The organism is Candidatus Chloroploca asiatica, assembly GCF_002532075.1.
GTDB lineage: Bacteria > Chloroflexota > Chloroflexia > Chloroflexales > Chloroflexaceae > Chloroploca > Chloroploca asiatica.
This window is the reverse complement of record NZ_LYXE01000075.1, coordinates 1-81,527: the sequence shown is the minus strand read 5'-3', so window position 1 is coordinate 81,527 and position 81,527 is coordinate 1. Positions and strand designations below refer to the sequence as shown.

General features: G+C 58.4%; 50 protein-coding genes. 28 read left to right on the top strand and 22 right to left on the bottom strand.

The genetic code is table 11. The features are described from left to right. Positions 1-310: 310 nt before the first annotated feature. Complete coding sequence (locus A9Q02_RS08815; protein ID WP_097652013.1) at positions 311-3,958, bottom strand: sensor histidine kinase; 3,648 nt, start codon at positions 3,956-3,958, stop codon at positions 311-313. A gap of 205 nt (positions 3,959-4,163) precedes the next feature. Here A9Q02_RS08815 and A9Q02_RS08810 point away from each other — a divergent pair, with 205 nt between their 5' ends. From A9Q02_RS08810 to A9Q02_RS08800, 3 genes are all read left to right on the top strand, one after another. Continuing rightward, on the top strand, positions 4,164-4,646 hold the full coding sequence (locus A9Q02_RS08810; protein WP_097652011.1) for a hypothetical protein: 483 nt from the start codon (positions 4,164-4,166) through the stop codon (positions 4,644-4,646). An 85-nt stretch (positions 4,647-4,731) separates the two neighbouring features. Next, a complete protein-coding gene (sfsA, locus tag A9Q02_RS08805; protein ID WP_097652009.1) occupies positions 4,732-5,475 on the top strand; it encodes a DNA/RNA nuclease SfsA in 744 nt (247 codons plus the stop codon). Positions 5,476-5,539: 64 nt separating this feature from the next. Next, positions 5,540-6,241 carry an expansin EXLX1 family cellulose-binding protein gene (locus tag A9Q02_RS08800; protein ID WP_097652029.1) on the top strand — a complete coding sequence of 234 codons (702 nt, stop codon included), beginning with the start codon at positions 5,540-5,542 and terminating at the stop codon, positions 6,239-6,241. A gap of 186 nt (positions 6,242-6,427) precedes the next feature. On the opposite strand, the gene A9Q02_RS08795 is transcribed toward A9Q02_RS08800, so the two are convergent. Further along, positions 6,428-9,193, bottom strand: a complete 2,766-nt coding sequence (locus tag A9Q02_RS08795; protein ID WP_097652007.1) for a S8 family serine peptidase — start codon at positions 9,191-9,193, stop codon at positions 6,428-6,430. A gap of 629 nt (positions 9,194-9,822) precedes the next feature. On the opposite strand from A9Q02_RS08795, the gene mfd reads away from it, so the two are divergent. Then, positions 9,823-13,458: a transcription-repair coupling factor gene (gene mfd, locus A9Q02_RS08790; protein ID WP_097652005.1), complete on the top strand. Its 3,636-nt coding sequence runs from the start codon at positions 9,823-9,825 to the stop codon at positions 13,456-13,458. Between the two features lie 230 nt (positions 13,459-13,688). On the opposite strand, the gene A9Q02_RS08785 is transcribed toward mfd, so the two are convergent. The 4 genes from A9Q02_RS08785 to deoC all read right to left on the bottom strand — a co-directional run bounded on the left by A9Q02_RS08785 (position 13,689) and on the right by deoC (position 18,043). After that, positions 13,689-14,405, bottom strand: a complete 717-nt coding sequence (locus tag A9Q02_RS08785; protein ID WP_097652003.1) for a Crp/Fnr family transcriptional regulator — start codon at positions 14,403-14,405, stop codon at positions 13,689-13,691. 219 nt (positions 14,406-14,624) lie between these two features. Further along, positions 14,625-16,259 carry a GAF domain-containing sensor histidine kinase gene (locus A9Q02_RS08780; RefSeq protein ID WP_097652001.1) on the bottom strand — a complete coding sequence of 545 codons (1,635 nt, stop codon included), beginning with the start codon at positions 16,257-16,259 and terminating at the stop codon, positions 14,625-14,627. Between the two features lie 73 nt (positions 16,260-16,332). After that, positions 16,333-17,223: a succinate--CoA ligase subunit alpha gene (gene sucD / locus A9Q02_RS08775; RefSeq protein WP_097652027.1), complete on the bottom strand. Its 891-nt coding sequence runs from the start codon at positions 17,221-17,223 to the stop codon at positions 16,333-16,335. Positions 17,224-17,293: 70 nt separating this feature from the next. Beyond that, on the bottom strand, positions 17,294-18,043 hold the full coding sequence (deoC, locus tag A9Q02_RS08770; protein ID WP_097651999.1) for a deoxyribose-phosphate aldolase: 750 nt from the start codon (positions 18,041-18,043) through the stop codon (positions 17,294-17,296). A 296-nt stretch (positions 18,044-18,339) separates the two neighbouring features. Here deoC and A9Q02_RS08765 point away from each other — a divergent pair, with 296 nt between their 5' ends. From A9Q02_RS08765 to hypE, 15 genes are all read left to right on the top strand, one after another. Beyond that, entirely contained in the window at positions 18,340-19,443 is a 1,104-nt protein-coding gene (locus A9Q02_RS08765; protein WP_097651997.1) for an ABC transporter ATP-binding protein, read from the top strand. A 60-nt stretch (positions 19,444-19,503) separates the two neighbouring features. Next, entirely contained in the window at positions 19,504-20,379 is an 876-nt protein-coding gene (locus A9Q02_RS08760; RefSeq protein ID WP_097651995.1) for an ABC transporter permease, read from the top strand. Beyond that, positions 20,376-21,251, top strand: a complete 876-nt coding sequence (locus tag A9Q02_RS08755) for an ABC transporter permease (RefSeq protein ID WP_097651993.1) — start codon at positions 20,376-20,378, stop codon at positions 21,249-21,251. The genes A9Q02_RS08760 and A9Q02_RS08755 overlap by 4 nt, the downstream gene beginning before the upstream one ends. A gap of 138 nt (positions 21,252-21,389) precedes the next feature. Continuing rightward, on the top strand, positions 21,390-22,541 hold the full coding sequence (locus A9Q02_RS08750) for an ABC transporter substrate-binding protein (protein WP_097651991.1): 1,152 nt from the start codon (positions 21,390-21,392) through the stop codon (positions 22,539-22,541). A 109-nt stretch (positions 22,542-22,650) separates the two neighbouring features. Continuing rightward, the gene (locus tag A9Q02_RS08745) at positions 22,651-23,856 is read left to right on the top strand and encodes a PAS domain S-box protein (protein WP_097651989.1); all 1,206 of its coding nucleotides are present in this window, start codon (positions 22,651-22,653) and stop codon (positions 23,854-23,856) included. Between the two features lie 86 nt (positions 23,857-23,942). Then, positions 23,943-24,203 (top strand): circadian clock KaiB family protein, encoded by a 261-nt coding sequence (locus A9Q02_RS08740; protein WP_483862429.1) that lies wholly within the window; start codon positions 23,943-23,945, stop codon positions 24,201-24,203. A gap of 39 nt (positions 24,204-24,242) precedes the next feature. Further along, positions 24,243-25,778: a circadian clock protein KaiC gene (gene kaiC / locus A9Q02_RS08735; RefSeq protein ID WP_172450804.1), complete on the top strand. Its 1,536-nt coding sequence runs from the start codon at positions 24,243-24,245 to the stop codon at positions 25,776-25,778. A 62-nt stretch (positions 25,779-25,840) separates the two neighbouring features. Then, complete coding sequence (locus A9Q02_RS08730; RefSeq protein WP_097651985.1) at positions 25,841-28,426, top strand: sensor domain-containing protein; 2,586 nt, start codon at positions 25,841-25,843, stop codon at positions 28,424-28,426. A 255-nt stretch (positions 28,427-28,681) separates the two neighbouring features. After that, complete coding sequence (locus tag A9Q02_RS08725; protein WP_097651983.1) at positions 28,682-29,167, top strand: HyaD/HybD family hydrogenase maturation endopeptidase; 486 nt, start codon at positions 28,682-28,684, stop codon at positions 29,165-29,167. Continuing rightward, a complete protein-coding gene (locus A9Q02_RS08720) occupies positions 29,160-29,501 on the top strand; it encodes a hydrogenase maturation nickel metallochaperone HypA/HybF (protein WP_097651981.1) in 342 nt (113 codons plus the stop codon). Before A9Q02_RS08725 ends, A9Q02_RS08720 begins: the two co-directional genes overlap by 8 nt. Positions 29,502-29,574: 73 nt before the next feature. Then, the gene (gene hypB / locus A9Q02_RS08715) at positions 29,575-30,216 is read left to right on the top strand and encodes a hydrogenase nickel incorporation protein HypB (RefSeq protein ID WP_097651979.1); all 642 of its coding nucleotides are present in this window, start codon (positions 29,575-29,577) and stop codon (positions 30,214-30,216) included. 19 nt (positions 30,217-30,235) lie between these two features. Then, positions 30,236-32,647, top strand: coding sequence for a carbamoyltransferase HypF (gene hypF / locus A9Q02_RS08710; protein WP_245860466.1), 2,412 nt, complete (start codon positions 30,236-30,238; stop codon positions 32,645-32,647). Between the two features lie 4 nt (positions 32,648-32,651). Then, on the top strand, positions 32,652-32,909 hold the full coding sequence (locus A9Q02_RS08705) for a HypC/HybG/HupF family hydrogenase formation chaperone (RefSeq protein WP_097651975.1): 258 nt from the start codon (positions 32,652-32,654) through the stop codon (positions 32,907-32,909). 3 nt (positions 32,910-32,912) lie between these two features. Beyond that, on the top strand, positions 32,913-34,001 hold the full coding sequence (hypD, locus tag A9Q02_RS08700; protein ID WP_097651973.1) for a hydrogenase formation protein HypD: 1,089 nt from the start codon (positions 32,913-32,915) through the stop codon (positions 33,999-34,001). Between the two features lie 5 nt (positions 34,002-34,006). Then, on the top strand, positions 34,007-35,053 hold the full coding sequence (gene hypE, locus A9Q02_RS08695) for a hydrogenase expression/formation protein HypE (protein WP_281256881.1): 1,047 nt from the start codon (positions 34,007-34,009) through the stop codon (positions 35,051-35,053). A gap of 105 nt (positions 35,054-35,158) precedes the next feature. On the opposite strand, the gene A9Q02_RS08690 is transcribed toward hypE, so the two are convergent. From A9Q02_RS08690 to A9Q02_RS08645, 10 genes are all read right to left on the bottom strand, one after another. Then, positions 35,159-35,644 carry a DUF4332 domain-containing protein gene (locus A9Q02_RS08690; protein ID WP_172450802.1) on the bottom strand — a complete coding sequence of 162 codons (486 nt, stop codon included), beginning with the start codon at positions 35,642-35,644 and terminating at the stop codon, positions 35,159-35,161. Between the two features lie 148 nt (positions 35,645-35,792). Beyond that, positions 35,793-36,773: a hypothetical protein gene (locus tag A9Q02_RS08685; protein WP_097651964.1), complete on the bottom strand. Its 981-nt coding sequence runs from the start codon at positions 36,771-36,773 to the stop codon at positions 35,793-35,795. Beyond that, positions 36,773-37,933 carry a glycosyltransferase family 4 protein gene (locus A9Q02_RS08680; protein ID WP_245860465.1) on the bottom strand — a complete coding sequence of 387 codons (1,161 nt, stop codon included), beginning with the start codon at positions 37,931-37,933 and terminating at the stop codon, positions 36,773-36,775. The genes A9Q02_RS08685 and A9Q02_RS08680 overlap by 1 nt, the downstream gene beginning before the upstream one ends. 66 nt (positions 37,934-37,999) lie before the next feature. Then, the gene (locus A9Q02_RS08675) at positions 38,000-39,394 is read right to left on the bottom strand and encodes an FAD-dependent oxidoreductase (RefSeq protein ID WP_097651962.1); all 1,395 of its coding nucleotides are present in this window, start codon (positions 39,392-39,394) and stop codon (positions 38,000-38,002) included. 194 nt (positions 39,395-39,588) lie between these two features. After that, positions 39,589-41,004 (bottom strand): CdaR family protein, encoded by a 1,416-nt coding sequence (locus A9Q02_RS08670; protein ID WP_097651961.1) that lies wholly within the window; start codon positions 41,002-41,004, stop codon positions 39,589-39,591. Between the two features lie 28 nt (positions 41,005-41,032). Next, positions 41,033-41,851, bottom strand: coding sequence for a diadenylate cyclase CdaA (gene cdaA, locus A9Q02_RS08665; protein WP_097651960.1), 819 nt, complete (start codon positions 41,849-41,851; stop codon positions 41,033-41,035). Positions 41,852-41,986: 135 nt separating this feature from the next. After that, a complete protein-coding gene (locus A9Q02_RS08660) occupies positions 41,987-45,280 on the bottom strand; it encodes a tetratricopeptide repeat protein (RefSeq protein ID WP_097651959.1) in 3,294 nt (1,097 codons plus the stop codon). A gap of 52 nt (positions 45,281-45,332) precedes the next feature. Continuing rightward, positions 45,333-46,271, bottom strand: coding sequence for an ornithine carbamoyltransferase (gene argF, locus A9Q02_RS08655; RefSeq protein ID WP_097651958.1), 939 nt, complete (start codon positions 46,269-46,271; stop codon positions 45,333-45,335). A gap of 67 nt (positions 46,272-46,338) precedes the next feature. Beyond that, a complete protein-coding gene (locus tag A9Q02_RS08650; RefSeq protein ID WP_245860464.1) occupies positions 46,339-47,160 on the bottom strand; it encodes an ATP-binding protein in 822 nt (273 codons plus the stop codon). Further along, the gene (locus tag A9Q02_RS08645) at positions 47,120-47,830 is read right to left on the bottom strand and encodes a DnaD domain-containing protein (RefSeq protein ID WP_097651957.1); all 711 of its coding nucleotides are present in this window, start codon (positions 47,828-47,830) and stop codon (positions 47,120-47,122) included. Before A9Q02_RS08645 ends, A9Q02_RS08650 begins: the two co-directional genes overlap by 41 nt. A 167-nt stretch (positions 47,831-47,997) precedes the next feature. On the opposite strand from A9Q02_RS08645, the gene A9Q02_RS08640 reads away from it, so the two are divergent. Continuing rightward, positions 47,998-48,813: a hypothetical protein gene (locus tag A9Q02_RS08640; protein WP_097651956.1), complete on the top strand. Its 816-nt coding sequence runs from the start codon at positions 47,998-48,000 to the stop codon at positions 48,811-48,813. Between the two features lie 72 nt (positions 48,814-48,885). Next, entirely contained in the window at positions 48,886-49,791 is a 906-nt protein-coding gene (locus A9Q02_RS08635) for a hypothetical protein (protein ID WP_097651955.1), read from the top strand. Here A9Q02_RS08635 and A9Q02_RS08630 read toward each other — a convergent pair. From A9Q02_RS08630 to A9Q02_RS08620, 3 genes are read right to left on the bottom strand one after another with little or no spacing between them, the layout of a single operon-like run. After that, a complete protein-coding gene (locus A9Q02_RS08630) occupies positions 49,788-50,891 on the bottom strand; it encodes a metal ABC transporter permease (RefSeq protein ID WP_097651954.1) in 1,104 nt (367 codons plus the stop codon). The genes A9Q02_RS08635 and A9Q02_RS08630 overlap by 4 nt on opposite strands. A 19-nt stretch (positions 50,892-50,910) precedes the next feature. Further along, positions 50,911-51,780, bottom strand: a complete 870-nt coding sequence (locus tag A9Q02_RS08625) for a metal ABC transporter permease (RefSeq protein ID WP_097651953.1) — start codon at positions 51,778-51,780, stop codon at positions 50,911-50,913. Beyond that, a complete protein-coding gene (locus A9Q02_RS08620) occupies positions 51,780-52,568 on the bottom strand; it encodes a metal ABC transporter ATP-binding protein (RefSeq protein ID WP_097651952.1) in 789 nt (262 codons plus the stop codon). Before A9Q02_RS08620 ends, A9Q02_RS08625 begins: the two co-directional genes overlap by 1 nt. A 163-nt stretch (positions 52,569-52,731) precedes the next feature. Between A9Q02_RS08620 and A9Q02_RS08615 the strand changes: the two genes are divergently transcribed. The 4 genes from A9Q02_RS08615 to A9Q02_RS08600 all read left to right on the top strand — a co-directional run bounded on the left by A9Q02_RS08615 (position 52,732) and on the right by A9Q02_RS08600 (position 59,230). Beyond that, positions 52,732-54,288, top strand: a complete 1,557-nt coding sequence (locus A9Q02_RS08615) for a helix-turn-helix domain-containing protein (protein ID WP_097651951.1) — start codon at positions 52,732-52,734, stop codon at positions 54,286-54,288. A gap of 313 nt (positions 54,289-54,601) precedes the next feature. After that, positions 54,602-56,026 carry an isochorismate synthase gene (locus A9Q02_RS08610; RefSeq protein ID WP_097651950.1) on the top strand — a complete coding sequence of 475 codons (1,425 nt, stop codon included), beginning with the start codon at positions 54,602-54,604 and terminating at the stop codon, positions 56,024-56,026. Continuing rightward, a complete protein-coding gene (gene menD, locus A9Q02_RS08605; protein ID WP_097651949.1) occupies positions 56,023-57,891 on the top strand; it encodes a 2-succinyl-5-enolpyruvyl-6-hydroxy-3-cyclohexene-1-carboxylic-acid synthase in 1,869 nt (622 codons plus the stop codon). Before A9Q02_RS08610 ends, menD begins: the two co-directional genes overlap by 4 nt. A 106-nt stretch (positions 57,892-57,997) precedes the next feature. Beyond that, a complete protein-coding gene (locus A9Q02_RS08600; RefSeq protein ID WP_216361478.1) occupies positions 57,998-59,230 on the top strand; it encodes a DNA cytosine methyltransferase in 1,233 nt (410 codons plus the stop codon). On the opposite strand, the gene A9Q02_RS08595 is transcribed toward A9Q02_RS08600, so the two are convergent. After that, positions 59,227-59,946: a SinI family restriction endonuclease gene (locus A9Q02_RS08595; protein WP_097651948.1), complete on the bottom strand. Its 720-nt coding sequence runs from the start codon at positions 59,944-59,946 to the stop codon at positions 59,227-59,229. The two genes, A9Q02_RS08600 and A9Q02_RS08595, sit on opposite strands and share 4 nt — an antisense overlap. 75 nt (positions 59,947-60,021) lie before the next feature. Continuing rightward, complete coding sequence (locus A9Q02_RS08590) at positions 60,022-61,860, bottom strand: diguanylate cyclase (protein WP_216361477.1); 1,839 nt, start codon at positions 61,858-61,860, stop codon at positions 60,022-60,024. A 449-nt stretch (positions 61,861-62,309) separates the two neighbouring features. Here A9Q02_RS08590 and A9Q02_RS08585 point away from each other — a divergent pair, with 449 nt between their 5' ends. Further along, the gene (locus tag A9Q02_RS08585) at positions 62,310-63,599 is read left to right on the top strand and encodes an MFS transporter (protein ID WP_245860463.1); all 1,290 of its coding nucleotides are present in this window, start codon (positions 62,310-62,312) and stop codon (positions 63,597-63,599) included. Positions 63,600-63,790: 191 nt separating this feature from the next. Then, positions 63,791-66,919 carry an excinuclease ABC subunit UvrA gene (locus tag A9Q02_RS08580; RefSeq protein WP_097651946.1) on the top strand — a complete coding sequence of 1,043 codons (3,129 nt, stop codon included), beginning with the start codon at positions 63,791-63,793 and terminating at the stop codon, positions 66,917-66,919. A 185-nt stretch (positions 66,920-67,104) separates the two neighbouring features. Here A9Q02_RS08580 and A9Q02_RS08575 read toward each other — a convergent pair whose 3' ends face one another. Then, the gene (locus A9Q02_RS08575) at positions 67,105-69,774 is read right to left on the bottom strand and encodes a winged helix-turn-helix domain-containing protein (RefSeq protein WP_097651945.1); all 2,670 of its coding nucleotides are present in this window, start codon (positions 69,772-69,774) and stop codon (positions 67,105-67,107) included. A 225-nt stretch (positions 69,775-69,999) separates the two neighbouring features. Here A9Q02_RS08575 and A9Q02_RS08570 point away from each other — a divergent pair. Next, positions 70,000-81,527 (top strand): SdrD B-like domain-containing protein (locus tag A9Q02_RS08570; RefSeq protein WP_172450800.1); only part of this gene is annotated, 11,528 nt, incomplete at its 3' end.

Here is an 81,527-nt window from a genome sequence, read left to right as displayed (position 1 = left end):
TTTCTGTGCTGCCGACCGCGAAGGGCGGATGGTCAGCATGATCCAGTCGACCTATATGGGCTTTGGTTCGGGGGTGGGGGACGGTTGTGGCGTTGCTGTCGGTTCAGGGGTGGGGGACGGTTCAAGGGTGGGCGAGGGAGAAGGTACTGGCGTTGCTGTGTCTTCGCTTTCCGCCGGAGGCACCTCAGTCATCGGCAGGGTTGGTTGGATGGTCACCTCGGCTATGCCTGCACTGGCCGACAGCGAACCGCAGCCAGCCACCAACACAAGGGCGAACATCACAAGCAAACAACGGAACAGCATCATCGTCTTACCTGACTGCTGTGGGGAGCGTGAAAAAGAAGGTACTGCCCTGCTCTGGGCTACTCTCGACCCAAATCTGGCCCCCGTGGGCTTCGACAACGAGTTTGCAAAAGGCCAACCCGAGGCCACTTCCAGTTTTACGGCGGGTACCTGCCTGAGCAAACCGGCTAAAGATCCGCTCGTGATCGGCAAGTTTGATCCCGGGGCCTGTATCGCGGATCGCAAACTCAATCACGGCAGTCGGGTCAAGTTGCGGTGCTTGATCGTCAGGCACTACGGGCCTGGTCACCTTTGGCGGTGCGTCATTGATGCGCCGCGCCTGAAGGGTGATCTGCGCCTGCGGCGGGCTGAACTTGAGCGCATTATCAATGATATTCTGGAAGACCCGTTGGATTAACTCATCATCACCAACAAGTGTTTGGGCCTCGGGGTCGAGCTCGAGTTTGAAACTGATCTCTTTCGTTTGGGCGATCAGATGCATTTGATCGAGCACCCGCCTCACGAGATCATCAACTGCGAGGGTCACATACTCCAGTGGCATTTTACCATCTTCGAGGCGACTAATATCAAGGAGCAGTGTCACCATCGCGAGCAATTTTTGCGCACTATCATACGAGATCGAAAGTATCTCGTGCTGCATTGCTGATTTGCCACCCTGAAAGCGTCCGCGCAGCACCATATCGATCGAGGTAATAATACTCGTCAGGGGGCTACGCAGGTCGTGAACCATCATATTGGTCAACTCGCTGCGCAGTTCTTCCGCCTCTTTGGCTGCGGTAATATCGCGCATCGTTATCAGGATGGCATACGGCGACATCATCTGGCCCGGCGGGGCTTGATACCGTATGCTTTCGCTTGTAGCAACCCGCAGCACCGACCATTCGAGAAAGCGTGCCCCACGGATGCAGTTATGCAACTGACCATAGGCTGCGGGTTCATCGCCATGGGCCACGGCTGTCATGCCCTGGGCCAGGAGTTCAAATTCATCAGGCAGCGCCTCGACATTGTGTTGCCAGAGCGCAAGCAAGGCATCGAGCGGCATCCCGTCCAGGGCTTCTGGGGTTTCGATGGCTGGCGACCAGACAGCCGTACCAGCCAGGTGCAGAAACGAGGCATTGGCAACGGCGATCTGCTGTTGTTGATTGACCAGCAGCATCCCCTCACGGGTCGAGGCCATAATCGAAGCGAGTTGATCCCGACCCTGGCGGATCACGTCAAGCAAGTGGAGATGTTCAACGGCACGTGCGGCCTGGCTGGCAAAGAGGATCAGGGTCTCAATTTCGGCGGCTTCAGGCACATTTTGACTATAGCCCATACAGATAGCCCCCGCGGGTTTGAGGGTGCCAGGTAGGGGTAGGGCAAGGATGCCCTCGCGTGCTTCGGCTTCGCTATGGGCCTGCTTTTGAGGGCGCCGGGTCGCGATGGCACGCTCTGCGAGGTGCAGCACACGCGGTTGATCGACTGGTTGTGTTCCCGTGTGAAACTTTGCTTGCAGTTCGTGGTTTGTGGCGTGGAACAAAAAAACCCTGGCCCAGCGGGCTTCGCTCAACTCTTGCATGCCGTGGGTCGTAAAGGCATAGATCTGTTCTGGTGAGCGCAGGCTCGTATTGATCGCCTGACCCAGCCCATTGAGCGCAAGCATCCGATTCAAATTGACTTGTTGGGCAGCATAGAGTTCGGCGTTTTCAATCGCCGTCGCCACCTGGTTCGTAAGGATCTCAAGGATCTGCACCTGAACCGTATCTGGACGGAGCCCATCCTCGGGATCATCAAAACGCAGGGCCCCGAGCAAGGTTCCCTGATGATCAAAGAGCTTGCACCAGATATGGTCGTTGGCCTGCCAGCGCCGCAGTTGGGGCGGATGAGCTTCAGGCGCAGGGGCTGCTGGGGGTGCCGGAATAGATGGGTCTTCAAGTAGATAGGTGATGCGTCCACGTGCAGCCACCGGGCACAGCATCGTCTCGAAGGCTTCCAGGGCCATTGGTTCGGGCACAACCGTCTGAGCGCCCCCTGACCGGGCCACCTGAATGAGATAACTCTGGCCGGCATCATTGCGCCGCGTCAGAAAGATGGTTGTACTTGCAAAGCCCGAGCTTTTGCTCAAGAGGGTGGCGAGTTCTGGCAAGAGCAACTCGAGTTGACGGGCCGAGCGGAGCACATTCGAGGCGCGCAGGATCGTATAGAGGCGCGCATTGGAACGGTCGAGCTCGTGCAAGCGCTCGGTCAAGGCCTGATCGACCGAGGCAAACCGGCGGGCGTTTTCAAGGGCGATCACCGCCTGATCGGCCAGTGCTTCGAGCAGGCCGCGATCATAGTCGGTAAACGGGGCATTGTCCCGACGGTTCAGCACCTCAATGACCCCTTTGATACCATCAACGCCACGCAAAGGAACAGCGAGAATTGATCGAGTAATAAATCCATTTTCGCTGTCAAATTCGCGATAAAAACGACCGTCTGATCGGGTGTCATTAATGATCGTCGCCTGGCCGGTAGATGCCACATGGCCGGCGATCCCCTGCCCTGGTGGAATACGCTGGCCGACCAATTGATGCCCCGAAGGATTGGCGACGCACCGAAAGACGAGCTCACCGGTCTGCTTATCGAGCAACAAGAGCGAACTCTCTTCGGCGTGCAGCAGGATCGGGGCGCGTTCGACAATAAGGCGGAGCACGGCATCCGGATCGAGGCTCGAATTGATGGCGCGTGCGATGCGATTCAGCGCGTCGCGTTGACGCGCCTCTTCGGCCGCGCGTTCGTAGCGCTGGGCACTGCGGATCGGGCCTGCCATCTCGGCAACCACCCACGCAAACAGCGCCTGATCGTCGGCACTCAGGCGTACATCGGGCACGTCACTATAGGTAATCATCGCCCCGAATAACTCTTTGTTCGAGTAGAGCGGAGCGCCCATCCAGGCAAAGATCGGCGTCGGGCTGTTGGCTGTCAGCGGTGCGATCCCCCGACGTTGACACTCGGTGACATAATCCTCAGCATAGAGACTCTGCTTGCTCGTGATGACCGCACTGATCAGCCCGGCATCAAGGCGCCAGTAGAGGCGTGGCACCTCGGCCACATCACCACTATTGATATAACTCATCTCGAGCCAGACACTATTGCGGTAGCGCAGCAGACATGCGACGACCCGGAAGGGCAAGACCGAGCGCAGCAGGGCGCACAGATCGTGCAGCAATGGCTCCATCGTTACGGCATCACGCAGCCGTTCGAGTGCGGGGCGCAACCGGGCTTTGCGTTGCTCGAGGGCGCTCGGCACCGGATGGGTCAACGTATAGCGGGTCAGGGCTATCACCGACGTTACCAGCTTGATCCCGGCGACCTGCGCGGGGGTAAGGTTCCCCGGTGTGACGGTGACAGAGCCGAGGAGATGGCCCGTGGCACGCAACGCAAACACCACCCGATTATCCTCAGGTTCAGTGACAACATGGTGTTGGCTCAAGCTGCTAGTCGCGTGTGTCAGTGGGGGGGGCGCTTGGTGCTCATCATCCCACACCACAGTAGATCGGTGTTCAGAGAGCAGAGCCTGAAAGAGGTCAGCGCTATATTGGTCAAGCTCGGCCAGATCGGCAGCTTGAACTAATCGCTCCAGATAGCCCTGGCAACGTTCGATAAACGTCAACTCATCAGGCGAAAACAAGGTCATGGTATCCCTTGCTGCTGCAAACCAGGATTTTGCAGAGTGTTGGCGTAGATGCTAGATTCATTTTAACCATCTTTTGCCTTTCTGTCTATCTTTGATGAGAGCGGAGCCAGGGCGATGGCATCTTACAGCATCACATTGACGCGACTAGGCGTCACTGCTATAATCGCTCAGTCCCTTTTCTGAGGGTTGTTTGCGTGGAGGCATTATGGGGTTTATCAACTATTTTACAACGGCAGCTCCTGAGTTTGGTACGCTTGGCTGGCTCTTTTTTCTCGGACAATTGCTAGGCGTGGGGGCCGGTGCCTATTTGCGCTTCATGTATATTGAACGGCATCCCATTCGTCAGACGTTTCTGCACCAGTTGGGCCTCGGGTTGATGGTCCTGGGTGGGCTTGGGACACTCCTGGCCGTGCTGCGACTCCTGAATGTTCCGACGATGAATCTGCGGATCTGGTCATGGCTGCTCTTTGTGATCCAGCTTGGTGCTGCAGGCTATGTCTTTTATTATGTGCGTAATGTGTTGCCCAACCTGATCCGTGAAGCTCGGCTTGCCGGGGTCAAGCCTGGGAAAACGGGTGCGCCCCGTGCGCTCTCTGGTGGGGCAGGGGCCGTTCCTGCTGAACCGCGCCCGGTTGCGACGACTAGTCGCCGTGATGCACGTCGTGAGCGCAAGCGCAAAACACGGTAGCCGTCAGTTGATTGTGTTATAATCCACACGGAATTGGCGTGCCGCTGTCTGGGTTGCGGCCCGTCCCCTTTTACCTGGGGTTGCTATGCCTGTCCGTGTTCCACTGACTACGACCGGGCCGATCACTGAGGCGACGTTTGTAAGTCGGCCAAATCAGTTCATCGTTGAGGTGCGTCTCAATGGACGTACGATCCGTGCCCATATGGCTGATCGTGGACGGCTGATCGATCTGCTCAACCCGGGGGTACGCTTGCTGCTGGCACCGCGCGATGAAGTTGGCCGCAAGACGTCTTTTCAGGTAGTCGGTGTCTACCACGGCGATGAGCTGGTGTCACTCGATATCCATTTGCCCCATCGCCTGGTAGTTGCCGGGCTCACTGCCGGGGCTTTCCCTCAGTTTGTGCGCTATCTGCGGATGCAACGCGATGTGACCATTGGGGCGCATAGTTTTGATTTTCGCCTCGGTGAGGGTCTCCACACCTGTTTGCTCGAGGTGAAGTCGGTGACCAGGGTGAGCAGTGGGCTCGCTCGGTTTCCTGATGTGCCCACCGAACGCGGGCGCGTGCAGTTCGAAGCGCTTGCGCAGATTGCGCGGAGTGGTCAGCGCTGCGCTGCGATCTTTATTATTCAGCGTCACGCTGCTGAAGCACTGGTTCCCGATGAAGAGGTCGATCCAGCCTTTGCCCGTGCCTTGCGTACGGCTATAACGTCAGGCGTTGAGATCTATGCCTACCTCGCTCCCCTTACCCAAGAAGGTCTGACCCTCGGTGCGCCGGTGCCGGTTTTTACCTCCCCCCAGGCCATTCCTCAGGCGACCTGGCAGGCTTGAGATGCGCAGGCGTTGCGGGCTCGTTGGGCTGTGCGTGTTGTTTGGGTTGTGCGTGCTGCTCGTGATGCGTACGCCCCTGCTGGCGCAGCCGCCCTTTCGGGCTTACCTGCCGTTCGTCATCCAACCGGCCAGTCGCCCTGCTGACCTGCGTACCGGGCGCGCAACCTACTACGATGCGACTGGCGATGGCAATTGCATGTTTGGGCCGTCACCCCAGGATTTGATGGTGGCCGCGATTAGTCATGAGGATTATGGCAATCCTGACCCGGTTGCTGGCCCCGCTGCGATCTACTGTGGTGCGTATGTCGAAGTGACCGGTGAATTGGGAAGCGTGATCGTGCGCATTGTTGATAAGTGCCCCGATGCCATCTGTACCAGTGGTCACCTCGATTTGAGCCGTGAAGCGTTTGCCCGCATTGCCCCACTTGAAAAAGGCCTGGTGCCGATTACCTGGCGTGTGGTGAGTCCTGAACTCGATCGCCCCATTGCCTACCATATCAAGCCGGGTAGCAATCAGTGGTGGACGGCGATCCAGGTACGCCATCATCGCAATCCAATTGTGAGTCTGGCGTATCGTGATGCGCAGGGGCAATGGCAGTCGCTGTTGCGCCAGGATTACAACTATTTTGTTGGCTTCAATATGGGGCCGGGGCCGTATATGCTGCGGGTTACCGATCGCTACGGCCATACGCTCGAAGACAGCGGCGTTCCGCTGATCGAAGATCGCGAGACAAGTGGGCGCGCCCAGTTTCCTCGGGTGCCGTGAAGGAGTGTAAGGTCAGTTCCACCTACCTGTGTTATCCCTCTACCATAATCTCTTCAAGTTATGTTACACGCTACTTATGCCCGGATGACGGCGATCGTGCGCCCCTGCGGTGAGGTGGCTGCCTCTACCGTGGTGCGCTGGGCGATGGGTGGTTGGCCGCTGCGGCGAAGGTATTGATGCTAGCCCCTACCTGATCAATGGCAAGAAGACAAAGGCCTCCTCGAGCAGCAGTGCAAGCTGTGCGCGTGTACCGGCATCTTTTTCCAGCGCCGGTTCGCCAAGTTCCAGCAGCAAGGTGCGTACCCCATAGAGGCTGAAACGGTCGAAGCTGAGCCGTAGGGTTGCCTCGGTTGCCTCGGGCGCAAACGTGACGCTTCCTCGTGCCAGTACAAGGTTGCCCTGGCCGTCAGTTCGTTCACCAGTGACCCGGTAGGTGACGCTTAACGCTGCGGTGATGGCCTCGGTGCGTTGCAATGTGGCTTCCATCGTCACCGTTGTGTCGGTGACGCTGAGCGCCGTTGTGCTGATGACCGCTGTATGTGTCGGGGTGATCAGCTCGCCACCAGTGAGATCGATCACATACGGGCCACCTGGCACGTTACTGGCGATGCTTAGCGTGCCGCTATAACTGGTTGCACTGGTCACAACGGGCGTGATCTGGAGGGTACAGTGTGCGCCTGGGGCAAGCGTGTCCGGCCAGGTTGCGGCACAACTCCCATCAAGACGGGCGAAGGTGTTGCTGATCGTCAGGCTGTTGATGACCAGCGGTGCGCGCCCAGGGTTGGTGATCGTCACCAGTTGTGGGTCCGAGGCATGCGCAAAATGCAGCCACGTTGGCGTGTAGCCAAGCGCTGGAACAGCACCGCGCCCGCTCAATGCGATTGATGTGGGTGCCTCCTTTGCGTTGCTGCTGATGGCAAGACTTCCGGCGTGAAGCCCGATCCGCGTCGGCAAGAAGACCAGGTCAACACTGCAACTCGAACCCTCAGCCAGATCGGCTGGGAAGAGCTCGGGGCAATCGCCGCCTTCCCGTTGAAACGCCCCGCTCACCTCGAGGCTCTGCAAAACGAGGGTGGCACTGCCGCTATTTTGTACCACTACGCGCCGGGGAGCGCTCGTCGTACCAACCTGTTGATCCCCAAAGGCAAGACTCGCAGGTGTCACGGTGATCGCTGGATCGAGCGGCACATCTTCAATGATTACCGTATGCTGCATCGGCACACTCGGGGTTGCCTGTGCGGTGCTTTGCAAGCCCAGGATCAGCGTCTCCGAGGGTTCCTGGAGGGTGTCAGTGCGTGCCGCGACCACAATCTGTGTTTCGGTCGCGCCCGCCGGGAAGAGTGCCTGTGGTGGGTTCAGGGTGTAATCGTCAGGCTGTGCCTCGCCTCCGATGGTCAGCGGAATGATGACCGGTTCGGCGGCAGGCAGGTTGAGCCTGAGCGTCACGGTCACGCTTGAGCCTTCACGGGTACTACTCTGTTCGGTGGTAAAACTGACCCGTCGCACCTGGCGGGCGACCGCTTCGACGGCCTGACCAGCATTGATGATGCCTGCCCCGCACTTCCCGATACATGTGCTGCCAGCGGGAAAGGGCGTCACCGTTGCATCAAGGATTGCCCGTACCTCGGCAGGGCTCAACAACGGGTTGAGTGAGAGCATCAGGCTGACAATGCCCGCGACATGCGGGGTCGCCATACTCGTGCCCTGGTAGAAACCGTACGCATCGGCTTCGGGGCCGCGCAGACCACTATTGATCGTTGAATAGATCGCACTGTCATAGCGTCGGTCGCCCCCGGGTGCGGCCAGGGTGATCAGATTGCCATAATTGCTATAACTTGCCCGGTCGCCTGACTGGGCCGTAGCGGCGACGCTGATGACCCCGCTGCAATTGGCGGGAATCGTCTCGCTGACGTTTCTATTTTGGTTGCCTGCCGCGACGACAACCACGACGCCGCGCTGCACCACCCGATTAATAATGTCCTGGATAAAGCTGTTGCACGTTCCGCCGCCACCCAGACTCATATTGGCCACCTGAACTGGGTTGGGGTTCAACGGGAGGCCGACGACGGGTTCGCCGGCGGCCCACAAGAGTCCATCAAGGACATCAGAGATATAGCCGCCGCACTTGCCGAGCGTGCGCACATGCAGCATCGGCGAGACCCAGTTGACCCCGGCGGGGCCGCGATCATTGTTGGCCTGGGCTCCGATGGTTCCCGCAACATGCGAGCCGTGCCAGCTACTATTGACCACATCACAGCCTTCGAGTGGCCCCGAGGCTGCCTCGGCTTCGGTCACATAGTCACCCGGATCACTCGGATCGGCATCACGCCCAGTGCCGTCGCCTGCGACAGCAGTATCGTCAATCACATCATAGCCAGGATTGCCTGGGATCTGGCGCCCCGCCAGATCTTCGTGGTTGAGCAGGATGCCCGTGTCAATAATGCCAATGACAATATTGGGGCTGCCGGTCGTGACCGTCCACGCGGGTGGCAGGTTGGCCCCGTAATTCTCCGGCGTCACTGGTTTGAAGGACCAACCATACCGTTGATATCCCGGATCCTGTGGCTCGATCTGCGCAAAGACCCGTGTGTCAGGGGCGACTGCTTCGACCTGTGCATCCTGGGCAAGGCGTTGGAGCAGGCGATCGAAACTGGCCTGTGTCGTGACCCCGGTCACCGCCAAGATGTGGGTGGTGGCATCGAAGGGCCGCACATAGGTCAGGCTCGCCTGCACGCGTGTGCCCAAGGCATCAGCGAAGGTCGTGGGATCGGCGGCAAGCTGGGCCTGCACCCCGGCCTCGTCGCGCACGCGCACGATGACTCGGTCGGTGAGCGGGTTTGACGTACCACTGCCCGATACGGTTGAGGCCGCTGGCACCGTGGTTGTTGAGGCAACGAGGGCGATACCCAAAACAAAGAGCACGAGGATGATCCGGTGGAGGGTGTGTTTCATAGGGGTGGATTTCTATGCTGGCGCACGTTGTTGCTTTCTCTCGCGATAGTATCGCATAGAATGGCAATAACCTCAAGCATGCTCGGTGCTCTGGTAGGGCGATTGCATTATACGAAACCGGCCCGGGAGGGGCACCCGCAAGGGGTGCCCCTCCCGGGCCGGGGCCGAAACCGGTGTAGGGGCACCCGCAAGGGGGGCCCCTCCCGGGCCGGGGCCGAAACCGGTGTACGGGCACCCGCAAGGGGGGCCCCTCCCGGGCCGGGGCCGAAACCGGTGTACGGGCACCCGCAAGGGGTGCCCCTCCCGGGCCGGGGCCGAACCCGGTGTACGGGCACCCGCAAGGGGTGCCCCTCCCGGGCCGGGGCCGAATCCGGTGTAGGGGCACCCGCAAGGGGTGCCCCTCCCGGGCCGGGGCCGAACCCGGTGTAGGGGCACCCGCAAGGGGTGCCCCTCCCGGGCCGGGGCCGAATCCGGTGTAGGGGCACCCCTTGCGGGTGCCCTTGCGGGTGCCCTGGTGGGGTACATGCACGGAAGATGCAATCGCCCTGGTGCTCTGGCTAATGGTTATTATATAGAGATCAATGTGCTATACTGACCGCATTGTTTTGAACAGGATGCGGTAAGTTTGTATGGTGAGTCTTGCTGAGCTCAGGCGCGAGTTGGTGGGTTTGCCCTCGTTTGAGGGGCTGGCTACGTGTCTGCAAGATCGTCCCGCGCAGGTTCGGGTTGCCCCGTTGCCGTCTGCTGGGCGTACGCCCGTTGTTGCGGCGCTCGCATCCGTGCAGCGCGCCCCTTTGTTTTATCTGCTGTCGAGTGCCGACCTGGCCTTGCGTGCCGCCGAAGATCTGCGTCAGTGGCTTGGCCCCGAGGCGGTGCTCCTCTATCCGGCCAGCGATGCCCTGCCCTATGAACATATGTCGCCCGGTGCCCCGGTGATTGCCGGGCGCCTGCGGGTACTCCAGCGCCTGGCGGCCTTTGATGCGACGCAGCCGACCGCGCCATTAGTGATCGTGGCCCCGGTCAAGGCGCTGCTTCAGCCAACCCTTACCCCGACTGAGTTGGCACGGGCGATGCTTGCCCTGCAGCATGGTCAACAGATCAATCAGGATGAACTGCTTCATCGCCTGATCCGTCTTGGCTATCGCCACGCGCCGACGGTCGAAGAGCCGGGCGAGGTGACGCGCCGCGGCGATCTGGTGGATGTCTGGCCGCCCGCTGATGAATATCCGTTGCGGATCGAGTTCTTTGGCGATGAAATTGATAATCTCCGTCGTTTTGACGTCGCAACTCAGCGCAGTACCGCCCGGGTTACCAGCGTGCTCCTTGGTCCTCCGCACGAGATCCCGCTCTGGCGGCGCGATGAGGCCTTGACCCGGATCCGGGCGCTGGCCCTTGATCAGTTGCGCCGTGAGTCCCGGCTGGAGTGGGAAGCCGCCCTTGAGCGGTTGGAGCATGGCGACCGTTTCGAGGGACGGGCGTTTTTTGCGCCCTTTTTTCGTCAGTTTGAGCATGAAGTGTCGGGGTCGTTGCTGGCTCATCTGCCCGTAGGCAGTGCGGTGCTCTTTTCCGAAGCACAGTTTCTCCGCCGCCACGCGCTTGATCTCCATGAACATGCCGAAAATCAGCGTGCCCGACTGCTTGAGGCCGCTGAATTGCCGAGCGCCTTTCCGCGTCCCTATCTGCTCTGGCACGAGCTCTTTCCTGCCGAACTTGCCTTGCCCGCTGAGCCAGCCGAGGCGCTGCCTGCGGCTGTGAGTGCCCCGCCGACCTGGCCCGGCCTGACGCTGGTCGATCTGAGCAATAATGACGCGGATGTGCCTGGTTCGGCGCTGCCCGGCCTCGTTCCGCCGCTCTTTCAGCCTGCTGAGCTCTTTGGGGGCCAATTCCGCCGTCTGGTTGATGATCTTGTCGCCAGGTTGCAACGCGGTGAGCGCGTGGTTGCCGTGACGGGACAGGCGGCCCGGTTGTATGAACTAGTCGAAGAACGCTTGCCATCTTCGGGGCTTCAGGTGATCCACGGCGCACTTGAGGCCGGCTGGCGGCTCAACGAGGTGAATCTGACGCTCTATACCGATGCCGAGATCTTTGGTGTACGGCAGCGACGCCCATTGAGCGAGCGGCGCAAGTCGCTGCGTAGTATCGATGAGCGGGCCGCTTTTGTGCGCGGGCTGAAGACCGGCGATTATGTGGTGCATATCGAGCACGGTATTGCCCTCTATGATGGCTTGATCAGGCGTACCGTCGGTGAGATCGAGCGTGAATATCTGGTGCTGCGCTATGCTGCGGGCGACAAGATCTATGTGCCGGCTGACCAGGTGGATCGCGTGACACGCTATGTCGGGGCCGGCGATGGCACCCCGACCCTCACCCGCCTCGGGACGCAGGATTGGGAACGGGCCAAGCGCAAGGCTCGTGCTGCTGTCCAGGATCTTGCCCAGGATCTGCTCAACCTCTATGCCAAACGCCGCCTGAGCCAGGGGCACCACTTTAGCCCCGATAACGAATGGCAACACGAGCTCGAGGCGGCGTTTCCCTTTCTTGAGACTGATGACCAGTTGCAGGCAATTAGCGATGTCAAAGCCGATATGGAGCAGTCGGTGCCGATGGATCGCTTGATCTGTGGCGATGTCGGTTTTGGCAAGACCGAGGTTGCGCTGCGTGCGGCGTTCAAGGCGATCCAGGATGGCAAGCAGGTCGCTGTGCTGGTGCCGACGACGGTGCTTGCTCAGCAACACTTCGATACGTTCACCCGTCGAATGGCGGCCTTTCCGGTGACGGTCGAGATGCTCTCGCGCTTTCGTTCGCCCAAAGCCCAGGATCAGATCGTTCAGGCCCTGGCGCGTGGTCAGGTCGATGTGGTCATTGGTACGCACCGCCTGCTCTCGAAAGATGTCCATTTCAAAGATCTCGGCTTGGTAGTGGTTGATGAAGAACAGCGCTTTGGCGTGCGGCACAAAGAGCGTCTCAAGCAGTTGCGCGCCCAGGTTGATGTGCTGACCCTCACGGCAACCCCGATTCCGCGCACACTCCATATGGCGATGGCAGGGATTCGTGATCTGAGTGTGATTGATACGCCACCCGAAGAACGTGTGCCGATCAAGACCTATGTCTTGCCATACGATGAAGCGCTGATTCGCGAGGCGATTTTACGTGAAGTAGAGCGTGAAGGACAGATCTATTTTGTGCATAATCGGGTGCATAGCATCTACCATGTGGCCAACCGGATCCGCTATCTTGTGCCCGAAGTGCGGATCGGGGTGGGGCACGGGCAACTGCAAGAGCGCGAACTCGAGCGGGTGATGCTCGATTTTTTCGAAGGCCGCCATGACGTGCTTGTCTGTACCACGATCATCGAGAGCGGGCTGGATGTGCCGAATGCCAACACGATCATTATTGATGATGCGACCAACTACGGGTTAGCCCAGCTGTACCAGTTGCGCGGGAGGGTCGGGCGCAGTGCCAATCGTGCCTATGCCTACTTGCTCTACAAACAAGACAAACCGATGACCGCCGAGGCACAGGCGCGGCTCGAAGCGATCCAGGAGGCGAACGAACTCGGGGCGGGCTTTCGGGTCGCCATGCGTGACCTCGAAATCCGGGGGGCGGGCAATCTCCTTGGCGCCGAACAGAGCGGCCACATTGCCGCCGTGGGCTTTGACCTCTATTCGCGGCTGCTCGAACAGGCGGTCAAACAGCTCAAGGCGAGCGTTGATCAGCCCCAGCCGCCGCTTGCGCCTGACCAACCCGACACACCAGCCGCCACTGCCGAACGTGACCGGGCGCGGATGGCCGATGCCGTCAGCAAACTCGTCATCAGCGAGAAGATCCTCGTTGCGCCGCTCGTCACCCTCGATTTGCCGCTGACGGCCTATCTTCCCACCGACTACATCGCCGACGACCAGGTACGCCTGGGCGTCTATCAGCGCATGGTCGCGGCGCAGACGCTGGCCGACGTCAAAGAACTGCGCACCGAATTGCAGGATCGTTTTGGTGAACCCCCGCGTGCCGCCCTGCACCTGCTCACCTGGCTTCAGATCAAAGCCCTGGCCTTGCAGGCAGGTGTCAGTTCAGTGATCACCAGTGGCGACGAATTCATTATCCGCCTACCGATCCTCGAACCAACGGCTCGCGAACGCCTCCGGCGGCGCTATGGCCGCGACCCCGGCGTCAAAATTGGCCCTCAATTTGTCCGCCTCGACCGGCGCCGCCTCAATAACGACTGGAGCGACAAGATCATGGGTGTGCTGGAGGTCATGGCCGGGTAGGGAAGAGCTAAAATGGGCAAAAGAGCACGAACCTCTGGATTGTGCCATGTAATAATGTCGAGTCTTCCAGGCAAGGGAAAATAACCCTGCCGATACCGCTCAAGCAAGCGCGCTTCGCTCAATGTTGCCTCTTCGCGTAGAATGATTGCGGCAGCCTCGCAAACCACTGGCCGTACGCGTTGTTTTATACGTTGGAGAGCAAAAGTATAGTACATTGATGAAGAGCCGCCTTATCTCAACTCAACATGCTCACTCAGTTCCCGCAGTCCAGCCTCATCAAGGAGGATGACACACCCACGTTTGAGTTCGATTAAACCCATTGAGCGGAATTCGTTCAAGATTTTGGTGGCTGTTTCGCGATACGTGCCGCTCATTTCACCGAGGGCTTCGTGGGTAAAACGTACCTCGGGTGGGCCGACGACCTGGCGAAACAAACGCGGTTTGGGGGGACGCGCGAGTTCGAGTAGCAACCCGGCCATCCGCTGGGGCAGGCTCTTGAATGCAAAATCGGAGAGGCGCTGTTCGGCGGTGATCAACCGTTGGCCCAGGATCTCGGCAATGCGGGCCGCGATGCGTGGATCACTCAGCAGCATGCTTTTGACATCTTCGCGGCTCATCAAACAGAGCAAACACGGCCCCATGGCCTCGGCATAACTCTGGTGAAGGCGCTGCCCAAGCATGGCCATTTCGCCAAAGATCGTCCCTGCGTCAAGCATGGCCGTCGTCAGGGCTTTGCCGTCAGCAGACAGGCGATAGAGGCGTACGCGGCCCTCTTTGAGGATAAAAAGCACCTCAGGGGCCTCTTCGGGCGAGAAAAAGACGGTGCCACTGGCAACCTGTTGCATCGGTGCACGTTTGCCGAGCAATTCGACCTCATCAGGCGCAAGATCGCGAAAAATATCGATATCACGAAGGTAGCTCAGTTTATCGGGCAACACCTCGTTCATCCGTGCTCCTTGCACTATGTCCACCTCGTTCGTGGCATGCGCTCGTCCACAGCTTGCCGTGTCCCCATCGGCTAGAGGCAATCCTTTTCAAAGAAGCTCACGCGAAGGGTTCGCTCACGTACGCGAAAAACGTTGCGCCTTTGCGTCAAAACAACCGCCTTCTTTGCAAGGTATTGCGGCTAGATGCGAAGGCGGAGAAAACGCACTGGCTGAAAGCCGTCACGAGAGCGGAATGCGCAACTCAACCGTTGTCCCCCTGGTCAATTCGGAACGAATGCGGAGGTCGGCCCCGATCAGGCGTGCGCGTTCTTTCATATTGAGCAGACCGAGACTCCCGCGGATATTGTAGCTGTTTTCGACGGACGCAACATTGAACCCACGCCCACGGTCACGGACACTGGCGACAAATGTGTCTTCTTCCATGTACAAATAGATCGTAATAATGTCGCTATGGGCGTGTTTGCGGGCATTGGTGGTCGCTTCTTGAATAATAATGAAGGCAGCCGCTTCACGTTCGGCAGGAAGCCGTGGCATATTGGACGGTGCTTCAAGGCGCAGGCGGGTCTCGGCACCAGAGGGATCGCGCCAGCGCTCAACATATTGTTCAAGGGTCTTGACGAGGCCTTGGGTTTCAAGGCCAAGGGGCCGCAACTCAAAGAGCAGCGTCCGAATATCGTGGGTCGTCTTATTGACCAGTTCCGCCAGCGTATCGAGTTCATCGGGGAGGCGTTCGGGCATCGCCTTGAAGAGTTTCTTGATAAACTCGATATTCATTGCAATCGCGGCAATGCTCTGCGTCGGGCCATCGTGGAGATCGCGGGCAATTGCGTGACGCACATCGGCTTCTTTGGTCAGGATGCGTTCATGCTCTTGCTTGAGACTCTGGTAGAGGCGGGCATTTTCAACAGCGATCGCCGCTTGGGCGGCCAGGGTCGTCAAGAGTTGCATATCCTGATCGGTAAAGGGGCGGCCATCAATTGTATTGAGCAGTTGCATCGCCCCGATGGTGCGGTCTTTGAGGCGCATAGGCACACAGAGGATCGAACGGGTAATGAATTCAGCTTCGCGCCCAATCGCATCATACCAACGGGTATCCTGCTCAACGTCATTCACAACCTGTCCAACCCCGTGGGTGGTCACCCAACCGACGATGCCTTTATCGGCAGGCATCCGGTACTGCTTTGCTTCGCCTGGCAGATCGAGCACCAGTTCATTGCGTTCTTCGTCGAGCATAAAGATCGAACAGCGCTCGGCCCCGACCACTTTGGGGGCGCGGAGCTTGATATCATTCAAGAGGCTATTGAGGTCGAGATTCACGGCGAGTGACTGTCCAATTTCGTAGAGCAGATTCAACTCGCGCAGGTCACGCTCGGCGCGGCGCAACATCGCAATCTTATCGGCCTCACCGCCAATGGCACGCACGAGCAGCACGAGCAGTTCTTCGTCGAGGGAAGAACCACCGGTCGCGCTATCGAGGGCCGATTGCTGATCGACCACCAGATGCAACAGGCCAACCCCTTGCCCTCCGCTGCGTAGTGGCAACTCGATCAGATCATGCCCATCATCGAGGGAATAACTGCCCACGATCGGCTCGCTTCCCTCTTCGCGGCGCCCAAAGCCGTGGCGTGCCTGATCGATCAGCGTCCGCGCCTCGTCATTTAGTGGGCCATGCTCAAGCTTGAGGAGATCGCCATACGGATTGACATACAGCAACGCGCCGGCCTGCGCCGGCCAGAAGGCGACGAGCCGTTCAAGCGACGCAGCGAGCAACTCAGAGACACCCTGATGGCCGCCAGCAATCAGCAACTGGCTCAAGGTTTCAAGGTGACGCTGGTTGAGGGCAATTGGTGACATATGCGAGCCTCCCGGCGGGGTTTTGCATCAGAGGATCATTACCCTGCCAGCAAAGCTGGCAGGGTGACGATGCTTAACTCACGGCACGTGCGTCCATTGCCTCTTTGATCAACTGAGCGATATCGGTGGGTTGGCGGGCAACACTGACGCCGACGGCTTCAAGCGCTTTGATCTTCTCCTGGGCCGTTCCCTCACCGCCGCTAATAATGGCCCCGGCGTGGCCCATACGTTTGCCTTCGGGCGCTGTCTGACCGGCGATGAAACTGACCACGGGTTTGGTCACGTGGGCTTTGATGAAATTGGCTGCCTGGATCTCGGCATCGCCCCCGATCTCACCAAGCAACACGATCGCTTCCGTTTCAGGATCTTCCTGGAACATCGTCAGCACATCAATGAAATTGGTACCGATAATCGGATCGCCACCGATCCCGATGATCGTCGTCTGGCCAATGCCAAGGCGCGTCAAGGCATCAACGGCTTCGTAGGTAAGCGTACCTGACTTGCTGACGACGCCAACCGGCCCAGGCACCGCGATATTGCCAGGAATAATGCCGACCTTGGCCTGACCGGGGCTCAGCAGGCCGGGGCAGTTGGGCCCAACGAGACGCACGCCACACTCTTCGACAAAGGCATAGGTCGCGACCATATCAAGGGCTGGCACGCCCTCGGTAATACAGACGATCAGCGGGACACCAGCCGCAGCCGACTCGCGAATCGCATCGGGGGCAAAGGCTGCCGGCACATAGATCACCGAGGTATTGGCCCCGGTCGCTTGCACCGCCTCTTTGACCGTATTAAAGACAGGAACGCGATCTTCAATGGCTGACTGCCCACCACGACCGGGCACGACCCCGGCGACCACGTTGGTGCCATAATCAAGCATCGACCGCGTATGGAAGGCCCCTTCTTTCCCGGTGATCCCCTGCACGAGTAGGCGCGTATCTTTGTTGATCAGAATGCTCAAAGTCTCCTCCATGACTCTACACTTGAACGGTACCGCTCAGAACCTTGGGTTGTCGTAGGAGAGTGCAGTCCTAGGCTTCGGCGACAATCGCCACGCCGGCACTGGTGCCAATGCGATCCGCGCCGGCCTCGATGAGGGCCTGGGCCGTGGCGAGGGTGCGAATGCCACCCGAAGCTTTTACCCCGATATGCGGCCCAACCACCTCCCGCATCAGGCGAATATCGGCGACCGTGGCCCCGCCACCGGCAAAACCGGTACTGGTTTTGACAAAATCGGCCCCGGTACGCACGGCCAGTAGACAAGCCACCACCTTTTCTGTCTCGGTCAGCAAGGCGGTTTCAATGATGACTTTGACGAGCGCCCCGGCGGCGTGGCTGGCTTCAATCACGGCGTGCAGATCGTGGGCTGTTTCACGCCATTCACCGGCTTTGAGCCGCCCGATGGCAAGCACCATATCAATCTCGCGAGCCCCGTGATCCAGTGCTTCTTGCGTCTCAAACACTTTACAGGCCGTCGTGTTGGCCCCCAAAGGAAAGCCCACCACGGTACAGATGGTAACTGGTGTGTTGGCAAGTAGTTGCGCACAGAGCGGGACAAAGATGGGGCTGACGCAGACACTGGCAAAATGATGTTCAGCCGCCTCACGACAGAGTTGCTCGATCTGAGGCGTGACCGCCTCGGGTTTGAGAATGGTATGGTCAATCAGGTGGGCAATTGGCGTTGTTGACGGGTCAAGGGTGGCGCGCACAAGTGGCGCACCTGAGGGGAGATCGGGTATGGCAGCGAGTTGCTGTGTAACCTGAGTGATCAGTGCTTCCATCGAACTTCCTCGTAGCCGGGAACAACCCCATGTCGCTGTGCCTGGTCAGGTATGGGGCCGTCCATACAGAGAGCGAGCGCCTTCTTTCGGGATGGGATGGGCGTTATGTGTAGAGAAAGAGTAGCGCCTATTGTAACACACCTTGCTCGCCTCTGGCAGTGATGAGGCTGGTTAAAATGTGGTACACTAACCCAAGACAAGCCCCTAAACCTTACCGTATGGGAAATCCAGGCAATGATGGCTGGCGTGGGTGCAAACGTACCATGCGCTCGGTTGACTCTGCGTAGGAGAAGGCATTGCACAAAGGATATGCGATCGAGCTTGCGAATGTGGTCAAGCGTTTTGGTGAGGTCGCGGCGGTCGATCATGTGACCTTGCAGATCCACGATGGTGAGTTTTTTTCGTTGCTTGGGCCAAGTGGTTGTGGCAAGACGACAACCTTGCGCATGATTGCCGGGTTCGAGTATCCGTCGGGCGGCGAGCTTATGATCCATGGTCGGCCTATGGCAACAGTGCCGCCCCATCATCGCCCGGTCAATACGGTCTTTCAGTCATATGCGCTCTTTCCACATATGACGGTGGCGCAGAATGTTGCCTTTGGCTTGAAGATGAAGCGGGTGCCCAGGGCTGAATTGGGGGCGCGGGTGCAGGCTGCACTCGACATGGTGCGTCTCGCGGGCTTCGCCGAGCGTTACCCCCGCCAGATGTCGGGTGGTCAGCAGCAGCGGGTGGCCCTGGCAAGGGCGCTCGTCAATCAGCCCGAGGTGCTCTTGCTCGACGAGCCGCTTGGTGCCCTTGACCAGAAGTTGCGCAAAGAGATGCAACTTGAACTGAAGAGTCTGCAACACCGCGTGGGCATTACGTTTATCTTTGTCACCCACGACCAGGAAGAAGCCCTGACGATGTCCGATCGCATTGCCGTCATGAACCAGGGCAAGGTCTTGCAGGTTGGCACGCCGACCGAGATCTATGAGCGCCCCACATGCAAGTTTGTGGCTGATTTCATTGGCGAGACCAACTTTATTGAGGGCACGGTCGTTGAACAGAGTGACGAGTATGCGACGATTCAGACGCCCGATGGTCTACAATTGCGTGGGTATACGCCCCGTCCGGTCAACCTTGGCGAGGCTGCGACGCTCTCGTTGCGCCCTGAAAAGGCGCGCCTCGTTTTGCCTAGCCATGCACGCCCCGAAGATGCGTTTACGATGCCCGTCCATGTCGAAATGATCACGTATATTGGCTCGGATACACGCATTACCGTGCGCCTCAACGAACGCCGCACCCTCGATGTCTGGGAACAGAATACCCTGAGTACCCTTGATCGCAATGCGTACTGGCAGCCCGGTGAGGCAGCGGTGCTTGTCTGCCCGCCGGCCAATGCGCTCGTCTTGACTGAATAGCGGGGAGCGTTTGAGCGCGACCGTGCCCTGGATGTTCCGACAGAGACTCGGAGGAAGCACATGGCATTATCGTCATTTGAACGTGAGCAGCAGCGCCGTGAGCAGCGTCGTCTGATAGCCCTGCTTGCGCCAGGGATGTTGTGGCTGCTCGTCTTTTTTCTCTTGCCCTTGTTGGTGATTCTGGTCTACAGCTTTCTCACCAATGGGCCCCGGGGTAACCTTCTCTGGCAGCCAACCCTGCAAAATTATGTTGATCTTTTTACCCAGTCAAGCTATGTGAATGCGTATGTGCGTTCACTCTGGATCAGTGGGCTGACCACGCTCTTTGCCCTCTTGCTTGGCTATCCCCTGGCCCTCTTTATCGTCAAGCAACCGCCGCGGGTACGCCTAGTGCTCTTGATCCTGGTGTTGATCCCCTTCTGGACCAATTTTCTCGTCCGGATTTATGCCTGGCAGATTATCCTGGCGAATAATGGGTTGATCAATACGACCCTGGGGGCCATGGGCCTGCCAACCCTCTTTTTGCTCAATACCGAAGGGGCGACGTTGCTTGGGTTGGTCTATGGTGAGTTGCCTTTTATGGTGCTGCCGATCTATGCGGCCCTGGATCGCTTTGATTTTACCCTGATGGAAGCCGGGGCGGATCTCGGGGCGAGCAAGTGGCACGCCTTTTGGCATATCATGCTGCCCATGACGATGCCGGGGGTGGCCGCAGGGGCTGTGCTGGTCTTTATTCCCACCATTGGTCAATTTGTGGTGAGTGAATTGCTTGGCGGGGCCAAGGTTGATTATATCGGCAATCTGATCCAACGCCTCTTCTTGCGCTCGAATCCACCCAACTGGCCGCTGGGTTCGGCGATGTCAACGGTGATGATGATCGTGTTGCTGGGCTTCATCTTGCTCTATTTTCGCTCGACAACGGAGGAAGATCGATGATCGAGGCGCAACCGCAGAACAAGCGTGCGCAGCGGGCAGCCTCCTGGTGGCCGCGTTTCAACAGCGGTGCCTTGACCTGGGGCCGCCTGACTTTGACCTTGCATGCGTTCCTGATGTATCTCTTTCTCTATGGGCCGATTTTCGTGCTCGTCGTCTTTTCGTTTACCCGTGACGAGTTTGGCGTGCGCTGGACAGGCTTTACGCTCGAGTGGTATGTGCGCATGTTCGCCAATGATCGCCTGATGGGGGCCGCAGGCAATACGCTCTATGTGGCCTTTGTCTCGACCGTTGTTTCGACGATCTTTGGCACCCTGCTCGCCCTGGCGATGGAACGCCACCGTTTTCGCGGGCGTACTGGCGTTGATGCGGTGATCTACTTGCCCGTGGTGATCCCCGAAATCGCGATGGCGGTCTCGTTGCTCGCCTTCTCGGCCCTCGTCCTCGAGTTCATTCGTGTCGTGACGGGCGAAGTGGTACGGCGGAGCCTTGTGACCGTGATCATCGGCCATATTGCGTTTAGTATCAGTTTTGTCACGATTGTGGTGCGGGCGAGTCTGAAACATTTCGATCGTCGTTTGGAGGAAGCCGCCCGCGATCTCGGGGCGAATAGCTGGCAAACCTTCTGGCGGATCACCTTCCCGATGATCCTGCCGGGCATTCTGGGTGGGGCGTTGCTGGCGTTTACCCTCTCGCTCGACAATTTCATCATCAGCCTCTTTCTCTCGGGACCTGGCACCTCCCTCTTGCCCGTTGAGGTCTATAATAAAGTTCGCCGTGCCGTTACACCCGAAATCAATGCGATTTCGACGCTGATGCTCGCCGTTTCGATTACGCTGGTTGTCTTATCACAGCTGGTGCAGCGCCGACGGTAAGGAGTCGGTGAACGAACGTTTCTGATGATTTGACGCAAAGACGCAAAGGCACAAAGGGTATTGAGACCGCATCTGGACGCCGAGCATGCGACGGATAGCTGTGCCAGAGGTAGAAGACTAGTGAGGAGATGCCCAACAATGCGACAAAGATTCTTCTGGTTGATGCTGGTGCTGGTGTTGCCCTGGTTGGTGGCGTGTGGTGCGGGCACCCCGACGGGGAGTGTACCGACGACAGATGCTTCGGGCGGCGAATCTGCTGCAACTGATGATGGCGTTGACCGGACCCGGTTGTCTCGGGAACTCTATTTCTACAACTGGAGTGACTATATCAATCCTGAGATCTTGACCCAGTTTGAAGAGGAGTATGGGGTACGGGTGATTGTTGATATCTTTGACTCAAACGAAGATCTGATTGCCAAGATCCGGGCGGGCAATTCGGGCTATGATCTGATTGCCCCGTCGGACTACGCGGTTCAGATCATCGCCCTTGATGACCTCGCCGCACCGCTTGATCAGACATTGTTGCCGAATATGCAGTATCTTGACCCGGGGTTGTTGAATAAGTATTTCGATCCTGGCAACGTCATCTCGGTGCCTTATATGTATGGCTTGACCGGGATTGCCTACAATCGTACCTTCTTCCCCGAGGGCATTACGAGCTGGTCGGTACTCTTTGATCCCGCCCAACTGCCCGCCTTCCGGGGGCGCTTTAGTATGCTTGATGACGAACGAGAAACCCCTGGGGCTGTGCTCAAATACCTGGGAGCATCGATCAATACGACTGATCCAGCCATTCTGCAGCAAGTTGAAACAATCTTGATTGACCAGAAACCTTTCCTTGCCTCGTACAATAGCTCGGATGTCAACCGTCGGCTCGCATCGGAAGAATTCATCCTGGCGCATACCTGGAGTGGCGCGGCCATGCAGGCGCGGACCGGTCTCGGGGACGAATTTTCTGGCAATGCGAACATAGCATTTGTCATTCCTGATGAGGGTGGGGCGATCTGGATGGACAACCTGGTCATCTTGCGTGAGTCGCCCAACGCTTATACGGCTCATGTCTTTATCAACTTCCTCTTGCGGCCCGACGTAGCGGCGACCAACGCCGACTATGTTGGCTACCTTACCCCGAATGAAGCGGCGATCCCCTTGCTTTCGCAGGAAGTCCGGGATCTCTACGCTGCGGGCTTTGCGCCCGATGAGGCGATGCTTGAACGGCTCGAATGGATCGAACGTGACGAAGACACCGTTGTCTTTACTGAATTGTGGACGCGGGTAAAAGGACAATAATTGTAGGCTCGGGGCTTGACAGCAAGGCTGTAACCTGTGATCATATAACATAGCGTCCGAGGTGGCACATGCGCCGCCTCGGCAAAGGATTGAGGTAAGTCGGTCTTCCATGGATGATAGTCTGCGCTATCCAACCGACGACTTTCAGCTACGTGAAATTGTTGCGGCCAATGCCGATGGGATCATTGTCGTTGACAGTGATGGGTTGGTGCGTTTTCTCAACCCGGCGGCGGCCGAAATTCTTGGACGGCGTGTCGATGATCTGATCGGGCAGATCTTTGGTTTTCCGGTTTTGCGCGGTGAACGGGCCGAAATAGACCTCTTGCATCCTGACGGGGCAAGTCAGGTTGCCGAGATGCGGGTAGTTGATACCGAGTGGGATGGCACGCCGGCACAGTTGATTTCATTGCGTGATATCACCGAACACCGGCGCGCTCAACAGGCATTACGTGATGCCGAAGCCTTTAACTGGGCGATCCTGAACTCGTTGACGGTTCACCTGGCGGTGCTTGATGCCAATGGCATGATCATCGCCGTGAACGAGTCCTGGTGTGATTTTGCCCGTGCCAACGGCGATCCCGAATTGCGGTATACTGGTGTTGGCGTCAACTATTTTACTGTCTGTCAGCACGCCATGGGGCTTGACTCAGAAGAAGGAACCATCACGCTCGATGGGATGCGGGCGGTGCTCGAAGGACGCCTCGCGTCTTTTGAGTTAGAATATCCCTGTCATGCCCCTCACGAAGAACGCTGGTTTGTCTTACGGGTTGTCCCTCTGCGTGGAACCCGCCCGGGACTCGTCGTTTCGCATACGAATGTCACTGAACATCGGCGGCTCAGTGAGGCGGCGGCTGAAGCACGGATGTTGCGCGCTCGTCTGAGTGAGTTTGAACGTGAATTGCGCGATGTTGATGTTCGGTCACGTGAACGCTCGCAGAATAAACGACCCCTGGCCGGAGGGGTTCTGCGGCAACGGTTGCCTGATGTGTTTCGGCATGCTTTGACATTTTACAAACAGTTGCTCGAAGAGTCGCTCAGACATCGCGCTCAGCCTGATTATGCGATTGAACAGGATCCCCGTGAGCTTGGTGAATATCTGGGTAACCATGATGCAACCGCGCGTGATGTCATTGAGGTGCATCTCGCTAGTGTTCGTGCCGCGAGCGCCAATGCCCCGCAAGTGAAGCAGCAGGCGTATCTGGAAGAAGGGCGTCTCCTTGTTCTTGAGTTGATGGGTCATCTGGCGTCATACTATCGGGCCCGCCTGATGACCTTGTTAAATGAGCCGGGGTCGCCCGTGTCGGAGCAACGGTAACCAATGAGCAGGCATCAGGCTTTTAGGCTGCGCTGTGAGGTGTCATGAATGGCCCTGCCCCCAGCAAAATAGTTCTTCATCTGTATGTGGCTGGACGCTCTCCGCGTGCCGAACGTGCGATTGCAACCCTACGGCGCCTCTGTGAGCGCGAACTGGCTAGATACGAGTGCGATCTGGTGATTATTGATGTGTTGGCCGATCCTCAGCAGGCTGAGGCACGGAAAATTCTTGCGACGCCAACTTTGATCAAGGAGTTTCCTGAGCCGCCGCGACGTATTATCGGCGACCTTGGCGTTCCTCCCGAAGAATTGTTAGCTGCTTTGAATTTGCCTTATGATGGTTTGTAGGGTTGCGGGCCTTGCTCACGCCCAGAGTGGAGAAGCACCTTGGCTACAGATGTGTCAGTGATTGAGCGGCTACCAACTGGTATCCCCGGCTTTGATCATATTGCAAATGGTGGGTTGCCGCGGGGACGAACCACGCTTGTGTCGGGTACGGCGGGCAGTGCCAAGACGGTCTTTGCTTCGCAGTTTCTGGCTGCTGGCGTGCAACTCGGTGAGGCCGGGGTCTTTGTGACCTTTGAGGAGTCGCCGGCGGCACTCCGTCGCAATATGCTTGGCTTTGGTTGGAATATTGCCGAGTGGGAGGAACAGGGCCGCTGGGCGTTTGTCGATGCCTCGCCGCAGGCTGATGATGAGTTGATGATTATGGGGGCCTATGACCTCAGTGCGCTGCTGGCTCGCATCGAGCACGCGGTGCGCCGCGTCGGGGCGACCCGCGTTTCGATGGATAGCCTCGGAGCTATCTTTAATCGTCTGGCTGATACCCGTGTGGTGCGTAATGAATTGTTCCGTATTGTGACGTCCCTCAAGAGTATGGGCCTCACAGCGGTCATTACGGCTGAACGTACCCACGAGTATGGTGATATCGGGCGCTATGGGGTCGAAGAGTTTGTCACTGATGATGTGGTTATCCTGCGCAATCTGTTGGAAGAAGAAAAGCGCCGCCGTACCGTCGAGATCCTCAAGTTCCGTGGGACGTCACATCAAAAAGGTGGCTTCCCCTTTACCGTGATCCCTGGGCAGGGTATCGTGGTGATCCCGCTGTCGGCGATTGAGTTGAAGCAGCGCTCGTCGAATGTGCGGATTAGCTCGGGTTCCCCTGAACTCGATCGGATGTGCGGGGGCGGTTTCTTCCGCGACTCGATTATTCTCGTCAGTGGGGCGACCGGAACCGGTAAGACGCTCATGTCAACGACTTTTATGGCCTCGGGTGCCCTGCGCGGTGAACGTTCGTTGCTCTTTGCTTTTGAAGAGAGCCGCGATCAGTTGGCGCGTAATGCGATTGGCTGGGGCGTTGATTTTGAGCAGATGGAACAGGATGGCCTCCTGCGGGTGGTTTGTAACTATCCTGAGGTGACTGGCCTTGAGGATCAGTTGATTTCGATTCAGGATGAAATTCTGCGTTTCCGCCCCCAGCGTGTGGCGATTGATAGCCTCTCGGCTCTTGAACGCGTTTCGACGATCAAGGGCTTTCGTGAGTTCGTGATTGGCCTCACCTCGTTTATTAAACATCAAGAGATGGCCGGGCTCTATACGTCGACGACCCCGACCCTGCTTGGTGGGACGTCGATTACCGAGGCGCATATTTCGACGATCACTGACTCGATTATTCTGCTGCGCTATGTCGAACTCTTTGGTGAGATGCGCCGTGGTTTGACGGTTCTGAAGATGCGTGGCTCGGCGCACGATAAAGATATTCGTGAGTTTTCGATTGATGGTACCGGGATGCATATTGGGCGACCGTTCCGGAATATCTCGGGTATTCTCTCTGGTCAGTTTACCCATGTTGCGCCAAGCGAAATCGAGCGTCTCAGTGCGCTCTTCCGTGATGAAGACAATCCGTTGCTGCCCGAAGGTTGACCTGGTGTCTGTATGACTGGCCCTGCTATGCCACTGGCACGTCAATGGTCCAGTGAGGTGGTATGACGTTCGATCCGCAACATTCCCGCACTCATTCTGATGGTACGCCTGGATCAACGCCTTTGCCTCTGGCTACGGAAGATGCGGTGCAAGCCCTGGTTGCTGAGGCCCGTGAAGCGCTCGCTGTCGTTGATGCAGAAGGTGTGATCCGTCTGGTGAATGCGGCAACGGAAGCGCTCTTTGGGCGTTCGGCGATGAATTTGCTTGGGCACGAGTTTGGCTTTCCGTTGGCGCATGCGCAGATCGGTGATCTGACGATCGTTCGCCCCGATCAGAGTGTTGCGATCATCAACCTCGAGATGACTGAGATTGCCTGGTATGGTGAAGCCGCCTATCTCGTTCGTATGAGCGATGTGACCTTCGAGCGCCGGGGCGAACAGTTGCTGGTTGAGTCGCAGCAACTGTTGCATCAGGCGCTTGATAGTATGGCCTCTGGGGTCGTGATGATCGATACGGAGGGCGTGATTATTGCGGCTAATCATGCCTGGCAAAGCTTTCTTGCTACCCAGAACTTTCCCCCAGAGTATGGCAAGATTGGATCCAGTTATCTGCGTCTGGCCAAACGTTTGATCGCAGCAAGTGAGCCGCCTTCCCCGACGATGCTCGAGGGGCTCCATGCCGTGCTGGCGGGTCAGCGATCCCACTACCAAAGTGAATATGCGCTGGTGATGGATCAGGGAACGCGCTGGTTTGCCATGAATGTGCTGGCATGTCGTGAGGGCTACAAGATCTACGCGATTGTGACCCACGAAGAGACAACTAGACAGCATCAGCGCGACGACCTCGAGATCGATAGCCGCCAGACCCTCGAGTTGATTGCGCGTCAGCGCAGCCTCGAGGCGGTCGTCGCACGTATTTTGTTGATGACCCAGAATAGGCATCCCGATAGTATCTATATTGCGTTGCTGGTGCCTGACGCCGAGGTCTTTCGCTCGCTCCCTAGTGAGATGCTCCTCCCCGATGAACTTGCCCTCCTTGATCGCTGGGCCAAGGATTATGCGCTGTCTGCCAATGATGCGGAAGGTGATACACTGGCTATTCAGGCCATCGATATGGCTGAAGCCGAGGCACTCTGGCCGGCCCTCCGCCCTTTGCTGTCGGCTCGGCATATTGTGATGGTCTGGCGTGCGCCGGTGCGGGCCGGGGCGCTCGGTGTGGTGGCTCAGTTGATCTGTTGTCGTCGTGTTTCGCTTGTGCCGAATGCCGATGATCTGGTCTTTATGGAACTCGTTGGGCAGTTGCTGGCAATTGCGATTGAGCAGCACGAGCATACCCGTCAGCTTGCGTATCAATCGTATCATGATCCACTCACCGGTCTCCCTAATCGCTTGCTCTTTGAGGATCGCTTGCATCAGGCCCTTGAAATTGCCCGCCGTTCGGGGAATTTGATGGCGGTGATGATGCTCGATCTTGATCGCTTCAAGCAGATCAATGATACGCTCGGCCATACCGTCGGCGATACCCTCTTGATCCAGTTGGCACGCCGGTTTGAGGGCTGTGTGCGGACCACCGATACGCTGGCGCGCCGTGGTGGCGATGAGTTTATGCTCGTCTTGCCCGATGTGAGCGGCGCACAGCAGGTGACCCGCGTCGCTCGCCGTCTGCACGATGCCCTGCGCACGCCGTTTGTGATTAACCAGCAGGAACTCTTTGTCAGTGCGAGCATTGGGGCTAGCCTCTATCCGCATGATGGCGAAAATGCTGATGCGCTGCAACGTAGTGCTGAAGCAGCGATGTATCGCGCCAAAAGCACGCTCCGCAATAGTTTTCAGTTTTTTGATGCGACGGTCAACACCGCTGCACTTGCCCGCCTGCAGCTTGAAACGCATTTGCGTCGCGCTATCGAACGGGGTGAGTTGAGCTTGCATTATCAGGCCAAGGTGGATCGCGAACGCCATGTGATTGGCGCTGAGTCGTTGTTGCGCTGGCAGCATCCTGATTTGGGCCAGATTCCTCCCGCACGGTTTATTCCCCTTGCTGAAGAGCTTGGCTTGATTGTGCCAATTGGTGAGTGGTGCCTCCGCGAGCTTTGCCGCCAGATCGGGGTGTGGGATGCAGCGGGCCTGCCTGCCGTCCGCATTGCGGTCAATGTATCCGCGTTACAGTTCTCGCAACAGGATTTCATCGCTACCTTGACCCAGATCCTTGCCGAAACAAACGTCGCGGCAGAGCGGATCGAGATTGAGTTGACCGAGAGTATGTTGATGGGCAATGTCGAAGCGGTGATGCGTCAGTTGAGTAGCCTCCGTAGCCTTGGGTTGAGTCTCGCGATTGATGATTTTGGCACGGGCTTTTCATCGCTGGCCTATTTGCAACGCTTGCCGATCAGTGTTCTTAAAATTGATCGCTCATTTGTGAGCAAAATCGGATTCGAAAAAGATAGCAGTGACCGCGGGATTGTCAATGCAATCATTACCCTTGCGCATCATCTGAGTATGCAGGTTGTTGCCGAAGGGGTCGAAACTACGACGCAGTATCAGTTTTTGCACGACATGGGCTGCGATTTCTTCCAGGGCTATCTTTTCAGCAAACCAATTCCTCCTGAACAATTTGCCGAGGTGTTGCGTACCGGGATGGCAGCGCTTTGAGCGACAGGTTGTTTGACGCAACGGCTCCACGGTCATTCCGAACCCTTCGACTGCGCTCAGGGCAGGCGCAGTGAGGAATCTGCACTGATCGTCATGGAAGACCCCTCACGTTCGTTCGGGGTGACAAGGGCGGGCCTGGGCAACACCCTGGTTGCTCACAGCATCACTGGCCCGTGGGCCACTTGGTACTCAGCATGACATGGCTGCACGCATGTCAGAAAACTTAAGTTACAGACTACTGAGGACGGTCTGCCGATGCAACCTACACTTATTCTGGGGCTTGGCAATCCAATCATGTCTGATGATGGGCTTGGTAGCCACGCATGCCAGCAGTTGCAGCGCTGGTATGGTACACTGCCCGATGTGGTGGTCTTTGACGGCGAGACGCTTGGTTTGCATCTGTTGCCGCAGCTTGTTGGGGTGGCGAACCTCTTGATGGTCGATGCCGTGGTGACTGATGATCCCCCTGGGAGTCTGGTGCGCCTTGAAGGCGAGGCGATTACGGCAGGGATGGCTCGTCAACTTTCGCTGCATCACGTTGGTCTCGCCGAACTGTTGGCCCTGGGGAGCCTCGAAGGTGCGATGCCGTCGCGCTGCGTGCTCTGGGGCATGGTGCCCGCACGGCTTGAGCTTGGTACCGCGTTGAGTGCAACGGTTGCCGCTCGTTTGCCCGCGCTACTCGACGCAGTGGCCGCCGAGTTGCAGGGTTGGGGTATTGCCAGGCAGGATCGCGATGCATGAGTTGTCAGTGACCGAGCATATTTTGCGTGTGGCGCTTCAGGCGGTTGATGGTCGCCGTATCCTCGCGATCGATCTGGTCGTTGGGAGCCTGAGTAGTTTTGTTGATGACTCGGTGCAGTTCTATTTTGAGATCCTGAGCCGTGAGACGCTTGCCGCAGGGGCGCTGCTTCGCTTTCGCCGTGTTTCTGCCCAGTCAACCTGCCTCGCCTGCCAGGTTGTTACTCCGGTTGATCCGCCTTTGCCGTTCGCTTGTCCTGCCTGTGGCTCATCGCAACTGCGTGTCAGCGGTGGCACTGAGTTTTACCTCGCGAGCATTGAAGTCGAAGAATTGTAACGCAGTGTTGCCAAGTCACAATCTTGTCACCTGGATTATCGGCTACAGTTGAGCAACAACGGGAGGTACGCCAATGAAGGTGAATGTTGTTCAGGCGATTTTGAGTGACAATGATGCCGTCGCTGCCGAGAATCGCGCTGCCTTTGATGCGGCAGGTCTCTTTGCGGTGAATGTGATGGCTTCACCGGGTGCCGGCAAAACTGCTTTGATCCTGGCAACGGCGGAACGCCTGCCTGTCGGTGTGGGCCTTGGGGTGATTGAGGGCGATCTGGCTTCGTCGCTTGATGCCGAGACAATCGCGGCCCGTGGCTTGCCGGTGGTGCAGATCAATACCGGCGGCGGCTGTCATCTCGATGCACCAATGATCCGCACGGCGCTGCCCCATCTCGATCTCTCCAGTCTACGGCTCTTGATGGTGGAAAATGTGGGCAATCTGGTCTGCCCGGCGAATTTCAAGCTGGGCACCCATGCCAATGTGGTGGTTGCCAGTGCGCCTGAGGGCCACGATAAGCCGTATAAGTATCCGGGCATGTTTGCGGCTGCGGATGTAGTACTGTTGAATAAAGCCGATCTCTGCCCCGTCTTTGACTTTGATCTTGAGTTCTTTCGCCGTGGCGTGCAGATGGTGAATCCCGAAGCTCCCATCTTCACGGTTTCGTGTCGTACGGGCGCGGGCCTTGATCAGTGGATCGATTGGGTTCTGAGTCGGGTCTAGAGCTATGGAGAGAGCAAGCTTGAGCAATGAAGCTCACGGTGAGGAACAGTTGATCCGGCTCCGTCTCGAACTCCACGGGGCGGTGCAGGGGGTTGGGTTTCGGCCTTTCGTCTATCGCTGTGCGTTAGAGGCGAAGCTCACGGGGTGGGTGCTCAATGGGCCTGATGGGGTGGTGATCGAGGTTGAGGGTCGGCGTGACCAGCTTGAGACTTTTCATACGCGCATCCTCAACGAGCATCCCCGGGTCGCCCGTATTCTTGCTGCGTCAGTTGACTGGGTTGAGCCAGTTGGTTTTCACGGGTTTCAGATTCGCGAGAGTGATGCCGAGGGCTTGCTTTCGGTGCAGGTGTTGCCCGATCTTGCGACTTGCCCGCAGTGCCACACCGAGGTGCGCGATCCCGCCAATCGTCGCTACCGTTACCCCTTTACCAATTGCACCCAGTGCGGCCCACGGTTTAGCATTATCGAGCAGTTGCCCTATGATCGCCCGGTAACAACCATGCGGTCGTTTGAACTCTGTCCGGTCTGCCGTGCTGAGTACGAAAATCCGCTGGACCGCCGCTTCCATGCGCAGCCAAACGCCTGCCCCGTTTGTGGGCCACAGCTGGCCCTCTGGCAGGTGCCTGAGGGCGCAGAATCTCCAACTCTTCACCATGCCGTCTGTATGCCAACAAGCGCGACCGTGCTGGCTGAGGGTGACGTAGCCCTGCGCGGGGCGATCGCGGCGATCCTGGCGGGCCAGATTGTCGGGGTCAAGGGGCTCGGCGGGTTTCAACTGATCTGCGATGCGCGGAACGAGCAAGCCGTGGCGCGTCTGCGGGCGCGCAAACAGCGCCCGACCAAGCCGCTCGCCCTGATGGTGCGCGATCTGGCGATGGCTGAGACATTGTGCCTGGTGCCCCAGGAAGCGGCGGATCTGTTGGCTTCGCCGGAAGCGCCGATTGTGCTGTTGCGACGGCGAGACGAGGCCGGGGTTGCGCCCGGGATTGCCCCGGGTAATCCGTACCTCGGCCTGATGCTGCCCACGACGCCGCTGCATCATCTGTTGCTTGATACGCTCGAGGCACCAGTCGTGGCGACGAGTGGCAACCTGACCGACGAACCAATTGCGATTGATGAAGCCGATGCGTTGCAGCGCCTGACCGGCATTGCCGATTGGCTGCTTGTCCATAATCGCCCGATTATGCGCCCGGCTGATGATAGCGTCGCGATGCTTCTTGGTGGTGAACCGCGCCTGTTGCGGCGTGCGCGAGGGTATGCGCCAGCGCCGGTCATCCTCCAGCACCCGGCCCCATCGATCCTTGCGTTGGGGGCGCAACTCAAGAATACTATCGCGCTGAGTGTTGGCCGCCAGGTGCTGCTGAGTCAACATCTCGGTGATCTCGCCACCCCTGAAGCGCGGACGCTCTTTGGGCAGGTGGTCGCCGATCTGATGCGCCTCTATGCCGCCACGCCGACGGCAATTGTCCACGATCTCCATCCTGACTACTTTACGACCACGTTTGTCCAGCGTAGGGGCGATGGTGTCCTGCCAGCGAGCGCTCAAGTGCTGAGCGTTCAGCATCACCACGCGCACCTGGCCTCGTGTATGACCGAGCATCAGATTCAAGGCTTGGCGCTGGGGATCATCTGGGACGGGACAGGCTACGGTTTAGATGGCACGATCTGGGGCGGCGAGTTCCTCTATGGCAATGTGGCCTACTCGCAGCGTGTGGCTCACCTGCGGCCCTTTCTGTTGCCTGGGGGCGATGCCGCGATCCGCGAACCACGGCGCACGGCCCTGGCGCTGCTCTATGCGATTGATGGGGTTCAGGCGATGGAGTGGGACGATCTTGCCCCGTTGCAAACCTTTACCGCGCACGAGCGGGTAGTGATGTCGCGGATGCTCCAGACGGGGGCGCAGTGTGTATCAACCAGTAGTGCGGGACGACTCTTTGATGGGGTGGCGGCGTTGCTCGGTCTTTGTCAGCGGGTGACGTTTGAAGGTGAGGCGGCGATGATGCTTGAGTATGTCGCCGATCCCTATGAAACCGTGAGCTACCCATTTATGCTGGTTGGTTCTTCCCTCGATTGGCGACCTACATTGATTGCGCTGCTGGCGGATCTGCGGCGTGGCGTCGCGATTGAACGGATCAGTGCGCGTTTCCACAATGCGATGGTGTCGAGCATGGTGGCCGTTGCGCGGATGATTGATCCGCCGGTGATTGTGCTGAGTGGGGGCTGTTTCCAGAACCGTCTTTTGGCCGAGCGTGCCGTTGCTGTGCTGGGTGCCTGTGGGAAGCGGACACTTTTGCCTCGCCAGGTGCCACCGAATGATGGCGGGATCAGTCTGGGTCAACTCGCGGCTGCTGCCGCACGCATCGAAGGCTATACGCTGACCGAAGTTGTGCGGATCGCACGGGCGTATACCTTTGTCCCTGGAATGGAGTAGGCGTATGTGTCTTGGTGTACCTGGCAAAGTGATTGCCGTTGAACCAGAACGCGATGGCATTCTGATGGGCCGTGTGAATTTTGGGGGGATCGTCAAGTCGGTTTGTCTCGCCTATACGCCCGAGGTGCAGGTCGGCCAGTATGTGATTGTGCATGTTGGGTTTGCCCTGAGCATTGTTGATGAAGAAGAGGCCGCCAGGGTTTTTGAGTATCTGCGCGAGATGAATGAGCTTGATGAGTTGGCCCTCAAACAACCGGAGTAAGCCATGCGTTTTGTTGATGAATATCGCGGTGAAGCCGAGGCGCAGCAGTTGCTCGAGGCAATCAGACGTCTGGTGACGCGCCCGTGGACGCTGATGGAGATCTGCGGTGGTCAGACGCATACGCTGGTCAAGGCGGGCATTGATCGGTTGTTGCCGTCGTCAATTGAGCTTGTCCACGGTCCTGGTTGCCCGGTCTGTGTGACGCCGCTCGAGTTGATCGATCGGGCGTTGGCGATTGCGGCGCGCCCCGAGGTGATCTTTACCTCGTTTGGCGATATGCTCAGGGTGCCTGGTTCAGCGCGTGATTTGCTCAGTGTCAAAGCGGACGGCGGCGATGTTCGCATTGTCTATTCGCCGCTCGATGCGGTCAAGCTTGCCCAACAGCATCCTGACCGTCAGGTTGTCTTCTTTGCGGTCGGGTTCGAGACGACGGCACCGGCCAATGCAATGGCGGTTCACCTGGCCCACCGGCTTGGCCTGTCCAACTTCTCGATCCTCTCGGCGCATGTATTGGTGCCCCCGGCGATGGAGGCGATCCTTGGTGCGCCGAGCAATCGTGTGCAGGGCTTTCTTGCGGCGGGTCACGTCTGTGCGGTGATGGGCTATCACGAGTATCTGCCGCTTGCCGAGCGCTACCGGGTGCCGCTTGTCGTCACCGGCTTCGAGCCGCTTGATCTGCTGCAGGGCATCTATATGACGGTTGCGATGCTGGAAAAGGGCCTCTGGGGGGTCGAGAACCAGTATGCGCGGGCGGTGACGCCCGAAGGCAATCGCCATGCCCAACGCTTGATGGCCGAGGTCTTTGAAGTGCGCTCACGGCAGTGGCGGGGCATTGGCATAATCCCGCAGAGCGGCCTCGGTCTGCGGCCGGCTTTTGCGGCCTATGATGCCGAAGTGCGCTTCAACGTCCAGGCGATCGCGGCTGCCGAATCACCACTCTGCATTGCTGGCAAGATTATGCAGGGTCATGCGCGCCCGTGTGATTGCTCTGCTTTTGGCACAGCCTGTACGCCCGAACATCCGCTCGGCGCACCGATGGTCTCGTCGGAGGGGGCGTGTGCGGCCTATTTTCACTATGCAAGTGTGGAGTAACAAGCGTGGCATTTGAAGCAGTCTGTCCCATTCCGCTCAGCCAGTATCCAACGGTGACGATGGGGCATGGCGGGGGCGGGCGGTTGACGCAGATGCTGATCGAGCAATTGATTCAGCCGGCGTTGACCAATCCGAGCCTGGATCGCCTGCATGACGGGGCGCAGTTGGAGGTGGGTGGGGCCCGGGTCGCTTTTTCGACCGACTCGTATGTCATCAGCCCGCTCTTCTTTCCTGGCGGCGATATCGGTTCACTGGCGGTGCATGGCACGGTGAACGACCTCGCGATGTGTGGGGCGCAGCCTCTCGCCCTTTCGGTTGGGATGATCATTGAAGAGGGCCTGCCGATGGAGACGCTGTGGCGGGTCGTGCAGAGTATGCGTGATGCGGCGGGTGCCGTTGGGGTGCCGATTGTGACCGGCGACACCAAGGTGGTTGATCGGGGCAAAGGTGACGGCATCTTTCTCAACACGACGGGCCTTGGCCTGATCCCGCCGGGCATCCAGATCGACCCGCAACGCGCCGAACCAGGCGATATCGTGATTGTCAGTGGCCCGCTAGCCAATCACGGCATTGCGATCATGTCGGTACGCGAAGGCCTTGAATTCGAGACCGCGCTTGAGAGTGACTCGGCCCCCCTGCACACCCTGGTCGCCGATCTGCTCGCAGTGGCTGGGCCGGCAGTGCATGTCTTGCGCGACCCAACGCGCGGCGGCGTCGCCTCGGCGCTCAACGAGATTGCACAGGCGGCGCGGGTTGGCATCCTGCTTGAAGAGAAGAACCTTCCGCTTGATGAAGCGGTGCGTGGCGCCTGTGAAATCCTCGGGTTTGACCCGCTCTACGTCGCTAACGAAGGCAAATGCCTGGTGATTGTTGCGGCAGATTACGCCACCCTGGCCCTCGAAGCCCTGCGTCGGCACCCGCTGGGAGCGCAGGCGGCCATGATTGGCCAGGTGACGAGTGAGCATCCAGGCAGCGTCGTGATGCGTTCACGCATCGGAGGCCTGCGCAGTGTTGACATGTTGAGTGGCGAGCAATTGCCGCGCATCTGTTGAGCGTCATTCGTAGGATGCTTTGACGCAAAGGCGCAAAGGCGCAAAGCTGCGCATGCAGCTAGCTCAAAACCCTTTGCGTCTTTGCGCCTTTGCGTCAAACTGGCCCTAATAGACTTCAGCGTTCCCGCCAAAAAAGAGCACCTGGGACAACTCACGTGCGTGTTCGATCCAGCCTTTGACCACCTTGGGGGTAGGGGAGCGTTTAAGCAAGCCCAGTTCTGTATTGGCCTGTTTCAACTGGGGCAACAGATCCTCGGCATTGCGGAAGGCCAGATCAGGCACCGTCGTGACTCCGGCGGCGGTCAGCAGCGTCGCATTGGTCCACGACACGCCATTTACCCGTTCGAGATCCATCAAATAGAGCGCTTTGAGCAGTTCAACCTGATCAATGCCAGCACTCGCCGCGATCTCATCGCGGCCCTCGGGTTGCGCACCGCGTTCGAGCAGAGCGACATTGGTCATGATATCGAGGCTATTCAATTTCTTGACCAGCTCAGGATCGAGGCTCGCAATCGAACCAAGCTTCGTCATAAAGCTCACGGCCCCATCTGTCTTGACTGCCTCGCCCTCACTGATCTTCTTATCCGACATGCAAGAACCTCCTAATGTTTTGCCATACGTCACGTCACACTGATCTATTATACCAACTTCATGGCGACTCGTTGAAGAGATTGAGTTCAGGGCCGCAGGCTCCCCAGACTCGCCCTGATCGGGCGTTCTAAGCGGGCCGCAGGCCCGCTTAGAACGCCCGATCAGGGCACAACACATACCACCACCAGTTGTTTTGCACCCCATCGGTTGCCCCAGCGCCACGGGGTAGATGATCGAGCCACCAGAGGTGATGCAAGCGCATATCGCCGTTGCCCCAGTCTTGCGCATTCATCATCCGTGGTGAACCACTGAGGTCGGGGAAATTGTACCAGGTATCGGCGCGCGACAGCACCGGGCGTGCATTGCCCCACTCGTAATCGCGGGTGCTATTAGGGGCAAAATGAACATTGCCACACTCGGCGCGTCCAGGGTGACGTAGCTCATAACGAATGTAGCGCTCCCAGAGGTTGCGTTCGCCCTGATGGTTGCGGTAGATGTGGCTCATGATCGACTCGACCCGATGGCCGAAATTTTCGAGCATACAATCAACGCCGCGTTCATAATTGAAGCCCATGATAACGAAGCGTCGTGGGCAGAGATCGGGCGAGGCCAGCGGTGGCGAGTTGCACCAGATCGCCCCGGCCCCCACCATCTGGCTTTCGTAATAGCCAGCATAGGGAAAGCCCATCAGCCAGACTTCGTCAATCGCACCACTGAGCACTTTGCGCTTGAGATCGAACGTCGCGATCAAGCGCTCATAGTCGACGGCATCGGGCTGATGAAAGCTCTGCTGGCGAGCCATCGCCCGGAGATAGGTTGCATCGTCGTAGGCAAACCCATCGCGTTTGACGGGATAGCCATCAACAACCTGATGTTCGACAATGTCGTAGCGTGCGATGCCACCCGAGGCCGTGCGCAGATCAGCGGCGTACGCTTGGGCAAGCGCCAAGGGATTGTGCCAGTTGAAATACTCGTAGAGGCGAAGCCCGCCACGGGCTTCCAGGATGGGCGCGTGGGTAATCAGGCTGACCCGCAGCGTGATTGGATCTACGGTTGCTGGTGGACCCTGGAGCACGCCCTGGTCGTGGCGTTGAGCCTGTTTACGTGAGCCAAAGAGCCAGTCGAACATCACAGATCTCGCATTGCGACCGCATAGGCCTGTTCAGCGATCACCACGAGGCGATCCCAGCTATACTCAGTTGCCGCGATCTGCGCGTTATCGGCGAGGCGCATGCGCAGGATCTCATCATCAATGAGGCGCAGCGTTGCTGCGGCGAGGGCGGCAGGATTACCAGGCGGCACCAGCAAGCCACTCGTTTCGTGGATCAGCATATTGCGGGCCTCACCGACATCACTCGCGATGACCGCGAGGCCAAAGCCCATCAATTCAAGCAACTTGGCCGAGCAGCGGGCGCGATTGATCAGCGTATCACGTGTTGGCACAAGCGCAATGGTGGCCTCGGCGATCACCTCAGGGATGAGGGCGGGATCGAGCCACCCACGATAGTCAAGCATTGGCGCAAAGCCAGCTCGGTTAGCCCAGGCGAGCAGATCCTGTTCTTCCCCGTTCTCGCCCCGCCCAATCACAATCAAGCGTACGCCAGGCCGTGCGGTATAGATCGTCACCAGGGCGGCCACCAACTCGTGCAGATCGATTTCCCAGAAGCGCGTATAGAGCAGCAGGGTAGGATAGGGTTGATAGGCAGGCAACAAGTCTGGCTCATCAAGGGGAAAGAGGGGCAGGTGGTCGTGCCACTCGTCTGCCTCATCATGATCAAAGAGAGCGGGCTCAATGCCATTGGGCAAATAGAAGACACGCTCGGGTGGCACCCCCATCGACCAGACGAGGCTTTCGAGGGTACGGCTCGCCACCGTCACCGCTGCAGCACGGCGGGGCAAATCGCGTTCTTGCCAGGCAAAGAGCCAGCGAGCGCTGGAAGGATAGGGCAGCAACTCATTCCAGCCGCCCCAGCCTTCCCAGTCATCGCTATCGACCACCAGGGGCACCCGGGGTGAGAGGGCACGGGAAGCGAGGGCCGCGAGACCGCTATAGCCCTTGGGTTTACAGAGGTGCAACAGGTGCGGGTGGCTATCAAGCGCAATCCGCAACAACGAGGCACTCTGTTCAAGAATAGTGACGGCACCAGGCGACGTTGGCAGGGGGGTATGGATCACCGTTACCCCATCGAGCACCACCCGTGTCCCGGCATCTTCGGGATTATGCACGGGTGGTGCGACAAGCGTAACCACGTGCCCACGCCGCACGAGTGCGCGTGCGAGTGGTAACATTCGCGCCAGCAAGGTTCCTTTGGGGCGCACCCCGAATGGGGCGAGCATGGCAATACGCACGTGTGACTAACCCTTGCGGCCTTCCTGAATAACCGCCATCATACGATCCACATTGGTCTCTTTGACGCGAGGGCGGCTCTGTTCAACGCCGCGACGCGCCTCGTGAGCATCAAGGATCTTCCAATCGGCAAACGTAATATAATGCACACCGTGACTTTCGAGGATCTTCTCGACGGCGCCATCACCGGGTGCCGGGGTGAGCGTAGGCAAATCCTCGATCATCATCGCCACGGTTGCCGCAGCATCGGGCTTATTCGTCCCGATAATGCCCGACGGCCCACGTTTAGCCCAGCCGACTACATATTCACCAGGGACAACCTCATCGCTGCGTGTGCGCACCACGCGCCCGGCCACATTGGGGATCGTTCCACTCGTCTCATCAAAAGGCACCCCGGGCAACCTGACGCCACGATAGCCCACCGAGCGCAGGATCATCCCGCAAGCGAGGGTCTCGTACTGACCGGTGCCGCGGGGCCGCTGCGTACCATCCGCAGCCTGCACCAGCTTATTGCGTTCAATCTTGACCCCAACCACCTTGCCATCCTCACCGAGCACCTCGACCGGTGAGGCGAGGAAGCGCATCACAATGCGTTTTGGTGCACCAGTTGCGCCACGAGCGGCATAGGCACGCAGCATATCAACATTTTTGGTGGCTGTCTTATCTTCGGCCAGACTCTGCTCACTGAGCGGATCGAGCTCGAGGTCAGCGGGATCGACAATCACATCAACACCCTCGAGTTCACCAAACTCCTTCAACTCAGGATTGGTAAAGGCGGCCTGGGCGGGACCACGGCGACCAAGCACGACGACTTCGCGCACCTGGCTTGTGCGCAGCACGCCAAGCGCATAATCGGCCATATCGGTTTTTGCGAGTTCATCGGGATTGCTGGCGAGGATACGCGTCACATCCATCGCAACATTGCCATTGCCCACCACCACTACCCGCTCGTGGCTCAGATCAAAATGGCGGTCGCTATAATCGGGATGGCCGTTATACCAACCAACAAAGATCGTCGCGGGCAGACTACCGAGAAACTCCTCGCCGGGCACGCCCATCTTGCGGTCAGACTGAGCCCCAACTGCATAGATGATCTGATCGTAATGGGCCTTCAGTTCCTGATGGGAGAGATCGCGGCCAAACGTCACATTCCCAAAATAACGGACATTGGGCAACGCAGCGAGTTTGTCGTAGATGCGGGTTACGGCCTTGATCGACTGATGATCAGGTGCAACCCCTTCGCGCACCAGGCCATATGGAGTCGGCAGGCGATTGATAAAATCAATCTGGCAGACGAGATCTTTCTGCTTAAGCAGCGCTTCTGCGGCGTAAAAACCAGCGGGACCGGCACCGACAATCGCGACTCGAAGCGGACGTTCCACAGTTCCGAGTTGTACACTCACGGTAAGGCTCCTTCGGCAGGCCATTCGACCGGTGGAGTCGTAAGACAGAAAATCAAGGTAGATCACCCCTACGGACGCATGCATGCAAAACGTATATAGGCTTGCTCTTGTTCTTTGGGGTGTCTTTGCGAGATGATACCATACACCGAAGGTTTAAGCAAAATGTGCTATGCGCGTACGTGTTCACAGACTACTTATGGCGTTGGGGTTGGCTCGGTAGTCGGCGCTGGTTCGGGTGACACGGTTGGTTCTTGACCGGGAGGATTGGGGTCAGTTGGCGTGGCTGTTTGCCCAGATTCGGTCACAGGGGTGGCTGTCTCGCCAGGCGTTGGTACCGGCACCGTTGCAGTTGGCGGGATCACCTGAGGGCGGAGGGTAACCTGCACGGTAGGCAGCGCGCCATTGAGGGTAATCCCCGACGGGAGGTTCAGTCGCACCTCAAGGACATAGCTCCCTGCCTCTAGCCCACTCAGATCGACGGTTGCGGCCAGGGGGCGATTGGCGAGATCATTCAGCGCGGCGTTGCTCCCCGAAGCCTGTACCGTCACGACAGCCGGATTGAGGCTCGCATTCAGGCCCGGCCCGAGGCCAGTGGTGGTCACCTGCACGGGCAGTTCGACCTGGAAAGGCCGCTCGATCGGCGCGATCTGGACAGTGACCTGCACCTGTTCCGGTTCACCCTCACGGGCAGAGGTACCGTCGGGGAAGATCAGGGCAACAATCGAGACCACCGTCTGACTGGCCCCCTCAATACTCATTCGCTGCGTTGCCAACACATCAATCGCATCGAGCGGTCCCGAACTGCCAGCCAGCGTGATCAACGGTGGTGAGATGATCACATTGCGCACCGCATAACCGGGCGCAGGTTGTCCATCGATGGTTGGCACCACGGGCACGAGTTTAAGGCCGACGACCGGATTGATCGGGATCTCGACGGTCACAATCCCGGGATCAAGGCGCACGCCGTCGATCGCAACCCCCCCGCGATCAACGGCGGTCAGGGTCAGCGGCCCCAAATAAGTCGCCCGCAACTGGGCAATATTGGCGATGGTGCGCGCTTCTTCGACGCGTTCAATGCGGCTGAGCGGGCCAATCACCTGGACGGTCGTGATTGGCCCCCCACCGGAGCTTATTTTTGGCTCGCCTCGTTCAAAACTAAAGGGCAGACTGCCGAGCAGATCGATCCGGATCGGCACCGTACGGCTACTGATCTGTTCCAGGCGGATCGGCACGACCGAAGGTTCGACGCCATCAGCAACGGTGCGAAACGAAACATTGCTGCGGGTAGGTTGCACATTGACTGGCACGAGGTGTTCACCAGGCCCAAGGCCGGTAAGATCCAGCACTGCCCGAACATCCACCGGGCGGAGGTTCGCCAATTGTTGGCGGTCGGTACTAAGGGTAATCTGAACCAGGGGCAAGGACTGGGTCGGCATACTGTTGCTATCGACAAGCACTAGTTCATCACCGAGGCCAATGGCCTGCAATTGCACTTCGGGAAAGGTGACACGTTCTTCAGGGTTTTCGCTAAACGAGACAAAAGCCCAGAGTGCAAAACTCAAACTGAGGGCCAGAGCGAGACGCATCAACGTAGTGCGCACCGGTGTCATAAGCGCGTCGCCTGCCGATGGCTAGTCTTCATGAGGTTGCCTCATCCTGGGCCACGCGCAACAGACCAGCCAGCATGGTGCGCAGACGGGCTTCAGTCAAATAGCTTGCCATACGGCCGTCCTGGACAAGTGAAATCGCCCCGGTCTCTTCTGAGACAACGATGGCGAGGGCATCAGACTGTTCACTGATCCCCTTGGCGGCGCGGTGGCGTGTGCCATAGCGGCGCGGACCAGTAATATCCTCACTCAGGGGCAAGACCACATTCGCGGCGAGAATGCGATTGCCGCGCACAATGACGGCCATATCGTGGAGGGGCGAATTGGGATAGAAGATATTCATCAGGAGGGGCAGCGAGACCCGCGAGTCGATAATGACCCCGCGATCAGCATATTCTTGCAACTGAGTTGACCGTTCAATCACAATCAAAGCCCCCACCCCCTGTTGCGAGAGCTGCTGCGCGGTACGAGCGATCGTGCCGATTGTATCGAGGATCTCTGAGCGATTGATCCCAGCGAGCGGTCGGCTCAGGAACTCACTCGAGCGCCCCAGGCTTTCGAGGGCACGGCGGAGCTCGGGTTGGAAGAGGATTGGGACACCAACGATTAGAGCTGGAGCAATAATCGTATTCAAGAGCCATGCCAGGGTCTGGAGTTGATCCCGTGTGACGGTTCCGACAATCAAAGCGAGGGTCAGCAGAATCCCGACCCCGCGCAACAACTGCACTGCTCGAGTACCACGAATGATCCCGAGCAGCCAGAAGATCAGCATGGCGACGATCAGAATATCAAGAATGGCATAGGGCGAGGTGAGTGGATTAAGCCGCGCCCACAGACGAGAGAAGTCCATAGCGTCTTACCTGAAGTCTCTACCAGTATTATTAGGGTAACGTGCCACAGCAACCCTGTCAACTCAACTGAACCCAGAAATGGCAAGCTTCACCCACGCTACAGACAAATCTCAGTTTGTCATACGTTGCGATCATCATGAACGCACTTGCTGCTTGCGTTGTTGCATCATCCGATTTGCGGCATTGATCAACGCCTCAACCCGCGCCTGGTCTACGCCCTCCATCTTGATCAAGCGCGCATAGAGTTGCAATGCCTGGGCATACTCTTCACGACGCATCAGCATATCGCCGAGCATATAGTATGCTTCGACATCAGTCTGGTCGAGGGCAATAATTTGATGCAACTCAGCAATCGCATTTTCATAATCTTGCTGCTGGGCGAAAATGCGTGCGATCTGCTTCTTTTCGGCAATCGCCTCGTCGGGGCGGCGCATCAGTGTGTACATCAAGGCGAGCCACTGACGAGCCTCGATATCGGTGGGGGCAATCTGGACAATCTTGTTATAAACCTCGCGGGCCTTATCGTGATTGCTGAGTGTCCAGTGAACCTGCGCCGCCTCTTGCAGGGAAGCCACCGCATCTTTGAGTTGCCCGGCGCGGCGTTGCAATTCGGCGAGGCGCACGAGGCCATCGACGCCTTTATCGAGGTAGCCCCGTCGCAACTGGATGCGGGCAACGCGTCCACGGATCGCGATATGGTTGGGGGCGAGTTTGAGGGCATACTCAAGGACTTCGATCGCCCGATCGAGTTGTTGGCGTTCTTCATAATGGGTCGCCAGATCTTCCAGTTGGGCCAGAGCCTCGGGGAGTTTGCCCTGGCGGAAGTAGACATCGGCGAGTTTGGTATAGATGGCGCGGTCATAGGGTAACAGTTGACGGGCTTCAAGCAGCGCCTTTTCGGCCCCGGCGATATCATCTGACGCCGCATAGGCTTCGGCCATCCGGCGGATCAGATCGCCTTTGCTCAAGGGGACGGCAAAGGTATGCTTGACCCCTGGATCGATCATCGGCTGATCGCTGACGGCCAACCCCTGGCGCAACTGTGCCAAGGCGGCCTCGGCATTGCCCAGGGCAAAATGGCTATTCGCGGCCGCTTGGTAAACCAAGACGGGCGGCAAGAGCATCGCTGCTTCATCGGCAAGCAACGCCTCGGCCTGTTCGAGTTCGAGCAGCGCTGAGGTGTGTTGCCCGGACTGTTGTTGCGTCACGGCAAGAATATAGTGGACGATCGCATGGTCGGCGCTCAACAGAATCCCGCGATACTCGGCCTGGACTGCGCTAAACTCACCGGGATGTTGCTTGAGCAGATCGAGCACTGTTGCGAGCGAATCCCAGACGGCAGCGGGATGTTCGCCCATCAAGGCCAGGGTGACATTGAGGCGAGCGACGGCGACTGGGTCATCAGCTTGTCCCAGTTCAAGCGCACGTCGGAAGGCATCAAGGGCGGCGTCGTAGCGGCCCAGTTTCAGCAAGGTCAGCCCATAGTGGGCATGCACTTCGCGGTGTTTGGGGGCGAGTTGGAGCAAACTTCGATATTCTTCCAGGGCCTTATTGCTCTGTCCGAGACGAAAATAGGTCCCGGCTACCTGCAAAAACTGGCTGACAGCCTCTTCGATGCGCCCCGCGTCGCGCAGCGTTTCCGCGAGGCGCAGGCGCACATTAAGCGTATCGGGTGCGAGGTCAAGCATCCGATAATAGACATCAATCGACTTATGGGCCTCTCTGCGCACCTCATAGGTATCGATCAATAACTGATACTTGGTCAGGGCTTCTTCGGGACGTCCCTGGCGTTCATAGATTTCACCCATACGCAGATGGATGGGCAGATAATCCATCGCGACGCGGATTGTCTCGTGGCAGGCATCGAGGGCGGCTTCGATCAACCCCTGTTCCAGATACTTGCTACTCAACTCAACCCAACCTGCTGCTTCAGCGTCGAGTTCACTGGTATCAAGGGGCGTGAGGGGCGCAGCATCGGGAGCATCCCCTATAGGCATGTTTTCGAGCGCGATCATCGGCTCGGGAATGGTTGGGGTACTTGCACGGTTGGTCAGCGCACCGGTCGTTGGTGTTTTGCCGCCGCGCAAGAAATCGGTAATGGGGCGGATCTTGCCCCATACCTCCGAACTGGTGGTGGTGTCAACCTGGGCCGGTTCGGCTTCCCCTTGAGGTGTGAGCGCACCGGTATTGATCGAGCGCAACTTGGCGAACATATTGCGGTCAGTGAGCGCTTTCGAGCGTTGCTTGAACTCGGCCGCACGTTCGCGGCCCCAGCGCTTGCTCTCGAGAAAACCGGCCAGCGTATCATAGAGCGCCGCTGCATGGGCCAGATCGCCGATCTGCTCATAGATTGTCGCGGCGTTCTGATACATCTCGATCAGATCATCGGCCTCGTTGCGTCCGATGGTCTCGAGATCGACGAGCTGGATCGTCTGTTCAAATTCCTGGGCCGCCTGCGGCAACTGTCCGAGCTCACTGTAGCTCTGTCCAAGGGCAAAGTGGGCAGAAAGCGCATATTCGGGATCGGCGGCGGCCCGCGTCAGCACATTGGTCGCCAAGCGGTGATCGCCTCGTTCTTGATAGATCAGGCCCAGCGAATAGAGCACATCGGCCCGCGAGAGCCCGGCGGCAAGGGCCTCTTCATAGAGCCTGGCCGCCTCATCGATGGCGCCTGCCTCTTGCTTTTTCTGGGCTTGCTCGACAAGTTTCTCGATCGAAAACTGTTGGGTACGCAGGATGCCGGTCACCCCGCTCCGACTACGACGTGCTTCAGGGGTGGGGGCCGCCTGGCCCCCACCTGGTTCTGCGCCGGGCTTTGCTTCAAGCCCGGCCGAACGGGCCATTGCGTCACGGATCGTCACAATCAGATCGCGGGCCTCGCGGCTCTGCGGGTCAAGGCGCAAGACCGTTTCGGCGGCTTCGGCGGCCAGATCTAATTGCTGTTGCTCAAGGAGTTCACGCGCAAGCGTCAAATGTTCCGCTGCGGCTTCCCGGATGCCGCCAGCCTCTTCATACAGGTGCGCGAGTTGGGCGCGCTGGGCGGAGGCAGCCGGTTTGAGCCGCAACAATTCGCGGAGGGCCTCAATCGCCTGCATAGGATGTTGCTGTGTCAGGTGCAACTCGGCCAGTTCGCGATAGCTCTCAACAGCCTTGCTATCGCCCTGGCGGGCCTGAGCTCGTGCGATATAGCTCAGAAAGAACGGATTTTGCCGATCCGCCGCACGCAGATCCTCGAAGAGTTGCAGGGCTCGGTCGAGTTTATTGGCATGAAAGAGCGCCACGGCCGCACTGATCCGGGCATCGGTATCGTTGGGGAACTCTTGTAGGGCCCGGATAATGGCCTTGAGCGCCTCGTCCCATTTGTTGAGGCGGGCCGCTTCACGACTCTGCTCCATGGCCCGATCAAAGATTGCGCGATTTCCTGCCATAGGTCATCATTCACTTTTGCATCATGCACTGTGCCGTGTGGCACGATCCATGTCACAACTTAAGAAGCGTCAGGATCAGGGCTTTTTGTACATGCAGACGGTTCTCGGCCTGATCAAAGACAACCGACTGGGGGCCATCAATAATCTCAGTGCTGACTTCCTCACCACGGTGGACAGGGAGACAGTGCATAAAGATGGCGGCAGGATCGGCATATGCCATCAGCGCGGCATTGACTTGATAGGGGGCAAAGACCGGGCGGCGGCGGGCGACTTCGTGTTCCTGGCCCATCGAAGCCCAGACGTCGGTATAGATCGCATGAGCCCCTTCAACCGCCTCAACGGGTGAGGCCGTCACCGTAATCGTTGCCTCGTTGTTGGCGGCGAGAAGTTCGGCGTGGGCGAGGATATCGGGGTCAGGTTGATAATCCACCGGGCACCCAACGCGCACACTGACCCCGAGGGTCGCCCCGAGCAGCATCAGCGAATGGCAGACATTATTGCCATCACCGAGATAACTCAACTGCAAGCCCTGGAGGCGCCCGAAGCGCTCGCGCAAGGTCAACAGATCGGCGAGGGCCTGGCAGGGATGCTCGCGATCCGAGAGGGCGTTGATCACCGGGACATCGGCGTGGCGAGCGAGGGTTTCGACGGTTGTGTGTTTGAAGACCCGGGCGGCAATCGCCTGCACCCAGCGACTCAGGTTCCGCGCCACATCGGGCACACTTTCACGCCCTCCCATATCAATATCATTTGCCGACAGATACGAGCCATTGCCGCCAAGTTGGGTCATCCCTGCTTCAAACGCCACGCGCGTACGTAGGGAGGGCTTCTCAAAGACCAGGGCGAGGGTCTTGCCCTTCAGGGGCCAGGTTGCGTGTATCCCCGAGGTGGCACCTGCATGCCATTCAGCCTTAAGTTCAGTTGCTCGTTCCAGCAATGTCTCGGCCTCATCACGACTCAAATCTGCCGCCGACAAGAAATGGTTTTGCATAACGCTTTACTCCGTCCCATCTGCATGCCTCAATTGTAGCATCAGACTATTACCAGGCAATTCATGTTCAGGTCTTGCGCGGGCCACGTTCTGAAGGGGTACGCCCCATACGGCGTAGGTGATCCTGTTTCCGCTGTTCAAAGCGCTGAGTTGGGGCGAGGCGCCGATAATCACCGGCATCAATCATAATGATCTCATCACACAATTCACGGTCGCTCATCCGGGAAAAGATACGCGGATCGATCTCCTTTGGCTCACGGTTGCTCGTGATCACGGTTGGCAGGCCATAATTATAACGGTGATTGAAGATCTGGAACAACTTCTCGCGGGCCCAGGGGGTTGCATTTTCGGTGCCCAGGTCATCAAGGATCAAGACATCGGCATTGCGCACTTGCTCGACCCGTTCGTCGTAGGCAATTTCTGAGCTTGGCCCAAACGTGCTGCGGAGATGGTCAAGCAGATCGGGAACCACCGTAAAGAGGATCGTCAAAAAATGGTTGCGCAGGATTTCATTCGCAATGGCCGCGGCGAGATGGGTTTTGCCACAGCCGTAGCCACCAAAAAAGATTAACCAGCCTGTAGGTTGCTCGGCAAACTTGCGTGCGCGGGCATAGGCGCGCGCAAGGCCTGGCACGCCAGCATCAAGGTTCTCGAACGTCTTGCCGCTAAACGGCCCGAGGTTGCTTATTTCGAGCAAACGCTGACGGCGGAGTTGTTGTTTTTCGGCGGCGCGACAGTGGCAGGTAATCAACTGCCCAAACTCGGGATGCCCAAAGGGAACATCAAGCAAATAATAGCCTGCCCCTTTGCAGCGAGGGCAGACCTCTTCAGGCTCATCGGGAGCTTGCTCAGAGATCGGATTCATCGCTGCCGCGGCGGAAGAGTCCATCGAACTCGCCGCTGGTATATTTCTCGATATCGATAGGTCGTTCGGCGCGATCCGCCGCATCTTGTCGTCCATTGGCTGCCCACCTCTCCAGCACTTTACGAATATAGCGCCACGAGCGTGCATTCGAGCGTACCGCCTCGCGCATGGCTTCTTCGATCCACTCACGGGGGTAACGCTCTTCGGCTTCGCGTAGTTCATCAATCAGCATCGGGGTGACCAGGCCAATATTTTGCTCGTAGAGCCCGATCACCGACGGGCGTTCGGGCAGTTCACTTGTCGGGGCGAGCACCGTGCGTGCGTTGGTGAGGCGTTCAACCCAGGTACGGTTGAGCGTGGTATGCACTAGATACCAATTATGCACCCGCTCTTCAACAGGGAGCGCCAGGTGCAACAGCGTGCCCCGGCGCACGGCAGCCCCCAATCCTTCGCTAAGCAAATCATCGAACGGACGCAGTTTGCTGACACTCCGGAGCGAACGGCGCAGCAAGACATCGCTGTGGAGTTCGTCCCAGCTAACACGCCGCGGTGTAACCCGCTGCCGACTCAGCCGATAGAAGATATGGAGTGTCACCTTGAGTTCACTTGGCAGCGTAATATTCGGAATGACCTCGCTAAAGAGTTCAGGCGGCAGGCTCACGAGCGTATCGGTCGAAAAACCAGCAAAGGCCATAGGGCTACCTCGGGTCGCCATGAGCAATGGTACAGCGTGACTGTCCTGGTATGGTACCACCCCGCGGGAATGTTGGCAATTGCTGAATATGCTAGCGCAGACTGATATGCTATACTCACCTTGCCCCGGTGCGTATCGGTTTGCGCCAGTTCCTCAGGAGTGCGCATATGGAAAAACGAGAGCCGCTGTTTCGGCGCATGGGGATCCCTCCTCAACAGTTATTCTTTTTCGGGCTGGTTTTGATCGGTTTGGCGATAGTGCTTGGTACATTCAGGCTTATGCAGCCCGGGCGCGCCTTTTCGGCGTACAACGATGCACCCCCTCAAGCCTCGATGAGTGGTGGAACGTACCAACTCCAGGGTGGTCTGCGGTCACGTTCTGTGCGCTTTGCGCCACCATTGCGCCTCGGGTGGTCGAGAATTACGACGGGTCGTATGCCAATCGTTGCGCAGACGGGCGTGCTTACGCGCAGTGTCAGCGTCAGTCCGGCGGCGTTTATTCGTGATGTTGACTCGACCAATGTAGTGATGGACAACGACCTGGCGCTGCGGTGGGCGGCGAATGTGAGTGACGAAGCCGGGTTCTACCTGGCGCGTCCGGCGGATTGGGACGGCACTTCGCCGGTGACGGTGCGGGTCTTCTTTGCGCTAGGCGGCAACGGGGCCGGGGCGGTCAACTGGCGGCTCAAGCTCAACACTTACACGCCCAACTCGGGTGAATGGCTGACCAATCCGGGAACACGGGATGCCGATAGCCTGTTGACCTTCCCGAGTGGCCCGTCGTGGTACCGCATCTACAGCCAGAGTTTCACCCTGTCCGACAGCAACCTCGCCGACGCACCACTCTGGTCATTCTTCTTGTTACGGGGCAATGCGACCAATAGCGAAACCTTTGCGGGGCAACTTTATCTGCTCAATGTCGAGGTTTCCTACCTGCGCAATCCACCATCGTATGTTGTCTATCTGCCGATCGCTCGGCGTTGACGCTTGTTGAGGCACGTGGCTATTTCCTCTTTGCTATCTTCTCAATCCTTCTCTTAGAAGGGAGTTATTGCTATGGTACGCCGTCTAGCATTCCTTGGACTCATTGGCCTCGCCATCGTCGCCGTGTGGGTCGGGTGGCTCCAAAGGCCGGTTACGGTCGAGTCGGCCACCGCTCACCCGAGCATCATCTACGAGGGCTATCTTGAGGATGGTGGCTCCTCTGCGCACGGCCAGTACGATTTCTTGATCACGCTCTTTGATGCTGCAACTGATGGGCAGCCGATAGGTGAAGCGCTGGCTGTGCCTGATGTAACGGTGGTTGACGGACGCTTTACCGCCCCGCTGAGCCTGCCCGCACGCGACCAGCCAGTCTATGTTGAAGTGGCGGTGCGTCAGCACGGCAGCAGTAGCTACACCGTGCTGACGCCTCGCCAGATCGTGACCCCGGCAGCCACAGGAACGGGAACAACGGCCAGTAGCCAGACCCGTACGGTGAGCATCAGCCCGGCCGCATTGATCCGCGATCTCGACTCGACCAATCTGGTGATGGACAACGACCTAGCGTTGCGGTGGGCGGCCAATGTGAGTGACGAAGCCGGGTTCTATCTAGCGCGTCCGGCGGATTGGGACGGTACCTCGCCGGTGACGGTGCGGGTCTTCTTTGCGCTAGGCGGCAACGGGGCCGGGGCGGTCAATTGGCGGCTCAAGCTCAATACCTACACGCCCGGTTCGGGGGAATGGCTGACCAACCCGGGAACACGGGATGCCGATAGCCTGCTGACCTTCCCGAGTGGCCCGTCGTGGTACCGCATCTACAGCCAGAGTTTTACCCTGACCGACAGCAACCTTGCCAACAACTCCCTCTGGTCATTCTTCTTGTTACGGGGCAATGCGGCCAATAGCGAAACCTTTGCGGGGCAACTTTATCTGCTCAATATCGAGGTTGAGTATGGTGAGGGAGAGCTTGCCCTCCCTTAGCGGAGACTCGCCTCCTGGGCAAGGCGACGGCCCTGGTCGGTGAGCATCAGGCGCATGCCATCGCACTGGATCAGGCCCCCCTGTTCGGCGAGGCGAATCACGGTCGCGGCGAAGCGTGGCTGCCAGCGAAGATGGTGGCTCAGGTGGTTGCGGCTGCACTCGTCGTCGGCCTCGGCGGTACCTTCGTGGTTGAGCAGGTGGAGCGTCAGCATCTGCTGGGCAAATTCCCAGCGCTGACGCGAACGCCGCACCCCAAGCGCCACGATGCCTCGGGCCGGCGCAAAGAGGAAGGCCAGCAGAAAAGCAACCCCGGTCATCATTGCCATCGAACCGGCAATCGCGACATTGAACCAGCGAGCAAACCAGTAGCCAAGCACGGCACTGAGCACGGCAATGACGACACTCAAGCCAAGCATGCGTGACAAGCGATCGGTCAAGAGATAGGCCGCCGCAGGAGGGGCAACCATCAGCGCAACGACAAGGATCGAGCCAACTGCATCAAAAGCGCCAACTGCCGTAATCGAGACGACGGTCATCAAGCCGTAATGCACGAGCACCGGGCTGAACCCGAGCGTTGCCGCGAGGCCAACATCAAACGTTGCGAGCTTGAGCTCTTTGTACAAGAGCACAATTAGCAACAGGTTGAGCACGAGCGTGATGCTGCCGATCAGCAAGGCGCGGGGCAGATCGAGCCAGCCCCAGGTGATGCGATCAAACGGCGCAAACGCCAATTCGCCAAGCAAGACCGCATCAGTATCGAGATGGACATTGCCGGCGTAGCGTGAAATCAGGATCACCGCAATGCTAAAGAGCACCGGAAAGACGAGGCCAATGGCGGCATCTTCTTTGATCAGATTGGTACGGGTCAACATCTCAACGAGACTGACCGTCAAGACCCCGGTTGCGACCGCACCGACAAAGAGCAACGGCGAAGCGAGATCGCGGGTCACAAAATAGCCAAGCACAATGCCAAGCAAAACCGTATGGCTAATCGCATCGCTCATCATCGCCATCCGGCGCAAGACGAGGAAGACTCCCGGCAAGGCACAGGCAGCAGCGACCACGATTGCAATGAGTTGCACTTCCATTGTTGACGACATCGTGGCACCTCGCTATCTACTAAACCTGGGGCACGGCCTGGCGGGTGTAGCGCCAGATCAGCCCCCGGTTGGGTGCGAAAAGAAACGAGACCAGGGTGAGCACCCCGAGACAGAGCACAATGGTTGGCCCGGTGGCGAGCCCACGTGCGGTGGCACTGATCAGTGCCCCAACAACGCCGGCGCTTGCTCCAAACAGCCCCGCCAGCACAATCATCACGCCGAGGCGGTCGGTCCACTGGCGCGCGGCGGCTGCTGGGGCGACGAGCATCGCACTCATCAGCACAACCCCGACTGTCTGGAGACCGAGCACAATCGCGACAATGATCAACGAGGTCAGCAGCACGCTCAAGCCACGCACCGGCAAGCCAAGGCTAGCGGCATATTCAGGGTCAAAGGTGAGCACCTTGAACTGTTTCCAGAAGAGCGCAACGAGCACCAGGGTTGGCACACCGAGGGCGACCATCACCTGGACATCACGGGCGACCATGGCGGCGGCCTGCCCAAAGAGGAAACTGCGCAACCCGGCTTGGGCCGCATCGGGGCGCTGTTGCAACCACGAGAGCAGTACGAGACCAGTCCCAAAAAAGACGGCCAGGATCAGGGCGAGGCTACTATCTTCTTTTACCCGCGTGGTACGGGTCACACTCATCAACAAGAGGGCGGCGAGCCAGGCAGAGCCCGCGGCCCCGAGCATCAAAATAAGCGGATCGCGTTGCCCAGTCAGCAGAAAGGCCACCACAATGCCGGGGAGGGCCGCATGGGACATCGCATCGCCGAGCAGCGCCTGGCGGCGCAGCACGGCAAAGCAGCCGAGCACCCCGCTGACGATGCCAAGCATAGCCGACCCGAGGGCCACCATGCGCAGCGTATAATCAGCAAAGAGTTCCATCAGTCGGCCACTCCTTTCAGCATCCCTTCGGTGCGGCTCGGTGTGGCTTCGTCATCTTCGGCATGCCCAAGGAACGCAATGCGCCCGCCATAGGTAGCGCGGAGGTTGGCTTCGGTAAAGACCTCGGCCACCGGGCCACTGGCGATGCGGCGCACATTGATCAGACAGACCTGATCAAAATACTCGGGCACGGTCTGGAGATCGTGGTGAACGACGATCACCGTCTTGCCATTGGCGCGCAGATCGCGCAGCAGATCGATGATGGCACGCTCGGTGACCGCATCAACCCCCTGAAAGGGTTCGTCCATAAAATAGATTTGCGCATCCTGAACCAGGGCACGGGCGAGAAAGACCCGTTGCTGTTGCCCGCCCGAGAGTTGGCTGATCTGACGGGTGGCAAAATCGGCCATGCGCACCTTCTCGAGTGCGGCCAGCGCGTGCTGGCGTTCGGCCTTGCCGGGACGACGGAACCAACCCAGGCTTCCATAGCGCCCCATCATCACCACATCGAGCACACTCGTCGGGAAATCCCAATCGACGCTGCCGCGCTGAGGAACATACCCTACCAGGCGCCGTTGCTCGCGATACGGACGGCCATAAAAGAGCGTCTGACCGGCAGCGGGGCGCACCAGACCGAGCGCAGCCTTGATCAGCGTCGTCTTGCCGGCGCCATTCGGCCCAACAATCGCCATCAGCGTACTGGCAGGCACCTCGAGATCAACATCCCAGAGCACAGGCTTATCGTGATAGGCAACAGTCAAATCAGTAATTGCTAACGCAGGCTGCATTTCATTCCTCCAAATTTGCCGTGCCAGAAATTTATTTTAGCTATACCTAAAATACTATAAATTAGGGTTTTTGTCAATCACGAGACCTTCCCAAATAATTTAATTGTATCGCTACGGTGGTATAATAGCCGCTAATGTGATAAGTGCTTGATAAAGTAAACCCATGCCCTCGGTTACTGTACGCGATGTATTGCGACTCGCCCTTCCCCTGGGAACTACCATTTCCGCTGGTAGCGCCGGACTTGGACGACAGGTCACCTGGGTGGCGACGTTGCGTTCCACACTGCCTGCCTTCGCTGAATTGCGTGGTGGTGAGCTTGCGGTGCTTGCGGTTGACGCGATCCGTACCCTGGATACCCGCTTGAGCCTGGCTGTGCTGGTGCGCCGACTTGGGCAGGCCCCGATTCCGGTTGCTGGTGTGGTGGCGCTGGGCACGATCACCAACGATGATGTCACGGCCGCTGAGGAGGCGCGCCTCCCCCTGTTGCAACTGCCTGAGGGGACAGATCTGCGCGAGGTTGAACGCGAGATCACGCGTCTGGTGAGTGACTACGAAGCGCAGTTCGAGCGACGCGGGGCGCAGTTGTACGATCTGCTCACACAACGCTCGCTGGCTGGCGCTGGTTTGCCGGGCTTGCTTGATCTCATGGCCGAACGGACTGGTCAGAGTGTGGCATGTTATGCGCCAAATGGTGAGTTGCGCGCCCAGCGTGGCCGTGGTTCGGCGCGGGTTGCGTTGCAGGCGTTGCGCCCCACAGCGGCCGGTGATGCCTCGATGCTCAATCAGCAGATCTGGGTTGAATTGATCGGGCCACGTGATTTTCCCACCGGCTATCTGGCGGTCGCTGGGACAGCGCTGGATACCTGGGATCGTGAGGCGGCCCAGCGTGGCGCGGCAGCCCTCGCCCTTGAACTCGCGAAAGAACAGGCCGTCCAGGCCGCCGAAGATCGCCTCCGGGGCGATTTTGTTTCGAATATCCTCAGTGGGCCACCTGGTGATCTCGCTGCCGCACTACAGCGCGGGCAGGAACTTGGCTATACCCTGACGGTGCCGCATATGGCCGTGCTAGTGAAGATCGATGATGCTGGGCCGTCGGCGCTGGCCCGGCTCAGCGGGACAATCCAGAATGAGTTGACCCGTCGCGGTATTCCGGCGCCGCTCTCGCGCCGTGAAAGCAGCGTGCTCTGTATGCTGCCAACCGCGACGAATGCGCGTCCGCGTGAATTGGTTGAGCAGCTGCGTGAGCGCTTGCTCATTGACTACCCGCAGGTCTTGTTGGCCGTGGGGACGCCGGTCGCGACGCTTGCCGAGTGGCGACGCTCGCTCGAAGAGGCGGAACAGGCGATGGTGCTTGGGCGCCAACTCTTTGGCCCTGGGCGTGTCCTGGCTTTTTCTGACCTCGGGGTCTATCGTTTGCTGGTACGCCTGCGTGAAACGCCTGAACTCTGGACCTTCTATCGCGAGACGCTATCCCGGCTTGCCGACTATGACCAGCGCCAGGGGGCCGATCTGATCAAGACGCTGGATGCCTATTTCAATCACCTTGGCAACCTGCGTGCCACCTCGGGGGCGTTGCATGTCCATCGCAATACGCTGCTCTATCGCCTCGAACGCATCAAAGATATCAGTGGCATGGATCTCGACAATGCCGAAGAACACTTTGCCCTCTGGCTGGCCCTGCGTGCCCACCGCGTGCTCTCGACCATCGAAGAGGGCTAGGGTCAATGCCTTGCAAAGAAGGCGGTTGGTTTGCCGCAAAGGCGCAAAGGTTTTCGCATCGGCGACATTCGCTTTGAGGCGGAAGATTTTGAGAATGCTTGGAGTCAGATGGAAGGGGCGTTGCCATAAAAAACCTGGCTTGTGCTGGCGAAAACGGCCAGTCAAACTGGCCGTTTTCGCCAGCACAAGCCAGATTCTTGGGGCCGCAGGTTTCGAATGGCAATGTCCGTCTGCAAGGTGGAATTTGGTATAATGAAGAAGGGTAGCAATCGCTACCTTTTTTTGTCGGTTGTGCAGAAATGTGGTTGTGCTTATGCTTGGGATGAGTGTTGCGACAACGGCGCTGCGTAAGGTGCCCAGCATGGAAGAGCAGGCTGAGCTTGCGCGGCGACGTGCGCGACGCCTCGGTCGTCCAGTGTTGGTGAGTGTGACGGCTGAAGTGAAGGTGCGCGATCCGCTGGCGCTCTTTGCCCGTGGCATCGGGGTGACCCATAATCGCCTCTTCTGGAGTGTGCCGTCCCGTGGCCTGGCGGTGGCGGGGCTTGGGGCAGCCTGGAGTTTTGCTGCCAGTGGGCCTGGCCGTTTTGCGCAGGCGGCTGAGGCATGGCGTGATTTGATCGCGACGGCGGCGATTGATGCTGATCCTGCTCTGCCCTTCAGTGGGCCGATGGCGGCGGCAGGGTTTACCTTTGATCCGCTGTGTCCGAACGATGGTGGGTGGGATGGCTATCCCGATGGCTTGCTGCTGCTCCCTCGTTTAATTCTTGCCACTGATGGCAACCGGGCAAGTCTGACGGTGAATGGCCTGGTTGGGCCTTCGACATCGTCGATCAACCTGCATCTTTCGGCGGCACGGCGCTTGCGTGATCTGCTCGGGCGTGCCTGGCGTGCGCCCCGCATCGGTGAGGCGGTGACGCTGCGTGATGCGTTGCCTGCGGGGGCGTGGCAAGCGATGGTCGCTGACGCTGTGGCCGATCTGCGTGCGGGCAAGCTCGAAAAGGTGGTGCTCGCCCGTGAGGTGCTTGCCCATACCGCCAATCCTTTTGATCCGGCCGCGACGCTTGCTGCGCTTCGGCGTGATTATCCCGAGACCTTTATTTTTGCGGTGGCCCGTGGCGGTCAGACCTTTCTGGGGGCCTCGCCCGAACGCCTGGTGAGTCTGGAGGGGCGTACGGTGCTCGCCAGTTCGCTGGCTGGTTCGATGAAGCGCGGGGCGACCCCCGAAGAAGACGCAGCGCTGGGCCAGGCGCTGTTGGCGAGTGCCAAAGATCGTGGCGAGCACGCGGTCGTGACGCGGATGCTGCGCGCTGCCCTCGAACAGGTTTGTACCGAGGTCACGGCTCCGGATGAGCCAACACTGATGCGGGTGCGCAATGTGCAGCACCTCTATACGCCGTTGACTGGGCAGATCATCGATCAGGTGGGGGTGCTTGATCTGGTCGAACGCTTGCATCCGACGCCGGCCCTCGGTGGGCAGCCTCGCGAAACGGCCCTGGCCTGGATTCGTGAACGTGAACAGCTCGACCGGGGTTGGTATGGTGCCCCGGTTGGCTGGATTGATGCACGCGGCCAGGGTGAGTTTGCGGTAGCGATTCGCTCGGCGCTGGTGGGCAAGTATACCGCTCGCCTCTTTGCTGGGGCGGGCATTGTGGCCGATTCTGATCCTGCTCGCGAAGAGCAAGAGACCGTGATCAAGTTGCGTGCGATGCTCGGGGCGCTGGGGGCAGGAAACGTATGACAACACATGACCACATTCGTGCCCTGACCCTCTGGGTGGGGACGTTGATTGACGAGTTGATCGCTGGCGGCGTCCGTGATATCGTCATTTGCCCAGGGTCGCGGAGTACGCCGCTGGCGCTGGCAGCGGCGCGCCATCCGCAGGCGCAGATCTGGATGCACCTCGATGAGCGTTCGGCGGGCTTTTTTGCGCTGGGCCTGGCCCGTCAGCGCGGTCAGCCTGCGGCGCTGCTCTGTACGTCGGGCACGGCGGCGGCTAATTTTTTGCCGGCGGTCGCCGAGGCTGACCTTGCCCGGGTGCCGTTGATCCTGTTGACCGCCGACCGTCCCCCCGAACTGCGCGATAATGGCGCGCCGCAGACGATCGATCAGGTGCGTCTCTTTGGTTCGCGCGCACGCTGGGCGACTGATCTGCCGACGCCTGATGCGCGCCCGGGGTTGCTGCGGTACCTCCAGAGTACCGTCGCCCGGAGCATCGCCATCAGCCTGGGTGCTCCGGCGGGGCCAGTGCATCTGAATCTGCCATTTCGTGAGCCACTGGTGCCTGAGCGGGAACTGCTCGCGGATCTGTTTGCGCGGCAAGCAACGGGCTCTGGGGCGCCCCTGGTGCCTGCGCCGCCTGCCTTTTTGCCTCCCCGGTTTTTCCCCGAAGATGCGGCTGTGTTGGCTGAGCAGCCATCCCGGCAGGCGACGGTGCAGGCTCGTGTTGGTGCGCGTCAGCTTGACGAGGCGACCTTGAAGACGCTGGCGTCACGGTTGGCGACGACCGAGCGGGGCTTGATCATCTGTGGCCCCGAGTGTGCGCCCGGGCTTGCGCCGGTGGTGACACGCCTGGCGGCGCGTCTGGGCTATCCGGTGCTCGCCGATCCGCTTTCGGGGGTGCGGTGTGGGCCGCACGACCGGACGATGGTGCTGGCGGGGTATGATGCGTTTGTGCGTGACGAAGCGTTTGCGGCGCGTTTTGCGCCTGAGCTCGTGCTGCGTTTTGGCGCGATGCCCACGGCCAAGCCGGTGCTTCAATTTTTGCAGCGCCATGCAACGGCGCACCAGATCGTGCTTGATGAAGGGGCCGGTTGGCGTGAACCGACGAGTCTGGCGGCGACGCATCTGGCGTGCGACAGTGTCACGCTGTGCCAGGCGCTCACTGATCTGCTGGGCCACGAGGAGACCGATGCGGCGGTGACGAAGCCTTGGGCGGCGGCGTGGCGCAGCGCCGAGGCCGTGACGCAGCGTGTGCTTGGGGAGGCGCTGCGGCAACGCACCGTCATCAACGAGCCTGGCATCTTTGCGGCGCTGGCCGAACTGTTGCCGGATGGATCGACGCTCTTTGTCGGCAACTCGATGCCGGTTCGCGACTGCGACACCTTTTTTCCTGCTGTCGAGCGTGAGATCACGATCCTGGGCAACCGCGGGGCCAACGGCATTGACGGCCTGGTCTCGACGGCGCTTGGTATCGCGGCGGCGGGGGCGAAGCCGCTTGTGCTGGTGCTGGGCGACATCTCGCTCTACCACGACGCCAACGGCTTGCTGGCGGCGAAACTGCACCAACTTGATGCGACGATCATTCTGATCAACAACGACGGGGGCGGCATCTTCTCCTTCCTGCCCCAGACGAGTGAGACTGACCGCTTCGAGTTGCTCTTTGGCACCCCACACGGGCTCAACTTTGCCCCATTGGCCGAGATCTACGGTGCGCGGTACACGCTTGCCAACGACTGGGCGGGCTTTCACACCGCCGTGAGCGCTGGCATCAGCGGGCGAGGGTTGCACCTGATCGAAGTACGCACCGACCGGAACCAGAACGTCGCCGATCATCGGGTGCTCTGGCCGGAGGTTAGTGCGGCGTTGGAAGAAGTTGGGTTTTAGATTTTAGATTGCAGATTGGGCGCAGTACATCTGGCGCATCTGGACGAGGTCGGCGTTGCGTTGATGCCCGAACAGGTTGGCTGGCACTGGACGAGGGGGCAAGGCATTGCAGGGAACAGAGCAGATCGACGAAAGCAACAAGCCTGTTGCGCTCAGCTTCTTTTCTGGCGCGATGGGGCTTGACCTTGGGCTTGAACGGGCTGGATTTGACATCAAACTAGCATGTGAAATTGACAGGTATTGTCGTGAGACGATTAGCCTGAACAAGCCAGACATTCCCCTGATTGGCGATATTACGGGCTATTCGGCTGCGCAGATCCTGCAAGCTGCCGGTTTGACGGGCAGTGACGACATCGATCTCATCGTAGGCGGGCCACCCTGTCAAGCGTTCAGCACAGCCGGGAAACGCAACGGGTTTCATGATCAGCGAGGCAATGTTTTTCTTACCTATGTAGATCTAGTCTTAACACTCAAGCCGAAATACTTTATCATCGAGAATGTTCGTGGTTTGCTTTCAAGCCCGATGAAGCACCGACCGCACACCTTGCGCGGTCCAGCCTATCCTGATTTAGCCCTGGATGAACTGCCTGGCGGCGCGCTCTACTTTGTGCTAGACACGATCAAAAAAGCTGGCTACGCCTACTCATTTACCCTGTACAATGCGGCTCATTTTGGCACACCGCAGATACGAGAACGGGTTGTCATCGTCTGTAGTCGCGATGGCAAACGGCCACCCTACCTACAACCGACTCATGCGCAAAGCAATGCGATGGGCTTACCCCCCTGGCGCACATTTCGTGAAGCGACGGCGGATCTTGCTGAGCACCATCATATTGATTTTCCTGAGAAACGTCTTATCTATTATCGTATGCTCAAGGAAGGGCAAAACTGGCGTGCATTGCCTGAGGATTTGCAACGCGAAGCGCTTGGCAAGGCCTTTTTTGCAGGCGGTGGCAAAACCGGATTTTTACGGCGCATCGCATGGGACAAGCCTGCCCCGACCCTCGTGACGCATCCGGCGATGCCGGCAACCGATCTTGCGCATCCTGAAGAAGACCGCCCGCTCTCGATCGAAGAATACAAACGGCTGCAAGAATTCCCCGACGATTGGCAGGTTGCTGGCCCACTGCTTGAGCAATACCGGCAAATAGGCAACGCTGTGCCAAGCAGTCTTGGATTGGCGATCGGGCGCCTGGTGATCAGCCTCTTGCGAGGCGAACCGTATCAGGAGCCTGCGTCATTCAACTATTCACGCTATCGCAACACGAATGACGCGCTCTGGATACAGCAATTTGAGCGCATGCAAAGAGGGCGCGTTGAACAACAGGCGCTCTTTTAGCCTGGCACGCGCCCTTCTGATTGTAACTTTTGTTTTGCTGTACGCAGGTACGCACGAGCATACCTGATAAAGCCTTCTTCACTGAGATCATAGCCTTGCATAAGGGGAGGAAGGTTGTCCCAGTTTGTTGCACTCTTACGGGAATATGTGCGGAACCACTTTTGAATTGACGTACCTTTTCTGATCGCACTGCTTGAGGAGTTTTCTGAATTATCCCTGTTTTTGATTTGCAAAACAAGCCAGTTGCCATCACTATCACGCTGAATGAAATCTACTGCTTTGACAAAGCTCCCACAGCACCAGCACCAGCCGTGCGGTCTAAGAACCGAGTCGATATATCGTTCAAGCAGCGCTCCGACACAATTTTCGGCACTCATGGCTCTTTGATGTTCTAGCTTGATACGTTCGATGTCAGTCTCTGCATAACCAAAGACTTCCATCATCACCAGACTCACAGCACTATCTGGAATGGTACCAGGGGTAGCGGGGAAATCTGATTTGCGATAGCCGTCAAAATATTTTCCTGCTAATTGCTGTAACACCGCGGCATCGAATTCAACAGGGCGCGTCGCTCGTCGAGGCCAAGAGAGACTCTCTGGATGATCATGCAAAAAGCTGCATATCTGAGCAAAGGCGTCGGCAAGACCTGCTTCGTCTCCTTGATTATCACTGTACTGTAGTGCTATGTTTTTTGCTTCGGTGATACTGAAAAGCATGTCTTTTTTTGCCTGAGTGTAGAGATACGTTAGGCTAATTATACTATACAATCTTGTCGCACTAGGCTCACGAACTCAAATAATCCGGTCGCGCCCTAACTCTTTTGCGTCGTAGAGTCGTTTGTCGGCCTGGCTAATCAGTGTTTCGATGCTGAAGCCGACGCCGGCTTCGCTGCTTGCCGCGATGCCGGCACTGAAGGTGACGGTGATGCGCTGCCCTTCAAAGACGAACGTGTGTTCGTCGAGCCGTTCACGCACACGCTTCATCAGGCATCCCATCGCTTCGTGATCGAGATTCAGCGCAATGACGATGAACTCTTCGCCACCATAGCGGCCAACGAGATCGTAGGGCCGACAACTGCTGCTCAGGAGTTGCGCAAATTGTTGGAGAACGAAGTCGCCGCCCTGGTGTCCGTACGTGTCGTTGACCGTTTTGAAAAAATCGAGATCAATTAGCACAACGGCAAAGTCACGACAATTCCGCTCATACTCTTTCATCAGGGTCTGGAGCCGGTCAAAGATGTAGCGACGATTATAAATTCCGGTCAGATCATCGTGGATCGAGACCCGATAGACCTCTTCTTCAGCCTGTTTGCGGTCGGTGATGTCGATCAACAGTCCTTCAATGGCCTGGATCTGGCCCGCATCGTCGTAGACAAAAGCCCCTTGCTCAAAGATCCACTTTTCACGCTGATCCGCCGTGATGAGCCGATATTCGAGTTGCACTGATGTGCGCTGCTCACTTGCCGCTTGCCATCGTTCCCAGATCCATGCACGGTCTTCGGGATTGATCAGATCGTTGTATGCGACCTTCCGATTGTAGAGCAGGGCTTCGCTCGGATAGCCGGTTAGCTTCAAACATCCCTCCGAGACAAATTCCATCGTCCAGTTGTGATCAAAGCGGCAGCGATAGGCCACCCCGGGCAAGTTGGCAATCAAGAGCGCTTTGCTGCGCTCGCTCTCACGGAGCGAGGCGTTGATCGTTCTGATCCGCATGCTCCAGTAGAACCAGATTCCCGCCAATACCGCCAGAATTCCCGCTATACGTAACAAGAGGCCATAATCGAAGGGCTGCACAATCGTGATATTGACATGCCGGTTAATGATGGCTTCGCGTTCGCGGGGCGTGATCGTTGCAATGCCCTTGTCCAGAATATCACGCAGCATGCGCTCATCTTTCAGTACCCCGATGCGCAAGCGGTTGACATAACTTTCGGGTGCTTGCCCTGCGATCTTCAGATTGAAGAGACCCTCTTTGCGGATCGTATAGGCTGCGATGGTCAACGAACGGAGCGTCAGATCGGCTTGACGATTCGAGACGGCTTGGAAGACCGCGTTTTCACTCGGCACGGTGACTACCATCAGATTTGGAAAATCGCGCCGGACCCGTTCTTCCACCGACGTGCCGCTGGGCAACACAAGCGTAGTATCGCTGAGCTGCGTTGCATCAAAAATAAAAGGATGCTCTTCGCGAGTGATAAAGACATTGGGGTCAATCAGCAATGGCTCGGTAAAGATGAGCCATGCTTCGCGGGCGGGCGTCTGGTTAAGAAAGGGGAGGATCGAGACCTCACCGGCCTTCGAGAGTTCAATCGCTTGATCCCAATCGCGGGTGATCACATAGGCAAACTCGACGTCGAGCCGCTCGGCCAATAGGTCAAACATGTCAGCGGCAATGCCGACGAATTTGCCTTGCTCATCAATGCGCTCATACGGAATCCAGTCAGGATCAGGCGCAACGGTGATTGGTCCAAGCGCATCGAGGTAGGCCCGTTCGGTTGGGGAAAGCTCGACCTTGATGGTTGCGACATCTGGTGCAATAGGTGGATCATCGCGTGTGGACTTGACGCCAGGTTGCCAGAAGAGCAAGCCACCTATGATGAGCAAGCTCACCAGGCCTACCGCAACGAACACAGGCCAGTTGCTCCCCTTATCTTTCGGGGGATCTGAATGATGGAGTGTCTTCACGGATGGTTGCCTTATCGAGCTTGATCTTTTGCCTGTGCGCCAGGGGATATGCGGTTGCAACACCTGATGCGGCTTATCGAGTCGTTGCAACATAACTCGCTCATATAAACGCGCTCACCAGGAGGGATTCGTTTGGGGGCGATAGTATCTCCAATCATTCTTCGCCTGGCAGCGCGGGCGGCCCGCCAACAACGGGGCCCCCGCAAGGGGTGCCCCTACGGGGCCGTGGGCCGGGCCCGGTGTACGGGCACCCCTTGCGGGTGCCCTGGCGGGGTGCATGCACGGAAGATGCAATCGCCCTAACAAAACCTGTGCAAAGGGTTGACAGAGTTCGTGCATTGTGCTATATTGTGCGTGGGACATTTCAGGCCGCAAAGCTTTTGAGGAAAACTATCGTGAAAAACTCGCGTTCACCCTTAATTTTTATCTTTCTCACCATTTTTATTGACTTACTGGGCGTTGGCATTGTGCTGCCACTTTTGCCCTTCTATGTGAAAATGATCGAGACAAATAGCCCCGCCTGGATGGCCGCGAACTATGCGCTGGTCGTCGGGGCGTTGACGGCTTCCTATTCGCTCTTTCAGTTTCTCTTTGCGCCGATCCTCGGTGGTCTCTCGGATCGGTTTGGGCGTCGCCCGGTGCTGCTCTTGAGCCTGACCGGTGCTGGTTTCTCGTATGTGCTCTTTGGCCTGGCTGACCGCTTCGAGCCACTCGGTGCGACGGCAGTGCTGGCGGTGCTCTTTGTGTCGCGCATTGCGGCAGGCATTACCGGCGGTAGCATCAGCACGGCTCAGGCCTACATCGCCGATATTACAACTCCCGAGACACGGGCGCGTGGGATGGGCCTTATCGGGGCAGCCTTCGGCCTGGGCTTTATGCTCGGCCCGGCCATTGGCGGCCTGCTCAGCACGATTAGCCTGAGTGCGCCGGCCTTTGCTTCGGCAACCCTGATCTTCGCCAGTGTCATCTTCGGTTACTTTACACTGCCCGAGTCGCTGCCAGTCGAGCGTCGCACGGAAAAGATGGGCAGCCTCAATCCGCTCCGTCGTCTTTCGGCGGTTGTCGGACGTGAGAGCATCCGTCCGCTCTTGATGGGCATTCTGCTGCTCAACCTGGCCTTTGCTGGTCTCCAGAGCAACTTCGCGGTCTTTACCGAAAGCCGTTTTGGGTTCGGCCCGATGCAGATCGCCTTTCTCTTCGCCTTCATCGGTTTGATGGCGGTGATTATGCAAGGCTTCCTCATTCGCAAGCTCGTGCCGATGTTTGGTGAGGCTCGTCTGGCCGTAACTGGTCTGGCGCTGATGACGGTGGCGTTTGTAGGCATTGCGTTTGTGCCGGTCGCCTGGATGCTCTACCCGACGCTGGCGCTGCTCTCGATTGGCAGTGGGATGGCTACGCCGAGCCTGACGAGCCTGATTTCGCGCAGTGTTTCGGCTCAGGAGCAGGGCAGTGTGCTCGGTGGCACGCAGGCAATGAATAGTTTGACGATGATCGTCGGCCCGCTTATGGCTGGCTTTCTCTTCGACACCGTTGGGCCGCTGGCACCGTATCTCACTGGCTCGGTCTTGATTGGTAGCGCCGCCATCGTGCTGACCCTGGTGCTTCGCCCACAACTGGTTGGTGTGCCTGCGCCACAGAAGGCGCCTGCCCCGCTGCGCGTCGAGGCGGAAATGTCGGGCGATTGACCGATTGTTTCGCCCCGTGAGGTGTGGTATACTGTAGCACGGCTGTTCCGAAAAACGATAGGAACATGATGGGTGGGGGCACGGCGCCGCCGTGCCCCCGCAAGTTCCCAGAAACACGAAGATCGGACAGTATCCCCTGTCGCGACTTCGTGTTTCTGGTGCATTGGCGTGAATAGTGGGAATACGCACGTATGGCCAGAGATAAGATCCTAATTAAGGGTGCCCGTGAGCATAATCTCAAGGCGGTTGATCTTGAGTTACCCCGTGATCAACTCGTTGTCTTGACTGGTGTCAGCGGCTCAGGCAAGAGCTCGCTCGCCTTTGATACACTCTATGCTGAAGGCCAGCGCCGCTACGTTGAGAGTCTCTCGGCCTATGCGCGCCAGTTTCTCGGTCAGATGGAGAAGCCCAAGGTTGATTTGATCGAGGGCCTTTCGCCGGCGATTGCGATTGAGCAGAAGAGTGCGAGCAAGAATCCGCGTTCAACCGTTGGGACGGTTACCGAGGTTCACGATTATCTGCGGCTGCTCTTTGCCCGCGTTGGTACGCAGCATTGCCACCAGTGTGGTCAGCCGGTTGCCTCGCAGAGCGCCGAGCAGATGGTCAATCGGGTGCTTGAGTTGCCGCCGGGGACGCGCTTTCTCTTGCTGGCTCCCCTTGTATCTCAGCGCAAAGGTGAATATAAAGATATTTTTGCCGAGGCGAAGGCTGAGGGGTTTGTGCGGGTGCGGGTGGATGGCGAAATCCGTACGCTCGATGAGGAGATTCGGCTTAATAAGAAGGTGAAGCATACGATCGAGGTTGTCGTTGATCGCCTCGTGATGCCTGATCCCGAGGCTGCCACGCCCGCCGCTGCGCCCGTTGGCGCAACGATTGGCGTGGCGCAGGCCGCCGCCGGGAGCGACTACGAGGCGTTTGTCACCCGCCTCACCGATAGCATCGAGCAGGCGCTTCGCGTTGGCGAGGGCAGTGTCATCGTCAGTGTGCAACCCCGCTCTCCTGCGCCCATCTCAACCGACATTGTTCAGCCGTTTCCCGAAGAGTGGCTGATGAGCGAGAGCAATACCTGCCCCAACTGTGGCATCTCGTTTCCTGAGTTGACGCCGCAGATGTTTTCGTTCAACTCGCCGCAGGGGGCATGCCCGTCGTGTGCCGGCCTCGGGACGCGCCTTGAAGTTGACCCGACGCTGTTGGTGCCCAATGGGGCGCTCTCGCTCAATCAGGGGGCCGTCACCTACTGGGGCGAGTTGCGCAAAAAGACTGATGCCTGGTCGTACAAGACGATTGTGGGGCTTTCCTCCCACTATGCGTTTAGCCTCGATACACCCTGGGACGAACTGACCGAGCGTCAGCGCGAGGTGATCATTTTTGGCAGTGGCAAAGAGAAGGTACGTTTCTTCTGGGCCAGCGAGAATGGGAGCCGCGGCGAGTTCTATCGCCCGTGGGAGGGCGTGGCCGCCGAGATCCGGCGTCGTTTTATGCAGACCGGCAGCGATATGGCCCGCGATTACTATCTGCAGTATATGAGTGAGCAACCCTGCCCCGAGTGTGAGGGTGCCCGTCTGCGCCCCGAGAGCCGGGCGGTGCGCGTGGCTGGTACGACGATCACTGAGGTTGGGAGCAAAAATATTCACGAGGCGCATGCCTGGGTGCTGCGCATCGCTGGTCTCACCGAAGTACCTGCGCCAGACGAACCTCCCGCGTTGCTGAATTCGACTCAACTTCAGATTGTTGATGATGTGTTGAAGGAGATCCGGGAACGCCTCGGTTTTCTGCTGAATGTCGGCTTGCACTATTTGAGCCTGGGGCGCCCGGCCCCGACGCTCTCTGGAGGCGAGGCGCAACGGATTCGTCTGGCGTCGCAGATTGGTTCTGGCCTCGTCGGGGTGATGTATATTCTCGATGAACCGAGCATTGGCCTGCATCAGCGTGATAATCGCAAATTGCTCGACTCGCTGCTGCGGCTGCGCGACCTTGGCAATACCTTGATCGTCGTTGAGCACGACCTCGAGACGATGCAGGCCGCCGACTGGATCGTCGATTTTGGCCCCGGGGCTGGGGTCAAGGGCGGTGAGGTCGTTGTGAGTGGCCCACCTGCGGTGATCGCCGCGCATCCTGACTCACTGACGGGCCACTATTTGAGTGGTCAACTCGAAATTGCCATCCCTGCAACGCGGCGTAGCCCGTTGCTTACCTCAACGATTGCGCGCCGTCTCGACAAGACCGCTGCCTCGTTGCCTCAGCGACGGGGCAAGGCAGCGCAGCGGATCGCCGAAACGAGCCCGCTTGAGGGGGAAGAAGCCTGGCTGAGTCTTGAGGGTGCAACGCTCAACAACCTTCGCGATGTCAGCGTTCGTTTCCCGCTCGGCACCTTCATTGCCGTCACTGGGGTCAGCGGGTCGGGGAAATCATCGCTGATCACCGAGACGCTCTATCCTGCGCTTGCCAATCGGCTCAATAAAGCGCAACTCAAACCAGGGCCATATGCGGCGCTCAATGGGCTTGAACATCTCGACAAGGTGATCGACATTGACCAGCAACCGATCGGGCGCACTCCGCGCTCGAATCCGGCTACCTATGTCAAACTCTTCGATCTGCTGCGCGATCTCTTTGCCAACACCGCCGAAGCACGCCTGCGCGGCTATGCCGCCGGTCGCTTCAGCTTCAATGTCAAAGGTGGGCGCTGTGAGACCTGTGAAGGCAATGGTGAGATCAAAATTGACATGCAATTCCTTGCCGACGTGTGGGTGCGTTGCAACGAATGCAAAGGCAAGCGCTACAACCGCGAGACCATGCAAGTCAAATACAAGGGCAAATCAATTGCCGACGTGCTCGAGATGGACGTGCAGACGGCGCTCGAATTTTTTGACAATGTACCGCGCGTGCGGCGCATCTTGCAGACCTTGCACGATGTCGGGCTCGACTATGTTCGTCTTGGGCAACCGGCGACCACCCTTTCCGGCGGCGAAGCGCAGCGCGTCAAGTTGGCGAAAGAACTCGCCCGCGTCGCGACGGGGCGGACGATCTACATCCTCGACGAACCAACGACGGGCCTGCACTTCGCCGATGTTCAGCACCTGCTCGACGTCTTGCACCGGCTCGTTGACGCAGGCAACACCGTCATTGTGATCGAACACAACCTCGACGTCATCAAAACCGCCGACTGGGTCATTGACATGGGACCCGAAGGCGGTGACGGCGGCGGATACGTCGTTGCCACCGGCACGCCCGAGCAGGTTGCCGAGGTCGAAGGCTCGCACACCGGGCACTTTCTGCGCGGGGTTCTGCAGCTCGCCGGGCACCGCGTCGCCGCCGATTAAGTAGGGTGTAACGTACGTTTTGTGCTCTCGGGCTTGGCTTCGACAAGCTCAGCCAACGGCGGACGATGGGCGTGGCGAACGGACGGAGGCTGAGCCTGTCGAAGCTCCCGCTGGGATCAGCAAACTTTTGTTACAGACTACTTAAGGGTGGCGAACTCTAGACCCGATGTAATCCTGAATATTTATCAGGCATGTACGAGGCCGAGTTCACGGGCGCGTTGTAGGGCTTCACGGCGATTGGTGACGTGCAGTTTGCCATAGATGTTGCTGACATGCTTTTTGACCGTGCCAGGGGCGATCTGTAATTGCATGGCGATTTCCTGCGTGCTATGGTGCTGCACGAGCATGGAGAGGACGCTATACTCGCGCCTCGTCAGGAGTTGTTCGACTGTGGGGGTGGCAGTTGATCTGACGTTGTGTACGACGCGCTGCTCAAGCAGGTGCTTGGCATAGCTGCGCAGTGGCCCATACCGGGTCGCCTCGCTCAGGAGTAGATGCCCAAGCTGACCTGCGTCGAGAAAAGTTCGCTTCAAACCCATGCTCTGCCCGCTCTCTAACAGGTGCTGGAAGAGGATCAGGGCATCACGGGTACGCCCCAGTGCGTGCAAAACTGAGGCACGGATCAGTTGTAAACGCAGCTTTAGCCATGGCTGGTGCAGGTGTGCTAGCGCGTGAATGAACTGGTGGATGTGAGCATGGGCTGTCGCAAGACTACTTGCCGAACCTTCGGCAAGCAACACTTCGATGCGACTCAGGGGGGCGAGTTCGAGCCAGGGTTGCGCAAAGGGTGCCTCTGCCGTTGGGCGGGCTTCACTCTGAGGGGGAGGCCGTTGTTGCAATAGGCTTAGGCGTGCCTCGAACGTGATGGCAGCCTCGATCAAACTTGGGCTTTCGCTTGCGATGGCAAAGGCCTGGCTCTGTGCGGCATACGTGCGTGCCGCTGCTTCGTCGCCACGCGCCTGATTGAGCAAGGCCATGCCAATGAGGCTGTCATGGTAGATGCGCGGGTTGCTCTCCATTGGATACGCGAGAACCCGCGCGAAGTGCTCTTCCGCGACCTCCAATTCGTGCTGCTCATAATGCATTCTCGCAAGCAGATAGTGTCCCGCTGCAACCCACATGCATTGATGATCCGGTGATGGATGTGCGTGGATAAGTTGTTCGGCTGCGGAACGAAGAAGGGCCAGATCACCGCTGTAGAGGTTGGCCATGGCGGCGACAAAGAGCATGATCCTCCGGCTTCGGTCATAGTGTCCTGGCCTCGAGGCGAGCGTCGCTTCGACCTGATGCAACGTATACGCACGGTTTCCCTCAAGGGTGTACGCTAAGAGATCATGGGCGAGTGTCCAATCACGGATATACCCGATACTTGCTGGCAGCAGCGCATAGGCTTGTTTGGCGTGGTTGTGAACCGCCTCGAGGTCGCCCCGATGAAACGCGGCGAAGGTGTGCAGCGCCGCTAGTTCACCGCGTATGGCTGTAAGTTCGGCAGCAGGACGTGGATCAGCCTCGATGGCGCTGGCGAGTTGGGCCAGCAGTGGTTCAATGCGTTGGTCGTCAAAGCTTACGGTGGCTAGCGAGGCCTGGATGAACAAGAGTTCGACGGACGTTTCGACCGGCTTGCGTAGCAACAGGGCGAGCCATTGCTTGAGTACGGAGGCGACGTTGCCCCCTGCGCTTTCGGTGGATCGGATGCGATGCAGGTGTGACGCAACGATCTGGACGGCAAGCATGGGATCGCCCGCCAGTTGCGCGTACGCGATCGCTTCTTCGACCAGGTTGGCCTGGGAAAACCATGCGGCGGCAGCACGATAGAGGCCTTCGACGTGGGCTTGCCCTGCCTGGGTGAGCAGGCGTTGTTGGAGCAGATCAGTCCAGACTGGCTGGTAGCGGTACCAGCCTTGTTCGTGATCGAGCGGGACGACGACCATGCCCTGGCAGATCATGTGCTGCAGATGGCTGGCTGAGGTAGTGGTATCGAGCAGCCAATCGAGCAGCGGATGACAAAAACGCGCAAAGAGCGAGGTTGTCATCAGCCAGCGTTGCAGTTCAGGCGGTTGCTGGTCAACGATCTCTTCGGTAAGGTATGCACGCACATATGCCTCAAGATCGGCCACTGATGTGGCCTTGTGCTCGAAGGAGACGAGCTCGCTGAGGCGAAGCGCGATCAGCCGGTACCCTATCGCCCACCCTTCGATGCGTTCGTGCAGCAGGGTGATCAGGTGAGGGGCGAGCGGCTCGGGCAGGATCCTGGTGAAGAATTGCCGAACTTCATCCTGACTCCAGAAGAGATCGTGGTCGTGGAGTTTGAGGAGTTGCTGATCGAGCCGCAAGCGGGTTAACGGCCACGGTGGTTCGATGTGTGAGGCGATGATGCATGGTACCCGAGCCTGAGGGTCGTTGATCAGTTGATGCACGAGTTGGTGGATCGCTGGTGACGTGATCTGGTGATAGTCATCCAAGACGAGCACCATACGTTCACCATACGCCTCGACATCGGCGCGTAGGTGCGTGCCAAGGGCACTCACCTCAGGCTCGGAGGTTACCGCAAGGTACCCTGCGGTGGCTGCACATGCGTCAGGCCATACCTGTTGTACTGCCTGCACAAGCCGATGACCGAGATGGGCTGGCGTATTGTCTTCAACCCCAACGGTCAACCAGGCGACCGGATCCCGGTGCTGGGCCAGCCACTGAGAGATCAAGACCGTCTTGCCAGCCCCCGCAGGAGCGACCAGAAGGGTCAGCCGTCGTGACAGAGCTTGTCCAAGACGGGCAAGGAGGTATGGTCGCTCAATCCAGGTTGGATCGGGTTGTGACGGTAGTAATCGGTTGCAAGCGCTTTGAATTTGCTGCATCACTGCATGATTAAAAAATCTTCTTACTTTATCATACCTCAAAATGTCGCTGCCGATAATGAAGAAAGTGTAACCAATAGCCTATTAGTCCTGCCTAATTATAGGCCATGCATCCCTGTGCCTACTCCAAAGATACATCTTTGCGGGCAATGACACCGGCACAGGGTATGCGCTATGATAGAGGGTGGTAATCCCTGCTTTTCACCTTCATCGACGGAGCCAGCTATGTCCAAGCTCTCTGTGCATACCCCCGGTCTGTTACGCTTTGTGTCGAGTGCGATGATCCTGATCCTGATCCTGGTTGGGATGGCAACCCCTCCTCGACCGGTGTTTGCGCAGAGTGGTGATGCGATTCCTCTGGCTACCCTCAGTGCGCCCAATACGGTGCCCATTGGTGAGGCGTTTAGCTTTGCAGTGACCTTTGTCAATGGCAGTACCACCCAGACCGGCTATGGCCCGTTTATTGATCTGATCTTTCCGGCTACCGGGGCCGATGGTGATGACGGCATCACGTTTGTGGACGCCAATTACCTCGGTGCTCCGGTGACAACTGTGAGTCTGACGTTTCCGGGTACCGATCCATCGTCACCTCCTTCGTGCGTCGCTCACCCGTATGCGCGCCTGCAAGATGGGAGTTTCCAGCAGGTGTGTGGGACACCGGGTGATACGCTGGTGGTGTTGCAGTTGCCGTTTGGTTCGTTTACGCCAGGGCAACCTGCGGTTGAGCTGACGGTCAATGCGCAGTTGAGTGTACTGGCGGATCTTGATGTTCCGCTGACCATCCGTGCGCGGGGCGGTTTTCAGTTTGGCAATACGCCTCTTGATGACTGGTGCTGCGATGAGGTGTTGCTCAATCCAGCGAGCGGTGACAGTGCTGATTGGCCAGAAGTCACCGTGGCGCCAGTGCTGATGAGCCTCACGAAAACCTATCTTGGCCCCGAGGACGAGACGGCGACTGGGCCGAACTTTCCACGTCGCTATCGGATCGATGTTGATCTCGCCGATGGTCAGACGGTCACCGATCTTGTCATTACCGATATACTGACGACCAATATCGCTTTTGTCAACCTGATCCCGTCAACGCCCGCAGGGGCCACCGTGCTTGTGACCCCGACCGTGGGTGCGCCTGCCCTGAATAATGAGTTGCAGATCCGCTTTCCCACGGTGACCGGCGGCTCTGGCGACGTTGATGCCTCGGTTGTCTTTGAGTTTTTTGTGCCGCGCCTCGATGCGAATGGCGACCCGGTGCTTGATCCAAGCACCGCTGATGATGCAACCGCCCCGAATAATGCCCGCGCGACCGCAACCTGGGAGCCAGTTGACGAGCGTGACCCAGAACAGTCAATTACCATCGACGGTCCTGGCCCCGAGCATACGCTGACCCCAAAGGCGATCGCGATCCAGAAGAGTGTTGAGGTTGCCATTGGCAACTTTGCCACCGGGCCGAAGCCGGGTGATACGCTGGCCTATACGTTGAGTGTGCAGGTCTCTGACTTTTTTGCCTTTAACACGGTCGTGATCAGCGATACCTTCTCGGATGGGCAGCGGTTTGATCAGGCCTTTACGCCAACGTTGCAGATCAACGGCAACGGCTTTACCTCAGACACCGCCAGTTTTGCGCTAGCGAATTTCACGGTGACGCCAAATTATACCCCGGAAGTGACGGTTGATCCTGATGGCACGACGACGATCACGTTCCGTGTCTCGGATGAACTGGTGAGTCGTGGCCTGTCTGATGGGCGGTTGCTTGGTGGATGTGTGCCGTTGGCCGGGAGTGACGAACCTGACTGTGATGTCTATGATAATGGCCCCACCACGGCTACTATTGTCTTTCGTACCGTGATCCAGGACGAGTTTAGTGATGATTTCCCTTCGGGTGACAAGAGTGTTGACGAGGGTGATGTTCTCTCGAACCAGGTGACGGTGCGTGGCGATGTGCTTGATACCGCTACCTTCGATCCCACTGACGAGGACGAAGAGGATGGCAGCAGTGCTGCGGTGGTGATCCCGCGTGGTCTTATCAGCAAGACGATCTATGCGATCAATGGCGACACGGATCTTCCCTCGCCTTTGCGTATCGCCCCTGGCGATACCGTTACGTACCGCCTCCAGACTGATCTGCCCGCCAGCAGGGTTGAAGAACTTCGCCTGGTTGACTATCTGCCCCTGCCGATCTTCCGTGCGGATGAAATGACGGGCGTCTTTAGCAATACCGTCAGTGCTGACCCTCCTCCTGCTGGTCAGGCGAAATATGGGCCGAATGAGACGTTTGATACTCTCTTTGCGGGTGTGCCACAGGTGATCACCGATACGGTGGCGAACAGTGTCATCTTTAGGTATGGCAACTATCCATCAAACGACGCCCCAATTCCCGACGAAATCACCCCGAGCGTTATCGACATCCTCTTTACGGTGACGGCCAGTGATGAGCCAACGGCTGACCGCCTCTTCTTAACCAACCAGTTCCGTCGCTTGCAAGGGGCGACCAATCAACCCCAGACCAGCGATGATGCAATTGTGCAGATCGAGATGACCCAGCCGGTGCTCCGGGTGAGCAAGGGCGCAACTGGGAGCAATAATCCCGATGCCTTGCTCTCGCAGAACGCGGGGCCGGTGCCTTTTGGTGGCCCCGGGAGCAGTGTGCCTTTTACTGGCACGATCAATTCGACCAACCTGATCACGGCACCGGTGGATGCTACGCTGAATGGGGTTGATGCGAATGATCTGGTCAGTTTTGCGATCCTGATCGAAAATACCGGTTCCAGCCTCAAAGGTGCGTTTGACTTGGTCATTACGGATACGTTGCCTTTTGGCTTGATCATTCCCACTGACCCGTATAGTTTGAACCTGCAGGTACGCTATGGCACAGGTGAGGTCATTTCATACACCGGCGATCTCTTTGGAAACGGGATCGAGCTCATTGATCCTTCCGGCGACGAAGGAGTCTGTCAGGTCTACGATCCCTCCAGTGGCAATAACATCATTCTGATTACCTACGATCTGCAGGTGGATCCGGATATTCCACCCAATACGCCGATTGTCAATCGGGCAACGCTGGTCAATTATGCGGGCGACGAGGGTGGGCCGAATCATGCGAGCGATCTTACCGCTTCAACGACGGTCACCTCGGCTAGCCCAAACTTGGTCAAGAGCCTGGTCACAACGTCGGAGGCGCATACGACAGGTACCGATGTTGTCATCGGTGAAATTGCCCGCTTCCGCCTCGCCGTGCGCGTTCCGGAAGGTCAGTGGAGCGAGTTTCAGATTCGTGATGTTTTGCCGCCCGGTCTGACCTATCTCACCGAGACGGCCCGGTTTGCGTTTGTCAGCAATGGCGCCGGCATGACGACGACGCTCATCGCTGATGGTGTGCCTACGATCATTGGCAACTCGGCAACGCTGACAGAGACGCCTTCGATCAGCATCACAGGCGTCTTCTCGCCAAGCAACGTGGTAACAAGCACAAATAGCGTCACCTTCAACTTTGGCACGCTCGTCAATCGTGATAGTGACGTTGATGCCGAATATGTGATCGTCGAGTTCAACGCGCTCGTCGAGAATCTGGCTAGCAACCAGCAGGGCACCAATCTCCCCAATCGTTTTCAGGTCTTGCGTGATGGGGAGGTCGTGCCTACAAGTAGTGGTGCAGAGAACTCGAATACCGTCACGCTACGTGTCATCGAGCCATCCCTCACGCTTGCCAAAGCTATTGTTAATCCGGCTGATGCCGAAGGTGACGCGGGTGACTTCGTCACCTATCGCATCACCGTGACCAATACGAGCCCGACGACAGGCTTTGATCTGGTCATCGCTGATCCTGTGCCTGCTGGGTTGAGTTTTGACATCTTCAGCCCACCAAACATTACTGAAACTGGTGGCGTAACAAATACAGTATGGTCGTTTGACAATCCCTCCAGCACCCTGATCATTGAGACAGCCACCTTCTCGGTGGGTGCCGAACTGGTGATTGAGTATCAAGTTCAGGTCGAGACGAGTGTCATCCCGGCCCAGCAACTGACCAATACCGCCATCCTAACCTGGACAAGCCTGCCTGATCTGAATGGGACAACGACCAATCCGACGGGTTCGCCTAACACGGGCACCCCTGGTGAACGCGATGGCGAACGTACCGGCAGTGGGGGCGTCAATGATTATCGTACGAGTGACGATGCGACGCTGACGGTCTTTGTTCCCGTGCCTGAAAAGAGTCTTGTGGCGACGTCGGAAGGGCATACGAGCGATGAGGATGCTGAGGTTGCCATCGGCGAGATTGTGCGCTACCGCCTTGCGGTAGAACTGCCCGAAGGCACGAGTCCGTCGTTGCAACTGGTTGATCTGCTGCCTGCCGGGTTGACCTATCTCACCGAGACGGCCCGGGTTGCCTTTGTCAGCAATGACGACGGCATCACGAGCACGCTCCCGCTGGATATTCCCAATCTTATTGGCAGTGCCGCGACGATTACCGCTGTCGACTCAGGCTTGATTACCGGAACCCTTCGCGCTGAGGATGTCATTACCAGCACTGGCCTGATCACCTTCAATCTTGGCACGCTCGTCAACTATGATAGTGATCCGGATGCCGAATATGTGATCGTCGAGTTCAACGCGCTCGTCGAGAATATTCCGGCCAATGTTGCTGGTTTTACCCATGTCAATACGTTTATCGTACGCATTGCGGGGACACAGGTCGGCCCACCTTCGAATGAGGTAAACACGACGGTGGTTGAACCCGCGATCACGGTTGACAAGCAGGTCATTAGCCCTGCTGACGCAACTATTGATGCCGGTGATCTGATCTCCTATCGTGTCACCTATACCAATACCGGTACGACCGATGCCTTTGATGTGCAGTTGACCGATACGCTTCCGGCAACCTTGCAGTTGCTCACGAACACGGTCGCAATTACGCCTTCAGGGGGGATTATTGGTGCCAATGATGCTTCGTCTGGCAACACCGTCGAGGTGTCTGTAGACCAGATGCCGCCCAATGAAGGCATTGTGCTGACCTACGAGGCGCTTGCGCTCGTTACGGTCACGCCGGGCGAGATCATCACCAATACGGCGTATCTGACCTATACGAGCCTGCTGGAAGAGAATGGAACCCCGATTGGCGACAATCCCACCGGTTCGGAAACCCCTGGGGAACCGGGGGCAATTGATGGTGAGCGCACCGGCTCGGGCACACCAGCGCAAAACAACTATAACGACAGTGACGACGCCAGGGTTGAGGTGCCGCTGGTAGCCCTGGTTAAAACGCTGGTCACGACCTCTGAGGCGCATACGAGCGACGCTAATGTCGCCATCGGCGAGATTGTGCGCTATCGCCTTGCCGTCGAACTTCCCGAAGGCACGAGTCCGTCATTGCAACTGGTTGATCTGCTGCCTGCCGGGTTGACCTATCTCACCGAGACGGCCCGGGTTGCCTTTGTCAGCAATGACGACGGCATCACGAGCACGCTCCCGCTGGATATTCCCAATCTTATTGGCAGTGCCGCGACGATTACCGCTGTCGACTCAGGCTTGATTACCGGAACCCTTCGCGCTGAGGATGTCATTACCAGCACTGGCCTGATCACCTTCAATCTTGGCACGCTCGTCAACCGTGATGACGACCCTGATGCCGAATATGTAATCGTTGAGTTCAACGCCCTGGTTGACAATAACAATACGGATGCGGCCAGTCGCAATGATGATGGCGATGTCCGCACGAATCGCTTCCGGGTCTTTATCAATGGAACCCAGAATGGGCTCGACTCGAACGAGGTCAGCGTGACCATTGTTGAGCCACGGCTGGTGCTTGACAAGCGCATTGTGGATCCGCCGAGCGATGCCGGTGATCTGGTTACCTACCTGGTCACCTATACCAACACTGGCACAACCGATGCCTTTGAGGTGCAACTGACTGATGCGTTGCCGCCTGAGTTGACGCTGAGTCTGCCCGTGACACCCACCTTGAGTGGCGGTGCCACTGGATTGAGTGATGCTTCGAGTGGCAACGTCGTCTCGGTCACCGTCACCAGCGTACCGGTCGGAGGGAGCGTCGCGATTACCTATACGGCGATTGTTACCGACGCGGTTAGCGGCGGGCAAATCATCACCAATACCGCCAGGCTCGTCTATACCAGTTTGCCCGGTACGAATGGCACCCCAGACAATCCTACTGGTTCCACGACTCCCGGTGCGCCAGGTTCAACCACCGGTGAACGCGATGGCTCTGATGGGGCAGATGGGCGCCCCAACAACTATAGCCAGAGCGCTAGCACCAGCACAACCCTGGATGCTGCCGAACTAAGCAAAGTGCTGGCGGGTACCTCGCTCGCTGACACTACTGGCAGCAATGTCACCATCGGCGAGATCGTTACCTACACCCTTACCATCACCCTTCCCGAGGGGCTCACGCCATCGCTTGTGCTCACCGACACGTTGCCCAGCGGAATGGCCTACGTCACCGGTACCCTCATTACTGACACCACCGGCTTTAACGGCACGCTCCCTGCTGCCAACGTAACCGCAGCGGGCGGCAACGGTGATCCGGTGATTCTTACCTGGGGCGCGATTACCGTTACCCCCGACAACGACCCGACCAACAACAGCTTCCGCGTGCAACTACAGGCGCGGGTGCTTGACGTGTCGGGCAACAGCGGGCTTACCCCACAGACCACCCTCACCAACCGGGCGAGTTTGGTCGCCGGCAACAACCCGCCCGTCACAAGCAACCCGGTTAATGTCACCGTCGTCGAGCCACGTCTGGTCATTGACAAGCAGTTTAGCCAGCCAACGGCCTACGCAGGCGAAACGGTCACCGTCACCCTGATCGTCACCAATACCGGCACCTCGACGGCCTATGATGTGGTCATCATCGACCCATTGCCACAGACCCAGTTCAGCGATGTGCAAGAGGGCACGACCCCGAGTGGCTTCACCTACACAACGTCCATCAGCGGCAGCGACACGGTCGTACGGTACACAGGTGGTGATATTCCTGCTGCAGCAAGCCGCACCTTTACCTTTGCGGTTACCCTGGACGCTGATTTGGACGCGGGCACCATCCTGTCCAACACCGCCACGATCACCCGTGCGACGAGCCTGCCAGGCCCTGATCCCACCGAGCGAAACCAGCCAGAAACGAGTGACGATGATCCGATCACCATCGTGGCCCCGGATCTCGCGATCACGAAGACGGACGGCGGGGCGACGGCGGTGCCGGGTGGGTTGATCACCTTCACCCTGCACTACACGAACCTGGGCACGATTGGCGTGACGGGGGTGACGATCACCGAGACGGTGCCGTTGCATACCCGCTTTGCTGGCCCAGCCGGGTGGCTCTGTGACCCCGATAACACCGCAGGCAGCACCTGTTTGTTCACGGTCGGCGACCTGGCGGCCGGCGCGTCGGGGAGCGAGTCCTTTGTGGTGCGCGTTGATAACCCGTTGCCGGTTGGCGTGAACGAGGTGGTCAATGCGGCGCGGATTGGCGACGATGGTGCGAACGGGCCGGATCCCGATCTTCGCAATAATGAGACCGATGAGACGACCCCAATCATCTTCCCGCCGATCAGTCTGGGCAATCGGGTCTTCTACGATACCAACAACGATGGCTTGGACAACGACGGTGCCGGCGCGACCCTCGGCTCGTCAACGGGTGTTCCCAGTGTCACCGTGCAACTCTTCCTCGATGCCGACCGCGACGGACAACTGACGGGCGACGAGCAGATCTGGATCGCCGAAACAACCACCGACGCGGATGGCTTCTATCTCTTCACTGAGCAGACCCATCGCGATGGAGCGGTGCTCACCGCGACTCTGCCGCTCTATCCGGGCCAGTACGTGATTGGTATTCCCGCGATCCAGTTTGCCACCGGTGCAGCGCTCGCAGGCTACCATAGCAGCGGCACGACGATCGATGCGACCGGGGTGATCACCGAAACCAGTGCCCCCGATCCGAACAACCAGGTTGATCGCGATGATAATGGCACGCTCCAACTCCCGCTGGCCCCCTTCTTTGACGGTGGCGTGCTCAGTCAACCGGTGATGGTGGTCGCGACGCAGGCCCCCACGGGTGAGCCTGAGGAGGCGGGGGTTGCCCCGAATAGCGTTGCTATTCTTGATGAGAATAGTGATCTCACGATTGACTTTGGCTTCTATACGACAAGCCTCGGCAATCTCGTCTGGCTTGATGATGGTGGTTCAACCCCAGCGAATGCCCTCAATGGCTTCTTTGATGCAGGTGAAACCGGGCTTGCCGGTGTTGCTGTCCGCCTCTTCAGCGGCGATGGCGCAACTGAGATCCCGGTGGGGCCTGATGGTATCCTTGGGACGGACGACGACGCGAATCTGCTGCCCGTGCTTACCTTGGCGGATGGCCGTTATCAGTTGCGCGGTTTGCCACAGGGCTCCTACCGTGTCCAGGTGACGCCGCCGTTGGGCTATGTCAGTACACTTGATACGGCTGGCACTAATGATCCCAACACCAATGTTGATCAGGACGACAATGGTCCTGGGCGCAATTCTGGTGCGGTGACGAGCAATCCGGTGACCATCACGCCTGGCAATGCGGGCAGTCAGAACAATACGCTGATCACGACGACGCTCGGGTTGACCGCTGATCCGACGGTTGACTTTGGCTTTGTGCGGTACTTCTCACTTGGCAACCGCGTCTGGTATGACCGTGACAATAGTGGTGATCTGAATGCGGCTGATGGAGCTAATCCTGGACTTGACGAGGTGCTTGTTCGGTTGCTCGATCGTGATGGCAATGCAGTTACTGATGCCTCTGGTAACCCGGTCGCTGATCAGCGTACGTCCGGTGGTGGATATTATCGCTTTGATAATCTGTTGGCTGGTGATTATCTGGTGGAAGTTGTTGCTGAGAACTTTACCGATGATGGTGTTTTAGTACAGTTCCTCTCGAGCACTGGCCCTGCTCAGGAAGCTGATCCGAACGAGAACGGCGACAATAATGACAATGGCCTGGATACACCCGTGAATGGTGCGATCCGCAGCGGCCTTGTGACGCTGGGTCCCGGTGCCGATGAGCCAACGAACGATAACGATCCAACGACCAATCCTGAGCCCGGTGAAGCACCGAATGATCGCTCGAATCGTACGGTTGACTTTGGCTTCTTCCGCCCGGTGAGTGTGGGCAACCAGGTCTGGTACGATACCAATAATAATCGGCAGATTGATGCCAATGAGGTCGGCATCCCTGGGGTGCGCGTCGAGCTCTTCTTTGATGCCGATGGCAATGGCATCCTTGAGGATAATCGTGACACCGGCGGCGTAGATGAAACGCAACCCGTCTCGTTTACGACGACGATCACCGATGGGCTCTATCTCTTTACCACGCGCCCCGATGCGCTGGGCAATCTCCAGTTGCTCACGCCGGGCAGCTATGTGGTCGGCATTCCTGCCAGTGAGTTTGATCCCATCACCGGAACGCTTCGTGGACTCTTCAGCAGTGGGACGACGCTGACGTCTGCCGGGGTGCGTACCGAAATCGCGCCGCCAGATCCGAAGACGGATCGGACAGACGGTGATGATAATGGGGCGTTCCAGACCAGTGGGTTCTATGCGGGTGGGGTGTTGGCCCAGGCGGTGACACTTGAGCCCGGTGCCGAGCCCGTTGGCGAAGATCCGGATCTTGACCCCAACCCGGCCTATCGCCCTGATAATAGCGATAACCAGACGCTTGACTTTGGCTTCTATGGGATGAGCCTGGGCAATCTGGTCTGGTTGGATAACGGTGCCGGTGGGGGTACGGCCAATGATGGCCTGCGCACGGGGAGCGAACCTGGGATCGCCGATGTGACGGTACGGCTCTTTGCCGCCGATGGGCGCACCGAACTCTTGACGACGACCACCGATGTGGATGGGCGGTACCTCTTCACGGGCCTCGTCGAGGGCACCTATATTGTCGAAGTGGATCGCACCAGTCCGCCGGTGCTGGGTCTCGCGTCCAGCCGTGACCCGGTCAATGCGAACGATCCCAATGCGCAAGATAATGACGATAACGGGGTGCTGCTGACGACGACGACGGTGCGGAGTATTGCGGTTGCGTTGGTGGCAAACGCTGCCCCAACGGGTGAAAGCGACCAGGCGCTGACGCGCGATCCCGGGATGGGCAATCCTGCGCAGACTGATAATCCCTTCACGCCGGATCAGAACGCGAACTTGCACGTTGACTTTGGCTTTGCCGAAGCCGACTGGGGTGACTTGCCCGAGAATATTCCGGGCTTGCCGAGCTACAATACCACCCGTACAGGCGGCTCCGCCGAAGGGCCTTCGCATGCCATTACGCCTGGCCTGCGCATTGGTGCGGCCATTGATGCCGAGCGTGATGGTCAACCGAATGCCACGGCAACCGGCGATGATCTCAATGGCATTCTTGATGATGAAGATGGGGTGACGCTCCCAGCGTTTGTGACGGGTCTTCCCGCAACGGTGACGGTGCAGGTGCTCAATATCACCGGACGTCCAGCGACACTCTATGGGTTTATTGATTTCAATGGCGATGGCACGTTTGATCAGCCCGGTGAACGGGCCAGCGTCGCGGTACCGAATGGGAGTGATGGAAGCGTGGAGGTCGTCTTTGATGTACCGGTTACGGCCACGCTCGCAACACCGATCGGTGTCCGTTTCCGCCTGAGCACCGATTCAGGTCTTGGCCCCGATGGTCCGGCCTCTGATGGTGAGGTCGAAGATTACCTGGTGAATATCACGCCGACGTATAGCCTTGGCAACCGTGTCTGGTATGACCGTGACAATAGCGGTGATCTGAATGCGGCTGATGGGGCCAATCCTGGGTTGGCCGGAGTGATGCTCCGTCTCCTTGATGCTGAGGGCAATCCGGTGACTGATGCGACGGGGAGGCTGGTCACGGCTACCACCGACATCAGTGGGTACTATCGCTTTGATAACCTGTTGGCCGGTGATTATCTGGTTGAAGTTGAAGCGCGTAATTTTGCAGACGATGGGCCGTTGTTCACGATGCGCAGCAGCACTGGCCCTGCCCAGGAAGCTGATCCGAACGACGACGTTGACAATAATGACAATGGCCTCGATACACCCGTGAATGGTGCGATCCGTAGCGGCATCGTGACGCTGGGGCCGGGTAATAGTGAACCCACCGACGATAACGACCCTGTCACCAACCCTGAACCCGGTGAAGCACCGAATGATCGCTCGAATCGTACGGTTGACTTTGGCTTCTTTATCCCACCAGATCTGGCGATTACGAAGACGGACGGCGGGGCGACGGCGGTGCCGGGTGGGCTCATTACCTTCACGTTGCACTACACGAACCTGGGCACGATTGGGGCGACGGGGGTGACGATCACCGAGACGGTGCCGCCGCATACCAGTTTTGCGGTTGCTGCGAATGTGGCGGGGTGGCTCTGTGAGCCGGATACGACCGCAGGCAGCACCTGTGTGTTCACGGTCGGCGACCTGGCCGCCGGGGCGTCGGGCAGCGTGGCCTTTGTGGTGCAGGTGGACAATCCGTTGCCGGCGGGCGTGACTGCGGTGGTCAACGCGGTGCGGATTGGCGACGACGGCACGAACGGGCCAGATCCGAATGACGAGAACAACACTGACACGGAAACGACGCCGGTGAGGGCGGCTCCGGATCTGGCGATCACGAAGACGGACGGTGGAGCGACGGCGGTGCCGGGTGGGTTGATTACCTTCACGTTGCACTACACGAACCTGGGCACGATTGGGGCGACGGGGGTGACGATCACCGAGACGGTGCCGCC

Bases quoted from the DNA above. Each gene is read 5' to 3' on its own strand.
- cdaA (WP_097651960.1), bottom strand. From the start codon at position 41,851: ATGGACTTCTCTCGTCTGTGGGCGCGGCTTAATCCACTCACCTCGCCC.
- A9Q02_RS08745 (WP_097651989.1), top strand. From the start codon at position 22,651: ATGGATGATAGTCTGCGCTATCCAACCGACGACTTTCAGCTACGTGAA.
- A9Q02_RS08725 (WP_097651983.1), top strand. From the start codon at position 28,682: ATGCAACCTACACTTATTCTGGGGCTTGGCAATCCAATCATGTCTGAT.
- A9Q02_RS08730 (WP_097651985.1), top strand. From the start codon at position 25,841: ATGACGTTCGATCCGCAACATTCCCGCACTCATTCTGATGGTACGCCT.
- A9Q02_RS08785 (WP_097652003.1), bottom strand. From the start codon at position 14,405: ATGAACGAGGTGTTGCCCGATAAACTGAGCTACCTTCGTGATATCGAT.
- A9Q02_RS08635 (WP_097651955.1), top strand. From the start codon at position 48,886: ATGGTACGCCGTCTAGCATTCCTTGGACTCATTGGCCTCGCCATCGTC.
- A9Q02_RS08645 (WP_097651957.1), bottom strand. From the start codon at position 47,830: ATGGCCTTTGCTGGTTTTTCGACCGATACGCTCGTGAGCCTGCCGCCT.
- A9Q02_RS08705 (WP_097651975.1), top strand. From the start codon at position 32,652: ATGTGTCTTGGTGTACCTGGCAAAGTGATTGCCGTTGAACCAGAACGC.
- A9Q02_RS08680 (WP_245860465.1), bottom strand. From the start codon at position 37,933: ATGTTACCACTCGCACGCGCACTCGTGCGGCGTGGGCACGTGGTTACG.
- deoC (WP_097651999.1), bottom strand. From the start codon at position 18,043: ATGGAAGCACTGATCACTCAGGTTACACAGCAACTCGCTGCCATACCC.
- A9Q02_RS08690 (WP_172450802.1), bottom strand. From the start codon at position 35,644: ATGTCGGATAAGAAGATCAGTGAGGGCGAGGCAGTCAAGACAGATGGG.
- A9Q02_RS08810 (WP_097652011.1), top strand. From the start codon at position 4,164: ATGGGGTTTATCAACTATTTTACAACGGCAGCTCCTGAGTTTGGTACG.
- A9Q02_RS08620 (WP_097651952.1), bottom strand. From the start codon at position 52,568: ATGCAGCCTGCGTTAGCAATTACTGATTTGACTGTTGCCTATCACGAT.
- A9Q02_RS08670 (WP_097651961.1), bottom strand. From the start codon at position 41,004: ATGACACCGGTGCGCACTACGTTGATGCGTCTCGCTCTGGCCCTCAGT.
- A9Q02_RS08760 (WP_097651995.1), top strand. From the start codon at position 19,504: ATGGCATTATCGTCATTTGAACGTGAGCAGCAGCGCCGTGAGCAGCGT.
- A9Q02_RS08615 (WP_097651951.1), top strand. From the start codon at position 52,732: ATGCCCTCGGTTACTGTACGCGATGTATTGCGACTCGCCCTTCCCCTG.
- A9Q02_RS08595 (WP_097651948.1), bottom strand. From the start codon at position 59,946: ATGCTTTTCAGTATCACCGAAGCAAAAAACATAGCACTACAGTACAGT.
- argF (WP_097651958.1), bottom strand. From the start codon at position 46,271: ATGCAAAACCATTTCTTGTCGGCGGCAGATTTGAGTCGTGATGAGGCC.
- A9Q02_RS08720 (WP_097651981.1), top strand. From the start codon at position 29,160: ATGCATGAGTTGTCAGTGACCGAGCATATTTTGCGTGTGGCGCTTCAG.
- A9Q02_RS08795 (WP_097652007.1), bottom strand. From the start codon at position 9,193: ATGAAACACACCCTCCACCGGATCATCCTCGTGCTCTTTGTTTTGGGT.
- A9Q02_RS08660 (WP_097651959.1), bottom strand. From the start codon at position 45,280: ATGGCAGGAAATCGCGCAATCTTTGATCGGGCCATGGAGCAGAGTCGT.
- A9Q02_RS08575 (WP_097651945.1), bottom strand. From the start codon at position 69,774: ATGCAGCAAATTCAAAGCGCTTGCAACCGATTACTACCGTCACAACCC.
- A9Q02_RS08640 (WP_097651956.1), top strand. From the start codon at position 47,998: ATGGAAAAACGAGAGCCGCTGTTTCGGCGCATGGGGATCCCTCCTCAA.
- A9Q02_RS08625 (WP_097651953.1), bottom strand. From the start codon at position 51,780: ATGGAACTCTTTGCTGATTATACGCTGCGCATGGTGGCCCTCGGGTCG.
- A9Q02_RS08610 (WP_097651950.1), top strand. From the start codon at position 54,602: ATGCTTGGGATGAGTGTTGCGACAACGGCGCTGCGTAAGGTGCCCAGC.
- A9Q02_RS08755 (WP_097651993.1), top strand. From the start codon at position 20,376: ATGATCGAGGCGCAACCGCAGAACAAGCGTGCGCAGCGGGCAGCCTCC.
- A9Q02_RS08750 (WP_097651991.1), top strand. From the start codon at position 21,390: ATGCGACAAAGATTCTTCTGGTTGATGCTGGTGCTGGTGTTGCCCTGG.
- hypD (WP_097651973.1), top strand. From the start codon at position 32,913: ATGCGTTTTGTTGATGAATATCGCGGTGAAGCCGAGGCGCAGCAGTTG.
- A9Q02_RS08580 (WP_097651946.1), top strand. From the start codon at position 63,791: ATGGCCAGAGATAAGATCCTAATTAAGGGTGCCCGTGAGCATAATCTC.
- menD (WP_097651949.1), top strand. From the start codon at position 56,023: ATGACAACACATGACCACATTCGTGCCCTGACCCTCTGGGTGGGGACG.
- hypB (WP_097651979.1), top strand. From the start codon at position 29,575: ATGAAGGTGAATGTTGTTCAGGCGATTTTGAGTGACAATGATGCCGTC.
- A9Q02_RS08780 (WP_097652001.1), bottom strand. From the start codon at position 16,259: ATGTCACCAATTGCCCTCAACCAGCGTCACCTTGAAACCTTGAGCCAG.
- A9Q02_RS08800 (WP_097652029.1), top strand. From the start codon at position 5,540: ATGCGTACGCCCCTGCTGGCGCAGCCGCCCTTTCGGGCTTACCTGCCG.
- A9Q02_RS08630 (WP_097651954.1), bottom strand. From the start codon at position 50,891: ATGTCGTCAACAATGGAAGTGCAACTCATTGCAATCGTGGTCGCTGCT.
- A9Q02_RS08815 (WP_097652013.1), bottom strand. From the start codon at position 3,958: ATGACCTTGTTTTCGCCTGATGAGTTGACGTTTATCGAACGTTGCCAG.
- sfsA (WP_097652009.1), top strand. From the start codon at position 4,732: ATGCCTGTCCGTGTTCCACTGACTACGACCGGGCCGATCACTGAGGCG.
- A9Q02_RS08685 (WP_097651964.1), bottom strand. From the start codon at position 36,773: ATGTTCGACTGGCTCTTTGGCTCACGTAAACAGGCTCAACGCCACGAC.
- mfd (WP_097652005.1), top strand. From the start codon at position 9,823: ATGGTGAGTCTTGCTGAGCTCAGGCGCGAGTTGGTGGGTTTGCCCTCG.
- A9Q02_RS08650 (WP_245860464.1), bottom strand. From the start codon at position 47,160: ATGGACTCTTCCGCCGCGGCAGCGATGAATCCGATCTCTGAGCAAGCT.